Source organism: Streptomyces sp. NPDC046349, from assembly GCF_055587885.1.
In genome coordinates, this window is record NZ_JBVJFK010000012.1 from 159,886 (window position 1) to 273,046 (window position 113,161).

Sequence of the window (113,161 nt, forward strand, 5' to 3'; positions counted from 1 at the left end):
GACTGCATTCTCCCCTTCGACGAGGGTCTCCTCAACGCTGTCCGCGACCGACTCTCTCGGCCCCAGGCCCTTGAAGGCAACGAACCGTGGCAGCTGACGCACCTGCTGGCCGGGTGGGGCGTCGCCGCGGCGCCGGCATTGCCCGAGCTGTGCGCGGCCCTCCCGCACCATGCAAGCCAGGCCGCCCGAGCCATCGCTTTCGTCGCCGCTGACTGTGGCCCCCGCGAACGCGTCCGGGCCATCACCTCGCTGCGGAGGGCCGCCGAGCAGGAAGTCCTCCCCGCGGCCAAAGCCCTGTACGACCTCGACGGCGAGCTGGGGCCCTTGCTCCACTGCCTCGAACAGGAACTACGACGTGGCGCCAGGCAGGTCAGGGACGCAGCCGGCATCGCTGGAGCGCTCGGGCCCCGGGGAGCGGCGCTGGTACCGGCTTTGCGCGCGGCACTCACCGGCACCGGCGGCACCACCACGCCCGCACTGGACACGGACACCGCTATCGCCGAGGCACTGTGGCGCATCACGGATGACGCAGACGAGGCAGTCGCCATACTGGACTCCGTCTTCGCCCGCGCCGAACAGAACGCGTGGTCCCGGTGGTCGGTGGTGCGGGCCGCCCGCACGACAGCACTCCTCGGCCCGGCGGGAAGCCCTCTCACCACCCGACTGGAAGCGGCCCTCGACGACCCAGCGCAAGCGCCGGCGGCCGTGGTGGCTCTGGTGGCGGTAGCGGAGCCCACAACCCTGGACCGCACCGTACTCGCCGCAGCCGCATTGCGGTCCGCAGAATCGGACGCCGATCCTGCAGGGGCCTGCGAGGCTCTGGAAGTCCTCGGCGCCACCGCCATGACCGACGACCACCTGCGCCGGCTTGCTGCTCTCGCCGACGGCGACTCCCGGGTCGTCCGCTCCGGCGTCGTAGACCGCATCATCAACCAGGACGAAGCCGTTCGAAGGCATGCCGCGAGGCTTCTCACATCGTTCACGGACTTCCCGGTGGCTTGACCTGCCCGACCTGCCTGACGCCGTCGGCCGCGTCGGCATCCGACAAGCATGTGACCGATGCGGGCTCCACCGGCCCCGCCGAGGTCATCGACCGTATCGTCACCCGGGTCGGCGTGTGCATCACCGACCTCTCGGCGGGTGGGACAGAACCGTACCCGCGCGTCTCCGAGACACCCGTCCTGCGCCAGATCGACCGACTCCGAGCCGCTCAGGGACTCTGAGCCCGGGCCTGCCACGCCCCCGAGGACGGCCAGGACTCCCATGTCGGTCCGGTCGGGGATGATCGGCTCGATCAGACCCGGCGAAAACGGCTGTCGCCGACGGTGTCGACGGGACAGGGCAGGTGGTGGGTGTCGGCGGCGAAGACACAGTCGACCATGGTTGATGATCAAGGAGAACGCGGCGGTCGGCGCGTTACAGGGTGGCCATGTCCTCTCCTCTGTGTGCGAGGTGCCACGATCGAATCCACACCGGCAACGGCAGGGACAACCGTTCCGACACCGCCCACCTGCGTAACGACAGCCGCCTGCTGCCACATTGCGACACCGACGTCCGGGGCCGCCCGCTGAGCTGAAGGCCGAGGTTGTCAGCGCCTTCCGTCGCTCGGCACGGTTGCTCGCAAGCGGGGCCTGCCCGCCGTTGGCTCGTGCGTACCGTCACCTGTGTGCGCTTTCGGGGCGGTGCCCGGGTCGGCAGCCGACCCGGGCACTCTGTTCACGTCTACTCCATGGGCTCGAACGTCCACGCCTGGCTTCGGTCGCTGACGTCGAGTGGCCTCAGCGCGATACGGGGCGGGAAGATCCGCAGCACGCTGAGGTCCAGGGCCAGCTCCTCGCCGTCGACGGGGCCTCCGGGGACCACGACGTGGAAGGTGTGCGGCTGGTCGGTCTCGCAGAGCGCCCACTCGCGGGGGTCGGGGTAACCGACGACCTGCTTGTTCGTCTCCGGGTCGCCGTCGTAGGAGACGTAGGTTTCGCTGCGGAGGTTGCGGATCGTGCAGTTGCCGTTGCTGAGTCTCTCCACCTGCCATTCCTGCTCGCCGGGGTTGCCGGTGGGCGGCAGCAGGACTACGGGTGTCTTGGGTTCCGATGCCCCGTCCAGCAGCGTGAGCAGTTGCTCGCGAGGGCGGGTGATCGTGTAGGTGCCGTTCGGTACAGGTGCCATGGCCGACTCCACTTCTGACACGCGGCGCCCGCGCGGGTCGCCGCTGATCTTTGGCCAGGCGGATCCCTTCCCTGCCAGCGTGCGACTGAGGGTCGAAAAGAACTTGCACCACCCTTCAGGGGTACAGCGAATGCCTTCCCGAAACGGTGCACCGGGCTTAGCTGTGTCCGTGCGGACGGTCAGGTCCGGCGACCACGGAGAGCGGACGAAGTGGTCGTAGACCGGAGAGGGGAACGCTTACTGCTTGTCCGAACACGACCGCATCGCCCGACCCCTACGTGACCGCTTCATCGAAGAGATCTTCGCCGTCAGCCACGACCTCCACGGCCTGACATCCGCACCGCAAGGGCGGACCGCGCCCGACACGCAAGGCTACGGCTGCTGGGCCGGGGCAGTCTCCCGGCGACCCGCAAGCGGTTGCCTGCCGCAATGGTGCGTCGGGCCCGGCATCATGGCCGGGTGACGACCGTCGAGGAGTTCTTCGAAGGTCCCGGCCTTGGCCTGGCGGTATTCGAACGCGTCCGCTCCCTGCTGGACGATCCGGTTGACGTCCGGGTGTCGAAAAGCCAGGTGGCCTTCCGCCGCCGCCGCGGCTTTGCCTACCTCTGGACACCGGCCCGCTACCTGCACGGCCCCACTGCCGAGGTCGTGCTGTCGATCGCACTCGGCAGACACGATCCCTCACCCCGCTTCAAAGAAGTGTCCCACCCCACGCCCCGACACTGGATGCACCACCTGGAAGTCCACTCGGTCGACGACCTGGACGACCAGGTGGCGGCGTGGCTCGTCGAGGCCGCCGATCGCGCAACCTGATCACCCCTGGCGCGCGCGTACGGGAGCTACGACTTCTTGAGCCGATGCACCTTCAAGGCCGATGCCTCAGGGCAGCCCCGCGGCCCTCTCAACCGGGCCGCACGGAAGCGCCGGGAGCTGCGGGCACACCGAAGGCCCCTCCTCCCCTAGGGGAAGACGGGCCGTCAGGAAACGGGGCGGGAACGGCTGCCGCCGAGGCGTTGGGCCGGGCCGTTGAGCCCGCGCAGCGTGACGAACCCCGCTGCAGCGCGGAGCCGGCCGACACGGCCGCGGCGGCACTCGGCGCGGCCCCGGCCGTTTACGGAACGGAGGCGTACGCCAGGGGGCCTCGTCTGCGGGGATGTCTCCACGACAGCCGGGCGGACAGGTGGAGCTGCGGCTCACACCGTTCCGCGTACGGCGCGTCCGCACGGGCGCGTCGGGCCGGTCGGCACGTACCGAACAGTGCTGCGGTCGTGATGCGGGCCACGTCCGCGACGACGGGGGCGCCGGATCGCGGTCGACGGCCTGTCGCGCTGGGCGGAGAACGTCCGCACAGGGCGGTCGCCGCCGCTCAGTCGCGGCCTCCTCCCGCTCCGTCGAGGGCGGTGACGGTGCCTCCGCCGGCGAGGGTTCCCGTCAGGGACACCGCGCCCTCGGGGCCGGTCCAGGGGGCGGTGAGGGTGCGTTCGGCGGTGTCGGCGCGGACCGCTCCGGTCGCCGTGATCGCGGTGACGTGCCGGCTGCCTGCAGCCAGCAGGTACCAGCGGCCGGCCGGGGAGCGCCAGCGGTGGCCCGCGAGGAGGTGCTGGCCGAACCGGCCGCAGGCGGCGGTGGACCGGGCCCGTGCCACGTCCTGCGGTGGTCCGGCCTCGAGGCGCAGGCGGACGGTGACGTCACCGGGCCCGGCCCAGCCGGAGGCCCGCGTGCAGGACCAGACGGCACGGCCGGCGCCGTCGGGCAGCCGGGCGGCCGCGAAGTCCCAGACGTTGACGGCCCGGTAGTCGCCTGCGCGCAGTTCGCCGAGCCGGCAGGCCAGGCGCGCCCAGGCCGCGCGGGCCTCGGGTCCGGTGACTTCGCGCGGCTGGCGGGCCGGGGCGGGGGCGGACCCGTCCGGCAGGGGGGTGTAGGTCAGGTGTACGGGTGACAGCGCGCCGAGGTCGGTGAGGACGAAGGAGTGCTTCTCGACGATGCGGGTCGAGGAGGTGAGTTCGAGGACGGGCCAGGACGCGCAGGATCCGCCGGCCGCAGGGACGGGGGCCGGGGCGGTGACCCCGTCGGCGGCGACGGCGAGGGCGTGTCCCGTGTCGTCCGCCCGGAGCAGGTCGCGGCCGGCGGCCGTCGCGATCCAGGGGGCGAGGAGGTAGCGGGCCGACGCCCCGTCGGGGTCCCGGGACAGGGTGAGGGCGGCCGCAGTGGTGACCCCGGCGTCGTCGGTGCGGGTGACGTCGAGCGTGCGGCCGCCGTGGGATCCGGTGGCGGTTTCGCCGTAGCGCACGACGCGGTCCCCGTCGCGCATGACCACCACGGCGCGGCCGTCCAGTTCGCCCGCGTACAGGAGTTGGGGCGGCCGTGCGGGCGGTTCGCCCGTGGTGCCGGGCGTGGTGGAGATCGGGATCGTGCCCGGCGCGGCCCATGTGCCGAGGGCGCGGGCCAGCAGCTCGCGGTCTGCGGTCCGGCGGCCACGTGCGGGCCAGACGGTGAAGTCGACGCGGGCGGTGTCGGACCACGCCTCGGGCGGAACGCGCAGGAGCCGGGCAGGGTCCAGGGCTCCGGAGGCCGCCAGCCCGGCAGCCGGCCGTACGTCGCGATGCGGGCGCGAGCCGTGGGCGGAGAGCGCGGCGAGGGTCAGCGCCAGGGCGGCGAGGCCGGCCCAGCAGGCCCGTGCCCTGCGGCGTCGGCGCAGCAGGTCGGTGGGGCGGGTGCTGACCACGCTGGCGTCGAACTCCGGCCGGCGCAGTGCCCGGAGGAGTTCCTCGCCGACGGGCAGGGCGAGGGCGTCGCGCACGGCGCCGGCCGGATCGGCTGCCCCGGCCCCGCCGAGGAGGCATGCGGTCTCGTCCGGCGCCAGGTCGTCCAGGTGGAGCAGGACGAACGCCGCCCGCAGCGGGGCGGGGGCACCGCTGAGCGTGTGGGCGGCCTCGTCGATCCCGCCCGCGGGCGGCCACAGCCTCAGTCCCCACACGAAGGGCGGGACGGGCAGCCGGCCGATACGGGCCCAGGTGGTGCCGCCGGGTCCCGAAGGGGCGAGGGCTGCGCGCAGGACGCGGGAGCGGACCAGCGCGAGATGCCGGTCGGGCGCGTCCGTGCCGTCCTCGGCCGGGGCGGGTCCCACCGGTGTGCCGGTTCGGGGCAGGGCCCGCTGCACGGCCTTGTGTGCCAGCAGGACGCGGGTGTGCCGGCCCAGTGAGTCCGGGAGTGTCAGGTAGGCGAGCCGGACCAGTCGGGGGTACTGCTCGACAAGGACCGCCTCGGCGTGCTCCACGGCGTCCGAGCCGAATCTCTGAGAGGTGCTCACGCCGGCGTCAAACGAGTGAATCCTGCGATGGTCACATCCCGCGCTTGATCCGTCCGGCCTGGACGGCGGTCTCCACGGGGCTCAGGTGCGCGGCTCCGGGCTGCCGGACGGAGCGGACGGGGCGGACGGGGCGGACGGGAGGTTCTCCTCCGCCGAGCCTCCGCGTGCGGTGGCGCCGCCGGTGCGCCGCAGTGCCTGCGTGCCCGTGCCCGGTGCCGTGAGGTAGTCCAGGGTGCCGGTGATTTCCAGGATGCGGTTCAGCTGGACGGTCCGGCCGTCGATGTGGAGCCCCGCGCCCGCCTTGTCGGCCAGGCGCCGGACCATCAGCAGCGCCGCCAGGCCGCTGGAGTCGACGGCCGACAGCCCGGAGCACTCCAGCCGCAGGTCCCGCAGTCCGGGATGCGCGGCGAGGAGGCGGTCGACGGCTTCGATCAGGCGGTCGGCGTGGAGGTGGTCGAGGTCGCCGCTCAGCTCGACGCGCACGGCCTCGTGCGAGGAGGTGTGCGTCAGGCCGAGCGGGGTGGGGGGAAGGCTCGTCATTCGGCGGTCCCGGCGGCGGTGAGGAGGGTACGGGTCAGTTCGGCGGCTCCGGCCCGCAGGGTGGCGGTGGTGCGGGGGAAGTCCTGCAGTTCCCGCTCCAGGAGCTGCAGGGCGGGCAGCAGCGAGGCGGTCGGAACGCCGCGGGCCTCCAGGACGTCGGCGGTCCACAGCAGGAAGCCGCGGAAGAGGTCCTCGTCGCCGGTGTAGAGGGCTGCGGCCAGGAATTCGACGATGTGGGAGAGGTCTTCCGCGGTGCGCTCGCGCTGCGCTTCCGTGTAGGCGCGGATCGCCGGACAGGCGTTCTCCAGCTGCCGGAACACGGCCCGCACCAGCCGCGGGCGGTTCCGGGCGACCAGCGTGTACTCCTGGTCGTCGAGGTGGGGCAGATCGTCGACGGCCTGGTGGCCGGGCCGGGGCCTCGGCAGCGGGCCGCAGGCCAGCTCGTCGGCGGCGGCCCGCGCGTCGGGGGCCCAGGCGTCCGCGCCCAGCAGTCGGGCGTAACGGCCTTCGGGCCCGAAGGCGGCGCCGCCCACGATCACGGGGGTCCCGACGGCCTGGCAGGCGGTGATGGTGGCGTGTGCGGCGGGCAGCCGGGTCGCGAGGGAGCCGGAGAGGGCCACGGCGTCCGGGCCGGTGCGGTGCAGGTGCGCGACCAGGTGCGGGGCGGGCACTTGCGCGCCGAGGTAGTCGACGTGCCAGCCCCTGATCCGCAGGACCTCTGCCAGGAGGCGGGCGGGCAGGGCGTGCCATTCGCCGTCCACGCAGGCCACCGTGACCCGGCCGCGCGTGGATTCCGTGCGGGCCGACGGGTGGAGTGCGACGGCGGCGACGGCGCGGTCGTTGATGGCGGTCGCGGCGTGCTCCTGGGCGACGGTGATGCGGTTCGCCGCCCACTCCCGGCCCACCCTCCCCTGTACGGCGGCGATGACGTCGAGCAGCAGGTCCTCCGCGGGCGTGCCCTCGTCCAGGGCGCGGAGCAGCGTACGGACCGTGGCGGCCTCGTCGAACGCCATCACCGACTCCCACACCTGCGCGAGGAGCTCCTGCGACGCCGCAGCGGAACGCGAGTCGGTGGCGATGGTGGTGGAGGAGGTGGAGGTGATGACGGTGGCGGTGGCGGTGGCGGTGGCCGAAGCCGTGTCCGTGTACGTGTCGTGCGGGCTCACGCGGTGAACCGCCCGCGGGTGTGGCCGTCCACGGCGCTGAGGTGGTTGGTGCGCGGCGCCGAGATCACCACGACGGCCATGTCGTCGTGGCGGCCCGCCCCCACCCACTGGGAGGTGAGCATCTGTACGTGCTCCACGACCGCCTCGGCCGGCATCGCCGCACACTCCGACAGGGCACGGCGCAGCCGCTCCTCCCCGAACATCGCACCGCCCATGGGTCCTCCCCGTGCCTCGCTGATCCCGTCGGTGTACAACACGCAGGTGTCCCCGGGGGCCAGCGTCACACGGGCCGTCTCCGTGGTGATCTCCGGCAGTGCGCCGACCAGCGTGCCCTTCGTGCGGGCCTCCTCCACCCGGCCGTCGGAGCGCAGGATCAGCGGGGCGGGGTGTCCGGCGCTCGTGAGGCGCAGCCGCACCGTGTTCCCGTCCCGGGCTGCGGATGCCAGCACGATGGTGGCGAAGCGGGTGCTCTCGGAGTTGAGCAGCGAGGTGTTGAGCAGGCTCAGGATCCGGTGGTGGTCCTCGGCCATCGGGAGGAGGGCGTGCAGGGTGTTGCGGATCTTGCCCGTCATCACGGCTGCCTCCAGTCCCTTGCCGCAGACGTCGCCGAGTACGACGAGGGAGGGCTGGCCCTCCTCGGCGGCCGGGTGCACGTCGTAGAAGTCGCCGCCGACCCGCTCGTGGTCCTTCGACGGCCGGTAGCCGCCGGCGTACTCCACTCCGGAGACCTGCTGCAGCGCGGGCGGCAGGAGTTCGCGCATCAGGGTGTCGGTGATCGACGCCTGCTCCGCGTAGAGCCGGGCGGCCGACATCGCCGCGCCGGCACGGGCGGCGAACAGGCGGGCGAACACCTCCTCGCCCTCCGTGAACGCGTTCGCCGCGTCGGCGCGGAGCAGTACCAGGGCGCCCGCGGGCACGCCGTGTCCGGGCAGCGGCGTGATGACGATGGATCCCACGGTGTCGAGGCCGTCCGGGACCAGCCAGGCCGGGGCGGCGGCCGGGTCGAGCCAGCGCGAGGGCACGGGCGGGAAACCCTGGAGCGCCTCGGCCAGCCCGGGCACCTCCTGGGGGTCGACGACCGCTCGGGACACCGACGGGCTGCCTCCGCGGACGCACGACACGATCGGGAGCTCGGCCCCGTGCGGCGGGGCGAACACCAACGCGGCGTCCGCCAGGTGGTCGGCCGCCATCTGGGCCGTGACGTCCATGCAGCGGTCGAGGTTGAGGGACGACAGCAGGAGGTTGGAGGAGCGGACGAGGAAATCGGTGCGTTCCCGTTCCGTCCACAGGGCTTCCCGGGTCAGCCGGTGGTCGGTGTCGTCCACGAGCCACCACACGACCGTGCCGTCGTCACCGGGGGTCGGATGCGCCTCGTACGAGCGGTCGCCCACGGCCCCTTGGACGGTGCCGGCTCCGGCGGGCGGGCGCTGCGCGGGCAGGGGTGTGGTGTGGCGTGCGTGCGCCGAAGCCAGCCATCCGGGAACCGCGTCCGCCATCGCAGAGCCCGGGCGGGCGTCCGGGAACACCAGACCGGCCGACTCGTTGGCATGGACCACGACGGCACGGGCGTCCGCCACCAGCACCGGGTACGGGACCTGATTCCAGGACAGGCCCCCGGCGGGCGAGCTCGGCGTCGTCTCGGTGGAAGGAACCAAACGTTGAAGGCCCGCTGTGCGGACCCCTCACCTCTTCATCGCGTTCATCACGTCGGAAGGACCTCGAACAACATCGGCACAACAGTTGTCCTACGGCAACCATCCTCCATGGGCCGTGCACCGTGCAACCGGGCCCCGGGCGGACGTCGTATCGATGGCTCATCCCTGAGGGTGCCCAAGGCCGGACCGCTTGCGTGCAGGGGCACCCGGTCACGGGGCGCGGACACGATGTAGGAGGATGTCCCGGTGACCGGAGAGGAAGCGGTCGTCACCACGACCACAGAACGCGACGCGACCGTCATCAGCCTGCACGGCGAAGTCGACGAGGACAACACCCCGTTCCTGGCCCGCGCCCTCGCGCAGGCCGCGGCGGGTGGCCTGCCGCGCACCGTGGTGGACCTGTCGGGCACTCCCTTCGTGGACTCCTCCGTGCTGCACGCACTGCTCGACGCGCAGCGGGCCCACGCGGCCGTGGGGGCGTTGCTCGTCCTCGCCGGCCCGCTGCACACAGCCGTCCGGCGACTGTTCGAAGTCACCGGAGCCGCACCGGCGTTCCGCATGGCGGACAGCGTGGCGACCGCGATGACATGCTGACCACCACTCCACGTTCCCGAACAGGCTGTCACGGTATGACCCGTACGGCCATGGGCAGGCGATGAGCATGAACGCACCCCCGCCGTCCGAAGCCCCCCTGGGCTCGCAGCGCAGCCGCGAGGACGCCGGCGACCGGCACACCGCACCGCCCGACTCGGCGGCCGCGGCCCGTGAGCGCGTCCGCGAACTGCTGCTGCTCGCGGGCGTGGACCTCGACAGCGTCCCCGCGGCGGACGCGCTGCTCATCACCTCGGAACTGGTCACCAACGCGATCCGCCACGGGGACGGGGTCACCGCCTTCCGGGCCGACATCGAGGACGACGTCCTGCGGCTGTCCATCGCCGATGCCAACCCCCGCCTGCCCGCGGCCCGGACGGGGACGGTCGACCATCCCGGCGGGTACGGCTGGCCGCTCGTCCAGCGCCTGGCGGAGCATGTCGACTGCAGCACCCGTCCCGACGGCAAGACCATCACGACGGCGCTCCGCCTGACCTGAGCCGGGGCCAGAGCCGGGGGCCCGGGCCGGGAGGGTCGCGGCCGTGAGCCGTCGGCAGGCCGGCCGCCCCGCAGGCGGGGCGATCACCGGTGCACGCATCATCGGGCCGTGACGGGCAACAAGGGCCTCCATGACGACGGAGAACGGCGGGTCCGCGAGATGCTCCCGACTGGTGTGGCTCTTGGCCGCCCAGACCACCTCGATGGTGCTCCTGGGCCTCTGGGTGACGCATGTGGCGGCCGGCCATTGGCCGCTCACCCTGGAGGGCCGGCTGTCCCAGGCCTTTGCCGAGCATCGGAGCCCGGTCGGGAACGGCCTCACCTCGGGGCTGTCACTGCTGGCCAATACGGAGGGCATCGTCGGTGTGACGCTGCTCTGTGTGGCCGCGCTGCTGGTGCTGCCGTCCGCCCCGCGGTGGTTGGAGGCCGTGTTCCTGGGTGCGTCGGTCGCCGTGCAGTCGGCGGTCTTCCTCGTCGTCACGTTCTTCGTGCAGCGGCCCCGCCCCGACGTGCCCCAGCTGGACGGGGCGCCGCCCACGTCGAGTTTCCCCTCGGGGCACGTAGGCGCGTCCGTCGCCCTGTACGGAGGGCTGGCGGCCCTCGTGCTGAGCCGTACACGCGGCCCTTGGCGGTATCTCACGGCGGGGGTGCTGCTGCTCGTACCGCCCGCAGTGGGGCTGTCCCGGGTCTACCGGGGGATGCACCATCCGTCCGACGTGGTGGGCGGACTGCTCAACGGCGCCGCGACCCTGCTCGTCCTGGGGTGCGTGTTCCTGTCCGGCCGCGGCCCCGGCGACGGCCGGACACCGAAGGCGACTCCGAGTGGCCGCGCCTCGGCCCTACTTGCGCGGCCGGGCCCGCTCCCCCTCGCCGACGGGCGTCCTCGGGGTGGGAAGGTCGTCGTCGTCCGCCATCCCCGCGGCTGTCCGGACGGGCTGGCCGATGAGGTGCGCGACCGGCTCCGGCGGCACGGTCTCACCGTGCAGCGGTGGACCTCGACCACGGTGGACCGGCCCTGCGGGAGTCTTGCCGAGGAGTGCGCCGCGGGCGGAGTGGGCCTGGTCGTCGTATGCGGCGGCGACGGCACCGTGCGCGTCTGCGCCGACGTCGTCGCCGGTACCGGGATCCCGCTGGCACTCGTGCCCTGCGGCACCGGCAACCTGCTCGCCCGCAACCTGGGCCTCCCGTCGGACCCGGCGACGGCCCTCGACGCGGCCCTGGCCGGCGACGAGTTCGGTATCGACGTGGGCCGGGTGGAGGGCGACGGCCTCCACCCGACCCGCTTCACCGTCATGGCGGGGGCCGGCTTCGACGCCGCCATGGTCCGCGACGCGTCCGAGGTGCTCAAGGCGCACCTCGGTTGGGCCGCGTACGCCCTGTCCGCGGCCCGGCACCTGCGCGATCCCCGCATGCGCCTGTCCGTCCGCCTCGACGGGGGGCGCAGGATCCGGCGGCGGGCCCGGATGGTCGTCGTCGGCAACGTCGGCGCGCTCCAGGCCGGACTGGAGCTGCTGCCGCGGGCCCGGCCGGACAGCGGCCGCCTGGAGGTCGTGCTCTTCGACCCGCAGGGAGCCGCCGGCTGGCTGGCCGCGGCGGCCCACCTGGCCGCCCGCGCCGTACGGCGTCCGGCCGCGGCCCCCGCACCCGCACCCGGCGGTCCGCACGGGTCGGTGTCCGTGGCAGCTGGCTCGCTGGAGTACTTCAGTGCCGGCCGGATCGAGGTCCGCTTCGCGCGGGCACAGGACCGCGAGGTCGACGGGGACACCGTGGGCAAGGGCGCCCGGCTGACGGTCGACACCGAACCGGGCGCCCTGCGGATACGGCTGCCCCGCGCGCCCCGCGCCCTTCCCGCGCCGTCCGGCGTACCGGACGGCACCTCGCGTGCCGCACCCGCCGCGCACCTCTGCTGAACCGCCCGCGGCCTGAGGAAGAAGGTCCGAAGCATCACCGAAAGGAAAGGCAGGTACCGTCCCATGGCACAACGCACGGCCGGTTCCCGATGGCTCGCCGGCGCCCGGGGGCTGCTCGCCCGGCGGTCGGGGCCCGATGCGGCGTTCGGCCGCAGACTGGTCGTGGCGGTGGCGGCCACGGCCGCGGTGGCCGTGCCGTTCGCCCTGGCCCTCGTCCTCGTCGAGTCCCGGTGGCCGCCGCTGTACCGGCTCGACCGGGCCGCCGCGGAGCGGCTGCACCGTACGGCCCTCGAACACCCGGCCTGGGTCAGCGTCCTGGACTTCTTCACCGACGTGGTGTGGGACCCGGTGACCATGCGGCTGCTGGTGGCAGCCCTGGTGGTGTGGCTCCTCACCCGGCGGGCCTGGCGGCTGGCGATCTGGGCCGCCGTCACGGCAACGTCCGGGGCGCTGATCGGGTTTCTGGTCAAGAACGTGGTGGAGCGGGCCCGTCCGCACCTGCCGGAGCCCGTCGCCCACGCCCCCGGGTTCTCGTTCCCCTCCGGCCACGCCATGGCGGCCGTGACCTCGTGCGCCGTCCTCCTGCTGGTGCTGCTCCCGCTGGTGCCCCGCGCCTGGCGGCCGTTGGCGTGGGCACTCGCGGCGACGGCGGTCCTGGGGGTGGGCTACACCCGGGTCGCCCTGGGGGTGCACTGGGTGAGTGATGTCGTCGGGGGCTGGCTGCTCGGCGTCGCCGTGGTCACGGCGACGACCCTGGTCTTCGAGGCCTGGCGGGCCGACACGGGACGACCGCCCACTGCGGTGAGCGAGGGCCTGGAGCCGGAGATCTCCTCCGACGCCGACCCGGAGGGCACTGCCGACCCGGCTCTCGAGCAGCACTGACCTGACCTTTGACGACTTTTCAAATTCACTTCGGGGAGAGGCGTTTGAAGGCACCCGTCCGGGTCAGACGCGTGGTGTCGGAAGTCGACGACTTCCGGTACGGGCTCCGCCACAGGGCGTCCTTCCCCCTGGCGCCGTGTGGCAGGCCCGGCTGAACGACGGGCTGCCGCCGGATCCGTACGGCACCCGGAACCCGCCCGGCCAGGTCGCCTCCCCGCGCCGACGGGCCGGAGGTCCGGGGAACCCCCGGCGCCGGCGCTCGTACCGCCGCCCCCGGGCAGCGGAACACCGGCGGCAGCAGTCCGGCGCGAACCGATCCGCGCCAGCCCTGCAGGCGAACGGTCATCTCCACGATGACCTCGTCCTGCGCCGCCGGCCCAGCGCGTTACGGCCCGCTCACCTTGCGCGGGGCGCCGCGCCCGTCCTCCCCCGAGCCCCGGGCCCGGGTCAGGCCGTCCTGGGGGTGAGGGACTCCGGGGACGGCAGCCGCAGCGGCTTCGCCACCGCCGCGCAGAACTCCGCGAGTCCCGCCGCCAGGGCGGCCCGGGAGGCTTGCGGCATCGCGGCCATCGCCTCGGCCAGCACCTCCTGCCTGCGGGCGCGCAGCCGTGCGAGGTACGTCCGGCCCGCGGGCGTCAGCTGGAGCAGCACCTCGCGGCGGTCGGGTGAACCCGGATGCCGTTCGAGGAAGCCGACGGCCTGCAGGCGGTCGCACAGACGGGTGACGGAGGGCGGAGCCGCTTCCAGCAGCCTGCCGAGTTCGCGCAGGTTCAGCTGGTCGTTGCCCTCGACGAGGTACAGCACCCGGGCCTGCGCGGTGGAGACGGGTGGGGCGCTGGCCGTGTCCCGGCCACGCTCCCAGACGACCTCCAACAGCTCGATCAGCTCGCTCATTTGCGCCACCGCCGACACGGCGGGCCGCGGGGAGCCGATCGACGGCTGACTCATGTGACACTCCCTACCGGACGTACGCGCAGCCCTTCCCCGGCGGACCGGCGGCTTCGTCGTCCCTCATCATTTTGGCAGTTGCGAGGAAGACAGGTGCGGGACCGGTGAGTGAAGGCGAACGGGGCGAGGGCGCCGGGAACGTGGAACGCCTGCTGCGAGACGCGGCGCCGCACGAACTGTTCGAGGCGGTCCGCGGCGTCCTGGCCCGCGACCACGGGGCGATCGGCGCCGAACTGCTGATGGCGGACTACGCCTCCGCCCGGCTGCAGCCGGTCACGGCGAGGCCCTTCACCGCCGATTCCGTGTCGGCGTACAACAGCTCCGAGGGCCGGGCCTTCGGAGCCCAGGAGCCGCACGTGGTGTCCGGGGAGGGCGGTATCAGCGTCCATCTGCCGGTGAGCGTACGCGGCGACCGGCTCGGCGTGCTGAGCGTCCGCTACCCGGCCGGTGTGCAGATCGGCGGACTCCTCGGCCGGCTGCAGGACGTGGCGGACGCGCTGGCCCACGAGATCCTCGTCGCGGACCGTGACACCGACTTCTTCCTCCAGGCGCGCCGGGCCAGGCGGCTCACCCTGGCCGCCGAGATGCAGTGGGAGCTGCTGCCGGGGCGCTCCTGCTCCCGGCCCGAGTACGACCTCGGGGCCCAGTTGGAGCCTGCGTACGCCGTCCACGGCGACAGCTTCGACTGGTCGGCCTCCGCCGACCATCTGACGCTGACCGTCAACAACGGCATGGGCGAGGGCATCGACGCGGCGCTGCTGACCAGTCTCGCCGTCAGCGCCCTGCGCAACGCCCGGCGGGCCGGCCTCGGCCTCGCCGACCAGGCGGCGCTGGCGGACCAGGCCCTGTACGGCCAGTACCAGGGGCGGCTGCACGTGGCGATGCTGCTGCTCCGCTTCGAGCTGAACACGGGCGAGGTCGAGGTCATCGACGCCGGGTCGCCCCGGGTCTGGCGGCTGCGCGGGGGCACGCTGGAACCGTTCGGCCTGGAGGCGCAGCTGCCGCTCGGGATGTTCGAGGACACCGTCTACACCTGCCAGCGCTTCCGGATGCTGCCCGGGGACCGGCTGTTCTTCCTGAGCGACGGCGTCTACGACGTCCTCTCGCCGGCGGGCGAGCCCTATGCCCTGAACGCCCTGGCCCGGGCCGTCACGAACACCCGGCTGCTGCCTCCCTCGCAGGTGCCCCGCGCCCTGCTGGAGGAGCTCCCGGGATTCCGCGGCGGGGTGGACGCCACGGACGACGCGATGGTGGTCTGCCTGGACTGGCACGGCAGGCCCGGTGCGGAGGCGGCGGCGCAGAGCGGTGGCACGGCGGCGCAAGGTGAGCCGGTGAGCGGTGAGCGGTGAGCCGCTCGAACGGGACGGTGGCACAGTGGGGGCATGGCCCGTCCCGGCCGCTCCGGCGCGTACGAGGATCCGGCCGCGGTCCTCGCCGCCGCGGCGGAGGTCCTCGCGGTGCTGCACGCCAGGGGCCAGGACGGTGTGCAACCCGCCGTATCGGCGTCCCAGCTGCGGGCGCTGGTCGCCGTCGAGGGCGCGGAGGGCATCAACCTGCGGGCGTTGGGCGAGGTACTCGGTTCGCGCGCGCCGTCGGTCACCCGGCTCTGCGACCGGCTGGAGGCCATGGGGCTGCTGATCCGCACGCCGCGCCCGTCGAGTCGGCGCGAGGTGGAGCTGCGGCTGACGCCGCGGGGGCGTGCGCTGCTGGACGAGCGGCGGGCGATCCGGATGCGTGAGCTGTCGGCGGTGCTGGGCCGGATGACGCCCGAGGACGTGGAAGCCCTGGTCACGGGCCTGGCGGCGTTCCGGGAGGCGGCCGCGGAGTCCTACCCGGCGGCCGGCCCGCCCACGGGCGCGGATGCCTCCGCCGTGCCGGCGTCCCCGGGGCCGGGAGAGTCGTCCGCGCCGGCCCGGGTGTCGGACAGCGCCTGACGGCCGACGGCCCGTGGGGAGCCGTGGGGGCGGTGGGGCCGTGCAAGATCCGTCCGGCGGCATGGCAGAATCATTGAGTTCGTAAAATATTGCCTACCGGCAAATGATCACTCTAGGCTTGATCGACGCGACCAGGCGTCCGTCGGGCGTCCGCCGTCCGAAACGAGAAGGGGCAGACGCGACGCCATGGTGAGCATTTCCGGGGTGGGGGCCCAGCGCCCGGCCGCCCGCACGCCGCAGTCGGCGGTGATCCCGCCACGGCAGGTGCCCTCCGGGAATCCGGACGACTCGCTGGCGCTGTGGAACGGCGTACCTCCGTACGTCCTGCTCATCGAGGACGACGAGGGCGACGCCGTGCTCGTCGAGGAACTCGTGGAGGACAGCGGGATCGAGGTCCGCCTGGGGCGGGCCCGGTCCCTCGCCGACGCGCTGCGCCTGCTGGAGGCCGAGGCGCCCGAGTGCGTCCTCCTCGACCTGCACCTGCCGGACGCACAGGGCCTGGACGGCCTGGAGAAGGTCCTCGCCGTGTCCGCCGAGGCCGCGGTCGTCGTCCTGACCGGCCTGTCGGAGGAACGAGCGGGACTGACAGCGGTCGCGGCCGGCGCCCAGGACTACCTGGTCAAGGGACGTCTGGAAGCCGACGTCTTCATGCGGGCCATCCGCTACGCGATCCAGCGCAAGCGCACCGAGCTGGCGGCCGTCGCGCTCCAGGCGGGCAAGCTCCGCGCCGAGGAGAACGCGCGCCTCGAGCGCGGCCTGCTGCCCACACCGCTGCTGCTCGACGACGCGCCCGACGCCGTCAGCGTCTGCGCCCGCTACCACCCCGGACGCTCGCAGACGCTGCTCGGCGGGGACTTCTACGACGTCGTCCAGACCCCCGACGGGGCCACGCACGCCGTCGTCGGCGACGTGTCGGGCCACGGCCCCAGCGAGGCGGCGCTGGGTGTGTGCCTGCGCGTGGCCTGGCGGTCCTTCGTCATGGCCGGTGCCCGCGGCGCCGAGCTCCTCGCCCTGCTGGAGCGGATCCTGCTGGCGGAGCGCTCCGGCCCCGAGATCTTCGCCACCCTCGTCTCCCTCACCCGCCCGGCGGGCAGCCGCGCCGTCCGCGTGCAGCGCGCCGGACACCCCGGTTTCCTGGTCCGCTCCTCGGCCGGCGTGGAGCTGCGCACCGTCGCGGGCGGTCCCGCACTGGGCATCGTGCCCGGCTGGGGCCCGGGCTGGCCCGTCACCGAGGTGCCCGTCGAAGCAGGCGGCGCCGTGATGCTCTTCACCGACGGTCTGATCGAGGGACGCATCGGCCCCGGCCCGGACCGCCTCGACGAGGAGGGCCTCCTGGAGATCGCCCGCCGGCACGCCGGCCTGCCCGCCGAACCGTTCGTCGACACCCTCATCCAGACGGCGCAGGGCCTCGCCGCGGACTGGGGCGGCCTGGCCGACGACGTCGCCGTCCTCCACCTCGAATGGAACTCCCCCACATGACCTCCCCCGCACAGCCCCCGGAAACCTCCGGAGCACGGGCCCGGCAGCGCCATGGTCCCAGCCTGCAGGGCTGGCTGACCGGCGTGCTGGTCGTGCTCGCCCTCATGGTCGTCGGGACGGGCGCGCTGGGCGCCGCCCTCCTGTCCCACACCACCACGGCCGGGAACCGGCTCGTCGACGGGATCCTGCCCGCCCAGCGGGACGCGCTGCGGCTGGAGACGGCCCTGCTGGACCAGGAGACCGGCGTCCGCGGCTACCTGCTGGCGGACGAACCCGCGCTGCTGGAGCCGTACGCGCGCGGCCTGACCGACGAGACCGCGGCCGCCCAGCGCCTGGCGGCGGTCCTCGACGGCGACGCGGGCGTGCGCGAGGATCTGGCTGCCGTGCAGGAGGCCGCCCGGACCTGGCGCGACGAGTTCGCGGCCCCCGCCATCGCCTCCGTGGAGAACGGCACCGCCCCGCCGTCCCTCCAGACGGGAAAGGACCGCTTCGACGAGGTCCGCCGCCGCATCGCCGCCCAGCAGGCACGCCTGGACCGCATCCAGACCGACGCCCGCACGACCTTCGGCGAGGCGCGCTCGCAGCGCGACCAGATCCTGCTGGCGATCGCCGTGGCCTTCCTGCTGGCCGGCTCCGCCCTCGCGGTCCTGCTGCACGTGGGTGTGCTGCGGCCGCTCGCCCTGGTGCGGACCGCTTCCCAGCGCGTCGCGGACGGGGCCTTCGACGAGGAGATCCCGCTGCGCGGCCCCTCCGATCTACGGGCCCTGGCCCGGGCCGTGGAGGCCATGCGGCGCCGGACCGTCAGCGAGCTGAACGCCTCCCGGCGCAATGCCGAGCGGCTCGACCGCACGGCCGCCGAACTCGACGCCCAGGCGGCGGAGCTGCGCCGCTCCAACGCCGAGCTGGAACAGTTCGCGTACGTGGCCTCGCACGACCTCCAGGAGCCCCTGCGCAAGGTGGCCTCCTTCTGCCAGCTGCTGGAGAAGCGGTACGGGGACCGGCTCGACGAGCGCGGCGCACAGTACATCGGCTTCGCCGTCGACGGCGCCAAGCGGATGCAGGTGCTGATCAACGACCTGCTGACGTTCTCCCGGGTGGGCCGCGTCCAGGACGCGCGGGAGACGGTCGGGCTGGACGGCCCCCTGGACCGGGCGCTGCGCAACCTGGCCACCGCGGTGGAGGAGAGCGGCGCGGAGATCACCCGGCCCGATCGTCTTCCGGATGTGGTGGGCGACCCGACGCTGCTGACGATGCTCTGGCAGAACCTCGTGGGCAACGCCGTCAAGTTCCGCTCGCCCGACCGCGCTCCGCGCGTCGAGGTGGACGTGGTCGACGATCCCGCCGCGGAACCCGGCTTCCACACCTTCACCGTCACCGACAACGGCATCGGTATACCGGCCGAGTTCGCCGAGAAGGTCTTCGTCATCTTCCAGCGGCTGCACGGCCGGGAGACCTACGGCGGCACCGGCATAGGCCTCTCGCTCTGCAAGAAGATCGTCGAACACGCGGGCGGGCGCATCCGGATCGACCCCGGCCACCGGGAGGGCACCCGGATCGTCTTCACCCTCCCCGACACATCCGCCACGACCGCCGCCGTTGCCGGCGCGGCCGAGACCGCGGCGTCCGGCGCCGACGCCGCGCCGCCCGCCACCGCACCCACGCAAGGAACCAGCCGATGAGCAGCTCCGCAGACCGGCCCCAGCCCGCCCCCGCCGAAGTCCTGCTGGTCGAGGACGACGCGGGCGACGAGCTGATGACCCGAGAAGCCTTCGAGGACAACAAGATCGGCAACGTGCTGCACGTCGTGCGGGACGGCCTGGAGGCCCTGGACTTCCTCTACCGCCGTGGCGCGCACGCCGATGCCCCGCGCCCGGACCTGATCCTGCTCGACCTGAACCTGCCCAAGTACGACGGACGGCAGGTCCTCGAACGGATCAAGACGGACCCGGACCTCACCCACATCCCTGTGGTCGTGCTCACCACCTCGGCCGCCGAGGAGGACATCCTGCGCAGCTACAAGCTGCACGCCAACGCCTACGTGACGAAGCCGGTGGACCTCGACCAGTTCATCCGGGCGATCCAGCAGATCGACGACTTCTTCGTCACCGTGGTCAAGCTCCCCCGCACAGGGTGATGGAGAAGAAGGACGTGAGCAGCATGGACACGCACAACGCCGAGGCGCGCAGCCATGTCGAGACCCGGTCCGACGGGGACGTGCGCATCGTGGTGATGACGGGCGAGTTCGACATCGACAACGTGGCCGATCTACGGATCGCCTTGAATCCCGCTGCGCCCGGTGTCGTCCGGTTCGTCCTGGACGTCGCCGCGGTGACCTTCGTCGACTCGGTCGCACTCGGCATCATGCTGCAACCCGCCATGGACCGGCCGGTGGTCCTGGCGGGTACCGTGCCGCGCCGGCTGGCCCGCCTGTTGGAGATCACCGGCGCCGACCTGGCCTTCGCCACCGCTCCCAGCGTGGCCGAGGGCACGGTGATGGTCGTCCCGCCCCGGCGCGGCTGAGCCGCCCCCCGGGGAGCCCCGGTCTGTTTGAGTCCTGCAATCCCGGCCATACGGTCGTCGAACAGGCTTCGGCGTCCGCCGCGGTCCCTGCCCCGACAGCGGTGTCGGGCCAGGGACCGCGGCGTTGCCGGGCGAGAGGGGGGAACAGTGACGGCCACACCCGAGGAGGACGCGCCCGCGTCCGTACGGGGCACCGATTCCGCGCGGCGGCGGGCCGGATCCTTGGGCCGCGACGCGGTGCTCGCGCTCGGGCTGCTCGGTACCGGCATCGCAGGCCTTGCGGCCTTCCTGAAGGCCGCCGCGCCGACGGACGGGGGCGGGCTGCCGGTGACCCCGGTCGCCGCCCTGACCGTGCTTCTGCTCGGTGTGCTCCTTGCGAGGTGGAGCTTGGCTCCGGGTCGGCGACGCTTGCGCGCCCCGGGGCCTGTGGCGTACGCGGAACCGCCGGCGGAGGTGCCCGACGTCGGGGGTGACGCCCTCGACCACGCCGCGGTCGACGCGGACGGCTTCGAACACACGGTGGCCGCCTTGTGCGCGCGGGACGGCTGCAGCCCGGTGGAGGTGGTCGGCGGCGCGGGCGACCTCGGCGCCGACGTCCTCGCGACGACGGCGGACGGGCGGCGGGTGGTCCTCCAGTGCAAGCACTACGCCGCGGACAACCGGGTCGGCTCGCAGGACCTCCAGCGCTTCGGCGGAACCTGCTTTGCGGTCCACGAGGCCGACGTCGCCGTCATCGTGACGACCAGCTCCTTCACCGGGCCGGCCGCCGAGTACGCCGACACCTGCGGGATCGTCTGCGTGGACGGCGAGGGCCTGGTCGCCTGGACCGAGCTCCAGGCGCCTCCCCCGTGGGAGTCGGCAGCCGACGCACCCGCACCTGCCCCGTCCACCCCTGTCCGAGGAGCGACGTCATGACCACCACCGACAGCGGCACGATCCCGGCCCAGGGCGCGGCGGCACTCGGTGCCGGGGCCGAGGAACGCATCCACCGCATCCGCCGCCGTCTCGAACGCCTCATCGGCATCGCCGCGACCGAGGGGAACTCCGTGCTGCCGCTGCGCAACGGCGACGAGATCTTCACCTCGATGCTCGACGCCATCTCCTCCGCCCGGCACACCGTCGACATGATGACCTTCGTCTACTGGAAGGGCGACATCGCCCGCCGGTTCGCCGAGACCCTGGCCGAGCGGGCCCGCAACGGCGTACGGGTACGGCTGCTGCTGGACGGTTTCGGCAGCCGTCTGATCGAACAGGATCTGCTGGACCGGATGAGCACGGCCGGGGTGGACGTCGCCTGGTTCCGCAGACCCGCCTTCCTCTCCCCGCTCAAGCAGAACCATCGCTGTCACCGCAAGGTCCTCGTCGTCGACGAACGGACCGCCTTCACGGGCGGCGTGGGCATCGCCGAGGAGTGGTGCGGCGATGCCCGCAACCCACAGGAGTGGCGCGACACGCACGCCGAGGTCCGCGGCCCGGCCGTCGACGGGATCGCCGCGGCGTTCGCCCAGAACTGGGCGGAATGCCATCCTGAACTCTTCGACGACCGCGACCGCTTCGTGAGCCACGAGCCGGCCGGCTCCGCCGTCGTCCAGGTGGTCCGGGGCTCGGCCGCCTTCGGGTGGCAGGACATGCAGACGCTGATGCGGGTCGTCCTGGAATCCGCGGAGGAACGCGTGCGCCTGGCCACCGCGTACTTCGCCCCCGACGACTACTTCGTCGGGCTGCTGTCCGCCACCGCCCGGCGGGGCGTCACCGTCGAGATCCTGCTGCCCGGCCCGCACACCGACAAGCGGGTGTGCCAACTGGCGGGCCAGCACCACTACGAGGCGCTCACCACCGCCGGAGTGCGCATCCACCAGTACCAGCCGACGATGATGCACGCCAAGATCATGACGATGGACGGGGTGGTCTCCCTCATCGGCTCGTCGAACTTCAACCGCCGCTCCCTCGACCACGACGAGGAGGTCATGCTGGCCGTCATGGACCCGTCCGTCACCCGAACCCTGGACGGGCACTACGACCAGGACCTCCGGTCCAGCACGCGCATCACCCCGGGACGCTGGCGCCGCCGCTCCGTCCTCCAACGCACCCGGGAACTCTCGGTCCGGCCGCTGCGCCGCTTCCTGTGAACGGCGGTGATGCCGCGTCAGCCCAGGGCGCGGTCGAGGTTGAAGGCGGCGCTGATCAATGAGAGGTGGGTGAAGGCCTGGGGGAAGTTGCCCAGCTGTTCTCCCGTCGGGCCGATCTCCTCCGCGAACAGCCCGAGGTGGTTGGCGTAGGTGAGCATCTTCTCGAAGGCGAGCCGGGCCTCTTCCAGCCTCCCGGCGCGGGCCAGCGCCTCCACGTACCAGAACGAACAGATCGAGAAGGTGCCCTCGGGGCCCTGCAGGCCGTCCGGGCTGGCGGTCCGGTCGTAGCGGTACACCAGCGAGTCGGAGACCAGGTCCATGCCGAGTGCGTCGAGGGTGGAGAGCCATTTGGGGTCGGTGGGCGAGATGAACTTGGCCATCGGCATCATCAGGAGCGAGGCGTCCAGCACGTGGTCGTCGAGGCCCTGGACGAACGCACGCCGTTCGGCCGACCAGCCGCGGCGCATGATCTGCCGGTAGATCGCGTCCCGGGACTCGCGCCAGCGGGGCAGGTCCGCCGGCAGCCCGCGCCGGTTCGCCATGCGCATCGCGCGTTCCAGCGCCACCCAGCACATCAGCCGCGAGTACACGAAGTTCCGCCGGCCCGCCCTGGTCTCCCACACCCCCTCGTCGGGTTGGTCCCAGTGCTCGCACAGCCAGTCCACCACGGCACCGACCTCGTCCCAGCGGTCGCTGCTGATCGGCTGCCCCCACTTGTCGTAGAGGTAGATCGAGTCGATCAGTGCCCCGTAGATGTCCAACTGGAGCTGTCCGGTGGCGGCGTTGCCCACCCGGACCGGTCCGGAGCCCAGGTATCCCTCCAGGTGCGCAAGCTCGTACTCGGGCAGCTCGGTGCGCCCGTCGATGCCGTACATGATCTGCAGCGGGCCGGTCTCCCCCGTGCCCCGCAGGATGCCCCGCTCCGAGATGAACCCCATGAATGCCTCGGCCTCCGTGGTGAAGCCCAGGCGCAGCATCGCGTAGACGCAGAAGGCTGCGTCGCGGACCCAGACGTAGCGGTAGTCCCAGTTGCGTTCGCCGCCGACCTGCTCGGGCAGGCTGGTCGTCGGTGCGGCGACGATCGCACCGGTCGGCGCGTAGGTGAGCAGCTTCAGCATCAGCGCGGAGCGGTTCACCATCTCGCGCCAGCGCCCGTGGTAGCGCGAACCCGCCAGCCACTGGCGCCAGAACCGGACGGTCGCCTCGGCCTGCTCCTGTGCCTCGGCGCGCGGGCACGACCGGGGCGGGGCGTCGTCGCCGATCTGGTCGAGGGCGAACACATTGGACTCGCCCTCGAGGAGCTTGAAGTGCGACCACACGTCCAGGCCGTCGGTTTCCAGGGGGGCGGTGGCGGTCAGTGCGAGCGTCAGTGACGGGGAGCGGAAGACCGCCGTGCGGCCTTCGAGGTGCGTGGTGTGCGCTTCGGCGCCGTAGCCGAAGCGGGGGGCGATCCGGGCCCTGAAGGGGAGGGTCCCGCGGACGCAGACCACCCGGCGGATCAGCCGGTGCCGAGCCGCTTCGCGCGAGTCGTCGACCACGGGCATGAAGTCCTGGATCTCCGCCACTCCGTCGGCGGCGAAGAATCGTGTGATCAGCACGTTCGTGTCGGGGAAGTAGAACTGCCTGGTGCGGGTGGGGACCTCGGCGGCCAGCTCGAACGACCCGCCCCGGTCGGCGTCGAGGATGGACCCGAAGACGCTGGGCGCATCGAAGCGCGGGCAGCAGTACCAGTCGATGGTGCCGTTCGTACCGACCAGGGCGGCCGTACGCAGATCGCCGATCAGTCCGTGTTCGGAGATCGGGAGGTAACGGCCGCCTTCCGTCTGCTCGAAACCAGCCGTCCCGAATGCCATACGGGCCTCCCTGCCGCTGCGGCCCGAGCCGGGGGTTGAAGCCTCGCTCTCCATGCTAGACCGCTCCCGCGCCGGGTCCGGCGGTGCCGTGCGGACCGGACGCGGCGGCCGGCCCGCACGGACGGCGCTGTCGCCCCTATGTGCCGGGGGCTCGGTATCCGACCTGTTCCACCCGGCGGAGAGCCTCCAGGGTTTCCTCGATCGTCAGCAGGACCGTCGTCTCGAACGAGCGGAGCGCGCCACCGCGGCTGATCGCCAGTGCCACGGCGGCCATCGACACGTTGTCCGGGGCTTCCCACAGGTTGTAGCCGTCGTGCGTGCCGAAGGCGTACCAGAAGCCGTGGAGCCGCCCGCCGACGGACTCGATGTACGCCCGGGCGGCTTCGGAGCGGTCCTCGGGGTGGCTGGTCAGCCTCGCCCATGTCTCCGGCGTATAGCTGAACCTCGACAGATACAGTGGCATCGCTGCTCCCTTTCGTCCCCCGAAGGGTGCCCGTGCCGTACGCCGGAACCGTGACGGCGCAACCAGACGTCCCCCTTGCGCGCGGACGGATGACCGTCCCGGCCCGCAGCCGATCAGGTGCGGGCCGGCTGCGGCCGTGAGGGCGGATCGCGGAAGGCACGCGGGTGGGGCCGCGCGTGGTCCTCGCTTGACTGGTGGTCGACACGACGGGTAAGGAGAGGCTGTTCATCGCGCAAGGTGTGAAACGGGGGACGTATGAAGCCGCTCGAGACGGGCGATCCCACCTCGCTCGGCGAGGGCCGATACCGGCTGGTCGGACGGCTCGGCCAGGGGGGCATGGGCGTGGTCTACCTGGGCCGCTCGCAGTCCGGCCGTGCGGTCGCCGTGAAGGTCGTGCGCCCCGAGCTGTGCACCGAACCCGGGTTCAGGCGCAGGTTCGCCGACGAGGTCGCGGCCGCACGGCGGGTCGGCGGTTTCCACACCGCGCCGGTGGTCGACGCCGATCCGGACGGGGAGCCGGCCTGGCTGGTGACGGCCTTCGTACCCGGTCCCACCCTGCAAGCAGTCCTCGCGCGCGTCGGATCGCTGCCCCTGGACACGCTCACCGTCCTGGCCGCCGGCCTGGCCGAGGCGCTGGAGGCGATCCACCGGGCGGGCGTGATCCACCGCGATCTCAAGCCCGCCAACATCATCGTCGCGGAGGACGGGCCGCGTGTCATCGATTTCGGCATCGCGCGTGCTCTGGACGGGACGTCCCTGACACAGACCGGCCTGCAGGTCGGCACGCCGGGGTTCCTGGCACCCGAGCAGCTCACCGGCGGTCGGGCGCTCACCCCCGCGGTCGACATGTTCGCCCTGGGAGTGGTGCTCACCCAGGCGGCGGGCGGCGCCCCCTTCGGCGACGGCCCGTCCGCGGCCCGGCACTACAAGGTGGTCTACGAGGAGCCAGACCTGACCGCGGTGCCCGGAGAACTCCGCGAAGCCATCGGCGCCTGCCTGTCCAAGGATCCGGCCGCGAGGCCCACCCCGGCCGCCTTCCTCGCCACTTTGACCGTCCGCCACTTGGACGGCGGCTCCTGGCTTCCGGAGGCGGCAACGCAGCTGCTCCCACCCCCGGAACCGGCGGTGCCTCCCACCACCCCGGAAAGCCGGTCGGACACCGCGCAGGACCTCCCCGTACCGGCCGCCGCCCAGCCCGCCGTCGAGGAGCCCCTTACGGAGCAGCCGGGCACGGTGACCGGCCCCACCGCACGGCTGGCCGCCGCGCCCGCGCCGTTGCCGCAGCCGGATCCGGGCACGCCGCGGCGTCGCCGCGCGGTGGTGGCTGCGTTGCTGGTGACATCACTCGCAGCCGCCTGCCTGGTCGTGTGGCAGCCGTGGAAGGACTCGACCAAGGACGACTCCAAGCGTGGCGCCGCCACACCCTCCGGATCCGTCTCCGCCCCTGCCGCGCTCCCGGCCGATCCTCTGCTGATCCGGCAGGACACGGCCCCGGGGTGGCCCGGGACCTGCCACAGCGTCATCGCCCGCCGGGACGCCGCCACGGAGAAGCCCGTGCAGCTCATCGCGGGCGGCGCGGGCGCGTGCGACACCCTGCCCCAGTGGTCTCCCGACCGCAGGTCCTTCGCGTTCACCCGCAGCACCTCCGAGGGCACGGCCGTCTGGACTGCCAACGCCGACGGTTCCAACGCGCGGCGGATCACCTCCACCGCCGGAGGCCGGGTGTCCTGGTCGCCGGACGGCAGCCGGCTCGCGGTGCTGCGCAAGAAGGACGGTGTGCAGCAGTTGTTCGTGGTGGGCGTCGCCGACGGCACGGCTCGCCAGGTCACGTCGGGGCAGGGCCAGGTCGAGGATCCCGCGTGGTCGCCGGACGGCAGGAGCATCGCGGTCTGCCTGCAGACGGAGCCCGAGAACTGGCAGATCCACGTGGTCGACCCCGACGACCCGAACCGCGCCCCGCAGCAGGTGACCCGGCTGCCCCATCCTGCACTCGACCCGGTGTGGTCGCCCGACGGCACCACCTTCGCCTACACGGCCGGGACCTACGGCACCGGTACGCAGGGCGACATCCGCCTCGTGGACGCCGACGGCAGTGACGATCGCGAACTGGTCGCCGGCAGCGCCCACGAGATGGACCCCGTCTGGTCCGTCGACGGCGCCTGGGTGGCCTTCGTCCGTGGCCCGTACGAGAAGCCCGTGATCTGGGCCGTGCGCGCGGACAAGACCGGCGAGCGGGCGCTCACCGCCGGCGCCGCTGCCGAGGGGCATCCCTCCTGGCGGTGAGAGCGGCCGAAGGCTCTTCGCCGTGGCCGACCGCGACGGGAGGGACCCTCGTGCCCCGCCCCCATGGCAGGGCACGGTCCCCGTTCGGCGGCAGAGGGTACGGCCGGGTCGGCGCTCCGAAGCCCCACGGGTGCGGCCTCACTCCCGAGTTGAGGGATCGTCGACCGGGGTGAGGCGCTGCGCCGGCAGCACCCGGGCCGGCGTGCTCGGCCGCAGTGGTCACCGGGCGGGCAGTTCGGTGCGTCGCAGCCATGCCTGGACTGCGGTGCCGACGTCTTCGGTTTCTTCGCCTCGTACCGCGAGGCTTCGGCGATCCGCCCGCCCGGGCAGGAGGCGGCGTAGTCGCGTTCGGTCATACCCGGGCCGCTCACGGCGTAGGGGGTGACGGGGCGCCGCGCGGAACGGTGCGTCGGCTCGGCAGGGCGGCAGGGTGCTGTGGCGTGCTCATGGTGGGGCGGCTCATGGCGGGGCGGCTCCCGGTGAACCGGGACGAAGTGGGGGCCGGGCAGGTGCCCGGGGGCGTCTGCGCAGGGGGACGGGCGGGCGGCGGGGGCGTCCGGTCGCGAGGTGGGCCCTCCGGGCTGGATCGCGTCCATCGCGGCCGTCCCGCCGGTCCGCGCCCTGGCCGGCAACCGACGCGCGGGCCGCCGGGTGCCGCCACAGGGCGCTGCCAAAAATACCCCCGGGGGTACTCGTGCTATGTTCGATACATACCCCCGGGGGTAATTTTCGCGACAAGGAGCGACAGCGTGTTCTTCATCGACACCCTTGAACTGGAAGGGCTCGGCAACCGCAGCTACCTGGCGGGCGGGGCCCACACGGCCGTGGCAGTGGATCCGCCGCGCGACGTCGACCGGATGCTCGCCGCGGCGGCACTGCGCGGGGTGCGGATCTCCCACGTCGTGGAGACGCACGTCCACAACGACTACGTCACGGGCGGCCTGGACCTGGCCCGCCTCACCGGCGCGGCCTACCACGTGCCCGCCGCGGCCCGTGTGTCCTTCGACCGCACCCCGGTCCATGACGGGGACACCTTCGCCGTGGATCACGGAATCACGCTGCGGGCCCTCGCCACCCCCGGACACACCCCGCACCACACCTCCTACGTGCTGGAGGAGCAGGGCTCGGCCGTCGCCGTGTTCACCGGGGGTTCGCTGCTGATCGGCACGGTGGGACGGCCGGACCTGGTCGAACCTCGGCTGACCGAGCGGCTGGCCCGCGCCCAGCACGCCTCGGCGCACCGGCTGGCCGCCGAGCTTCCGGATGAGACCGAGGTCCTGCCCACCCACGGGTTCGGCAGCTTCTGCTCTGCCGCCCAGGCCGACGGGGAAACCACCACCATCGGCAAGGAGAAGGCGGGCAACGACGCCCTCGTCCAGGACGTCGACGCCTTCGTCGCCGGCCTGCTGGCCGGGCTCGACGACGTGCCCGCGTACTACGCCCACATGGGCCCGGCCAACGCCGCGGGTCCGACGCCGGTCGACCTCACCGCACCCGCCGTGGCAAACGCCGCCGACATCGCCGACCGGCTGGCCGCCGGGGAGTGGGTGGTCGACCTGCGCAACCGCATCGCCTTCGCCGATGGACACGTCGCGGGGTCCTTCAACTTCGAGGCCGACGGGAAGATCGCGACCTATCTGGCCTGGTTGATCCCCTGGGGCAAGCCCGTCACACTCCTGGCGGAATCCCCCGCACAGCTGGCCGAGGCGCAGCGCGAACTGGCCCGGGTCGGGATCGACCGCCCGGCCGCCGCCGCCATCGGAGAGCCTGCCGAATGGATCTCCGCGAACGAAGAGCTGCGGAAGTTCCCCCGGGCCACGTTCGCCGACCTCGCCGCCCTGGACCCCTACGAACACCGGGTCGTGCTGGACGTACGGCGGGACTCCGAACGCGCGGACGGCTGGATCAAGGGCTCGGTGCACATCCCGATCCACCAGCTCCACCGCCGTCAGCGCGAGGTACCGGTCGGAGTGGTCTGGGTCCACTGCGCCGGCGGAATGCGCGCGGCAATCGCAGCCTCCCTCCTCGACGCCGCAGGACGCGACGTCGTGGCCGTCGACGACTCCTTCGACGCTGCCCGGAGCGCGGGCCTCCCGATCATCCCGGGAACCCGTTCCGACGACTGACCCCCAGCCCCAGTTCCCCACGAGAGAAGGACCCGATCATGTTCCTCTTCCGGCGCGGCCCAGCCCGCGTGACTCCGGCCGATGCCCATCGGCGCACCCGCGACGGGGAAGCCGTCCTGCTCGACGTGCGCGAAGCGGCGGAATGGACGGCCGGGCACGCGCCCGGTGCCGTGCACGCCGCGCTCTCCGCCCTGCTGGCCGGCGCCGGTCTGCCTCCGGATGCGCGGGGACGACCGCTGATGGTGATCTGCCGCTCCGGGCACCGGTCCCGGCAGGCCGCGGGAATCCTGACCGCACGCGGAGTCGAGGCCGTCGACATCAAGGGCGGCATGAACGCCTGGGCAGCGGCGGGACTGCCGGTCGTGGACGGCTGCGGAAGCAGCGGCTCGACAGCGTGAGCACGCTCGTCCTCGCCCTGATCGCAGGAGCGGTCGTCGGCCTGGCACTCGGCGCGCTGGGGGGCGGCGGCAGCGTGCTGGCGGTCCCGGCTCTGATCTACCTCCTTGGATTCACGCCGGCCGCCGCCACCACCGCATCGCTGATCATCGTCACCGCCACTTCCGCCACCGCCCTCTACACCCACGCAACCTCGGGCAACGTCCGCTGGGGCACCGGCGGTCTCTTCGCAGCCGCCGGCATCCTGCCCGCCATGGCGGCAGCCGCCCTCGCCGCACGGCTCCCCGGACAGCTCCTCACGGCCGCGTTCGCAGCCGTCGCGGGTATCGCGGCACTGCGCATGCTCAAGTCCCCCGCAGCCGGGAACGAAGCCCGCCCCACCCGCCCGGTACGGGCCGCGGGAGCCGGCGCGGGCCTGGGGGCCGTCACCGGATTCCTGGGCGTCGGCGGCGGATTCCTCGCCGTTCCGGCCCTGGTGGGAGTGCTGGGTCTGAGGATGCGGGCGGCCATCGGGACCAGCCTGCTCGTCATCACCGTCAACTCGCTCGCCGCGCTCACCGTCCGCACGGGCGGGGCCGGGCCGGTGGACTGGGCAGTCGTCGCACCCTTCACCGGGGCGGCAGTCCTCGGCGCCTGGGACGGAAAGCGCCTTTCCACCGCGATCAAGGGCCCCGTCCTGCAACGCACCTTCGCCGCCGTGCTGCTGTCCGTCGCGGCCTTCATGATCATCGACGCGATCCGCTGACAGCGGGTCCACCCCCGGTTCCCCCGGTATCCGTATCCGGACACCCCAACCCGTAGGAGACAGTCCGCCATGACCACCCCCCACACCCTCAGCTCCGCACACGCCCTCGCCCGCCTGCGCGAGCTCATCGTCCTGGACGTCCGCACTCCCGGCGAATACGCCACAGGTCACGTGCCCGGCGCCATGAACATCCCACTCGATCAGATCTCACGCGCCCTGCCCGCCATCCACCACGCCGCCGACCGCGGCGACATCCTGGTGGTCTGCGCCTCCGGAGCCCGCTCCGACAGCGCCCGCAAGACGCTCGCCGAGCACGGCATCGACGCCGCCACCCTCGCCGGGGGCACCGCCGCCTGGGCCGCCGCCGGCCACGACCTGCACCGGCCCGAGGGGGCCTCGCACGCCGCATGGGGCATGGAACGCCAGGTCCGCCTGACCGCCGGCGCTCTCGTCCTCACGGGCCTGGGGCTCGGCCTGCTCCACCCCGCCTTCCGGCTCGTTCCCGCGGCCGTGGCCGGTGGCCTGGCGTTCTCCGCGCTCACCGACAGCTGCGGCATGGCTGCCGTCCTCGCCAGACTCCCCCACAACCGGCCGCGGCGTGGCGATCTCGATGCCGCACTGGCAGCCCTCCTCGATCACTGACACGGGAGACCACATACCCCCTGGGGTACCATCGAGGAGAACAGCACACCAAGCAGGAGGTACCCGGTGAAGGTCGACGACGATGCGGTCAGCTCGGTCCTCAACCGACTGCGCCGCGCCCAGGGGCAGCTCGCCGGTGTCATCGCCATGATCGAGGCCGGCCGCGACTGCAAGGACGTCGTCACCCAGCTCGCCGCCGTCTCCAAGGCACTCGACCGCGCCGGATTCAAAATCGTCGCCAGCGGCATGCGCCAGTGCATGAACAACGCCGACGAGAGTCAGGCCCCCATGACGGAGGAAGAACTCGAAAAGCTCTTCCTCGCCCTCGCCTGACACCCGTCCGAAGCCGCGCGGGCCGCCATGGCACCATGTGCCCGGCCTCGCGCGCTCCGGTGGCGACGCACCGGACACAGCAGGACACGGGCACCGGGAGCTTCCCCGCCCCCGACGGTCCCATGAGGCAGACGCCTCACTCGGACCGCAGCCGGTGAATTCGGGCGCCGAACACGCGCCAGCGCCGCTCGTTGTCGCGTACGAGTGCTGCCGACTCCGCGAGGAGGTCAGCCGCCCGGTCGAGCAGCTCGGACGCCGAGAAGAGATAGGCAGGGGCGTTCCGCTCGGCCCCGAGGTCGGACCTCAGCGCCGCAGGTGAGAACACGACCCGGTCCATCAGGTCAAGGGAGCGTCGCAACAGCCTGGCCACCAGCGCCAGCAGCCCCGCCGACTGCCAGTCGTTGGCGACGATGCGATGGCGCTCCCCGAGCAGATCGGCCAGCGCCGGATAGGCTGCCAGCAGGCCGACGGTCTCCCACGCCTGCTCCATGGCGTGCGCGAGCCACATGCCGGTCTGAGCGCTGTCCTCCGCGAGTTCCCTGACATCCCGCTTCAGCCGCTGGAGCTCGACGGGTTCGCCCTCCCCTTCCATGAAGAGGATCCCCGACTCCGCGACGAGCCCGGGGACATTCAGATCCTCCGCGCCGGCGAACGGATGCCCTGCCGACTCACCGACATCGGTCACGCTCCACCGGCCTGCCAGCGACTTCAGCGCCCGAGACCGTGCCTGCAGCTCGTCCGCCTGCCGCAATGGTGCCTGCGAGTAGAACTGCTCGTGCTCTCGATGGAACCGCGCAAGGTTGGCGATCACTTGCAACAGCGGTTCGGGAGGGATGGTCTGCACCTCGTCCTCGGGCATGCGAGAAGTGTGCGCCCGGGACGCCGCCCACCCGCGTGACAACACGCCGCCCGCTCCGGTGACGGCGCCGCAAGGAGGCCGTCGTCCAAGCGGTGTGCTCGCGGAGCGTGCAGTCCGGTGGTCGGCGTTCCCTGGCACGTACCGCCCCGGCTGCTCGTGCCTGCGGCGGCGGGAAGGCCGTTGGGCCCTCACACCGCCGGGCCGGCCGGCCCTCGCAACGGGGCCGCTGAGTCCCGCGGCAGGGACTGTCGCCGACCGCCCGCACCAGAGCCCCGGTGACAGGATTCAGCCATCACCCCGCTCCGGGAAGTGAGCGCCGACACGACCCGACTGACGGCTCGTAACGCCACTTCGCATCGCTGCGGCAGCGATCGGGGCCCGTAACCGTCCCCACACCCCTGAGGGAATGAGCCATGCCCTTCCACGTGGACTCCGAGACCGGCCGACTGAAGCAGGTCATCCTGCACCGGCCCGATCTGGAGCTCAAACGACTCACTCCGACGAACAAGGACGCGCTGCTCTTCGATGACGTCCTGTGGGTCAAACGGGCCCGGGAGGAGCACGACGCGTTCGCGGACACCCTGCGCGACCGCGGCGTTCGGGTGCACCTCTTCGCGGATCTGCTGACCGAGACCCTGGCCCTGCCCGCGGCCCGCGCCCTGGTCCTGGACCGTGTCGTCGACGAACGCGAGTTCGGGCCGCTCGCCACCGACCGCGTCCACTCCGCCTTGGACGCCATGGACCCGGACGAGCTGGCGGTCTGCCTGGTCGGCGGCATCACCAAGCGCGAGCTGCTGGCCCGTACGGGAGAGGTGCCGAGCGTACGGTTGCACGCCATGGCGCCGGACGACTTCGTGCTGGCTCCGCTGCCCAACCACCTGTTCACCCGCGACACGTCGTGCTGGGTGTACGACGGGGTGAGCGTCAACCCGATGCGCAAGCGGGCGCGGCGCCGCGAGACCGTCCACTTCGAGGCGATCTACGGCCATCACCCGCTGTTCGAGAAGGGCGAACACCGGCGGTGGTCGGACGGGCAGGCCGGCTTCCCCGCCACCATCGAGGGCGGGGACGTGCTGGTCGTCGGCAACGGCGCCGTGCTGATCGGCATGAGCGAGCGCACCACGCCCCAGGCCGTCGAGCAGCTCGCGCTGCGGATGTTCGCCGCGGGGTCGGCGCGCCGCGTGGTGGCCCTCGACCTGCCCAAGGCCCGCAGTTCCATGCACCTGGACACGGTCATGACCATGGTCAGCGGCGACACCTTCACGCGATACGCCGGTCTCGGCGCGCTGCGGTCCTGCACCATCGAGCCCGGCCACGACGGGCAGGGGGTGAGGATCACCGATCACCGACCCGGGGAGCTCGACCGGGCGATAGCCGACGCGCTGGGCCTGGAGAAGATCAACGTCCTCACACCCAGCCAGGACATCCGCTCCGCCGAACGCGAGCAGTGGGACGACGGCTGCAACGTGCTGGCCGTGGAACCCGGCGTGGTCGTCGCCTACGAGCGCAACGTCACCACCAACACCCACCTGCGCAGGAACGGCATCGAGGTCATCACCATCCGCGGCAGCGAGCTCGGGCGGGGCCGCGGCGGTCCGCGCTGCATGAGCTGCCCCATCGAACGCGAAGCGGTCTGATCGTACGCACCGCACAGGTACCCCGACATCTCCGTACGACCCGAGGAGCCACGCCATGCCCGTCGACCTGCGCCACCGCCCCTTCCTGAAGGAACTCGACCTCACCCCGGCCGAGTTCCGCCACCTCCTTGAACTGTCCGAGCAGTTGAAGACCGCCCGTTCGGCCGGCTCCGAGAGGCAGCGGCTGCACGGCAAGAACATCGCCGTCATCTTCGAGAAGACCTCGACCCGAACCCGGTGCGCCTTCGAAGTGGCCGCGCACCAGGAGGGCGCCCACGTCACCTATCTCGAACCCTCCAGTTCCCAGCTCGGCCACAAGGAGTCCATCAAGGACACCGCCCGGGTGCTGGGCCGCTACTACGACGGTATCGAGTACCGGGGCAGCGACCAGCGGCTGGTGGAGGAACTGGCCCGGTACGCCGGGGTCCCGGTGTGGAACGGGCTGACCGACCAGTGGCACCCCACCCAGTCCCTCGCCGACGTGCTCACCATGTGGGAGCACACCGACAAGCCCCTGGAGCAGGTGTCGTTCGCCTACCTGGGCGACGCCCGCAACAACGTCGGCAACTCCCTGCTGATCACCGCGGCGATGCTCGGCATGGACGTCCGCATGATCGGCCCCGCCTCACTGCACAACGCCCCCGAGGTGGTGGCCGAGGCGCGCAGGGCGGCGGAATCAACCGGGGCACGGATCACCCTCACCGAGGACGTGGCCGAGGGGGTCGCCGGTGTCGATTTCGTCTACACCGACGTATGGCTGTCCATGGGGGAGCCCGCGGAGATGTGGGACGAGCGGATAGCGCTGCTGAAGCCGTACCAGGTGACGATGGACGTGCTGAAGGCGACCGGCAATCCGCGGGTGAAGTTCATGCACTGCCTGCCGGCGTTCCACGACAGCGACACCACCGTCGGCGCCAAGATCGCGGCCCGCACCGGCATGACCGCCATGGAGGTCACGGACGAGGTCTTCGAGTCGGTCCACTCGATCGTGTTCGACCAGGCGGAGAACCGGCTGCACACGATCAAGGCAGTCCTCGTCGCCACTCTCACCGACTGACCCCTCGGCCTCATCGACGGAGAACTCCCCATGCGAGTCGTCATCGCCCTGGGAGGCAACGCCCTCCTGCACCGCACCGAGCGGCCCGACGCCGCCCCCCAACTGGCCAATGTCCACAAGGCCGTCGCAGCGCTGGCCCCGCTCGCGGACCGGCACGAGCTGGTCATCACCCACGGCAACGGCCCGCAGGTCGGCGTCCTCGCCCTGCAGAGCGCCGCGGACCGTTCGCTGAGCAGCCCGTATCCCCTCGATGTCCTGGGCGCGGAGACCCAGGGCATGATCGGCTACTGGCTGCTGCAGAGCCTGCAGAACGCACTGCCCGGCCGCCAGGTCTGCGCGCTCCTCAACCAGACCCTCGTCTCCGCCGCCGATCCCGCCTTCGCCGACCCCGAGAAGTTCGTCGGCCCCGTCTACGAGCGGCCCGAGGCCGAACGTCTTGCGGCCGAACGCGGTTGGGCCGTCAAGCCGGACGGCGAACACTGGCGGCGGGTCGTCCCCTCGCCGGCCCCTCAGCGTGTCGTCGAGACGGGTCTGATCCGCCTGCTGCTCGACTCCGGCACGATCGCCGTCTGCGCGGGCGGGGGTGGAGTCCCCGTGGTCCGCGACGAGCAGGGGCGGCTGACCGGTGTCGAGGCCGTGGTGGACAAGGACCTCACCGCCGCCCTGCTGGCGAAGGCCCTGGATGCCGACGTCCTGTTGCTGCTGACCGATGTCCCGTACGTCGAACTCGGGCACGGCACCCCGCAGGCCGAGCCCATCCGGCACACCACCCCCGCCCGCCTGCGGGCGCAACACTTCGCGGCCGGCTCGATGGGCCCGAAGGTCGAAGCGGTCTGCCGTTTCGTGGAGTCGACCGGTGGCATCGCCGCGATCGGCGCCCTCGAAGACGCCCGCGCGATCCTGGACGGCGCCGCCGGCACCGTCGTGACTCCCCATGGCCGCCTTCCTCAGGACGGCACCCTCACACCCCGGGAACAGAGATGAGCACCAGCACCACTCCCCCGGCCGCACCGGCCGGCCGCCACACCGACGGTCCCGACGACGCCGGCCCCGGTCCCGGCCCGGCCTCCGCACCCTCCGGGGGCGGCAGACGTCGCCTGCGCTTCCCCTCCGCCTTCACGGTGCTGGTGGCCGTGACCGTCGTCGTGTGGGCGTTGACCTTCGTCATATCGGCGGGCCGCTACGACACCACTGCGGACGGCGCTCCCATCCCGGGGACGTACCACGCGGTGGAGCGGACCACGGACTTCCTCGACCGGCTCAAAGATCTGTTCCTCTCACCGGTCAACGGCCTGTACGGGGTCACCGATGCCGGGACCGGGCTGACCACGCCGGGCGCCGACGGATCGTTCACGGGCGCCGCCGGGGTCTTCCTGTTCATCCTGGCAGTGGGCGCGTTCATCACCGTGACCATGCGCACGGGTGCGCTCGACCTGGGCGTGGCCCGCCTCGCACACCGCCTGCGCGGCCACCGGACACTGCTGCTCGTGGTCCTTCTGACGGTGTTCTCGCTGGGTGGGACCACGTACGGGATGGCGGAGGAGACGCTCGGCTTCTACGGGCTGATGATCCCGCTGATGCTCACCCTCGGCTACGACCGCATGGTGGCGGCCACCGTCATCATGGTGGGTGCCGGAGTGGGGACGCTGGCCTCCACCGTCAACCCCTTCGCCACCGGGGTCGCGTCCGACAGTGCGGGTATCGGCACGGGTGACGGCATCGTCCTGCGGCTGGGCATGTGGGCGTGCCTGACGGCGATCGCGGCCTGGTACGTGGTCCGCTACGCCGGGCGGGTCCTGGCCGATCCCGCGCGCTCGTTGACCCCGGCCACCGACGAGGACCGCGCTGTCGCCGCACAGGGCGAGGAGGCGGCTGCCCTCACCGGTCGGCACCGTGCCGTCCTCGGCGTCTTCGCCGGAACGTTCCTCTTCATGATCTTCGCCGTCGTGCCGTGGGCTGACCTGGGCATCACCTTCCTGCCCACGCTGGGCTGGTATTTCCCGGAGCTGGCGGCCCTGTTCATCGTCGCGGCCGTCACCGCCGGACTGATCGGCGGACTGGGCGAACAGGGAACGGCCGAGGCGATCACCCGTGGCGCCGGAGACTTCGTCGGCGCAGCCATGATCGTCATGCTGGCCCGCGGAGTCACCGTGATCATGAACAACGCAGCAGTCACCGACACCATCCTCAACGGCCTGCAGGACGCCGTGTCGGGCACCTCCCACGGCGTCTTCGGGGTGCTGATGTTCCTGGTCAACATCCCGCTGGCGTTCTTCGTGCCGTCCTCGTCGGGTCACGCCGCGCTCGCCATGCCGATCCTGGCCCCGCTCGCCGACTTCGCCGGCGTCAGCCGGTCGCTGGTGGTCACGGCGTACCAGTCGGCGTCGGGCTGGGTGAACCTGATCACACCGACGTCGGCCGTCGTCATGGGCGGTCTGGCAGTCGCCAGGATCCGCTACGACCAGTACCTCCGCTTCGTGGCCCCCCTGATGGGCGCCCTGTTCCTGGCGGTCGGCGCCTTCCTGGTTCTGGGCGCCACGCTCGGCTAGGCCTTCTCTTTCCGATCTCGGAGACGGCCCGGCGCTGTGACCGGCAAGCTTGACCGGTCCCAGCGCCGGGCGCCGGCTCGAGCGGGCGGGGTTCCCGTCCGCCAGGCCCTCAGGTGGGCACCGCGGATCGCCAGTTGGGGCCGGTCCGGGTGGCGCTTCCGGCTGCGGGCGCGTCCCGGCGGGACGTTCGGCCCGGCCCCCGGGCCCCCTGGACCATCGTGTCCCATCGCCCGGACCACCAGAGTGGGACGTGCGCCGCCGACAGCGGCCGCCGCCTCGATCAAGACCCGGAGGAAAAGCCATGTCACGTCCCGTCATCGTGGGCCTCGACGGATCTCCCTCTTCGCTGGCCGCCGCGGAGTGGGCAGCTTGCGAGGCCCACCTGCGCCGGCTCCCGCTCACACTCCTGCACGCGCTGGAGGACTGGACCCCTTCCTACGGATACGCCTCGCCGGTCGGGGCCTCGCCGGCGCCCCGGTACTGGGGCGAGCGCATCCCGCGGGAGGTATCCCGGCGACTGGCCGAGCGCCACCCCGGCCTGGAGATCACCACGGAGCAGGTGCGGGGGCGGCCGCTTCCCGTCCTGGAGGCCGCCGCGAAGGAAGCCGAGGTGCTGGTACTCGGCTCACGCGGATTGGGCGCCCTGACGGGATTCCTCGTCGGATCCGTGTCCCAGGCCGTTCTCGCCCACGCCGAACGCCCGGTCGTGATCGTGCGGCCCGGCAGCGCGCAGGACGGCGACGAGGTGTCGGACCCCCACCGCACCGAACCCGAAGCGGGGAACCGGCGGGTCGTGCTCGGCCTGGACCTCTCCCGCCCTTGTGACGAGCTCCTCGACTACGCCTTCGACGCGGCGGCCGCGCGCCGGGCCCCGCTGCGCGTCGTCCACGGCTGGAGCATGCCGCCCGCCTTCACCTTCGACCCGGCACTGATCGCGCCCGAGGTACGGGACGGCATGGCGGCCGCCACTGCCACTGCCCTGAGTGACGTGCTACGACCTTGGCGCGGCAAGTACCCCGAAGTCCACGTCGAGGAGGAATGCTCGGTGGGCCATGCCTCCGGCCACCTCGTCAGGGCCTCGGCTGACGCCTCCCTGATGGTCGTCGGTCGACGGATCCGCCGCTCGGCGATCGGCACCCACCTCGGCCCGGTCGCCCACGCCGTACTCCACCACTCCGCCGCCCCGGTCGCGGTCGTCGCGCACCCCTGAGCCCAGGTGCAGCCGCCGAGCCCGACGGCCGTCGCCCGAACCCTCGGCATTGTCGCGTCAGAAGCCGTCCCAGATCCGGGTGTTGGGTGTGAACGGGTGCAGCGAGGAGCCGGACCGGATCGGACCGCACAGCGGTGCCGCTGGAGGCGCGGGCGGAGAGTCGGCGGGGGCGGCGGAGGCCGGCCCGGCGCAGTGCCTGGTGGTCCGGGACGACCCGCTCGACGCCGACCCCTCGTCCCCTTGGGCGCGCACCGCCCGGACCCGATCGCGAGGCTTGCGGTCGGGCCGGCCGAGGGGGTCAGCGAGGAGCGGGGCCGCTCGTCACGCTCACCCAGCTGCCGCCCTTCACTCCGTACACCGTCAGGGTGCGGTTGACCGTGTCGCCGTACGCGTCGAAGGCCACGCGGCCCGTCACGCCGTCGAAGGCCAGCCGCGCCACGGCCTGTGGCATTGCCGCCCGGGCGTTGGCCGGTAGGGTGCCGTCGTTGGCCGTCACGACGGCCTTCACCGCCTCGATGAGCGCCCAGGTGGCGTCGTAGGCGTAGGGGCCGTACCAGCCGGCCGCCTCCGGGTACCCGGCCCTCTGGTAGCGGGCGAGGAAGTCCTGCCCTGCCGCCGACTCCTCGGCGGGTACGCCGATGTTGGTCGCGAGGTCGCCCTCGGCCTTCGGGTTCGCCGTGAGGTACTGCTGGTCGAAGATCCCGTCACCGCTCATGACGGGGGCGGTCACCCCCGCCTGCTTGAGCTGCTGGGTGAGCGGCGCCGCGGTGTCGTGGTAGCCGCCGAAGTAGACGGCGTCGGCGCCCGAGGACCTCGCCCTCTCGGCGAGGCCGGCGAAGGCGCGTTCCGCGGGATCGACCTGCTCGGTGCCGACGACCGTGCCGCCGAGCCTGGTGAACTCGGCCGTGAAGCCGGAGGTGAGCGTGGTGCCGTGGGCGCTCGCGTCGTCGACGACGTAGAGCTTGGTCTTCTTCATCCGGCCGTGCAGGTACCGGGCGGCGAACGGCCCCTGGTCGACGTCCGTGGCAATGGTTCGGAAGTAGGTGGAGTGCGGCCGGGACTTGGTGCCTGCGGCCCAGTCGGGGCCCAGCGTCAGGACCGGGTCGGTGTTGCCCGGCGACACGTTGACCAGGCCGGCCTGCGCGAGCGGCGCCACGAGTGTCCGGGCTACACCCGAGTTGAGGGGGCCGACGACCCCCAGCACCCGCCGATCGGACACGAACCGGTTGGCGTTCGGCGCGCCCTTGGCGGGGTCGGCTTCGTCGTCCAGGGCCTCGATCTCGAAGTTCACGCCGGGAACGTGCCGGGTCTCGTTGGCGGTCCTCACCGCCAGGTCGGCGGAGTTCCGCACGCCGACGCCCATCGAGGACAGCCCGCCGCTGAGCGGCGCGTCCACGCCGATCACCACGGTGACGGAAGTGGCCTCCGAGCCACCGCCGGCCGCCCCGCCGCGGGATCCGTCACCGTCTCGGGTGAGGGTCCAGGTCAGGACGGAGCCTGTGGCGAGCGTGGCCAGCGCGGTGCCCAGGATGACGGAGCGCCTGGTGAGGGCCCGCTTGGGGGTCGCCGGCTCGCCGTACTCCCTCGTGGGTGTCTCCTCGAGCGTCATCCGGTCCTCGGCCGGGGGTGCCGGCGGGCGGGTCGGCCGGTCCGGCAGGGATCCCCCGGGAACGCCCGCGCCGGAGCCCGGGTCCAGGACCGTACCGGTCCGCTCGGGCGAGGCGTCCGGTGCCGGTGCGGGTGCGGGCGTCGCCCTCGGATCGGGGGCGGGCGTCGGCGTGGGCGCGGGCAGGGGCGCGGGAGTGGCGTCCACGTCGGACGCGCGCCCCGGCTCGTGCCCGCGGGGTGCGTCGGTGCCTGACGCAAGGGACGCCAGCACGGACGCGAACATCTCAGCCGCTTCCTCGGCACCCACGCGCTGCGCCGGGTCCTTGGTGAGGAGCGCGTCCAGTACGGGCGCCAGCGGACCGGCGTGGACCGGCGGCCGGTGCGGGCGGGTGAACACCGCAACAGCCAGGGCGTGGAGCCCCTCCACGTCGAACGGCGGGCACCCCTCCACCGCGTGGTAGAGGGTTGCGCCGAGCGCCCACAGGTCGTTGGCCGGGGTCGGACGCTTGCCCTCCAACTGCTCCGGAGGCATGTACTGCGGCGTGCCGATGACGATCCCGGTGTGGCTCAGCCGGGTCGTGGCGTCTGCGAGATGGGCGATGCCGAAGTCGGTGAGGACGACGCGGTCCTTGGTCAGGAGCACATTGTCCGGCTTGATGTCCCGGTGCACGATCCGCGCCCGATGCGCTTCGGCCAGGGCGTCGAGCATGGTGGACCCGATTTCGGCCACACGCCGCACGGGCAGCCGACCCTGGCTGCGGATGGCCGCGGCGAGGGACTGGCCGCGGATCAGCTCCATCACGATGACGGGGGCGCCGTGGTGCTCGACGACGTCATGGATGGTGATGATCCCCGGGTGGCTGATAGTGACCGCTGCGCGGGCCTCGCCCGTGAACCGCCTCAGCAACGCTGCGCGGTCGGCGTCGTCCATGCCCGGCGGGAAGAGGATCTCCTTAACGGCGACCTCGCGCCCGAAGAGCTGCTGGTCCAGCCCACGCCAGACCCGGCCCATACCGCCTTGGCCGATGGGTTCGACCAGCTCGTACCGGCCGGCGATGAGTTCGGGATTCTGCTCGGTCACGCGCACACTCTAGATCCTGATGAGCCGATCAGGTGACGAAAGAATGGCTTGATCACCCCCACGGCACTGCCCGGCATCCCTCCCCCGGCTGGTCACCGTCGTCCGTGCGATGCGTCCGCAGCCGCAGTGGGCGGCGGCCACCCACCCGACGGGCGGGGCGACGCGCTGTGGCTCGGACGGCGTACAGAGTGCCGCCCTGTGCGCCGTCCGCACGTAGCACGCGTCACGCGGGCGGCGTTCGCAACCGCCGAGACGAAGGACGGTGGGATGCGTGCCTTCGCCAGACGTCACCGCAAGAGCATGGAGGTGGCTACGACACCGGAGCGCCGGGGCCATCCCGGCCCCTTGGCGCGCTCACCCGGCCCAGCAGGACTCCGGGGCGACGGTGAAGTGGATCTGGCCTTCGTCGGCAGCCGTCAGGGAGCTCGGCGTGATCCCGCAGTCGGCTGTCATCCTTCCGGGCAAAGGCCTTCCAGTTCCCGTGGCAGTGGATAGGTGCGCTCCGGGGGCAGCAGTCGCTGCGCCTTGGAGGCATGCCCGGTCTGGATCAGGGTCGCGGCCTTCCGGGCCTGGGGTGTGAGGTCGGTCAGGCTGACGATCCAGTCGTCGGTGAAGTCACGGATCAGGCTGCGGCCGACGCCGACCTGGATGCTGTAGTGGTTGAGTGGCGCCCCGCGGGACGAGCGCTCCGGGTCCCACTGGACGTGTACGGCCGCGCGAGCCACGGCTGCCGGGTCTGCGGTCGTGAGCACGGCCCGGGAAAGGGCTTCCTCCCAGCCCTGCCGGGTGATCCGCACCCCGAGAATGCGCTCTTGTCCCGGTTTGCGGGCCCAGTTGCTGCGGTGCATGAGCCACAGGAACGAGGGCTTGATCCACGTCATCCTGTGGAACGAGAACGGCGCAACGAAGCGGCCCGCTCGCAGCGCCGCGTCAGCGATGGCCGGGCTGTATGCCTGGTAGACCACGATCGTGTGAGCATCGTAGTCGGCGCGAATCTGGTACCGGGGGGCCACGCGACGTACCCTGCCCAACGCTCCGCGTGCACCGCAATCGATTTCTCCGCCGGCCCGCGGACTCGGACGGGCTGGTGTCGCCCCCGCGGGTCCGCGTGCGTCGTCCGGATGCGGAGCCGCGGTGTTCCGCGGGCCTGCGGACGCCAGGAACCGTCGCCGTCCGGGTGGCCGGGGCACGGGCCCTTCCGCCGTGGCGAACGGTGCGCGGGCTCCGGCGGACGGTCTCGTGGCCGACGGAGCCCGCTGCCCCGGTGTTCCGCCGGTCGTCAGCTTCGGCTGTCCGTCAGTTCCGTGGGGGTCGACGGGGAGGACCCGCGCTGGTGGGGGACGGGTACGTGCGGGGGCGGCGTCAGGGCTTCGTCGCGTTGCAGGGCGATCGTGTGGGTCGGGGCCGGGATCGAGATGCCCTCCGTTCGGAAGCGGCGGTGCAGGCGCTTGATGAACTCGTGCTTGATCCGGTACTGGTCGCTGAACTCGCCGACGCCCAGGATCACGGTGAAGTTGATGCGGGAGTCCGCGAACGTGTGGAAGCGGACGGCTCCTTCGTGGTCGGGGACCGCGCCGTTGATGTCGGCCATCACGCCGTCGACGACCTCGAGGGTCACCCGCTCCACGTGCTCCAGGTCGCTCTCGTAGCCCACCCCCACCTGCACCATGATCGAGAACTGCTGTTCCGGCTGGGTGTAGTTGGTCATGTTCGTGCGTGCGAGACGCCCGTTGGGGATGATGACCAGGTTGTTGGACAGGTTGCGCACCACGGTGTTGCGCCAGTTGATGTCGACGACGTAGCCCTCCTCGCCGCTGGTCAGCCGGATGTAGTCACCGGGCTGCACGGTCTTCGAGGCGAGGATGTGCACGCCGGCGAAGAGGTTCGCGAGGGTGTCCTGCAGTGCCAGCGCCACCGCCAGACCACCCACGCCGAGGGCGGTGACCAGGGGCGCGATGGACACACCGAGGGTTTCCAGGGCGACCAGGACCCCCATCACGAGGACCACGATGCGCGTGATGTTGACGAAGATGGACGCCGAGGCGGCCACCCCGGTCCGCGTCCCCGCCACCGACTGGACGAGGCCCGCGACGACCCGTGCCGTGCTGAGCGTGGCGATGAGGATGAGCAGCGCGGTCAGGGACTGGTTCACGAACCCCGAGACGCGCGTGGTGAGCGGCAGGGTCGTGGCCGCCACAGCGGCGCCCGCGATGAGCGCGGCGCCCGGGGCGATGGTGCGCAGCGCGTCGACAATGATGTCGTCACCGCGCCAGCGGGTCCGCTCGGCGTGCCGGCGCAGCCACTTCAGGAGGGCGCGCAGCAGCAGTCCGGCCGCGGCGCCCGCTGCCAGGGCGATACCCGCGACGAGCCAGTCGTGCAGGACGAGGTCCCGGTTCAACGGACCCCCTCCGCTGCGCGGCGCCGGCCCGGGAGTGTGGCGGCGGACGCCGCCGGCCGTCGTATGAGGTGTGTCGTCACCTTGTCACCTGTCAGTTCGTCGTGCTGGAGGCCGCGTTCGGGCGTGTGTACGCATCCGGAACGGGCTGCCATCCTGCCCCATGACGGGGTGACGCACCGCAGGCGGGGGCGGTGGGCGCGGCGCCGGGCGGGAGGGCGACTACCGCTGCACGGCGGCGTGTTCGAGGACTGCGCGGACTTCCGAGGCGATCGCACTCTCGTTGTGTTCGAACTCGGGCCCGGTCAGCAGCCCGGGGTCGGCCGGCAGGCCGGTGAGCACGGGGGTGTGCAGGTGGCCGCCGGGCAGGTGCGGGGCGAGTTCGGCGCGCAGTCGGTTGGAGCGGTAGGCGACCTCGTTGGACAGGTAGCCTCCCCCGCCGCCCGCGACGGCGCGGGAGTCGGGCGTCGGGCCGTCGGTCCGGTCGACCGGGGCCGTGGCGCCCGCCGGGATCTCGGTCACCTTGCTGTTGAGGAGGACCGGGTACGGGGTCTGTACGGCCGCGGTCACCGCCTCGGCGGGAAGCGTGGTGCGGATGAACTCCGGGCCGGGACCGAGGCCGGGGGCCGTCACCGGACGTTCGCGGGTGCCGCCGGAGAGGGCGCGCACGTTGTCGGGGTACGGGTCGGCGGACCGCGCCCGGCCCGCCCAGTCCTCCAGGGTGAAGATGCCGGGGTAGCCCTGGCTGACGGTGGTGATGATGTCGGCCGAGGCGGGGCCGGCGGCCAGGTGCGGGGCGAACGCCCGCTCCACCATGCCGGCGTCGAAGTCGGCGTACCGCACGGGCAGGACGACGGCGCGGATCTCGCCCGCGGTGCCGTCGGCGAGGGTGATGCGCCGTCCGTTGAGCTGGAGGGCGGCCGATCCGGACGGATTGGCCCGGCGGATCTCCGCGTCGAGCCCGAAGGGGTCGAACCCGCTGATGAAGATCCTTCGTACGCCGGGTGCAGGCCGGAAGGCGTTGTCGGTGAGGCCGCGGGAGGCGTCCTCCAGGCGGGCGCGGAGTGCCGCCTTGTCGGCGGGGAACTCCGGCTGCCAGCGGGCGAGTGCGGCGGTCATGCCGAGGCGTGCCCAGTAGAGGGGCCGGTCGTCCCCGGGGGCGAGGTCGCCGCCGGGGCGCCGGCCCTGGGCCCGCCGTACGGAGGCCTCCCAGAGAGCCCGGCCCCAGGAGTCGAGGAGCCGTTCGGCTTCGGCGCGGCTGCGCGTGGTGCACAGGGCGGTGGGGAATCGTCGTACGAAGTCGCCGAGACCGGCGCGCTCGACGAGGGCGCCGGTACGGGGGTCCGCGAGCCGTGACTGTTCGGCGTCGAGCGGTACGGATGCCGGCGGGCGGCAGGCGGTCGCGCCGCCGGCGACGGCGTGCGCGGGTGAAGCGACCGTGAGGGGGAGGACGGTGGCAAGGAGGGCTGCGGCCGATGCCGCCCGGCGTAAGAGCATCATGCGATGTGACATTACATAGCAGCCTCCGCCCCCACCAGGCACACCGGCCTCAGCCGTCAGGACTGGCTCAACTCGACCCCGAACGCGTCCGGTTCGGCGTTCACCGCCCCTCCCCCGCGCTCCGCACCCCCTCGACGCAGACGCGGTGCGCACCGCTGTTCGCGAAGCGGGATTCGATCCGGGCAGCGGGGTGGGGAGGGCGGGCAGACCGTTCGACTCCGGCGTGGGTGAGGAGCTGACCAGGTTGGTCTGCTGGTGCCGTGGCGTCGTGTCCGCCCGTGGCGGATCTGCCGGGGGCAGAGGAACGGTGTCCGCAGGGTCCCGGCGGTCAAGAGTGGAGTCGACGGCATCCCGCCTCGACAAGGAGACAGAGATGAGCCACCTCACCATGCTCGCGCCCCGCGCGCAGGAGGGCGACACACCGCCCGGCCACTTCGACGACCACCTGGCGGCAAGGCTGCTCGACCAGCGGATCGTCCTCCTCGGCACCCAGGTCGACGAGGTGTCGGCCAACCGGGTGTGCGCGCAGCTGCTGCTGCTGTCGGCGCAGGACCCGCGCTCCGACATCAGCCTGTACGTCAACAGCCCGGGCGGGTCGGTCACCGCAGGTCTGGCCATCTACGACACCATGCGGCTCATCCCGAACGACGTCTCGACGCTGGCGATGGGCTTCGCCGCCAGCATGGGCCAGTTCCTGCTCACCGTCGGGACGCCAGGGAAGCGGTTCGCGCTGCCGAACGCGCGGATCATGATGCACCAGCCCTCGGCGGGCATCGGCGGCAGCGCAGCGGACATCGAGATCCAGGCGGAGAACCTCCAGTTCACCAAGAAGGCCGTCGAGCGGATCACCGCCCAGCACACCGGGCAGAGCGAGGAGACGATCGCGCGGGACGGCGACCGGGACCGCTGGTTCACGGCCGAACAGGCCAGGGAGTACGGGATGGTGGACCGGGTGGTGGAGTCGCTCGCCGACATCCGCCCGGCCACGCCGCGCCGACGGGCGGGGCTGTGACATGGGGTCGTACACGGTTCCCTACGTGATCGAGCGGACCGCGCAGGGCGAGCGGTCCTACGACGTCTTCAGCCGGCTGCTGAACGAGCGGATCATCTTCCTCGGCACCGAGATCGACGACGGGGTCGCCAACGTGGTCATCGCGCAGCTCCTGCACCTGGAGTCGGCGAACCCGGAGCAGGAGATCTCGATCTATCTCAACTCGCCGGGAGGTTCGTTCACTTCGCTGATGGCGATCTACGACACGATGACGTTCGTGCAGGCGCCGATCTCCACCTTCTGCGTCGGTCAGGCGGCGTCGACGGCGGCGGTGCTGCTTGCGGGCGGAGATCCCGGCCGGAGGTTCGTACTCCGGCACGCGCGGGTGCTGCTCGGCCAGCCGGCCAGCGGCGGCCGGCAGGGGACGGTCTCCGACCTCAGCCTCGCGGCCAAGGAGATGGTCCGCATCCGCTCGCAGGTGGAGGACGTCCTGTCCCGGCACACGCACCACGACGTGGCGACGCTGCGCGCGGACATGGACCGGGAGAAGGTGTTCACCGCCGAGGAGGCCGTGGCCTACGGGCTCGCCGACGAGGTGCTGAGCCGACGGTTCCCATTCGTCTGAGCCCGAAGCCGGCCGTCGCCGGGGGCGGGTGAGCGGCCGGTACGGCGGGTGCGCGCCCCGTCGTACCGGCCGTCGGCCCGGTCCGGTCCGGTCAGGCGGCGAGGCAGAAGCCGTCGTACTGCGCCGTGGGTGACGTGCGGCCCCGTGCCGCCCGGCTACGGGTGTGCCGGGCCAGCTCGTCGCTGGCGAGCAGGAGCAGGTCGGCGAGGCCGAGCCCGAGGGCCCGGGCGGCGGCCGCGAGCACCTCGGAGGAGGCCTCCTTGCGTCCGCGCTCCACCTCCGACAGGTACGGCATCGAGATCCGGGCCGCCTCCGAGACGTCCTTCAGCGTGCGTTCCTGGGCGAGCCGCTCGCGCCGCAGCACCTCGCCGACGAGGTCACGCCACAGAGGCTCCCTCGGCGCGTGTGGCTGTCGACTTCCCCCAGGTCGCCGCAAGGCGCCGGCCGCCCCGCCGGAACCGGGCGACGAAGGCTGGGGGCGCACGGGGATGATGCGGGACTCGTTCGGCGCATGGGTGCTCACCCCCTCACCCTAGGGGCGAGGAGCGCTGGGGCAAGGGAGCGGCCTTCTGCCCTGGGTGAAGCCGCGCCGGTGCCTGGGGGGAGGCGGCTCCAGCGCCAGGAGTGCTTGGCGAGTGGTGTCGTAGGGCTGTTCCGGGACGATCATCGGCAGGGGGTGCAGGTCGGACGGGTGCCGGTCCAGGTGGCGCTGAGGGGGATGGGCGTACGCACGGGGCCGAGCCGGCCTCGTGAGGGCCCGCACCGGCCCCCGGACCGTCTGGAACAACGCCCGGGGAACACCTCGTCCGCACACCCCTGCGCCGGCGCGGAATCGCTGACAGGTGGGGTTGATCAGCCGGCCCCGGGGGAAGTCTCCGTGCTGCGGCCGCCGGCTGGGCAGGGGTCCCGTGACGTCGGAGGCCGCTGGGCGGGAGCAGGGGAAACTTCTGGGGTGGGGTTGATGCATGGTGGAACGGCGCATGTCGGTTGCGACGCACTGGGGCAGTTTCGTCGCGGTGGTCGATTCCGGCCGGTTGGTGCGCATCGAGCCGAGGGGCGATGACCCTTCGCCGTCTGCCATCGGCCCGGGAATGGTGGCAGCCGCCGACGACAGTGCCCGCGTGCTGCGCCCCGCGGTGCGCAAGGGCTGGTTGAACGGCCTGCCGCGGGCTCACGACACGGCCAGAGGCGCGGACGCCTTCGTGGAGGTGAGCTGGGACGATGCGCTCACGCTGGTCAGTGATGAACTCCGTCGGGTGCGTTCACAGCACGGGGACAGCGCGGTGTTCGGCGGGTCCTACGGCTGGGCCAGTGCGGGCGCGTTCCACAACGCGCAGGGGCAACTCCACCGGTTCCTGGCGTTGGGCGGGGGATACACCGACTCGCGCAATACGTACAGCACCGCGGCTCTGGAGGTCATCCTCCCCCATGTGATCGGCGGGCATCCGTGGAGCTATCAGTCCCGGATGCCGATGTGGGACGAGATCGCCGAGAGTTGTGAGCTGGTGGTGGCGTTTGGCGGGCTGGCCCTCAAGAACAGCCAGATCAATCCTGGTGGGCTGGCCAGGCACCAGACGCAGAGCCTGCAGCGCAAGTGCCGTGAGGCCGGGGTGCGGTTCGTGAACGTCAGCCCCATCCGCAGCGACGTCGCCGGCTTCCTCGACGCCGAGTGGCTGCCCGTCGTGCCCAACACCGACACCGCAGCGATGCTCGGCATCGCCCACACGATGCTGGTCAACGGGTGGCACGATGAGGATTTCCTTCGCCGTTGCTGCGTCGGGTTCGACCGCTTCGCCTCCTACCTCGTCGGCGAGCTCGACGGTGTCCCCAAGGACGCCGCCTGGGCTGAGAGGATCACGGGCATCAGTCGCGACACGATCACCGATCTCGCTCGCCGCATCACCACTCAGCGCTCGCTCATCATGGTCAACTACGCGGTGCAACGGGCCGACCATGGCGAACAGCCGATCTGGATGTCCGTCGTGCTGGCCGCCATGGCGGGCTCGATGGGCCGGCCCGGATGCGGCTGGGGCGCGGGGTACGCGACGATGGACGCGACCGGCGTGGCCCCAGGACGGCCCTCGGTGGCGACGATTCCGGCGGTTTCCAACCCCGTTCCGGATTTCATCCCGGTCGCCAGGATCGCCGACACCCTGCTGCACCCGGGGAAGACCATCGACTACGACGGCCGGCGCCTCACACTGCCCGAGCTTCGCCTCGTCTACTGGTGCGGAGGGAATCCGTTCCACCACCATCAGGACCTGCACCGGTTGACCCGTGCGTGGCAGGCCCCTGACACGGTGGTGGTTCACGAAGCCTGGTGGAACACCACGGCCAAGTTCGCGGACATCGTCCTCCCCGTCGCCACCGGCCTGGAACGCGACGACTTCGCCGCCGGATTCTCGGACCCCCACCTTGTGGCGATGCCGAAGGTCCGTGAGCCGGAGGGCGAGTCGCGCACCGACCACCAGATCTTCGCCGCCTTGGCCTCCCGGCTCGGATACGAGCAGGAGTTCACACAGTCGCGTTCCGAGATCGAGTGGGTCCGGCACCTCTACGAGCAGACCAGGGCCGGGCTCGGCGACGATGCGGCCTTGCCGGGATTCGACGACTTCTGGCGAACCTCCACCGCTGAGCTGCCGACGCTGGCCGGACCGTTTCCCGGGAGCTTCGCGGCGCTGCGCTCGGATCCACAGCGCTTCCCCCTGCCGACGCCGTCGGGACGGATCGAGATCTTCTCCGCGGAGATCGACTCCTTCGGCTACGACGACTGCGCCGGGCATCCGAAGTGGTTCGAACCGGTGGAGTGGCTTCACGCTGATCTGTCGGACCGATTTCCGCTGCACTTGATCTCGAATCAGCCCGCCTCACGCCTGCACAGCCAGTACGACAATGGCGGCCACAGCCTCAGTTCGAAGATCTGCGGCCGTGAGCCCGTGACGCTCAATCCGTCGGACGCAGCATCGCGCGGCATCGAGAGCGGCATGATCGTACGCATCTACAACGACCGAGGCAGCTGCCTCGCGGGCGCAGTCCTGTCGGACGACGTCATGCCGGGCGTCGTACAACTGTCCACCGGAGCGTGGTGGGATCCCGTCCAGCCGGGTCTGAGCGGAACCTTGGACCGCCACGGCAATCCGAACGTCCTCACGGCGGATCGGCCCTGCTCGCGCCTGTCCCAGGGGCCGAGTGCCCTCAGCGCGCTGGTCGACGTCGAGCCGTACGGCGATCCCCCTCCTGAGGTCCTCGCCTTTACACCACCCGATCTCGAACGCTGACACGACAGTTTCCGGCCCCCCACGGGCCGGTTCCCGTGCCCTCCCCCTTCGCGTGCGCAGCGGGCTGCCCCTGCCCGCCGAGAGGCTCTCCACACGCACATTTGCGTTTGCGTAACCGCATGAATACTGTGCGCGTTCGTGACTGCACTTCAAGACCTCAAGTACGGCCAGTGGTTCAGGGGCGCCGACGTCGACGGCGACGGATTCATCGTCCAGCAGGACGTCCGCATGATGAGCGAGCGCTACATCGCCGCCCGCGGCACCACGCCGGACTCCGCGACCGCCCGCCTGCTCACCGAGGGGATGGACGGGTTCTGGACGAACGTGATCGCCCCCATGGACCAGGACGGTGACGGGAAGGTCGATCTGCGCGAGATGACCGAAGGATTCAGGCGCGTCCTGACCGACCCCGCCCTGTACCCGGAACAGATCGAGCCGGTCACCAACTGCTTCTTCGACCTCGTCGATCTCAACGCAGACGGCAAGATCGACCAGGCCGAGTTCCAGCAGATGTTCGACTCGGTCGCCGGTGTGCCCGGCGACGACTGTGCCGCAGTCTTCAGCGCCTTGGACCGGGACGGTTCCGGTGCGCTGGACCGCGCCGAATTCCACCGGGCGGTCATGGAGTTCTTCTACGGCAACGACCCCGACGCCCCTGCCAACCACCTCTTCGGCAGGATCACCGCCTGACGACCGGCATACGGCCCCGGGGGCTGTGCCCACACCACTGCTGGTGTGGGCGGCCCCCGGAGCCGCCAGAGCAGGCGTCCGTCTGCCGGGTCGACAGCGGCGCCCGTGAAGGAACCGAAGCAGACCAGGGTCTTCGCCTCGTCGGGGCACGGCGGCGGGACACCGTGGCCCTGCGCGTCGGAGTGTGCGGGCCGTACGGCTGCGCCAGCGATCAGCTGCCTGCGGAGGGGTCCCCGGCAAGGAGCCGCGCGGTGAGTTCCATGCACCGCGTCCGGGCCGGCGAGAATCCGTAGGGCATCTTGGCCACCGCTTCGAAGGCACTCATCTGGACTTCCTCTTCGGCGTCGTACCTCTCGAAGAGCTTCTCCTCGGCCTCGTCCAGTCCGGCCGCTTCAATGGCCTGGAGCAATTCCTTGTGGTGGGCGCTGTGTTGCGCGGCGAGTTCCTCGACCTGGGGATCGTGGGGGTCGACGGTGTCATCGAGGGCGGCGTCGGCCGCGTCGAGGCGGTCCGCCTCGGCCCGTAGGCCGGGGTGGGTCGCCAGGGTGATGAACACGCTGGCCTGAATTGCGGCTCCCAGCGGCCCGAAGATCCGTTCCGTGACCAGCAGCGCGTCCAGATCGGAGGGGCGCAGCGCGCCGGTAGGCAGGTGGCTGAGCCGGTCCGTGACCAACGGGGAGAGCAACCCCAGTGGGCTGCCCACGACCCGCAGGCGCCGGACTGCCGCGCGCTGACGCTTGATGTCGGCCTCCCGTGCGGCCAGGGTCTCCTCCAGCCGGCCCAGGACGTCCTCGACGTCCCCGACTTCGTCGAACGCCGCCCGCATGTCGTCCAGGCTGATGCCGGCCTCGGACATCTTGCGGATCCACAGCAGGCGGATCATGTCGTCGTAGCCGTAGCGGCGGCGTCCGTCTCCGCCTCGCTCTGGCTCCGGCAGCAGACCGATCTGGTGGTAGTGACGAATGGCGCGCGGGGTGGTTCCGGCGAAGGCGGCGGCATCGCCGATCTTGACCTCGCGGGGAGGCGTGGCGGAGGGGTACATCGCAGACAGGGCCTTTCGTGCTGTGGTGCCTTCGACGACACCACATGCCGCTACGGCATGTGCAACTACACACCACCCTGCCCCTGACGGGCTATCGGGCGGTCCCTCGCCACTGGCGTCCGCACAAGGTAGGCCTCACACCCACGTGTGGGGATGGGTTCGACAACACCCCCTTCACGCAGTTGAACGGCACGCCGACCCCACCCCCGTGAGGGCCTGAGCCAGCTGGGCCGTACCGGCGCTTGCAGAACCCTCAGGCGCCAATCTCCTCCGCATGTTCTTCGCGGCCGGCTGCGCGGGCGGGCGGGCCACCAGCGGGACATCGACGGTGTCCCGGCAGCACGTGCGAGGATGACCGCGAGTTTCGCCTTGTCCGCTTTCGCAGAGGCCGCACATTGAACAGCAAGTTCCTCCCCTTCCGACGCAAACGCGGCACCAAGGTCACCTACGAGGTGACGGGCACCGGCTCCTTCGAGGTGACCTATGCCGTCGGCGACCCTCTCAAAGGAGAGGAGAAGCAGGTCAAGGGCGGCGTCGCGCCGTGGAAGCAGGACGTCGTGATGTCGAGCATCGACGCGATACCCATGCTCACGATCATCACCTCCAACCCCGAACACCCCGACGGCCGGCTCCAGTGCACGATCTCCATCGACGGAGAACTCGCAGTCGAAGGGGCGGTGTCCTCGCGGTCGGCCAGCGCAACCTTCACAGCCCTGCCCGGGGCAACGGGCTGACGGCAGTCGGCAATCGGCACCGATGCGGTGCCAGTCGGCCCTCACGCAGTGGCGGAACGGGCAGGCGGCGTCAGGCACGAGTCGGAGCACTTCGGGGACGTTCACGCCCGGGTGCACCTCGCGTACGCGCGTCCCCGCCCGGGCCATCGCCAGGTCCGGCCGCTCGTCCTCGCGACGAGCTCACCAAGTGCTCCAGCCTGTGTCCAACGTGTGAAAACCGTGGCAGAGAGCGGGGGCGGTCTGTCGTCCGGCGTGCGGCCGGACTGCGTGACGGCCGCCGATGGCATGGTGGCCCTTGCTTCAGCCCCCCGAGGCGCGGGCCTCCTGCCCGGGGCCGCGCGCTCGGGCGCCGACGTCGCGGCCCAGGCCCGTGGTGGGCGGGGCGGCGGCATGAACAGAGCCCGGCCGGGGTGACTACGGGCGCCTGGCCGGGCTCTGCGTGCGTGGGGTGCTGCTTGAGTCAGAAGTCCTCGCGCAGGTCGTGGTGCTCGTCGCGGCGCCGTTCCTCGGGGCGCTGGCCGCCGCGGGAGGGAGTGCCCGGCTCAGGGTGGATCGGGTCCTGGGGCCGCTGCGGGCGCTGGGGGCGCTGCTGTTCTTCGCGGCCCTTGCCCGGCTCCTGGCGCTTGTCCTGCATACCGCCCATGACGGCGACTCCTTGATGCGTAGGGGGTGGTACTTCCTCATGCCACAGTGACACCCACAGTCACATCCCGCACTATTTCCGCTACGTACCGTGGCGGATGGGTGACCGGTGCCCGGCGCCGATGCGTCACGGCCCAGGTGCCGAGGATGAGCGCCCTCACCCCGCCTTGCGGTCAGCAGCAGCACCCAGCCGCAGGAGCGCACCCTCCGCAAGGACCGCACCGCGCTCACCTTGGCCGCTCCCTCCGGTACCCCCAGCGAGGGCGGGAAGCCGGCCGTCACCGCCGACCGGCCGGTGCCGACCACGGCGCAGTCAACCGGATGCACCGCCGCACCCTGTCAGGGGCACGCGCACCCGCCCGGTTCGCCGTGCAGGGAGTGGGCCATCAGGCCGGTGTCCCGGATCTCTCTGACCAGGAACCGCCAAGTGCCGTCCGGATGCTGATCCGACAGCAACTCTGCAGCCCCGCACGGTGACACGGTTCCGCGGGGCCACACGGTGGGCCTCCCGCCGTGCACGGCGGGGCCACAGCAGTCCTCGACTGATCGGCCCTGCCAACCGGGGCCGGACCAGCCGAACGGCCGGGGCGGCCCAGGTCGGCGACCCTCTCACGTACTCTCCAGGCGGCTCAGCGCCTGCATTGCCTCACGCTCCATACGGGCGAGATCCCCGAGGGCCGAGCCGGCCTGGACGAGGCACTGTGCATCGGCCAACTCACCAGCCCGCTTGATGAGTGACGCCACTTCCGTCCACAGGGCGGCTGCCTCGGTGTACAGGGTGTGGCCGGTCCGCAGGTGGCCGCTGTCGAGCAGATCGGCGCATTCGGCGAGGAAGTCGCGGTAGAGGTTGCGGAACAGAGCTCCCCCGGTTCCGGCCTTCTCCATCAGCAGGGCCGCCTGTGGCAGGTCTCGCTGCGGGTTGTCGGTGCGCTGCAGCCACAGGGGTACGCGCTTGCCGGCCTTTTCAATACCTCGGTGGCCGAGGTTGGCGATGGGTGGGTCGAGGAAGGCCCGGGCGCATGCGGTGATGGCGGGGACGATCTGTCCGTGCGGGGCCGGCATGCTGCGCGGAGCGGTGAGGAGGAAGGACCGGTGCCTGGCAGTCATCGGTCCCCGTGCGGCCCTGGCCTGAGCGAGGCTGGTCAGGCTGGTGGTGACCGCTCCGCCTTGTTGGGCGGTGTCCACCAGGTAGGCGGAGCTGTCGTCGTAGCCGTACATGGCGACTACGTGGCCGCCGAAGTGGACCTTGGAGCCGAAGTAGGCCAGGTGATAGCTGTCGAGCTGGAGTCCGACGGGGTGTCCGGAGTCGATGGAGGCCGCCACCTGGTCCCAGGCCTTGCGGGGGGAGGTGGTCTCCCGGACGAGGAGTTCCAGCCCGAGCCGGGTGGCCAGGTTTCTGGTGAGTTCGAAGGGCTTGACCCGTCCCCCGAGGAAGGGGAAGTCCATGTTTCTACTGTCCCAATAGACGAAGGACAGGCCGGACCCGAGACCGAACAGCATGGGCTCGGACAGATCAAGTCCTTGGTGCCTCAGCAGTACCCCGAGCGTTGTCGTCTCGCAGTGCTGCGTGCCGTGGGCATCGATGTCTATCACTGTGGACATGCCGTGTTCTCCTGGACGGGACCCCGCGTGCTGCGGACAGTGGAGCGTCCTGAGACAGCGTAGGCGTATGCGGCAGCAGGGTCTTGGGGCGGGGGCGGGGGCGTCGACTGCACGGGTCGGCGCGGTCCAACCTCCCAGCCGACAACGGGGCCCTGTCTCGGGCTGCCGACCCGCAGCAGTTCGTACGGCTGTGCGTTGCAGCTACGGGACCGGTCCGGAAGTGGGCTCGGCCGCGGCCGCGAGGGTCTGCTCGGCGGCTTCCGCGGCTTCCGCGGCTTGGGCGGCGCGGCGGCTTGGGTGGCTGTGTCCTGCGCGGGCCGGGCGTGGGCGGCCTGCGACGGAGGGAGTATCCGTTGAAGGCGCGGCTGACGGCTCGGAGCGCGCAGGTGACTTCTCCCGGCGTGGTCCAGAAGGTGCTGCCCGCCCCGGACGGTGTCCGTCTGCCCCTGGGCCAGCGGCCTCCCGGCCGACCCGGGCGGCAATCCGCTCCGGCACCCCCGTGGCGCGCAGTGTGGCCGACGGAGCGTCCGCAGCGGTGGCGGGTCAGCTGCTCGGCCATCACGACCCGCCGTACGGCAGCGTGTCGGGCAGCGGAACGGTGCCGTCGCGGACGACGGACAGGCGCGCGGTCCACTCCGCGCACGGTCCCGCGAGGTCGACGTCCGCCGCGCCGCCCGCGTCCAGGGGCCCGTCGCCGACCGTCGTCGAGTCCGGCGGGTACTCGGCCGCGCAGGTGGAGCGAGCCCCGGGAGGCGCAGGGCACCCAGGACCGTCCCGACGGGCGCGTCCTGGACACATCCGTGCTCCCACAGGCCGGATGCAGCAGTGCGCGGTTCGACTCCGGTTGCGAGCTGCAGCCGCCCCCGCCCATGCGCCTCTACATGTGTAGAGTGCGGGGCACCGTCCTCTACCGATGTAGAGGACTGCCTCGTTCAACTTCAAGGAGCCACGGTGAGCGCGACCGTCACACCCGCCCTCGAGCGCAAGCCCCACCCCAAGCCACTGCGACCTTTCCGAGTCGGAGCCGGCGGCTTCCTCCTCCTGGGCACGGGCCACCTCGCCCTTGCGGCCGCGACGGCGCTGGGCGACCCCACCGCCCAGCAGCAAGCCACCTCGGCAGCCATGCGGGAGTCGAGCATGACCCTGCTCGGCCTGGAACGCAGCACCCTCGACATCGTCCAGGGCATGAGCCTCGCGATGGCTTTGTTCGTCATCACATGCGGGCTCCTCGCGCTCACAGCCGTCCGGCACGCCCCGCAACTGGTCGAACGGCGCACCGCCTTCGGATGGATCGCCCTCGTCGCCTCACTGGTGGGCTTGGCGATATCCGTCCCGCTCCTGCCCATGCCGCCGATCGCCGTCCTCGCCGTCACCAGCTGCGCCTTCGCCCTGTCCCTGCGCCGGGCGACGCCCTGAGCCGGTCACGGCGGGGCGTGCGGCGCGACGACGCCCCGCCGGCCGGCCCGGCCATCGCTCCGCGCCGGCCGGGCAACCGGGTGCACCACTCGACGTCCCGTACGAGCGCATAGAGCCGCCGGCCGCGGTCCTGCTCGGGCGGTGACTGTCCGAGCAGCGCGGGGCCCGCCGGGCCGAGACCGTGCCCGACGAACGAGCCGCCGAGCTGATCTGACAGGAGACTCGCCTCACCGCCTTCGTCCTGGTCGTCACGTGCACCTGGGGCGGAAGCAGATGATCAGACGAAGGCCGCCCTCGCGTCCGGATTCGAGCGCAGCAACGTGACCGGCGGTGTGTCTATGCTTCGGGCTCCGGCTGGGCCCTCAGGTAGCGACCCCAGGTCTGGGCCTTGCGGTAGGGGCCATCCCCGCCGCTGTCGTGCTGCGGCGTGTCGAAAGTGACCCAGTACAGCAACTCGCCGTTGAACGCCTGGGCATGCTGATTGGGTTCGGGTGCAGCCGAGGCGTCGATCGTTCCAGCAAACTCGGCCTGCCATGGACCGTCCCAGTCCTGGTCGCGAACGACCGTGACCCGGCTGCCCGGTGTCAGTGCACCCGTCGGCCATGTCCGGCACAAGGGACGACGGAGGATGTGCTCCATCCCCTGGCGATCGCCTACGGCCGCAGGAACATGGCCGGCACGGTCTGTCATGCCACCCACTCTGCCCGCACCACTTCGGAAGCGCCAGGAGATAAAGAACCGGTGCCGCGATCCGGCGCTCGGGCGGTCGGATCCCGAGCAGAGGCCACCATGCGAGCAGGAGCGGCCGGTTGCGGTTCAACAGCATGTCGGCCATTTCTGAGGGGCCGGTGATGGCGTTTGACCATGACTTGCCCTGAGGGACGCTCATCAGCGGCTACTTCGAAGGCGCTGGCCGGTGGGGCGACGGGTGATACTCCTCCTGTGGACTGGTTGGAGCGAGCGAGGGCGGCGGAACAACTGCAGGATTGGGAGGTGGCGATCGCGCTGGTAAGCGCTCACGCCGAGTGCTTCTCCGACGATCCGGTCATGCACGACAACCATCTGTGGCACATGGATCTACTGGCCCGAGCGGAACAGATTCCAGAGCTTACGGAGCGCGCCTTTACGGATGGCCACGCGCGTCGAAGACTGAACAGATCGCTGCGAGAGCGGGGTATGGAGGCGGCACTGCGTGACCGCGCCGAAGACGGTGACCGTGACGCCCTGTACGTCCTTGTTCGACTGATGTGCGAGACGGGCCGGCCGCAGGAAGCCCGGAAGGTAGTCCAAGACATCGACTCGGAGAACCGGTACGCACACCAGATTGTGGCCAGAGACGGCTCGCCATAGGTCCCCGGCTATGACTTTCTCGTCAAGTAGCCGATGTCTGACGTGGGTCACCGCCCGGTGGAGACGTGAGGCGGAGGAGAAGGGGTGGTGCTCGTCGTCGCCGACCAGGCGCCGGTGCAGCATCAGGGTCCGTAGGTCTGCTCGACCCTCCGCCGTTTTGGCTACGGCACGCAGCCGTTGACCTGTGGGTCGCGGGCGACGAACTCGATGTCGATGCCCAGGCCGACGCAGTGCATGACGACCTGGTTCTTGAAGCCCTGGTCCGCGGGGCTCTACGGACGATGCCGCCGGCCTGGACGGCGACTTTGCCCAGCAAGAGGATGCCCGCGGTGTTGTCGTGGGTGTTCGCTACGAGGACGACGACACCGACCGCAGTGATCGGCACCCTGGCCCGCCTGGCGTACAGGACGGTCAAGCCGCGAGCGGAAGTCCACGGACGATAGTGACCCGGAAGGGCCTTTCGGAGCGGGTCCGGTCGCTGCTCGAAGCGCTGCTCCGGTCTGTGCCGCCTCGTGGTCGCCTCTTCGAGCGGTCCGCCGACTGCCTGTCCCGTTCCCGCCTGGGGACCGTGCTGACCGGCACCGCACCCTGCCTCGTTGTCGGCGCACTCCTTTGCAGGGACCTCCTGCAGAGCGAGCGCTCCGCCTCGCGATGCGGGGGCAAGCGATCACACAGGCTCGGCTGACAGGATCCGGTGGAGACGAATCGGCCCTCCTGGCACTCTGCCGGACCGGGCCGTCGAACCCGCATCGGGTGGGGGGCGGCCCGGTGTTACTGTCGCCAGAGCGCTCTGGTCACCGGGCCTCGCCCGCGCACGCCCTATCGGCACGGACTGCGCCCGACCATAGCCGCGGCCGGCCGGCGCCCCGCAGCAGAAGGTCAGTGTTCGGCATCCTGTGTGACACGGGCCGACGAGGGTTGACCCCCGGCGCTGACGCTGACATCGCCACTCACGCCGGAGCCCTCCTTCCGCCCACACCCGCCCACAACCTGTCAGTGTGCGCGCATCCGCCCTGGCGGGGCCTCGCGGCGGTCTACCCCACCCGCATACCTCGTCGACCGGGTGGCACGCTTATGGCGGCCGGCACGGCCGCCAACCGGCCGCGCTCCTTCTTCGGGGCAAGCTCGCACGGATGGCGCGGCGCGGCCGAGCACCCGCCGAGCGGCCCCTCACCTACCTCGCGCGACGGGCGCGTCCGTACGGGGCGCCACAAAAACCAGTGGAGGTGCCCCGCTGTGCGCCGCTACCGTGCTGCCGAACAAGTCGTCTGAGCAAGGACGTTCCGTTGTACACCCTGTGAGACCCCCCGAGTGCTGATTCGTCGCGCGTCGCACCTGTGCGCCGCGCTCCTTTCTGCTGCGGTCTTCTCACTGGAACCGGTGTACTTCTGTGCTCAATACCTGGGTGGTCGCTCCCACCTGCCTGCCGCTCGTTCTCCGCCGATGCCACACCTGCGCGTCCGAGCGCTTCCGGGCGAACGGCAAATTCCGCGTCAACGCCAACCACAAGCTCCTCGACGCCTGGCTCCTCGTGCTCTGCACCGCTTGCGGGGACACGGCGAAACTCACGGTCCTGGAGCGGGTGCACGTACGCTCGGTACGACCCGAGCTGCTGGACCGACTGCATGACAACGATCCGCGCCTGGCAGCCGAACTGCTCCAGGATCCGTTCGTGCGGCGCCGCAATCACATCGCCCTGGACTGGGACGGCGCCTGGCGCCTCGACACCGGCGGATCGGATCACCTGGACCGCGAGGTGATCGACGTCTCGGTCCGCTTCGCAGCGCGGATCCCGGTCCGGCCGGTGCGGTTGATCTCTGAGGGGTGCGGTCTTTCACGGGCCGAGGTCGAGAGACTGATCAAGGCCGGGAAGCTCGTCTCGGCGGTCCGGCTGAACGGCAAGCTCTCCGGGGACTTCACCTTCACGCTCAAGCGCTGACCCCCTGCCCGTAGTCAAGGCCCTGTCCGGCGGGATCCGCCGGACAGGGCCTTGCGGACCTGCGGTGCGTCATCGCCCGGACCTGCCAGGGGTGCGTCGTACGAGCTCGGCGCCTGTGACGTGCCGCTCATCGTGGCGGCCACCGCCCTTGGCACGAGCGAAGCCGCGGCCCGCGTCCACCTCGACGGCCAACTGCTGTGACGCTGGCCCGAGCGGGGAGTCCTCGGGCGGGTACGTGGTGGACCGCTGTGGTCGATGCAGGGGCCTGCGGCAGCAGTGCTCGCCCCGCAGCGGCTGATCGAGGGGGTAGCGGGCTTCGACGAGGCGGCAGCGGTGCCGCCTGGCTTCGACCGGGTTCCCCCGCCGGGATGACGGTGACCGATCCGCCTCCACGGGCCGAATCCACGGCGGACACGGCAAGGGGCAGCGGGCGTGGCGTGGCGTCCGGATTTGTGCGGGTTGTCGGGTGATGATGGCGCAGTGCGACTTGATCACGTGTCCTATGCGGTGACCCGCGACAGCTTCGTCTCGACCGTCCAGTGGATCGGATCGGCCCTGGGCGCCGGGTTCGTCGACGGAGGCGTGCACCCGCGCTTCGGCACCCGTAATTTCGTTCTCCCACTGAGCGGCGGCACCTACGTCGAGGTCGTCACCACACTCGACCACCCCGCCGCCGACCGCGCACCCTTCGGCCAGGCGGTCGCGCGCCGGGCCGCCGAGGGCGGCGGCTGGCTCGGTTGGGTGGTCTCCGTCGACGATATCGCCCCGGTCGAGGCCCGCCTCGGCCGCACCTCTGCCGAGGGCCACCGTGTCCGCCCCGACGGGTTCGACCTGAGGTGGAAGCAGATCGGCCTGCTGGAACTGCTGGAGGACCCGCAACTGCCCTACTTCCTGCAGTGGTTGGTCCCCGTCGAGGAGCGCCCGAGCGCCGAACCGCGCACCTCCACCAGCATCCACGGGGTCTCCATCGCCGGCGATGCCGCCTCCATCGCCGAATTCCTCGGCGAACCGGCCGACCACCCCCTCGACCAGATCGATGTCACCTGGGTCGAGGATGAGGAACCGGGCCTGGTTTCGGTGGAGTTCGCCACCGCCCACGGCCCGGTCACGATCTGATCAGGGCCCGACTGCGCCGCGGGAGCGGCCGGCTGGGGTCTCCTGGCCAGCACGTGTCTCTCTGCAGCAGCGGGAGCGGCGAGTGCGGGCGAGGTGGCTCGAGCGGGCGCGGGAGCGGGGACCCTGCGTGCGCGCGGTCCAAGGGTCGAATGCGCGACCGGCTACCGGCTGAGCCTGTGGTGCACCTGCGCCTGGACTCCGGTCGGCACCTTCCCGACGTACACGGCGATCACACCGCCGATGCGGGCCACGGTGAAACGTCTCCGCCCGCCGGCGCCGGGCCCGCCGCCGTCGAGGTCGAACGCGACGGCCTCGTCGCCGGCTCCCTTCGGCGCCGGAACGGGCTGCAGAGTGAACGTCCTCGGCCACTCCTCGAAGTGGGGCTGGCCCTCGAACGTGGCGCAGCGGGGCAGGGCCTTCTCCAACCGGGTCATGAAGGCGGTGGCCTGCTGCTCGGAGTAGCTCGTCAGCTCGAGCGAGAAGCCGGGCTGCCCGTCACCGCCGCTGCCCACGAGTCTGGTGGCGACGCGGGCCCGGGCCGTCCACGTGTGGGGATGGGGCGCCCACACGACGTCGGCCAGCGGACCACAGGGCGCGGCGGCACTCCCGAAGTCGCTGGGAGGCCGCTGCACGTCCACCCGGTGTCCCGGAAGGTCCTCGGCGCGCGGTAGAGCATCTACCAGCTGCCGCTCCGTCAGCGCTTCGTCACCGGCCCACGGCACGGACGCCACGCCCCAGAAACCGGCGAACACCGCCAGTAGCACGGCACCCCTCGCGGCGATGCGCTGCCCACGCCCCACCTCGTCCCCTTCCCCGATTCGGCTGGGGCGCTGTCCATGACGGCTCGACGCCGTGATCACAGCCCCCACAGGAAGATCATCTCAGCCGTGGTCCTGGGCATCCGTGCACGGCCGGGACCGACAGCCCCAGGCTCTGCCGACGATTCAGCAGTGCCGGCGGTCCAGGAGCCGGGCCGGAGAATCCCTCGTAACCGTCGAAGGCGGCCCGGTCGATCTTTTCAGCTTCTCGGCCAGGCAGTTCCTTTCGGATCACCGCGCGGACCAGATGAGGATGGCGGCGATGTGCAGTCCGGCGAGGTAGATGGTGGCGGCGGTGCAGCAACAGGCCAAGCAGTGGCGCGCGCGGTCTGGCCACCCGCTACGACAAGACTCGACTGTGTTGCGTTGCTTGTATGCCTCGCGGTCGAAGGCCGGCGGACGGCCACCGAGGCGGCCGAGCCGTTTGCGGTTCGCGGCCTGGTCGGCGGGCTGCGGGATCACTGCCCCAGCGCACGTCGGGGGCCGCGGCGGTGTCAGGTGAGGGCGGCGGCCAGCAGGGCGAAGGCGGTGATGATGACGGCGACGCGGACGTAGTGGTAGCGCTCCCAGCGGTTCATCTGCTCCTTCCAGTCTGCAGGCCGGTTCTCGGGGGTCCACGTCTTGCCCCGGTTGTTGATCGGGACAAGCAGCAGGAGCGACATGACCACGCTGAGGATCAGCAGCACGCCGGCGGTGACGACGAGGCCGGCGCCGGGGCGGTGCCATCCGGCGGCTGCCCAGACTGCGACGAGGACGAGCGAGGCGATGTACCAGACCGGCATCACCGCGCCGAGCATTCGACCCCCGTGCGAACGGCCCAGTTGGCCGCTGTCCTCCGGGAGGGCGTTGAGGATCCGGTTGACGACGAAAGCGACGGAGAACTCCACCCCCACCATCACGCCGACGACCACGATGGTGAGGACCTCGAGCACGTTGAGCATTGACAACCCCTCCTGGCATCTAGCATTGCTAGCTTATGAGGCAACGCTAGTACTGCCATCGCTTGGTTGTCTAGCGCTGCTAGGATCGAATCATGTCGGTACAGGAACGCAAGCAGCGCGAGCGGGCGGACCGCGAGCGCCTCATCGTGGCGTCGGCCCGCGAACTCGCCGAGCAACAAGGCTGGGACGCGGTCACCACCCGCCGGCTCGCCGAACGCATCGAATACAGCCAGCCCGTCCTCTACAGCCACTTCCGCGGCAAACGCGAGATCATCGGCGCCGTCGCCCTCCAGGGAGCCGCCGAGATGGCCTCGGCCGTGCGGGCCGCAGCCTCCGCCGCGGACGGCCCCCGCACCCGGGTCACCGCCCTCGCCCGCGCCTACCTCCGGTTCGCCGAACACAACCCGGCTGTCTACGACGCCATGTTCCAACTCGACGGCGGCCTGGCCTTCGCGCACGAGGACACCCCGGAACCCCTGAAGGACGCATTCGCCGCCCTGCTGGAAAGCCTCGGCGAGGTCGCCGGGAACGACGTCCACCCGGGACTGTTCACCGAGGTGTTCTGGGCAGCCCTGCACGGGTTGGCCACCCTCACCCGGGCAGGACGGCTGCCGCCGGAGGACACCGAACGGAGGCTGAAGCTGCTCGTGGACCGCCTCGCCGTGGCCTGACACCGTCCCGGCGGCAGGCGGCGGGCGGCGGGACCGCCGCGGGCCCCGTCGCCTGGGCGGCCGGCCGACCGCGGCAACGTCGTGGTCAGGGGTACGTCCGTCCGGTACGTCCGTCCGCGGGGGCCCACCCGGAGCGCGCGGACGAGGGCGTGCGCGGCCTTCGCGCACCCAGCCCGCTGTTCGAGGGGCGCCCGGTCCTCCTGCCGTCGGCCGGAAGCCAGCGGGCGGCCTACGGCAGCATGCTGCCGGGCGGGAGGTCGCGCAGGCAGTCGCGATGGGCGGCACCGCCGGTCTCCACGGCTCGGCCGAGGCCCATTGACAGGTGGAAGCGGTCGGCGACCTGCAAAGCGTCCGGGGCACCGCGTCGTGCACCTCGGCGTCGGCGCCGGCCCGGTCCCGGCAGACGATCTCCACTCCGGGGTGACGAATCAGCCAGGCGGCCGACGCTCCGGCCTCGCGGGTCGGGAGCACGTCCACCCCGCGATGGTCTTCCACGGAGCGGCCCGGACGGCGCGCGCTCCACTCGCTCCCGGGTGTGGTTGCGGACTGCAGGAGGTGGAGCTGCTCCCGGATGAGAAGGGCGCGCTGCTGTATGCGGTCGGCCTGGACCCGAGCACCGCGTGCCTCGCTGCCCGAGCGCGCCCGGTCGTTCGAATTCATCGGATCGACTACATCGACGTCTCATTCCGAGAAACGCGGGGCGGTCACGCCCACCCGGAACATGTTGTCCGAGCGAGGGAGTTGACACAGAGGCCAGCGCGGTGTCACTCGGGGACGTCTGCCGGCGTTTGCAGGGGGTTGGGCCGCGGCCCTCCGGCGCAGGCCAGGACTTCTGTCGCTGAGGAGTTCAGGAAGACCGTGAACACGGAGGACATGTCCACAGAGTCGATGCGGCCGGTACGCAGGAGTTCTTCCCCGGCCTGCCGGAGGACGCCGACACTGGCGGCGAGGCCTTCGACGGCGTGGCCACGCCGAGCAGCTGTGCGCATGCGCCTCCCGAACACGCCCGCGTGACGGTTGGCAGGGACCAGACCGTCCCAGACGGCGAAGGCACCGCTGGCAATCAAGGCGTCACGGGCAGGTCCGCAAGCCGGGGTCTGATCGCGAAGCATGGCGATCAGGGCCTCGCGAGTCACGCTGTGCGCCGGTGCCTGCGCGACCCAACTGCCGACCACGTGTGACAACTGCAGCGCCTCTCCGGTGACCAGTACGACGGCTTCGCCCTGGTTCCTTCCCCAGGTTATCCGGCGTCGACGGTGCAACTACCGAGCCTCGGCACAGGCGGGTGGTTCGCCTGCTAGCGCGGGGTGGCGCGGTGGTGATCGTGGGAGTGCAGGCGCGCGCACGGCTTCAGCCGCTCCGCTGGCGACGCGCACGGCTCTGACCAGGTACGCAAGGCGTCACACGGTGAGTAGCGTACTCAGGTGGCCGCTCCCGGCAGCTTCGACACTGGTTGCAGGACGAAGGGGAACGGGGAACGTGATGGAACGCCGCTGGTCGAAGCCTGAGATGTGGGTGCCTGGTGGGTACTTGGCGCTGGTCGCCGCGATGGTGGTGTGGCTCGAGGTGGCAGGTCGGACGGGGCACGAGGTCGGCATGGGCGCCATCTGGCCCCTCCTGGTCACGGCGCCGGTCAGTCTCCTGTTGCTGGGCTCCTTCGGAGCCGCGGCGGCCGCCGTAGGGCCGGACTCGGAACAGGCGCCCATGGTGGAGCCCTCCTATGGCGCGCAGCCTCCGACCCCGCTGCCCACGGACTTCCCCTCGGTGGGGGACCCGCTGCCTCCCGACTGGGCACCGGACACCTCCGTGGCCGACAAGCCCGAGATGTGGGACGCCTTGGGCCTCTACATCCCGCTCCTGGTCGGCGCCCTGATCAACGCCGCGGCGATCTGGGCCCTGCTCCGCTGCTGGACCCGGCGGTGGAATGGGCGACCGGCAGCCTGAGGGCTGTCCGTAGCCCCGGAGGTCGGCGCGCGGCGTCGGATGCGGTGCATCGCACGGCGGAGGAGCGTCCGCGTACTGGGCGGATCCGGGCGTTCCAACCACGCGGCGAGGCGCCATGGCTGTCGTCGTACGCCCGCCGGGGGTTCCCGGACAGGCCTTGGAGGTCATCTCAACTGCTTTGATCACTAGGCTGGCGGCCGTAATGGCGATGGTGGAGCGTCTGGTGCCGGATGGGTTGTGGGAGCTGTTCCAGCGGGTGGTTCCGGCTGCTCCGGTGCGACCCCAAGGTGGCGGCAGGCGCAGGTATGGGGATCGGCAGGTTCTGGCGGCCACGGTGTTCGTGGCCGCGACGGGCTGCACGTGGCGGCAGCTGCCGCCGGGTTTCGGTCCTTCCGGGCCGACCGCGCACCGGCGGTTCACCGCGTGGAGTCGGGCCGGGGTGCGGGGCAGGCTCCACCGCCTGGTCCTGGACGAACTCGGCGCCCGCGGCGCCCTGGACTGGGCGCGGTGCGCGATCGACTCCGTCAACATGCGGGCAGCGAAAGGGGGACCTCACGGGTCCGAATCCCGTAGGTCGCGGCAAGAAGGGATCAAAGATCCATTAGCTCACCGAGCGGACCGGTCTGCCCCTGTCGGTCGGCATATCTGCCACGAACACCCACGACAGTCAGGGCCTGGAGCCTCTGGTGCGGGGTATCCCGCCGATCCGGTCCAGGTGGCTCCGCGCCCGGAACATCACCCCGTGCATCGCGCGCAGGGGCATCGAGTCCTCCCAGCGGCTGGGCCGCCACCGTTGGACCGTGGAACGGACGGTGGCGTGGCTTGCCGGATGCCGCCGCCTGCCCCGTCGCTACGAGCGCAAGGCGGAACACTTCCCAGCCTTCGCCGGAATCGCCGCCACCCTGATCTGCTACCGCCGGCTGGCCCGCCCGAGCGGTTCACGCGGCGCCGAGAAAGCCCGGATCAACCCCATCGAACTGCCGGCATGAGTCCCGGGCGACGCCGAGCAGCTCCGTCATCGGCACCGCACGACGACTGGTCGCAGAGAGGTCCTGGCGTGCCTCGGCAGACCACAACGGCGGAAAGAGTGACAAACCCTGATCGCGCTTCAGCGCCCGGACCTCGTCCTGCCAGCCGGCCCAGCGAAGATCTGCGTAGAACTCGTCAAGAGCCCCGGACACCAGCCAGGTCATCCACGCCGAGTGGCCGACACCCAGAGCCTCCCAGCGAAGCGAATCCGGGGCGAAGTAAACCATCTCTCCCGGAGCCCCGGGGCGGCCGGTGCCGGCGGGATCTCCGCCGTTGAGAGCGAAAACGCCGCCCAGCACGTCATGTGCCACCACCAGGCCCGTATCCGCTCGCCACTCCGAGTCGAACGCTCCCGGGAACTGATTGATCCGGGCCAGGCCCGGCACCCCATGCAGTGCCCCATCCACGGGGCTGCCAAAGACCCGCAACCATCCGTCGTCGACCAGGAGACCGCCGCAGTGCAGGACCACCGCGCCCAGATACGACCTGGCCGTGACCTGCAACTGGAGAAGTGATCCCCTGCCCAGGTCGCTGTCGGCCGGAAGCACCTCGACGGACACTGGCGCGGCATCGAGTGTCTGCCTGAGTTCCGGCCAGGCCGGTTCCGCAACGTCGACCAGCTGGCTCAGTTCACGCATGCCCGCATCGTCGCACCCACACTTTTTACACGACCAGCAGGGCGCTTCGACGGGCCACCCGCCGATCGAGATGACCTCTGAGGCACAACTGGATGCTTCGAAGACTGGGCTGGGACCGGAACCTGTGCCGCGCCGGCCAGCGGGCCGATTCCTCTTCTGGGGGTGCTTCCAGGGGAACGGCAGTGCAAGAACGAACCCGGGGCTCTCGAAGTGCGCATGCTGCCCTCACGGCGCGCATACCCGCCAGCCAGCCGACGTCCCGACGGCCACCGGTCACCGCAGGCGGTGGAGGAGCAGACAGGGCGTCGCCCTAACGAGCCCGGCTGCGGCCAGGCCGATGGCGGCGCCGGCTGCCACGTCGGACGGATAGTGGGCGCCGCTGTGAACCCGTTCGATTGCCACCAGCACCGTCGGTACGCAGCATGCGGCGCCGACCCACGGCCACGTGGGGGCGACGGCCGCGGTGAACGCCACGGCGGCGGCAGTGTGGCCGGAGGGGAAGGAGGAGCTGTCCGGGCGATCTTGGACGTCGGGGTGCGGGACCCACTCCTTGGGCGGTCGGCGCCGCTCGACGAGCTGTTTCACCACTCCGTCGGACATCAGCTCCGCCACCGCCATGGCCGTGATCCCGGCGGCGGCCGCCTTGCGGCCGCGCCAACCTCCGGCGGCCGCCATGACCGCTGCGGTCGCCCACCAGAGCTTCGTGTGCTCGACCGCCTCCTCGACCGGCGGCAGCAGCTGCCGGGCCCAGGCGGAATCCCATGCGGCCATCCGTTTGGTCAGTCGATGATCACCGCTGCGCAATGACGACAGGACATCCATGTTCGACAGCTTCCCTCACCTGGGCGTTTCACCCGGGTGGCGGCGCTCCTCGTCGCTCCACTTACGGGTGTCCCAGGCTGCGTAGGGCTGCTCGTCCTGGGCGAGCCCGTCGGCTCTCATTTGCGCGGGGTCCTTGGACCGGTCGTCCGTGCCGCAGGTCGGCAGCGCTCCGACCTCCAGCTGCTTCGTCCTGCTCGCGGCCTGAGGACCGGTTCCTCCGCGCCCATGCAATCGGCTCCTGCCGGTCATGATCTCGCGTGCGGTGGCCACGGGGCGCTCCCTGGTCGTATGGAACGGGCCACCGTCACGCCACCACGACGAGGCGGGTGTCGGCATGGATGACGCCTCGCGTTCCGTGGAGTATCGACAGTTCTCTCAGCCGATCGGCCTCTGAGGGATCGCGGAAGATTCCTCAGAGGCCGATCGGCTGCGGTCTCTCTTGATGCGCTCAAGCCCGGGTGTATCGGGGTCGCGGCTTCAGGCGGAAGCGCCGGAACCGACGCCGTGCTTGGACCGGCAGCAGTCCTCCGAGCGTCCGCAACAGGGAAGGATCGGGGCGGACGGTTCTTGACGCAGGGACCTTGGTAGAAAACTGGTTTGTGGGTATTCAGGAGCGCGAACGCAAGTTGTACCGGCCGCTGCGGCGGGCCGGCCTCGAAGTGATCCCGGACGCCGTGCCGGACGGCACGATGCCGGTCGTCCTCGGATACGGCCGCGAGGATGTGGTCGGCGGCTTCTCACACCGTTACGAGACCCCGCGACTCGTACAGCGTCTCAACGAGGACTGGTACGACCTGGCGCTCACATCGGGGCTCCTCGACCACCGGCGCGAGTTCCTCCTCATGCTCCCCCGGGCCACCATCACGCACGGGACGTGGCTCCACGACATGCACTGGGGCCACCGTCCCCCGCCGACAGCCTGGACCCGGGTCCGTCTCCTGGACCGCTGGGACATCATGGGCCGGGGCGCGGCGTCTTTCCTGGGTGTCCGCGCGGGCCACCCGGGCTTCGGCATGATGGCGCTCGACAGCAGCGTGTACATCAGTTGTTCGACGGGAGAGGCCGGTGTCGATGTGACGGCGGTGAGCCATCCGTACCGTTCGGAGAACGTCCTGCGGGAGCTGGAGTGGTACGCCCGCTGGGACTATCCCCGCGCCGAGGAGTTGCGGAACCGGATCGCCGTCTGGCTCGCCGGCCGCGCAGCGCACCCCGACGGAGGGGCCCTGTGACCTCGACCCGGAGCTGGACGGCGCGGATTCCGCCGTCCTTGAAGTAGGTCTCCGAAGTTGGTCTCTGCAGTCCCCCGGCGACGATCGCGCGCAGTACCACCGACGGCGGCCGGGTCCGCTGCCTCACCGTCCGTTCCCGCCGCCTACGTCCAGCGACTCTTCGACGCGCGAGTCCCGGACGCCGACGACCCGTGCCGAGGGGGGCGGTGAAGCCAGCCGAAGCGGGCCCGGGTCTCGACGGCGATCCCGCCGGTGGCCGCCGCCTGCGGACGGCGGCGCTTGCGACGAGGGGCTGCCGGCGCATCCGTGCGGCTTCCTCGATCTGCGTCGCGGCGACGTGTGGTGTCGGGCGTCGGACGCCGCGGCGGTGACGGTTGACGGAGTCCGTGGTCACGCCCGCCTCCTCGCCGACCTCCTTGCGGGGTGCGGTACCCGGCAGGAGCGGATCCTGCCCACCAGGGCCAGGGGGCTGTCAGTGGCGGGCGGGCGGTGGCTGAGGCCTCCTGTCCGGCGGGTCGTCGCGACGCAGGGTCGGTCCATGCACGCCACGCTGACGGACCATGCCCGATGTGTTTTCGGGGACGAGTACCGGACCACGCCGCCGCGCGACGGTCAGCACGATGAGGCCCTCTTCATCGAGGAGCTGACGTTCGCCCATGCCGATGCGATTCTGGCCATGCTGCGGGAACTGTGCCCGAGCCTGGTCGACGGCTACCTGCCTGTTCGGATCCGTAACCTCGCGTACCGGCTCGTTCTCCTGCAGAAGCCCGGTGAACCAACGCTGATGAGGGAGGCAGCGTGCAGCCTTTATGCTCACGGGCCTGACTGGGACGGCATCGCCGCCGATCTTGAAGGACGGGCCGACGCCCTGGATGCGGCACCCTGATGCTCGGCCGTATCCATGTCTTGTGCCGCAGCGGACCGCGCCCGGTCGTCGGCTCGCCCTGCTCTTCGCCTTCAGCCGCCCGCGCGTCCTGGACAACCGGCGTGGCCTGGGCCCGCAGGGCGCTGAAGGGGGAGGGGTGGGAGCGCCGCTGCGGGCTGGCAGGTGGCCTGGGCCGCTCGCTGCCACCTGCCTCTCCACCGTACGGCGCGGACCGGATCAGCGGGGCGGTCCGGGAGAACGGAGTGCGCGCCGACGCCGTAGCGCCGGCAGTGCGCACGGCCCGACGCCGGCGGCGGCGACCCCACACCTCCGGAGCGAGCCGCCCCGTGTCCTGGAGAGGCTGCTCGTCGGCGTCTCACAGCCCGAGGAAGGCGAACCATGCGCGATCATCGCCCCTCGACCCGATGCCCAAACTGGTGATCGATTTTCGGCCGCCGTGTGGGTATGATCACCGGCAGCAAGGCCGTAGCGCAGAGGTCGTCGCGCCCACGCATCGAGCTGGAGGACGTCGGTTCGAATCCGACCGGTCTTGCGTCTACTTCCGCAGCATCCGCAGTAAATCGTCTTCTCAAGTCGTGATGGACGCCGGGCACCGGCGAAGGAAACCGGTGGAGTGGTGATGACACAGCCGACACCCGTACGGTGCCCCGCGATCGAGCACCCCGACCTGCCGCCGGCCGACCCGGCCGGCCTCGACCCGCTGCTCGCCCGCCTCTGCGCGGACCGGCCCGTCGAGACGGACGAGGCCTTCCCGCTCGGCACCCTGCGCGCCGACGGCCGCGTGGACCTCTGCAAGCAGGGTCTCGGCCCGGCCGGGGCGGCCCGGTTGTTCCCGGCAGCGGCCGCCTCCCCGCACGCCATCCACCTGCTGCTGGGCACCAACGCCATCGCGGACACCGGCGCCCGCGCCCTGGCCGAGGCCCTGGCCGGCGACGGCCACGGGCTGCACACCCTCTACCTCGGCTGCAACCGGATCGGTCCCGACGGTCTGGGCTCCCTCGCCGGCGCGCTCACCGCCGACACCACCGTCCGCGCACTGTGGCTCAAGCGGAACCCGCTCCACGGGGAAGGTGCCCGCATTCTGGCCGCGCTGCTGCGCCGCAACACCGCCCTGCGCACTCTCGACCTGGTCAACACCGGGATCGGCGCCGACGGCGTACGCCTCCTGCTCGACGCCCTGGTGGAGCGCGGGCAGCCCCTCGAACGGCTCTTCCTCGGCGGCAACGGCCTCGGCACCGACGCCGCCCCGCTGCTCGCCGACCTGATCCGGGTGGCCGGCGTGCGGGAGCTGTACGTCCCCGCCAACCACCTCGGCGACGAGGGCGTCGCGGTCCTCGCCGCCGCCGCGGCCGACTCCGCGCACCCCGTCCGCCTCGGCCTCGGCGGCAACGGAATCGGCGCCGCCGGAGCGCGCGCGCTGGCGGCCTCCCTCGGCGGCATCGAAGCGCTCGACCTCGGCCGGACCCTGTCCGAGCGCAGCCTCGGCGCCCCAGGCAACCACCCCGGCGACGAAGGGGCGTACGCGCTGGCCGCCGCCCTCCCCGGCAGCCCCCTGCGCCGGCTGGAGCTGCGCCACACCGGCCTGACGGGGCGCGGTGCGAAGAGCCTGCTCGCGGCGGTGCGGGGTGACAGCCGACTGGAGTACGTCGGACTGGGCCCCGGACTCCCCCGCCGTGTGAAGCGTTCCTTCACCGAGCGGCTCCGCCCCGCCCGGGCCGCCCACCCCGACGTACGAGCCATAGGCAGCGTGTACCGGTGAGCCTGGCGCACGCGGTACTCGCCGGCGGCTTCACGGCGCAGGACGGCCCTGCGTGGCAGCGGATCCGCCGCCACGCCGTGCCCGGCTGGATGATCGAGCAGGCCACCGCGCACCGGCTGGCCGGCGACTGGCGGGCGGCCTGCGCGGCCGCCGCCGTGGACATCGGCTTCGAGCTGCCCGACATCGAGGCCCGCTACGGGGCCGCCGTGGCCGAGGCCGTGGCGGAGGACCTGCGCCACCTCGCGCCGGACCTGCTGCGCTGGCACCTGCCCCGCCTCCTGGGCGGCCGCACCACCATCGCCACCGACCTGCGGATCGTGCTCGCCACCTACGACGGTCCCGGTGAGCCGGCGCTGTCGGTCACGACGCCCCTCATGACCGAGGGCCCGCAGAGGCTGCGTCTGCAGTGCGCACCCGTCACCCACGAGTACAACAAGTACACGGGGCGCGGCTTCGTCCCCGAGGACTGGACGTCGATCCGGCCGTTCTGGGATGCCCGCCGCGCATCCGAGCTGGGGACGCGTTTCGCCGAACCGGAGGGCCTGGCCGAGCGGATCGCCCGGCTGCGGGCCGCGGGGGACGTTGTCGGCGCCTTCGAGGCGGCGGGCATCACCTGCGACCTGACCGTCCCCACCGCGCGGCAGTACCAGCGCCCGGCGGACCCGGCGGCCCTCCTCGCGCAGATGCCCGTCGACCTCACCCGGCTCGCGCCGGAGGCGGTGCGGCTCGTGGCGGCCGGGGCGGGCGACCGGTACCGGATCCCGCTGAACTGGCGCTGCTCCCTCCTGCTGGAACCCGCCGGTCCCGGCGCGCTCCGGGCCCGCGTCATCGAACCGGCCGAGGCGGCCTGCGTCCCGCTGCTGCCCCGGTACGCCTGGCAGCGGCTCCCCGATCTGGAGCTGGTACGGAGCGGCCGGATCTCCCCGCGCGAACTGCACCCGCTGGTGGCGGCCGCGCTGTTCCCCGAAGCCGGTCCTGCGGCCGGCCCGCCCGGTCCCGAGGTGGGCGGGCCGGTACGGGTGCGCTGCCGCGGCGGGTGGCACGAGGTTCGTTCGAGGGACGGCGTGCTGCAGGTGCCGCACACCCCCGAGGAACAGCAACGGGAGCGCGCGATGCGGGCGTTCGGCGGCGCGGTGTCGGGGTGCTTCGCCGTCCAGCAGATCTGGACCACGGGCGAGGGGCGGCTGCCGCGCGGCCTGCAGGCCCAGCGGCACGAGCTCTTCCTGCGCGTCCAGCACGGCGACACCCCCGGTGTGGTGGCACTCCTGGACGCGGGGATGGACCCCCGGATCCGGGACGCCCGCCGACGCGGGCTGCTGCACGTACTCCACCTCCTCGACCACGAGGTGCTCCTGCCTCGGCTGCTGGCTGCCGGACTCGACCTGGAGGCCCGGGACAAGGCGGACCGCACCCCGCTGCTGTCGGCTGTGCACTGGGGCGGTTCCGCGGACCTGGTGAAGGCCCTGCTGGCGGCCGGCGCGCGGATCGACGTCATCGACGAGATGGAGCTGTCGCTGTCCCAGGAGATCCGCCGCTACAAGCGGACCGACCTCGCATTCCTCCGGGACCGCGTCGACGAGGAGTTCCCCGACATCGGCGCCGACTGGTTCGACGAGCACATGGAGTACCGGGAGGAAGAAGAGGACGAGGCCGAGGAGGACGACGCATGAGTGCGCAGGCGCATGCGAACGGGGCGCAGCCCGCCCGGGCCCTGGCCGCCGCCGACGCCCTGGGCGCCCGGCTGAGCGCCACCCGTACCGAGCCCGCCGCCAACCCCCAACTGGAGGCACTGGCTCTGGCCGTGACGGCCAATCAGCCCGTCCTCCTGTGGGGGGAGCCCGGCATCGGCAAGTCCGCCGGAATGGAGCAGCTCGCCGGCGCGCTCGGCGTACCGCTGGAGACCGTCATCGCCAGTGTCCACGAGCCCTCCGACTTCTCCGGACTGCCCATCGTCGGCGACGACCCCGCCGTCACCGGCGTTCCCATGGCGCCTCCGGACTGGGCGGTGCGTCTCGCCCGTACCGGCCACGGGCTGCTGTTCTTCGACGAGCTGTCCTCCGCCCCGCCGGCCGTGCAGGCGGCCCTGCTGCGCGTGGTCCTGGAGCGCCGGGTGGGCAGCCTCGAACTCCCTGCGGCGGTACGGATCGTCGCCGCGGCAAATCCGCCCGCCAGCGCCGCGGACGGCTGGCACCTCAGCCCGCCGCTCGCCAACCGCTTCGTCCACCTCGACTGGACGCACAACCCCCGCACCGTGGCCCGCGGCATGGCCGGCACCTGGCCAGAGGTGGCGATCCCCACCGTCGATCCCGGCAGGGCTTCCGGGGCGGTCGCCCGCGCCCGGGGAGCCGTGTCCGGCTTCCTCACCGCCCGGCCGGGTCTGGTCCACCACATGCCGGCCGAGGCTGCCGGGCGGGGGCGCGGCTGGCCGTCGCCCCGTACCTGGGAGATGGCCCTGCGGCTGCTGGCCACGGCGTACGCGGCCTCGACGGGCCGGGAGGCGCTGGCCGCGGCGCTGACCGGCGCCGTCGGCGAGGCCGCCGGGATCGAGCTGCTCTCCTACCTCGAGCACCTCGACCTGCCGGACCCGGACCGGGTACTGGCCGATCCCGACGCCTTCGCCCTGCCCGAGCGCGGCGACCGGCAGCTGGCCTTCCTCATCGCCGTGGTCGCGGCCGTGCAGAGCGAGCTCACGCGCCCCCGTTGGGAGGCGGCCTGGGTGGTCCTCGCGAAGGCCGTGGACGCGGGCGTGCCCGACGTCGCCGCCCGCGCGGCCGCGGACCTCGCCGCCATGCGCGACCTCGACTGGCCGGTGCCCGCCGGCATCGACGCCTTCGTGGAACTGCTCCAGTTGTCCGGCGCGCTGCCGGGCGGCGGCTGAGACCGGGCCGTCCGCCGTGCGACGCGACCCGGCCCCGAAGCTGGACCGTGCGAAGCTGCTGGCAGCCCGGTACAAGGCGGCCGAGACCCGTCCGTACCTCGCCTCGGCGCTGTACGCCCTGACCGTGGTCCCCTCGGCCGGGGTGCGCACCATGGGCGTCGACCGGCACTGGCGCTGCTACGTGTCCCCCGCCTTCGTCGAGGCGACCCCGGTCGTCGAGCTGGCCGGGGTGTGGGTGCACGAGGTGGCGCACCTGCTGCGCGACCACCACGGCCGGGCGGAGCGACTGCCCGCCGCCGATCAGCGAGACCATGTCCGGGTCAACATCGCCCAGGACTGCGAGATCAACGACGACCTGCTCGCCGACGGGCTGGCGCTGCCCGAGGGCCGGATGGAGCCCAGGCTCTTCGACCTGCCCACGGGCGGCCTGTTCGAGGGGTACCTGCCGGGGATTCCCCCCACGCCCCACGGGCCGGACTGCGGTTCCGGCGCCCACGGCACGCCCGCGCCCTGGGAGCTCGGCGAGGACGGCGGCCCCGCCCGGGTCGGCCCGGTCGAGGCGGAGGCGCTGCGCCGGCAGACCGCCGAGGCCGTACGGGCCCACCTGCGCACCCGGGGCCGGGTCCCGCAGGGCTGGGCCCGTTGGGCCGAGGAGCTCCTGGAACCCACCGTGGACTGGCGCCAGGCCCTGGCGGGAGCTGTGCGCGAGGCCGCCGCCTGGGCGGCCGGCGCGGTCGACTACACGTACCGCCGACCCTCGCGCCGCACGCCCGCGCTCGGCGGCCGGGTGGTGCTGCCCAGCCTGCGCAGGCCGCTGCCGCGGGTCGCCGTCGTCGTCGACACCTCCGGGTCGATGGGACCGGACGACCTCGCGGCCGCGCTCGCCGAAGTCACCGGCGTCCTGCGGGAGGTCGGCGTCGGCGGCAACCGGGTCGCCGTCCTCGCCTGCGACGCCGACGTGCACGCCGTGACACGGGTGCGCAGCGCCGGGGAGGTGACCCTGGCCGGCGGCGGGGGCACGGACATGCGGGTCGGCATCGGCGCGGCGCTGGCCCTGCCCGACCGGCCGAACATGGTGGTCGTGCTGACCGACGGGTACACGCCGTGGCCGGAAGAGACGCCTTCCTGCCGTCTGATCGCCGCGCTGATCGGCGAGGACCCGCCCGCTCCCCCGTCCTGGGTGGAGACCGTACGCGTGGCCGGCCCCGGCGCGACGTAGCCTGCCGTCTCCGCGCTGCGAGCTGCTATCGGCTGCGCACCGGCAGTTGCAGGGCGAAGCGGCGGACGGCGTCGGTGAAGGCGTCGGGATCGTCGAAGTTCGCCAGGTGCCCCGCCCGTGGGATCAGCTCGATGCGGGCGTGCGGGTGTGCGCGGGCGAACTGCCTCTCGCCGGACCGGAAGACGCTGTCCTTCTCGCCGTTCAGGATCAGCACGGGAGCGTCCACATGACGCATCGCGCCCGCCTCGAAGCGGCCCAGCACCTCGCCCCAGGCCGTCGGCAGGGTGTGGAACGCGTAGCCGCCGCGGATGGTCGCCCCCACCACCTCGGGTGGGTAGAGCCGGCGCAGCAGCCGGTCGTTCCACCGGGTCAGCCGGTCGGCCGGTATGCGCGGGACGAGCCCGGCGGCCCAGCGGTACGGGAGCGCCCACACGCCGGTCGTCGAGGCGCTGGCACCCGCGAGGACCAGCCCCCGCAGCAGGTCCGGGTGGCGACGCGCGAACTCGAGCGCGGCGTAACCGCCGAGGGAGTGCCCGACGACCAGAGCGGGTCCGCGGTCGAGGGAGTGCACCCCGGCCGCGATGACCTCGGACGCCGCGGCGAGGCTCCACGGCTGGGCGGAGCGCGCGCCGTGGCCCGGCAGGTCCACGGCGGTCACGTGGAAGTCCGCCCGGAGTGCGGCGAGCTGCGGGCTCCACTGGCCCGCGCTGAACCGCGTCCCGTGCACGAAGACGACGGGTGGTGCGTCCGCAGCCGCCATGGGTCCCCCTTGATCCACGATCTCCTCGAACCAACCCTACCGGCGCGGCAGTTCGCGGCCGGGACGGGTACGGCATGATCTGGAGCATGACGCATCGTCCCCACCTGCCGACCACCGAGTCGGCCGTCGCCGCGATACGGGCCGTCGCGGCCGAGTACCGACGGGCCATGACCGTCGCCCACGACATCGGCGCCGACCGGACGTCGCGGAGGAGCTCCGCGCCGCTGTTCTCCGTCGCCGATCCCGACGGGTCACTGCCCCACGAGGCGTTCGTGGACCTGGGCGGCAGCCCGGCCGTCAGTATCCGGCTCTTCCCGGACGACGACGCGGCGATCACGGTGGACGGGGTGGAGTTCCAGGACCTCCCCCGCGACTGCGTCCCGGCGTTCCTGACGGCCGTCTACAGCGGACTGGCCTTCGTGACGGGACGGCTCTTCCCTCCGGGCTACCGCCTCTGCGTCCCCCTTCCCGGCGACGAGACCTACAAGGAGCTCGTCCCGGGCGTCTCGCTCACGCCGTGGCTCTCCGGCCGAGTCCGCTGACGGGGGCCACCGCCTGCGGGTCCTGCGCCACCGGGTCGGCGCGCCACCGGAGGTGGAGCCTCGAACGCTGAGTGGCGGCGCACTGTCCGGCGGCGCGGGCGGACGCGGTCGGACCGTCAGCGCGGCAGGTCCGCCATGTCCAGCAGTGCGTGCAGGCGGGCGGCCGGCAGTCCCGGGTTGGCCGCGGCGCCCTCGGCGGTAGCAGGGTCGTGGAGCAGTGCCTCCACGTCGTCCCCGCTGAAGAGCGGGTTGGCCGCGGCGGTCCGCCGGACGCGGTCGTCCGGGTCGGTGAGCAGTTCCGCCGGAGCCCGCCCGAGGGTCGGATCGGCGGCGGCCAGTGCTCGTACCTCCGGGTCCTCGTGGTCGAGCAGGTGGGAGAGGCCGGTCCGCGGCAGCCTGGACTGCATGAGCAGGTGGGGCGTTGCCGGGGACGGGCGACGAAGGCCGCGAGGAACGGTCTCGGCGGGGGCCAGCGGGTGCCACGAGGCGAGGCGGTGGCGGACGTCCTCGACCGGGTCCTCCGCCAGGCGTGCCACCAGGTCGGCGGGCAGCGTCGCACATCTCGCGGCCGCCAGTCGCAGCATCACCTCCCCGGACTCGGCGCATGCCCGGAACCAGTCCGGGTCCGGTTCCGTGGAGGGCTCCAGCACCCGGCAGACGCAGTCGCGGCAGTCCGCCCGCGTCTCGTGGTCGACGGCGAGGCACTCGGCTGCGGTGCGGGGCAGCGGTTGCACCCGGGCGCGGGTGCGCACCCGCTCGTGGGGATCCTCCGCGAGGTCGGCCCACAGCGCCGGATCGAGGTCGGGCCGGGCGGCGACGCGCTCGCGTACCTCGGGATCGGCGTCACGGGCGAGCCGAGCGACGGCCTGCCGGGGCGTGTAGGGGTTGCCTGCGACGGCCCTGCGGAATTCCGGATCGGCCAGGGCCGCCTCGAGGACGGCGTCCGACAGCGCGCAGTTGTTGAGCACCATCCACCGGTAGGTGGCCGGGAGCGGGAAAGACCGCCCCCAGGGCGGTCGGGTCCTCCCTGCTCACCCAGTACTCGGCGGATTCCCCGGACGTCCGGATCGGGGTCGTTCCGGCAGCGGGAGCGGCGGACGCGGGCGCGGGTGGGGCCCTCCGGCGACCGACGCGCGGACCAGGACGTGGGGATCGTCGACCAGCCGGCCGCGCTGAGCCGGGGTGACGTGAGGGTGGTGCGCCAACGACCGGCGGACCTTGGGTTCCGGGTGTGCGACCAGCGCGGCCACGACCTCATCGGGCAGACTGCGCTCCTCGAACAGGATCTGCCGGGCGGCTCCGGCGGCCGGGTGCAGCAAGCGCAGCAGGACCTCGGCCGGGGCTCCCTGGTTGGCCGCGACGCCGCGCAGCCACGGCTCCGTCAGGGCAGGAGCAGAAGGCGAAGTGGGCATCCGGCCATGATCGCGTGTATCGCGGGCGTATCGAAAACCGCATACGCCGCCGCAACGGCCCTGCGACTGCAATGGGGGCATGATCGACTACGTGTCCACGCCGCCGTCACCGCCCCGCCGCACGAGCGGGATCGTCCTCCTCGGCCTGGCAGTGCTCGGCCTGGCGGGCGCGGTGTTCGTCCTGCGCAAGCCGCTCATGATGTCGGCGCCGACGTGCATGGCCGGGCGGTGGCACGGCTGCTACGACACGTTCAACGGCGTGGTGCTCATGACGCTGGTCACGCTGCCGTTGGCGGTGCTGGTGGCGTGGTTTCTGGCGCGACGGCGCCGTGCCGCGGGGGTTTCGAGGGCGTGGCGGCTGTCGCTGGCCGAGGTGGGCATGGTGCACGGGACGGCGCCGTGGGTGTGGATGATCCTGATGCCGGGCGCCGGGGCCGGCGTGGTGCCGGGCCGGGTGAGCCTCGTACCGCTGCGGGATCTGGTCACGATGGGGCCGCTCGGCATCGCGGGCAACCTGCTGGTCTTCGCGTCGTTGGGGTTCTTCGCCCCGATGCGGTTCGCGGCGCTGGCGTCCGTACCTCGGGTCCTGGCGGTCGGGGCGGGCTGCTCCGTCCTGGTGGAGACCGCACAGTACGTGCTGTGGCTGGACCGGGTGTCGTCGGTGGACGACGTACTGGTCAACGCCGCCGGTGCCACGCTGGCCGCTCTGGCGTCGCGCCGCTGGTGGCGTACGGGGCGCCGGGCGCCGTCGGACGGGCCGCGACCCGCACCGGCGTCGGCGGGCTGAGCATACGGCGGCGATATGGTGCGCCGCTTAGGCTTCCGGCATGCGCGTACTGATCGTGGAGGACGAGCCCTTCCTGGCCGAGGCCGTCCGTGACGGTCTGCGGCTGGAGGCGATCGCCGCCGACATCGCCGGCGACGGCGACTCCGCCCTCGAACTGCTCAGCGTCAACTCCTACGACCTGGCGGTCCTCGACCGTGACATCCCAGGCCCGTCCGGCGACGAGGTCGCCCGCCGCATCGTCGCCTCCGGCAGCGGGATCCCGATCCTCATGCTGACCGCTGCCGACCGGATCGACGACAAGGCTTCCGGGTTCGGGCTGGGGGCCGACGACTACCTGACGAAACCGTTCGAGCTGCGCGAGCTGGTCCTGCGCCTGCGGGCGCTCGACCGCAGGCGCGCGTACGCCCGGCCCCCGGTCCGCGAGATCGCGGGGCTGCGGGTCGACCCCTTCCGCAGGGAGGTGTTCCGCGACGGACGCTACGTGGCGCTCACCCGCAAGCAGTTCGCCGTGCTCGAGGTCCTCGTGGCCGCCGAGGGCGGGGTCGTCAGCGCGGAGGAGCTGCTGGAACGGGCCTGGGACGAGAACGCCGACCCGCTCACCAACGCCGTGCGCATCACCGTGTCCGCGCTGCGCAAGCGGCTCGGCGAACCGTGGATCATCGCGACGGTGGCCGGGGTCGGCTACCGCATCGCCACCGGTACGGACCCCACCGCTCCCGGCGGCACGCGTGCGTAGGCGTCCGGGGCTCAGCGCCCGGCTGAAGCTCACCCTCAGCTACGCCGGGTTCCTCCTCGTCGCCGGCGCCCTCCTGATGGCGGTGGTGTGGTGGTTCCTGCTGCGCTACGTTCCCGACAACTCGCAGGGTCTTCTCGGGGTCTCCCCCAACCGCTACCTGCTGGTGCGTACCTTCGTCCCCGCCGCGGCCGTGGCGATGGCCTTCCTCCTCGCCTTCGGCCTGCTGGGCGGGTGGCTCCTCGCCGGACGGATGCTCAGGCCCCTGACCCTGATCACGGAGGCTGCACGGACGGCCGGGAAGGGGTCGCTGTCCCACCGGATCCGCATGGAGGGCAGGCAGGACGAGTTCCGTGAACTCTCCGACGCGTTCGACTCGATGCTCGAACAGCTGGAGTCCCACGTCGCCGAGCAGCAACGGTTCGCAGCGAACGCCTCCCACGAACTGCGCACCCCGCTGGCGATCTCGCGGACGCTCCTCGACGTCGCCCGCAAGGATCCCCGGCGGGACCCCGGTGAACTGGTCGAGCGCCTGTACGCCGTGAACACGCGGGCGATCGACGTCACCGAGGCCCTCCTGCTCCTCTCCCGCGGCGACCGCGGGAACTTCACCCGCGACAGCGTCGACCTGTCCCTGCTCGCCGAAGAAGCCGCCGAGACCCTGCTTCCCCTCGCGGAGGAGCGCCGGATCACCCTCGAGGTGACCGGCGGCGCGGCCCCCGGCAGCGGCTCCGCCGAGCTGCTGCTGCGGATGGTGACGAACCTCGTCCAGAACGCCGTCGTACACAACCTGCCCGCCGGCGGCACCGTGACCGTCCACACGGAGACGTACGGCGACACGAGCGTGCTGCGCGTCGAGAACACGGGCCGCGTGCTCCCCGAGGACCTGGTGCCGACCCTCACCGAGCCCTTCCGACGCGGAACGGATCGCGTGCGCACCGACGAGCACGCCGGCGTCGGCCTCGGTCTGGCCATCGTGCACAGCATCGTCCGCGCCCACGACGGCACGCTCGACCTGGCCGCGCGCCCCTCCGGCGGCCTCGTCGCCACGGTCCGCCTCCCTGCCGCCGCGCCCCGGGCTTCGTCCCACGTCGCGCAATCCGCCTGAGCTGCCGCCATGGGCCCGGGTCTCACGCTGGGCCCTGCAAGGTGCGGCCTGGGCGCGTGTGGAGCCGCCTCCCGAGGAGCTGCGTGAGGCGTCCTCCGCGGGATGCGAGGGCTTGGCCGGGAGCCCGGCGCTTCGGAGTCTTCACCTCACTCCTGCGGGAACGGGGCGACATCACCACGGGGCAGCCCGCCGCGGTGGGGGCCCTGACGGGTCTGCCTCAACGGGCACTTCGGTTGCACGGCCGGATGTACGTCCGGGCAGAGAGTCAACGTCAGGCGCCGATCGTTGGCTTCGCATCGGGAAGTCAGCTGATAATGCTTCAGAGCCCCTGGTCACGATGGGTGATCGCCCTGTCGGGGGTGTGGCCCGGCAGCCGCGCGAAGCGGCTTCCCCGACGTACGGAAAGGCGATCGCGTGAGTCCCAGGCACCCCCGCCCGACGCAGAAGACCGACGACCCGTTGCTGCAGTCCTCCCGCCCTTCCGCGGCTCCGCAGCAGGCTGCCGCGGGGCCCGCGGGGCTGATGGGGCTACAGGCGAGTGCGGGCAACGCCGCGGTCGTACAGATGCTCCGGCGGGCGAGTGCCGACCGGGCCAAGGAGCAGCACCAGCACACCGAAGGATGCGGGCATCAGGGGCCCGAACAGCGTGCGGTGCAGCGGTCCGCCGTGCACGACGTCCTGCGTGCCCCCGGACGCCCCTTGGACGACGCCACCCGCAGCGACATGGAAACCCGCCTCGGTGCGGACTTCTCCGACGTCCGCATCCATGACAACAGCGCCGCCAAGGCCTCCGCCGCCGAGGTCGGGGCCCGCGCCTACACCTCCGGCAGCCACGTCGTGATCGGAGCGGGCGGCGGTGACCGGCACACCCTCGCCCACGAACTCACCCACGTCATCCAGCAGCGCCAGGGGCCGGTCGCGGGTACCGACAACGGATCGGGGCTGAAGGTCTCCGACCCGTCGGACCGGTTCGAACGGGAGGCGGAGGCGAACGCCAGCCGGGTGATGGCACCCGGGCACCGCGCTGCCACGGACGTGCAGCGCCATGCCGCGCCTGCCGCCACGCCCGGCTCCGGTCCCTCGGTCCAGCGCGTCGAGAACCCCCAGGACCGGTTGACGGTCGAGTACTGGGAGGACAAGGCAGGAGTGGGCGGATCCAGCAGCGCGGCCGCCAAGGCCAAGACCGCGCAGATCACCGCGTCCAAGAAGAACGCGAAGGGCTTCAAGGCCAGCAAGCCTCCGCGCAAGATCGATGAAATCATCGCGACCGTCGGCCCCCGGCTCCTGGCCGATCTTGAGAACGTCGCCGAAGGCTCCGGGCGGATGGAACTGTACCGCTCCATGAGTTTCGAAGAGGCCCACAGTGCCCTGACCTACTGGGGAAACGAGGCCTCGCGAAGCGAGCTGACGGACTACATCAAGGGCGGCGGGGGAACGGCGAAGGAGTTCAGGCAGAAGGGGTTGACCGGTTTGACGATCGGGGCCCACCTCGGCGACCAGGGACAGGCCGACGGCTACTACGACACCCAGGGTGCTCCCTACGCGGTCCAGCTGAAGTTCACACTGAAACCCGGCGCCCACGAACTCCTCTTCAACCAGGACCACATGGCACTCGGGCCGGGATACAAGAACGACCTGATCCGCAAGGCGAACGCGGACGGCGGGGCCTACCAGAACGCGAACGCGAACGAGGGCACGCTGGGTGGGTACATCGGTGTGAAGGCGGAGGACAAGGAGCCCTACAGTCTGGGCATCGCGCAGGGCAACAACGGCAAGAACGGCCGGGAGCTCGGTGCCAGTCAGCTGCTCTTCCAGCTGTTCGTCGAGAACGTCGAACTCGTCAAGAACAGGTCCGGGAAGGAACTGCCCGGCGCGGCAGCCCAGCAGGAACTGGCCGCCTAGTCACAGCTCGTCGTGGACGCCTCCGGGCCGGGTCGGCCCGGCTCCCGGGGCAGCCGCGGGTTCCGGCGGACCGGGCCGTCGCTTCCGAAACCTGCCGGGCCCTCGTCGTCCGGTGCCGCACCTGGCCGCGTTGTCGCCGCGGCCGAGTACACCCAAGGACACGGGCACCCTCCCCCTTGCGACGCACGGCACCGGAAGACGCGGGCTCAACCGGCAGGATCGGGAAGAGACGACCTAGATCGAACCGACGACCTTGCGGGGTACGACCCGGACCACGACGCGAGGGGCGTCGTCGACGGAGGCGGGGTTGAAGTCCCGGTAGTCCTTGCCCGTGTACTTGCGCGAGAGCTCGTTGATCAGCTCTTGGCCGCCCTCCGAAGTGAGTTCGGCCGTGCCGCGGACCTCGGCGTAGGTGTACGGGGCGTCGGGCGGGTTGATCATCACGGTGATGCGCGGGTCACGGCGCAGGTTTCGTTCCTTCCTGCGGCCCTCGGTCGTGGAGATGAGCAGGTCGTCGCCGTCGCGCATGAGCCAGGTCACTGACAGTTGCGGGCTGCCGTCGGGCTGGATGGTCGCCACCGTCGCGAACATGGGGGAATCGTCGATGATGCGCTTCAGATCATCGGAGAGTGCAGCAGACACGGGCGCAAGCCTTTCCGGAAGGGCGTCCCGTGCCAGCGGCACGGAACCCTACAACATCTGACCCTGGGTCACGATAGACCGCGACGAAGCCACTCATCGTGACGGCGCGGCTTCCGGTGTCGGATCACCGGCGCGCCGGATCTCCTCTGCGACGGCGCGCCGCCGGAGCGCCCGGCACCCCATCCGGCGATCCGGCGATCCGGCGATCCGGCGATCCGGCGATCCGGCGATCCGCACATGCCTACGCGGGCTCGGTGCGGCGGCCGACCGCGTGCTCCGCCGGGCTCGGACCGAGCGCGTTCTCGCTGCGGCCGGCCTTTGACCCTTGCCTACCGGCCCTCGGGGCGATCCGTCAAAGCCGTGCCGCAGCCACTGCAGTAGCGGGCGTCCGCCTCGATCGCATGCCGGTGGCACCGGCCGCACACCAGGTGCAACGGGCACGGCTCGGGCGCGGCGGCAGGGGTGGTCCGTCCGATGCTCATTCCGCGGCGTCTGTGGTGCACGGTCAGCACCAGCAGCCCTTCGGGACCGGCCAGCAGTGCCCGGGAGGTGCCGCGGGGCAGCCGTCCGATGAATCCGGGGGCCAGCCGCGACGTGGTGCCGTCCAGGGTGAGGGTGCCGCCGCCCCCGACGACGACCAGCATCACGTCGACCTCGTCCTCGACGTACGCCGCCCCGCCGGTCCCGGGCAGGTGGCGCACCAGGTTCGCGTCCAGCTGCCGGTCGGCGGCCTCCAGGCGCCACAGCGCGCCGCTCTCCCCCTGCGCCACCGCCGCGACCAGCCCCGCGACCGTTACGAACTCCGCCTCCCGCACAGCCTGTATTTCCTTCACACCCGAGCCGAACCGCACCGCACCACACCATCATGATCTCACCCGCCGCTCCGGCGGCGAACCCGCCGAGAGGTACAGGCGGTGGCGGCCGCCGGGCGGGGCCGCGGGAGAGGGTTCCGTTCATCCGTTCGGGTGGCTGGGCCTGACCGCGAATCAGGGTGCGCGCGCAGGCGGGTGCGGGCGTTTTCGAGATGGGCGGTGAGGTCCGGCGGCTGGCCCGGGTACGCGTCCTCGGCGAGGAGTCGGCAGGCTGCCTGGCCGTTCCCATTCGCGAGGAACAGCTCCAACAAGCGGGAGGGCTGGTTGGTGCCTTCCCGGCGGAAGTCCGGTTCGAGCCGGACGGCGTTCGTGCCGAGCGGGTCCACCGCGTGCGGCTGTGAGGTCAGGCCCTGCTTCTTGGACTCGGCGCCCTGGCGGTACCGGGCGAGCCGGCCGATGGATGCCGCCCGGGCGGTACTCCCGGGGGTGCTGCCCCTTTTCGAGCCGATCACGTACCGGCCGTCGGGGGGGGAGGTATCCGGTTGAGGTGCGGGGCGTCGTCCTTCTTGTGTTCTCCAGCCGTCCGGAACGGCCAGGGAGCGGCGGGCCGCGAACCGGTCACGGCTCCGCCCGGGAGGCGGTCCGGTGCAGGGTACGGATCGCCGGGATCGCGAAGAGCGCCGCGCAGCCCACCAGGCAGGCGCCCGCCGACACCCACAGCAGCCGGTCCGGGGAGGCGAGGGCGGTGGCCGGTCCCGCGAGCACCTGGCCGAGTGCGATCCCGGACACCGAGCCCGCCTGCTCGTAGGCGGTGACCCGGTTGAGTACCGCGGACGGGGTGTGGGTCTGGACGCTGGTCGCCCACATCACCGACCAGAACGCGATGGCCGCGCCGCCGAGGGCGTGGCCGGCGAGCAGTACCGGCAGTCCCGCGCCCAGTGCGATGCAGAGCGGCAGGGCGGTGTAGAGCACCATCGCCACCGTGCCGGCGGCCAGCGGCCGGGCCGGACGCAGCCGCAGCGCCAGTAGGCCGCCGAGGACCGTCCCGGCCCCGAGGAAGGAGACCGCCAGGCCGTACGCGTTCGGGCCGAGGCGGGCGCCGACCAGCGCCGACCCGAGCGGTACGAGGGGGCCGAAGACCAGGACGCCGTATCCCATCCAGATCAGGATCACCGCCCACATCCAGGTGCGGGCGCGGAACTCCCGCCAGCCCTGGTGCAGTTCATGGCGCAGCGACCGCCCCGTGCGGGTGCGGAAGTCGGGGGCGGCCTCGGTCTGCGAGGGCGTGCCCGCGGGGCCGAACCGGATGAGCGCCAGGCACAGGGCACTGAGCAGGAAGGTGCCGGCGTCGATCGCGTAGACGGTTCCGGCGCTGGTCAGGGCGAGCAGCAGTCCCGAGAGGGCCGGCCCGAGCAGGTGGGCGAGCGCGTCGGCCACCTTGAGGGTGGCGTTGGCGCGCTGCGGTTCGCGGGCGACGAGCGGCACCATCCCGTTCACGCCCGGCAGGAACATCGCGACGGCCGCACCGGCCAGTGCCGCCATGGCCACCAGCAGCCAGAACGGCGGTTTCCCGGTGAAGAAGGCGGCGGCCAGCACCCCCTGGGTGAGCACGCGGACGAGGTCCGCGGCGACCATCATCCGTCGTGCGCCGAACCGGTCGGCGAACACCCCGCCGAGGAGAACCAGGAGGACGAACGTCCCCGTCCAGACGCCGAGGACGAGGCCGACTCCTGAAACCCCGTACAGCGCACCGACGGCGAGGGCGACGGCCACCGGCATCATCGCGTCGCCGAGGAGCGATACCGCACGGGCGGTGAAGTAGAGCGTGAACTGCCGGTCCCACAAGGGGGGCGGGGAGGCCGGTGGATCGGTAGGGGCGGGGCGGTCGTTCGGGGCGGGGCGGTCCTTCGGGGTCCGTGTCGTGGTCACAGCACCGATATTGGACTGGACCAATCGCCCGGCCCCAGTGTCCTGAACGACACGATGGGGTACTTTCGCGCCATGACGCCGCGTCCCACGCCGAAGTCGCCTGCGCCGCACCGGGTCGTGGCCCTGCTGCAGCCCCCGCAGTCCACGTTCGCACTGGCCTGCGCGAGCGAGGTGTTCGGGGACCACGGTCCGGCTATCCCCGCCCGCTACGCGTTCGAGGTCTGCACCGAGCACCCCGGCCAGGTGCGCACCGAGGCCGGCTACGACGTGCTGGTCACGACGGGCCTGGACGCGTTGGAGCGGGCGGACACCGTTCTGGTCCCCGGTTGGCGCCGGCCGGCCGGCGCGGGGGTGCCGTCGGCGGTGGTCGCGGCGGTCGGCCGGGCGCACGCGCGCGGCGCGCGGGTCGTCGGGCTCTGCTCGGGCGCCTTCGTGCTCGCCGCCGCGGGGCTGCTGGACGGCCGGCGGGCCGCCACCCACTGGGCGCAGGCAGCCGAGCTGTCCGCCCGGTTCCCGCGGGTCCGCGTCGACCCCGCCGTGCTCTACGTCGACCACGGCGACGTCGCCACGAGCGCCGGGTCCGCGGCCGGTGTTGACCTCTGCCTGCACCTGGTGCGGGTCGACCAGGGCGCCGCGTACGCGATGCGGATCGCCCGGCAGATGGTGATGCCGCCGCACCGCGAGGGCTGCCAGCTGCAGTACGCCGAACTTCCCGCCTCCGGGCCGGTCTCCGATTCGCTGGCCCCGCTGCTGGAGTGGCTGGACGGGCGCCTGGACCGGCCCGTCAGCGTCGCGGAGATGGCGGCCCGCTCCCAGGTCTCGGCCCGCACGCTGACCCGGCGCTTCACCGAGCAGCTGGGCATCAGCCCCGGGCGGTGGCTGTTGGACCGGCGGATCGCCGCCACCCGGGCGCTGCTGGAGGAGACCGACCTGCCCGTGGAGACCATCGCCCGGCGGGTCGGGCTGTCCTCCGCCGTCAACCTGCGCCGGCGCTTCCAGGAGGCCCTGCGCACGACACCGGCCGCATACCGGCGCACGTTCCGTGCGGGCAGGGCCCTCGGGTAGCAGGGGCCGGGCGCCTCACTGCCGGCCCAGCGCCATCCACCGCTCGGGCGCCTCCAACGGGACGAAGCCGATCTTGGCGTAGATCTCGTGGGCGTCCGCGGTGGCCAGCAGGACGCGGCGCAGGTCGTACTGGGCGAGGTGGTCGCGCACCGCGGTGACGAGCGCGGTTCCGATTCCCTTGCCGCGCACCTCCGGGGAGATGTACACGTCGCACAGCCAGGCGAAGTCGGCCTTGTCGGTCACCACGCGGGCGTAGCCGACCTGCCGGCCGGAAGCCCGCTCGTAGACGCCGAAGTTCAGGGAACCGGCGATGGCCCGGTCCTGCTTCTCCCGGGACCGGTCGCGGGCCCAGTAGGCGTCCTGCGACAGCCATCGGTGCACCTGGGCGGCATCGATCCGGGCGGAGTCGGCGGATATCTCGTACTCAGCGGGAAGATCAGTGGTCATGGCTGCATCCAAGCAGTCCGGCCACTCCCCCACCGCTGATTTTCGCTCCGCGAAATGATCATTTCCCGGGGCGGCATGCGAGGATCCCCATCATGGACCACGAGACCGCATGGACGCACGGAGCGGGGGGTGAGCCCGCCGCCGGCCCCGCGGATGTACTGCGCCTCCTGCGGGACACCGTCCGTGCGGAGCCGGGCGGGCGCGTCGAGGTCGTGGTCGCCGCGTGCGAGATGCGCGGTTGCGGAAGGCTGGAGTTCGAGGTCGCCAAGGGCGAGTGCTTCTGCGTGGGTTGCTGCATCCCGCTCGGGATCACAGACGGGTACGCGCACCCCGACGCCCCCTGCCCGTGGCGGCTTGGACCCTCCGGGGTACCGCTGCCGCCCGCGTCGCCGGGGCCGGGCTTCGAGGCGTCGGACCGGCCCCGGTGCCCCGCCGGACACGGCGTGTTCCACGTGGCGGTGGCCCTCGCCTTCGCCGCGGACGGCGCGCTGCGGGGCATCTCGGTCGGCTTGCGGTGCCCCGAGGACGGGGCACTGTGCCTGTACGTCGACAACGCGCGCGTGGTGCCGTGCGCGGCCTGACCCGGCGTCGCGCGGCCGGGGGTCAGGACTGCGCCCGGGCAGGCGGTTCGGGAGCCTCCCAGGCGAACCCGTCCGGGTCGGTGAAGGCGCCGGAGGTGCCGGAAGCCGCGGTGCCGCCGAGGACGATGCGGTGGGAGCCGGTGCCGTCGGCGGGGACGCCGAGGTCCTTGGCCAGGGCGCGGCGCTTGTACAGCGCCAGTTTGACGGGGCCGGAGTCGCCGGCGGCGAACTCGGCGTACTTGCCGCCGAAGCTCTTGGCCACCGTCAGGCCGCGTCCGACGTAGAACTGCCGGGTGGCCTTGGCGTCGTCGACACCGTTTACGGCGCCGACGGCTGCCTCGGTGGTGTCCCGTCCTTTGATGAAGCGGGTCCCGCGGCGCTGCGCACTGCGCCAACGAACCGCCTCGCTGCGTTCTGCGCGGCTCGGCTTCGCCGAGCCGGAGTCGGCCCTTCGGACCGGGGTCCTGCGCTTCGCTCGGGCCCGCTTCGTTACGGTTCCTCGGACTGCTCAGGTGGCTCGGGTTGCGCTGGATCGTTGAGTGCGTCGGCGAGGGCATCAGCCTCTTCAGGGGACAGTTCGACTACGAGCCGACCGCCGCCTTCGAGCGGTATGCGCATGACGATGCTCTCCCCTTCCCTGACGGCCTCGAGCGGGCCGTCGCCCGTCCGGGGCCTGATCCTGCCGTCAGGGAATTTACCGTCGTCAAGGGACACTGCCCGCGCCCTGTTGTCCTCGGTCTTGACTGTGCACGTCCCCAGAGCGGGTGCCGCAGTGGCGGTAGGCGTGAGGACGACCGTGGCCCCCAGAACGAACGATGAGGCGACTAGCGAGACGACGGCATTGTGTTGGTTGCGCCGAGCCATGACAGGGCTCCTCCCTCGCGATGATTGGAGGGCGCCGCGGAAACACGGGGGCAGTTCGCCGGGCCAGCGCTCCGGGAGTGATCCCTCCAGCCACAGCACGACAACGAATGTACGGCTGTGGCGCCGCTGCGGCGCCGGACTGATCGCAATGGCGCCACCCCATCCATCCTGCCCCTCTCCGAAACGGGCGTCGACCGGACGGCCATCCGAGTCGGCCCGGCGGACAGGCGCCGCAGGGGCAGCTCAACGCAGAAGTCAAGCTGTCGCAGGGTCTGTAGGGGGCGCTGTTGAGAGGCGGCCGCCCCTCAACATGGCACAGCACATCGACCCGGCAACGGGTCAGGGACAACAGCGCCTGGGTGTGGAGGAGTCCCTCGCCGCGGTTCTTCCGGTAGTACTCATGCGACGGCCCGGCATCGTCATGGCGACCTGCGCGGACATGCAGAAGAGCCAGCGCAGACGCCGGTTGTAGTGCTTGGGCCGATGGTCCCAAGACACGTGGGCCAGGCCGGCGTGGGCGGCGAGATGACCCGCGTCCTTGTGCGCCGACAAGTCACCCATGACGGCCAGGAACTCCGCACCCGGGATGGGGCCATGCCAGGCATGGGCTCGATGATCTCGGCGCGCTCGTCGGTCCGCAAAAGCCCGGTGATCTGCTGGTCGGTCTCCTTGAGGCGCTCGTCCAGGTCCAGGATCTGCTGCGCAAGATCGCGCGCGAGCCACGCGGCATGCTTCTCCCCTGGGAGCGCCTATGACGGGCGAGTCAACCGGTCAGCCGCTTGGCTCTCCCATTCGCCGGATCGCCACGGGTGTCTGGTAGCCGGTCAGCAGGACTCGAGGCGCGCGCGACCGGTACTCGAAGGCCGCTCCAGAGCGGGGCAGATGCCCACCAGGAGGTCACGCAGGCGGTTCAGCATCCTGACGCGGTCGGCCATCATGTTCCGGCGGTACCCGGTCAGGAGCCGGAGCTCGCACGTCGTGTCGACCGACGTCGCGACGGGGCGGAATTCCAGCCGTATACGGGCGGTATCAGCGATGATCCGGGCCTCCTCGGCATCGGTCTTCCCTTCACCCTGATAGCTCTGACATGCGGTTCACGGACTTGCCTGGAATGTGGACCACCGGCTGTCCGTGGGCCAGCAGCAACGCCAGCAGCAGGGCCGACGTGCGGCTGGAGATGTCCACGGCCATCGTTCAGCACCTGCGCGTGAACAGCGAGGTCCCCTCGCCGTCGACCGCCACTGCCCAGTGGTGCCCCTTGCCGGCGTCGATGCCGACCCAGATCCGGTGATGCTTCGTACCCCACGCGTGTCTCCATCCCGCGTCACCTGCACCGTGTGGCCCGAAGTACGCTCCGCCGTCGAAGCCTTGACCAGCGATGTCTGCATCTCTCAATCAGCAGTAAGGCGTCCAAGGGAACCGGGCGGCCATGCCCCGGAAGCTATCGAGCGGCACTTATTCACCAGCCACATCCGGCTCCCCCCGGACCACAACCAACCTGCCTCGCCCTGGCACCACACCGATGACCTAAGACTTCTCCATTCCTGACCGGTCTCGGCGGCGCCGTGGCCTGGGCGGCTCGAGACCTGTCAGGACTCCGGGCGCATCGAGCGCAGCCGGTCGGCCACGTCGTACACGTTCAGGCGCAGGCCGCGGATGGCGGTGATCAGGTCGCGCCACGGTTCGAAGGCCGTGTCCACGTCCTTGCCGGAGGCCCTGATGTAGGCCACGGCGATGCCGTAGCCGAAGTACTCGTTCCTGGCGGGCAGCGGGCGCAGCAGCACGATCTGCTCCAGCAGGGCCGCTGCCCGCCAGTACGCGTCGGGCGGGTCGGTCGCCAGCGCCGGCGTGTTCACGCGGTGCCGCGCGACGGCGGCGACCAGGCCCGAGTAGTCGAGCACCCCCAGGTCCTTGCCGAGGAGTTCTTCCTGCCGGTCCAGGAGCCACCGGATGTCGATGTGCAACTCCAAGATCAGGCCGCCCGGTCCGCGCGGGCGGATGACGGCAGCCCGCCGAACTCGCGGTCGAACGCCTCCGCGATGCCCGGCCGGCCGACGACTTCACGGAACACCGCGGTCGCCCTGCCCAGTGCGAGCTGGTTCTCCTCTTCGATGGCCAGCTCCGCCAGGTAGGCACGGACGCTCATGCCGCGGGCGGCTGCCACCGCGGCGAACCGGTCCCGGGTCGCCGAGTCGATCTTCACAGTCGTGTCTGCCATGCCCCGAGTATGCACCCGTGCATACCTTGGTGAATACGGTACGGGGATCTCGGGTCCGGCGTCACGGCCGGGGAGCGGGGGCGGGAGCCACCGCGTCCGGGGCCGGTGCCGAGGGGGCGGGGACGGGTGCGGTACCGCGTCGGCCGGCGAACGCGACGGCGGCCACGCCCAGCACGACCCACCCGGACAGGACCAGCGCGGGCCCGGCCGCGCCTGCGCCGTCGAAGAAGGCGACCGAGCGGAGCAGGGAGCTGCCCGCACCGGGCGGCAGCCACTGGCCGATGAGCCCGGCGGGCTCCGGCAGCAGGTGCGGCGCGCCCGCGGCGCCAGAGAACGGGTTGCCGAGCAGGACGACCAGCAGGACGCCGAGGCCGATGCCCGCCTTCCCGAGGAGGGCGTGGAGCCCCGCGACACCACCGGCGATGGCCGCGACGGTCAGCGAGAGGACCCCCGCCTCGGCCCACCAGTTGCCGGTCAGTACTCCCAGCCAGCTGTGCGCGAGGGCGGCTCCGGTCAGGCCCACGAGGGTCGCCGCTCCGATCACGGCGGTGACTGCGCGACCGCCGCGCAGTCCGCTGAGGGAGACGAGGGCACCGGCCGCGACCCCGGCGAGGGCGAGGGGCAGGACGCTGGCACCGAAGCCGGCGCCCCGGGCGTCGGCGGCGGGCGCGGGCACCACGTCGGTGACGGGCACGGCCTGCGCCCCGGCCGGCGCCTGGGAGGTGACGGCCTGCACCAGCAGCTGCGCGACGGCAGGGCTCGCGGCGGACGCGGTCAGCAGATGGGGGCCCTGCGGGGTGGCGACGACCGCGCCGTAGACCTCGCGGTTCTGCACTGCGGTGCGGGCGGCTGCCTCGTCGGCGTACCGGTGGATCTCGAAGGCCCCCGCACGGGAGGCGAGCCGCTGCTCCAGAGGGGCGGCCGCGGCGGCGGGACCGGCGACGCCGAGGGGCAGGTCGCGCGGGGCCATCCGGGTGGCCGGCCAGGCGAAGGCCCAGAGGGCCAGCGCGGCGAGGAGCGGGACCATGACCATCACGGCGAGGAGGCGGCGGGAGGCCGGGACCACGTGGGAGGAGGCGGGTGTCACGGGCATCGCGGGACTCCATTCAAAGAGAAGGATCGTTCGTTTTACGCCCTGGGCCCACTGTGCGCAGACTCTCCCTCCTTGTCAAGAATGAATGTTCGTTTTAGCTTGGGTGCATGGCACGTGTATCCCAGGCGCACCTCGACGCCCGCCGCCGGCAGATCCTCGACGGCGCAACCCGCTGCTTCACGCGCAACGGCTTCCACGCCACGTCCATGCAGGACGTGCTGAAGGAGGCCGAGCTGTCCGCCGGGGCCGTCTACCGCTACTTCCGCAGCAAGGAGGAACTGATCGTCGCGATCGCCGAGGAGACGTTCGTGCAGATCCGCGGCGCGTTCGAAGCGGCGGCCGAGCAGAACCCGCCGCCCGCACCGGACCTCCTGATCTCCGAGGTCCTCGGCACGATCCTCGACGTGCGGGCCGGGGAGCCCGGAGCGGACCCCCGCGACTTCCCCCGCCTGATGCTCCAGGTCTGGACCGAGACCCTGCGCAACGAAGACCTCGCCGCCCTGCTGCGCCGCGGGTACGAGGAGATCAGCGGGGCGTGGGTGGGGCTCGTGGAGAGCTACCGCGAGGCGGGCATGCTCGCCTCCGACGTCCCCGCGCAACACATCGCCCGGACCCTCATCGCGGCGGCCCAGGGCTACATCACCCAGCAGGCACTGTTCGGCGGGATCGAACCCGGGATGCTCCGTGACGGACTGCGCGCCCTGATGTCCATGGGCGACGGCGCCCCGGCACGGCGGTGACCCCGGCGGGAGCCGTTCCCCCCGGGGCCCCCCGGCCTCGAGCCCGTCATGTGCCGAGCGGAAGCTCCGGCAGTTCCCCCGACGACCGGAAGCCGAGGCGCTCGTAGAGCGGGGCGCTGCGCTCCGACGGCCAGTGCCGATCCCCTCGCTCGGGTAGGGCGGCAGGACGAAAGAAGTTCGTGACGTAGCCGACCGGATCGGCCTGCCGAGCCGGACGCCCTACTGGGCCTGTGGTCATGGGGCGAGCCTGACTCCTGCGACAGGACGGGGCAAAGCCGTTTCCGCGCCAGCACGGCCCTGAGGCACCTCGGCCGTCCTCCTACCGACCACAAGGCGTTCCCCGGTCGCTGCGGGCCTGGCGCCCGGTGGACATCATCGCGGCCGACGCCGGCCCGGATGAGGCCGCCGCCAGCCCCGGATGAAAGGGCGCGGCGTCGGGTACCACTTGCCCGGAGGGGAGCTCCGGCTCGTCGCCGCTCACCGCAGGCCGCCCCGATACCGCCGCAACCGCTCGATCCCGCCGGCCGTGTTCTCCATGGGGCCTACGTCGGCGGACACCGTGCGGGATCCGTTGTACGTGCGCTCGGCGCCGCATTCGGCCCAGGTCCATCGCACTGAAGGGAAGTCAATGAGCCTGATCAGCGCAGCACTTCCGCTCGTCGGTGTCGTCGTGGGTGCCGCGACGTCATTTCTGATCAGCAGCGCGAACGAGCGAACCCGATGGCGTCGGCAGCAGTCGGTCCGCTGGGACGAGCGGCGGCTGGACGCCTATGCCGAGTACGGCCACGCGGTCAAAGTCCTGGCACATCGCTACCTGCGCATCGCTGTCTTCCGCGGGATCGCGACGGGATCCGCACCGTTGGAACCCACCGATGAGGTGTTGGACGAGCTGGGCGAGGCCGAGAGTCACCGCTCGGCTCTGAGCGAGGGACTCTGGCTGTTGGGCGACGCGGCGACCAACACCGCCACGGTCCGGGTCAACCACTGTCTGTGGCATCTCGAGTGGCTGGCCCGTGGTCTGATCCCCGCGGACGCCGGAGCATGGGACACGGCGTTCATGGAGTACCGGACCGCCCGTCTGGAATACCTCGAACTCGCGCGAGCGAGTCTTGGCCTGTCCGCTGGGGACACCCGGTCGCAGGTCGCCTGGCCTCCGTCCTGGCGGAATCCGCCGGACCCCGGCGGGAGGCAACCGGGACCGTGACGCGCGTCGCATGCGTCCGGACGACCGCCCCCGGAACACCCTGACCCGCTGAGCCTCCCAAGGGCATGATGAGGCCGATTCAGCAGTTCATCCAGGCGCGGCTGCCGGAGGGGTGCCGAGGTCGGTCAACAGCCGCCAGCCACTTGTGGTTGGCAGCAGGGCCCTGAACGGCACGACGGTGTTCCGTACGGTCGAGGCGGCGCGGAAGTGCGTCGGTTCTCCGGACGGCGTGAAGGGAGCCGGGAGGGCAGGGCCGCCCCCGCCGCGGACGGTGGAACCCCCGTTTCCACCTCCACCGGCCGCGCGGGCGGGGACGGCCGTGCCGGTCGTCGCGCCGGCCGTACGGCTACGGCTACGGCTACGGCTACAGGTTCACCGAGACGCAGGTGTCCCAGCCGACGATGTCCTCGCAGATGTTCATGTACTTGTAGCCGGTGATGTATCCGTTGCCGCAGCCGCCCTGGCTACCGTTGGCGTCGCCGTACTGCCCTGTGTCACGACTGCCGTAGGTCTTGCTGAAGTACACGTAGACCCCGTTGCCGTCCTGTTCCATGTCGCAGACCTCGAACCAGCCGTTCGAGGTGTCGTACGTGGCGTAGTCGGCCCCGTGGTTGACGGAGTGCCTGGCCGCGTGCGCCGACAGCGCGGTGCCCATGGTGATCGCGGACGCCATGGCGAGGGCGGCAGCGGTTCTGACTACGGCTCGTGTGGCTCGCATCGGTCCCCCATCGGTCGTGGATGTGCTGGTGGTAGCGCGAGGCTAGCTCCGCCGACCGGCGGCGTGCGATCCCCGGAAGTGGGGGGTTTCACCAGTCGCGTCGCTGCGGTAACAGACCCGCGTGACGCCATCGAACCCGGCTCGACCGAGCGCCTCCGCACTGCGCCGCGCCCAGGCAGGGATCGCACGGCTGCGCCGGGAGTCACCCGTCCCGATGGCGCTCTTCGCCCGCGTCGCCGACATCATTCCCGAGGTCGTCCGGGCGGACGGTGTGTGCGGGCTGACGCTCGACCCGGCCACGCTCCTGCACACCGGCGGCTTCCACCACCAGGGCGTACCCCACTCCCACCTGCCGCGGCTGCTGCAGATCGAGTACGGCGAGGAGGACGTGAACCAGTTCCCCGGCCTGGTGAGGACCGGCGGGACCGCAGCCGGGCTCTGGCAGGCCACCCGACAGCGCCCCCACTCCAGCTCCCGCTACCGCGATGTCTACCGCCCGGCCGGGATGGGCGACGAGATGCGCGTGCTCCTGCGCACCGGCAACACCGTGTGGGGTGCGCTGGTGCTGCACCGCGGCGGCGACCGGGCGCCATTCGGCGACGGCGAGATCACCGCGCTGACGACGCTCGCGCCGTCCGTCGCCCAGGCGCTGCGGTCCGCGTACCTGCGGCACGACGTCGCCGCCGCAGACTGTGAGATCCCCACCGCACCCGGCCTGTTGATGTTCCACCCGGACGGAAAGCTCGACCGGGCCACCCCGGCGGGGCAGCTGTGGCTGGAGCAACTGGACGCGGGCCCGGCCGAGTCGGCCCCTCTTCCGCAGCCCGTGCTCCACGCGGTCAGCAGGGCCCGCACGACGGGCGACGCCTCGCTGCGCATGCGCAGCCGCAACGGCGCGTGGGTGTCCGTCACCGCCACGCGCATGGGCGCGGAGGGCGCCGTCGCCGTCATGGTCCAGCCCAGCAGGCCCGAGCACGTCATCGGGATCCTGATGGACGCGTACGGGCTCACCCTGCGCGAACAGCAGGTCGCCCAGCTCGTCACCTACGGGATGTCCGACACCGACATCAGCCGGCGGCTCGGGATCTCACAGCACACCGTCCGGGACCACCTCAAAAAGGTGTTCGACAAGACCGGGACGAACAGCCGGGGAAGGCTTCTGCAGCTCCTCTACTTCCGCCACTACCGGCCGGACATCGACAACGGCCGCACCATGGGACGGCGGGGCTGGTTCCGTACTGCTCAGGTCTGAGGGGCAGGCCCCGGAAATCATCATCCGGTCGCACCGGCCGCGTAAGTGGCTCCGCAATGATGTCGGTCATGGCACAACAACTCGGAACACTCGCCCAGCAGACCGCGGACCGGCTGGCCGAGGACCACGTCGGCGTGGTGGTGGCCGCGGTGGCGGAGGACGTCGTGGAGATCCGGGGCGCGGGGAGCACCGGCACGGACGACGGCCGCAGCCCCGGCCCCGACACCCTGTTCGAGATCGGTTCGGTGACCAAGCCGTTCACCGCCCTGGCCCTGGCACGCCTGGCGTCCGCAGGCACGGCGGGGCTGGAGGAGCCGCTCGCCGACCTGCTGCCCGCCGGTACGGCCGTACCGTCACGCGAGGGTCGGCAGATTTCCCTGGAACATCTGGCCACCCACACCTCCGGGCTGCCGCGGCTGCCCCGGGGCATGCTGCTCACGGCTCTGCTGCACCCGTCGAAGTCGGATCCGTACGCCGACTGCACAGCCGACGCCCTGCTGTCGGGGCTGGCCAGGACGCGCCTCGGGGCCGTGCCGGGGAAGAGGTTCCGCTACTCCAACCTCGGAGCCGGGCTGCTGGGTCTGGCCCTCGCGCGCCGGGCCGGCACGGACTACGAATCCCTCATCACCCGGGAGATCTGCTCGCCGTTGGGCATGACCGACACCGTCGTGACGGTGGACGAGGCCCGTTCCCGACGCTGCGCGCAGGGCCACGCCCGCCGCGGGAGGCCCGTCTCACCGTGGCACCTCGCCGACCTTGCCGGTGCCGGCGCCCTCCGGTCGACCGCGACCGACCTGGTGGCCTTCGTGCGGGCCCAGTTGGACGGCGGCCCCGAGGGACTCGCCGAGGCGATCCGCCTGAGCCGGGCGGTGGAGCACCGTACGAGTCCCTTCGCCTGGGTGCACCTCGGCTGGATGGGGCACCGCCTGCACCCCCGGCAGGGCGCTCACCTCCAGATCTGGCACAACGGAGGTACCGGCGGCTTCTCCTCCTTCGTGGGCTTCGACCCCGAGAAGCGGCTCGCCGTCATCGCGCTCGGCAACACCACCCGCCGGCCGGTGGACGGCCCCGCCTTCGACCTCCTGCGCACGCTGCAGCAGGAGCGTGCATCCGGGCCGCACTGACCAGGCACCTGGTCGAGAAGACCTGGCACCGGCGCGACGCTGGACGCCCAAGGGGCGACGGAACGCAGCAGAGTTCCCGCGACGGCGATCAAGCCGGCCAACGCGGCCTCCCTGCCCGCCTCTCACCACGCCGGCTGGCGCCAGCACGTCCCGGGCGGGCTCCGTTACCGCTTCAGGTAGGCCAGGACAGCCAGCACGCGGCGGTTGTCGTCCGCGGACGGTTCGATCCGGAGCTTGGTGAAGATGGCCGCGGTGTGCTTGGCGACCGCGCTCTCGCTGATGAACAGGGACCCCGCCACGGCCGCGTTGGAGCGGCCTTCGGCCATGAGGCGCAGGACGTCGAGCTCACGCGGCGTGAGCTCCGCGGTGGTGCCGCGGGCGTCGCTGCGGGCCAGCAGCCGTGCGATGACCTGCGGGTCCATCACCGTGCCGCCCGCGGCCACGGTGCGCACCGCGTCGACGAACTGGGTGGTGTGCGTGATCCGGTCCTTGAGGAGGTAGCCGATGGCTCCCTGGCCTCCGGCAAGGAGTTCGTGCGCGTAGAGCTGGTCCACGTACTGGGAAAGGACGAGGACCGGCAGCGCCGGCCGGGACCGGCGGGCTTCCAGGGCCGCCTGGAGGCCTTCGTCGGTGAAGGTGGGCGGCAGCCGGATGTCGACCACGGCCACGTCCGGCTCCTCCTCGAGGAGCGTCCTGAGCAGGGCGGGCCCGTTGTCGACGGCTGCGATGACGTCGAAGCCGTGGTCCTGGAGGGTGCGCGTCAGCCCGTCCCGGAGGAGGAAGAGGTCTTCGGCGAGGACGACACGCACGGTATCTCCAAGGTCGCGATGGTCGGGCCGCCCTGCGGGCTGTGCAGGACGAGCGTTCCGTCGAAGGGTTCGATGCGGCGCCGCAGGCCCCGCAGGCCGCTTCCGCGGGCGTCCGCGCCGCCGCGGCCGTCGTCGGCGACCGTGACGCGCAGGACGCCGGCGGTGTGGCTCAGGCTGATGCGGACTTCCGGGGCGCCTGAATGCTTGGCGGCGTTGGCGAGCAGTTCCGCGACGGCGAAGTAGCCGGCCGACTCGACGGGGGCCGGGAGCCGGCCGGGCAGGGCCGCCTCCAGGTGGACGTCGACGTGGCTGTCGAGGGCGAGGGAGCGCACCGCGTCGCCGAGCCCCCGGTCGGCGAGGACGGGCGGCAGTACGCCGTGGACGAGCTCGCGCAGGTCCTGGAGGGCCCGCTCGGAGGTGGCCCGTACCTCCTGCAGCAGGACGCGGGCAGCCGGCGGGTCGTGGTCGAGGAGGCGGCTGGCCGCGTCCAGGGTCATGCCCAGGGCGACCAGCCGGGCCTGTGCCCCGTCGTGCAGGTCCCTTTCGATGCGGCGCAGTTCGGCGGCCTGGACGTCGAGGACGTCGGCTCGGGATCCGGCGAGGTGTTCGATGCGGCGGACGAGTTCGGTGGTGTACGGGGCGGCCAGCAGCCGCCCGCTCCAGCGTGCGTGCAGCCGCAGTACCACGGGGGCCAGGCACAGGCCGGCGGCTGTGAACCCGAGTCCGAGGACGAGCGCGGCGAGCATCGCCGCCGTGGAGTCGACCAGGACGAAGGCGTACCAGTTGCCGTCGCCCAGGAGCCGCCAGACGAAAGGCTGGACGGCCGCGCCGAAGAGCCCGTACCAGACGAGGGCCAGCGGGGCGGCGGCGAGGAGCGCGCCCGTGACGGGCTCCGCCCAGGCCCAGCGCAGGTCGTGCCAGAACCCGGCGTCGCCGAGGAGCGCGACGGCCCGTCGGCGGCGGCCGCCCGGGCCGGCGGGGCGGGGTGGAAGCGGTCGCGGCGGGCTGATCAGCGCCCCCGACCAGCGGGAGGCCCAGCCGCGGTAGCGGTCGGACACGCGGCGCAGGGCCCCCGCGGCGGGCGGGAGCAGGAGGAAGCCGACTCCGACGGGCAGGAGCAGAAGGGCGCCGACCACGAGGCCGCCGGCCCCGGATACGGCGAGCGCGGCGAGGGACAACAGCTGGCAGCGGCCGATGGCGGTCGGCACTCTTCCGATGCCGGGCCGCTCCCTGCTCACCTGTGCCGCCCTCCCCACCCGTCGTTCCGCCATGTCAGCCCGTTCGGGGCGCCGTTGCGACGATGATCTCATCCGGCGCCGGGTGTGCCCTCCGGCGGGCTGCGGCGATCCACGGGACCGCGGCGGCCAGGCTCGCGGCTCCGAGGATCAGCATGGGCGCCGTCGCCGCGCTCGTCTCGTCGGTCACGTACAGCATGCCGAGGTTGATCAGGGTGTGGAAGCCGCCCGCGAGCAGGAGCCGGTTGCTCCGTATGCCTTCCAGGGCCAGCCCGAGTATGACGGACATCGCGGTGGCGGCCAGCAGGAACCCGGCGGCGTAGGCGGGCTCCTGCGCGAGGACCGGTACGTGCCACAGGCCCCAGAGGACCCCGACCAGCGCGGAGGCGGTGACCGGGCCGAAGCGGGTGCGCAGCAGCGGCTGGAGGTGGCAGCGCCATCCGATCTCCTCGGCGCAGGCGCCGAGGAACTGGGCGGCCACGACCAGGGCAAGGGGGTGGGCGAAGGCCCGAGGGCTGGTGACGGGGAGCGAGCCGGATGTGAGCAGGCTGCCGGACACGCACACGGTGGTGATCAGGAAGGGGGTGAGCAGCAGAGCTGCTCGACGCCCGGCAGTACCGGCAGTACGTTCGCGGGTGGGCAGGGCACCCCCGAGCCGGTCCCTGATCCGGCCCTGCCACAGCAGTGCCACGGAAGCTACGGCGACGGCAGGGCCGAGCTGCGTCAGTTGCACCACCTCGGGCGGGATACCGGTCGCGGGCTGGAGGGCTCCGCACATGCCGGCAGCGACGAAGGCGACCGTGACGAACACCCCCGCTTCCGCCGCCCAAGGCGCCCGTCGCCCGCCCTGCTCGTGTGCCTGTGCGCGTGCCGGTGCCTGCGCGCGTTCCTGTACCTGTGCGCGTGCCTGTACCTGTGCGCGTACCTGTGCGTGTTCCGGCATGTCGTCCGGCCTCCCCGTTCTTCGCCGCGGGGCGTGCCTGTCCCGCCCCGTGACGACTCTGCCGGTGGGAGGCCGGCCGGTCCTTGTACGTGGCTGCCGAAACGGGGTGTACCCAGGTACACCCCTGGGAGCCGGCGGCGCCCGGCCCGCGGTGCACGGCGGCCTGGACGACGTGGCCGACCGGTGGGACACCGGAGCGAGACCGCTTGCCCGTCCGCCCGTCATGGGGGAGGGCGGCGCTCCGGTCCTGCCCGACCTCCGGCCCCTGTCACGCCTTCGCGGCGGGCGGCCTCCGGTCGGCCAGTGCGTACAGGCCCGTGACCACGGCGCCGCGGCGGCGCTTGGCCTCTGCGGTCGTCATTCCCGCGTGCAGGGCGGTGGAGCCGTGGGCGTAGGCGTCCTGGATGGGCAGGTAGTACATGAGGTTGAAGTACAGGTGGGGTGCGCCGTGGGTGCGGTCGACGGCGACGGCGCGGATCCACGTGGTGGACGCGTAGTGGTAGTACAGGCAGAAACCGGCCATGCGCCGGCCGTCGTAGGCCGCCACCACGCGTGCCGCGCTGCCCATGGCCGCCGCCTGCCGCGCGAGCAGGGCGGTCATGGCGTCGATGCCGTCCTGGGTGTGGCCGTGCTCCTGCTGGTGTCCGGCGAGCAGCACCCCGGCGTCCCCGGTGCAGTCCGCGAGGGTCAGGTGGCGTACGTCCAGGCCGCTCGCGGTGAACTCACGGTGTTCGCGGCGCACGCCGACGCGGCGCCGCGAGGGCAGGGAGGCGACGTACCCCTCGAAGTCCGTGCCGGGCAGCGGGATGCGGGCGTCGTCCTCGAGGTGGACGGGGCCCTCGGGGTAGAGGGGTGCGAGCCGGGTGGTGGCCTCGGCGGTGAGGTAGGGCCACCAGTGTGTGGTGCCGTTGCGGTGGGCGAGTTCGCGGGCGGCGTCCCGCAGGAGTGTGAGACAGGTGTCGCGTCGTACGGGGTCCAGGCCGGGAGAGGTGAGCGGGGTGTTGTGGTAGCCGCGGCGGGCCCCGGCGATCACCCGGGGCCGCAGCTGCGGGGGCAGGACGCCTCCGGGCCGGTAGGCGTCGTTGGGTTCCTCGTGCACCAGGTGGAGGGGCGCCGCGGCGATCAGCACGCCGTCGTGGTCCCGGACGAGCGCGTACGAGGCGCTCGCGGTCGGGTCCTCCTCCTCGGCGGCGAGCCACTGGTGCGAGAGGTAGAGGCCGGCGGGGCGGGCGAGCCACTCCCACTCGGCGGCCGGAACGGCGTGGACGGACTCGACGAGCGTCGTGATCAACGGGGATTCCTCCGGCGGTGGCGGTTGGCGGACTTCAGGGCGGGGGCGGCTGCCATGGCGATCAGGCAGGCCACTGCTTCGGCTCCCCAGGGCAGCAGCGGTCCGGCCTCGAGCAGCAGGGTGAGGAGGGCGGGGGCCGCGACCATGCCGATGGCCCACGAGAACTGGTACAGGCCCTGGGTGAAGCCCCCGGCCGCTTCGGGGGTGAGGGTGACCGACAGCTCGCTCAGTGCCGGGCCCAGGAGGATCTCGGCCACGCTGAACAGGGTGATCGCGGCGATGAGGGCCGCCCAGGCGGTGAAGGCGAGAGAGGGCAGTGCGGGCAGCATGAACGCCGCCATCGCGGCGGCCATGGCGAGGTATCCGGCGGCGACGGCGCGGCGGGGCGCCTTCGGCGCGAGATGGGCGGTGACCACCGTCGAACACCCGGAGACGATGACGGTGTTGACGACGAACAGCAGGCTGGCCGCCGACGCGGGGAGCCCGAGAGCCCGGGTGGTGTAGAGGGCGACGAGGACGGACAGGGCGGCCTGGGCGAGGACGTAGGGCAGGTTCACCGCGACGAGCAGCAGGTAGCGGCGGGTGTGGTCGGTCCCGGTGGCCTGGGTGCCGGGCGGGGCGTCGTCCCGCCGGGGCGGCGTGGTGGTGAGGGTGGCGAAGCAGAGGGCGGCCAGCAGGTACGTCGCGGCGTCGACCGCGATGAGCCACCACAGGGCGCCCTTCCCGAAGGCTGTCAGGGCCCCTGCTGCGGCCGCGGAGCCGGCGGCGAGGCCGATGTTGCGCAGCGAGCCGGTGAACGCGAACCACGTGCGCTGCTCGCCGGGCTTCGTCACGTGCAGGATGAGGGTGCGCTGGGCGGTGAAGTACATGTTGATCCCGCCCTGGACCAGCACGTGAACGGCGGCGACGTGCCACAGCCGGTCGGCGACCAGGAACAGGGTGAATCCGAGGGCGGACAGGACGTTCGCCGCGACCACGACCGGCCGGGGCCCGAGACGGTCCATGAGGCGTCCGGCGAGGAACGTGACGGGCAGGGCGACGGCTTGGCCCACTGTCATCGCCATGCCGACGTGCACCGGCGGCAGGCCCTGGACGTCGGTGAAGTAGAGCAGACCGAGGGGCAGCAGCATGCCGTTGCCCAGGGAGTCTATGAGGTTGCCGGTGACGAACCGGCCGTGCCCCCGCAGCTCGGGCAGGCCCAGCCGGGACGCTGTGCGCGGGCGCCGGGTCTCGGTGTCCGCGCTCATCGGACCAGCAGGGAGGTCAGCTTGGCCAGCATGTCGGCCGAGGGGAAGCCGGTCCGCGCGTGCAGTTCCGTCAGGGCCCGCACGGTGGCGCGCTCCTGCCCCTCGGGGAGGGTGAGGACGACGATGTCGCCGCGGGAGGATCCGTCGATGACGAGCTCGTGCGCGGTGACGACGGTGACGTGCTCGCGGAGTGCGGCCAGCGCCGCCGGGGGGACGGGGCCGTCGGTGAGGAACTCGAGGGCCCACCCGGTGCGCCGTACCGGCCCGTCGCCCGGGGGGAGGCCGCAGGCCATGCGCGCGAGGGTGGTGAAGGTGTTGGTGCCCGACGCGGCGCAGGACAGGGTGGTTGCGCCGCCGACGCGCGGGTTGACCTCCAGGATCACGAAGCGTCCGCCCGTGCGGACCATGTCGACGTTGACCGAGCCGTGCACCCCGAGTTCCCCGCAGAGCTCGACCAGGGCGCGGCCAACGTCGGCGAACGCGGCGTCGGCCTCGGGGTGGGGCCCGCACCAGCGCAGGTCGGCGAAGGTGAACACCGGGTCCGCGCCGGCGCGTCCCGTCCAGCACAGGGGCAGGACCTGGTAGGAGCCGGGCCGTCCCACGATGTCCACGGTGCACAGGTCGCCCACGACGACTTCTTCCAGGACCGCGGATGCCTCCGGCGGGCCTGTCAGCCAGGCGTCCAGGTCGGCCGGGGTGCGCAGGGTGCGGATGCCGGAACTGGTGGAGTCCCAGACGGGTTTGGCCATCAGCGGGTAGCCGAGCCGGGCGGCTTGCGCGCGCAGTGCCTCCCGGTACGCGGGTACGGGCAGGCCCCGGCCGGCCAGCAGGCCGCAGTCGGCGCGGATGCCGTCCGGTACGTGGAGCCCGGCTCGTCTGCAGAGTTGTTTGGTCTCCCACTTGTCGACGAGCAGCATCGTCGACGCGAGCGGTGTCATGACGGTGGGGATGCCCACGGCCTCGAGGAGGGACGCGGCGGTGGCGTCGCGCAGCGCGTTCTCGCAGGGCAGTGAGATCGACACCGCGGCGTCCGCTCCCCAGGCGGCGACGGCCTGCGCGAGCTGCCGGGGGGTGACCGCGCGGTCGAGTCTGTGCCGGTGGCCGGGGAAGTCGTCGTCACCGGCGCTGCCGCTGGTGTGGAAGAGGCCGGCTTCGATTCCCTGGGCAGCGAGGCCGCGTACGGCCTGCTGGATGTAGGGATCGGCGCGGCGGATTCCCACCGACCGCATGAATGCGATCTTCCGCATCGGTGTGTCAGCCCACTTCCACTCGGGACCGGGCGGCGATCCCGGCCGCCAGGTCGCGTGCCCGGTCGGCGGTCGCCGCGCGGGCCACCACGTGTCCGATCCGGCACGCGGAGTCCGCCGGCTCGGGCACGGTGTCACCGGGTTCCAGGTGCAGCTCTGCGTGCGTGCCGGGGGCCTGCGGGATGACGGCCCGGCGCAGCACTCCGCCGCGTTCGGGCAGAAGGAAGCGGATCGAGGCGGCGGCGTCGGTGGTGGCGTTGGTGTCGGGGACCCGGCCGAGGACCGCCTGCAGGTAGGCCTCGGCCTCGCTGATGCCCGTCGCGGCCTGCACGACCTCGCAGAGGTTGTCGCCGGGCAGACGGGCGCCGGTCTCGATCACATAGGGCGTCCGGGAGCCCGGTGGGATCTTCAGCTCCGTGTGCGCGATGCCGTTGCGGACGCCTACGGCGAGCGCGGCGCGCGCCGCGGTGTGCTGCACCGCCCGTTCGAGCGAGCCGTCCAGGCCGGAGGGGCAGGTGTGGCCGGTCTCGATGCGGTACCTGCCGCCGGTGGTGTCCTTGGCCACCACCGGCAGCGGATAGGCCACTCCGTCCGCGACGACCGTCTCGCAGGAGTACTCCGCGCCGGGGACGTATTCCTGCAACAGGGCCCTGGCGTCGAGCGGCAGGCTGTGCGGCTGTGCGCGGGTGAACCGCTGTGCCGCGGCGACGGCGGACGTGAGCCGGGCGGGGCCGTCCACGACGGAGACTCCCCACGAGCCCCCCTGTTCGGCGGGCTTGACCACGAGCGGCCAGCCCAGCCCGCCCGTGCGGGCCACCCTGTGGGCTGCCTCCGCGTCGTGCGCGACCGCCCAGCGGGGTGCCGGGATCCCGGCCGCGGCGAAGGCCTCGCCCATAAGGATCTTGTTCCTGGCCGCCCGGGCGAGGAGCGGGTCGTTGCCGGGGAGGCCGACCCGTTCGGCCAGAAGTGCGGCGAGCGGGGTGAACAGCTCGAAGCAGGCGGCGACGCCCTTCAGGGCATGGCCGCGGCAGAAGGCCTCCATGTCGGCCAGTGCCCGCGGGGGGTCCGCGAGGTCCGTCGTGCACACGCCCGCGAGTGCGGAGCGCAGCCGGTCCGGGTAGGCGTCGTGGACCTCCTTGTGGGTGGCGGCGTACAAACGTACTCCCAGCCGGTCAGCGGCCTCGACGAGGAAGCGTCCCGCGTTCCCCATCGGCTCGATGACCAGCACTCCCGGGCCGCCCGGGCCCGCACCGATAGTCATTCGCCCAGCAAAGCCGCAGGCGGGACGGGGCGGCTATGGGCCTGACAGACGAAAATAACTCGCCTCATAGCGTGGTGACTTGGAGCAAAGACCAATCAACCGGTGAGTAGCGGGGCGGCATTTGGTGCACACGACCCATGGAGGCACGCGAGCGTCCCGTGATCGGATCGCCGGGCCAGGTAAACCCGCACCGCGACCCGAACGGGGAACGAGCCCAGTGACCAGCCTGCGCCAGCAGCTCGCCGACCAGATCGAACAGGGCGTCATACCGCCCTACCAGTACTCCTATCCGCCCCGTTCCACCTACCGCCCCCTCCCTGCAGGCAGGTGGAGCATCCCCGACGTATGGGCCATGGACCTGGCCAACTACCAGGTCCCCGAGCTCAACCTGTACCTGCACGTCCCCTTCTGCGACCGCAAGTGCGGCTTCTGCAACCTCTACACGATCATCAGCACCGACGAGGACGTCTTCGACGCCTACACCGACGCCCTGTGTACGCAGCTCGAGGACCACGCCGAGATCGTCCAGGCCCGCCGGCTGCGCACGGTCTACATCGGCGGCGGAACCCCGGCCCTGCTCAAACCCCGTCACTTCGAGCAGATCTTCAGCACACTGGCGCGGATCTACCCCAACTGGCGCTCCACCGTGGAGGAGGTCGCCGTGGAGGCCACACCGTCCTCCATCGCGGACGCGCCCCACGAGTTCAAGGCTCTCATCGACATGGGCCTCACCCGCGCCAACGTCGGCATCCAGTCCCTCGTCCCCCGCGAGATCCGCGAGGCCGGCCGCGGCGGCGAGGACGAGGCCGTCATCCGCCGCGCGGTCCGCACCGCACACGAACTCGGCCTGCCGGACCTGTCCACCGACCTGATCATGGGCTTCGCCGGGCAGACCCCCGAGACCTGGCGCCACAGCGTCGACGAGCTGGCCGCCCTGCGGCCCACCACGATCAGCACCTACTTCCTCACCGTGCGGCCGGACGCCTGGTTCTCCAAGACCGGGGCCTACCAGTACATGTGGCAGCCGGAGCTGTACGAGCGCTACGACTACGCGCGCCAGGTGTTCCTCGACCACGGCTACGTCCAGGAGGGGTCGGTCCGCTACAAGATCCCGGGCCGCGGCGGCTACGCCCAGAAGGTGCTCACCTTCCACGGAGTGCCCTTGCTGGGTCTCGGCGTCGGCGCCCGCTCGTACACCAGCGTGCTCGACTACATGACCGGCAGCGTGAAGCCCTCGACGGGTGAAGTGGCCGACTACATCAGGAAGGCCCGCAACCACGAGATCACCCCGGTCACCGGCATCGAGCTGACCGGCGAGGAGATCGTCCGAAAGCGCCTCGTCCTCGACTCCTTCGACCTCGACCTCACCGAGCTCGACCGCTTCGGCTATCAGAAGCACGCCGCGGAGTTCGAGCCGATCCTGGACGCCGCCGAGGCCAACGGCCTCCTCCACCGGCTCGGGCGCCGCATCCAGCTCACCCCCAAGGGCTTCAAGTACCGCGACGTCCTGTCCTGGATGTTCTACTCCGGGACCGTCAAGGGGCTCGACCGCGAGTACTACGAGAACCTCCACGCGGCGAACGCCCGCGCCCGCAGGAACATGGGAGCCACTCCCGTGCGGATCACCGGCGTCGACCTGCGCGAGGGCGCAGCGTGAGCGACCTGTACGTCGCGGCGGGCGGGGGCGGGGACCCCCTCGGCACCCTGATCGCCGCCCGCACCGTCACCGCAGCTCCACAACGGGCGCAGATCGCCACGTACGCATGGGAGCGCCCCGAGGTCGATCCCACCCACGGACCGCTCGGGGAGGAGCACTTCACCGGGCTCGTCCGCGATCCGGGCGGTGCCCCCGCCTTCACCTCCGCCACGCGTGCCCGCCGCCCCGCCGGATCCACCCTGCCCGCCCTGGCCCGGGACCTCCCGGCCCGCCTGCTGCTGCTCGACCCCTCCGGGGGGCTGCGTGCCCTCGCCGCGCAGATCGGCGCCATGGCCGCGGCCTGCGGCGGGCGCATCCGCATCGTGGACATCGGCGGCGACATCCTCACGCACGGCGACGAGCCGGACCTGCGCAGCCCGTTCGGGGATGCCCTCACCCTCGCCGCCTGCCACCTCACCGGGCTCCGGACGACCGTTTACGTCGCGGGTCCCGGCCTCGACGGAGAGATCGACGAGCGGTCCCTGCTCGACCGCCTCGCCGGATGCCGCCCCCTCACCCCGGGGGCGGCCGCGGTCTCGGCCGCCGCCCAAGCGCTGGCCTGGCACCCCTCCGAGGCATCGGCCCTGTGGGCCGCCGCCGTCCTGGGCGCCCGGGGAACCGTCCGCGGCGTCAACCACACCATCGAACTCACCGAGGCCTCAGCGGGGCTGTACCCACTGGCCCTCGAGGAGGCCGTCGGCCACAACCCGGTCGCGCGCGCCCTTCTCGACGAGCAGCCCGGCACCCTCCAGGAGGCGGCCGACCTCTCCCACCGGCTGACCGGCATCCACGGGCTGGCACCCGAACACGCCCAAACACCACGGCAGGACCGGCCGGCGGGCGGGATCGCCGTCCTCGACCGGGAGGCGGCGGTCAAGACCCTCCGTGAGGCCGCCGACGGCGCCGGCCGCGTCACCTTCCGGTTCGCAGCCCGCGCCCTCGGCCTCGCCTGGACCGACATCCCGGCCCTGCGAAGACTCCTCGGCTGCGACACTCCGCTGCTCCCGCTGCCCTGAACAGCACGCCGGGCCCGGCCGCACCACCGTGCGGCCGGGCCCGGCTTCAGGACCACGCGGGACGGTGGCCGCAGCGCCGTGCCTACGTCTGCGTGCCGGGCCATTCCGTGCGCAGCATCCCGAACAGCACGGTGTCGTGGCGCTCGCCCGCGACCAGGACGGCGGAGCGGCGGCGCCCCTCCTCGCGGAACCCCGCCCTGGTGAAGGCACGGACGGCCCGCTCGTTGCCGCTCCAGGTGTCGAGCTCGATCCGGTGCAGTCCGAGGGCGCCGAACAGATGCCCCACCAGCAGGTGCAGGGCGTCGGAGCCGTGGCCGCGGCCCCAGCGGTCCCGTTCACCGATGGTGACGCCGACCGTGGCGAGCCCGGCGACCGGATCCACGTCGCGGTAGTCCACCATGCCGATCACCGTGCCGTCGGCCAGGTCCTCGACGGTGAAGACGGCCGAGTCCCTCGGGTTCAGCCTCAGCATCGTCTCGAATCCGAGGGCCACGGCCTCGGCCGTGACCGGGCCGAAGCACGGATCGCCCCCCGTGGCCCAGTGGACCACTTCGGGGTCGTTGCGCCACTTGAGGTGGTACTCCGCGTCCTGCGCGCGAAGGGCGCGCAGCCTCACCAGTTTTCCTTCGATCATGGACATGATCGTAGAGGGTGCCGCGCGGCGCGATGATCTTGATTTCCGCGGCCCGCCGGAGCCGGGTCCGACCCGCTCACCCGCCGGTGAGGGCGGCACGCAGCCGGCGGGCCCCGGTGGCCACGGTGGAGGTGCCGCGGCGGGTCGCGGCCGCCGCGACCTCTGCGGGGACCGGACCCGCGGCTCCGGAGCGCTCCGCGCAGGACGCGGCGACGGCCAATACCTCGCCCGCGCCGTGCGCCGAGGGCAGGAGGGCCGGGAGTACTTCGGCGAGGACGGTCCACAGGGTCGCGTGCGCGCCCTCGGCCGCGGCGCAACGGGCCGCGTCCGCCAGCCGGTTGGGCTTGACCGTGCCCAGGGCCGTCATGGCGGCGAGCTCGCGGCCCAGCAGCGGGGCGTCGAGATCGCCCCGGGCTGCGAGCACCAGCAGTGCCTCCACCGCCGGGCGGCGGCTGTTCGCGTACCGGCCGCCCAGTCCCGCCGCAACGGCGGCGTGCAGGGCCGGCCCCGCCGGCCCGCCCAGCCGGGCCAGGTGCGGCAGCATCCACGACCCGCCCTGATCGTCGGCCGTCGCGGCCAGTGTGATGTGCGGCAGGAGCCAAGCGGCCTGGGTGTCCCGGTCCTCCGGCAGCACGGACGCCCGTACGGGGTGGCCCTGGTGCCAGTGGTAACACTGGGTGAATCCTTCGTGCGGGCGGCCCAGCCAGTGGAAGGCGGTCGGGAACTCCCGCTGCAGGACGGGTCGTTCACCGGTGAGGAAGGCGACCTGTGCGGCGGTGGTGCCGATCCGCTGCCAGGCTCTGTGCGCCTGCGGGTCGGGTTCGACGACGCGCCGGAGCGCCGGGGCCGGTGCGCCGTCCGGCCCGATCCATGCGGCGAGTCGGGCGCCCTCGGCGGTGCCGAGGCGGGCCGCGGCTTCGGCGGCCGTCCCGGCCGCGGGGTCGTCGCGGCGTATGCGCAGCAGCGCCTGCCCGAAGTCGGCCGGGCCGGGCCGGACGCCCAGCCGCCGGTACTCGGTGAGCCGTTCGACCAACTCGGCCGCCTCCAGGGCGCCCGTGTCCCAGGTGGGCGTGGACAGCAGGAACGGCAGCGGGTCCTTGGACATGAGCGTGGACCCGATCTCGCGCAGCCGCGCGGCGATCACCACCTCCAGGCCCTCCTGGGCACACTCCTCGTGCCCCCGATGGCGGTGCACGTACTCGGGCTTGAGACTGTATCCCGGGACCAGCCACAGGAGCGAGGCCACCACGGCGTCCAGCCCGCCGAGTCGGTGCGCCTCGATCTCCTGCTCCTTGTAGCGGTGCCCCAGGGCGGAGGAGAGGGCGCGCGCGAGCGCGTGGCGGTCGCGGTGGGCGTGCCGTACCAGCCCGTCGAGGGAGCGCTCGAAGTCCGCCACGGTGTGCGCGCGGGAGTCGAGGTGGGCCGCCGTCAGCTCGACGGTCTCGGCGAGCCCCCCGGGCGCGGCAGCGAGCCTCCGCGCGGGAGGCACGGGCGGAAGGATGTCGTCGATGGTGGTCCAGATCACGCGGCAACGCTAAACGGCCCCACTGACACCCCGCCGGACGGCCTCGGCCGAAATCGGTCGCAGCGCGGGCCGAGGGTGTTCCGCTACGGGGCTGCCCTGAGGGACTGCCGGGCCAGCCGGAAGGCCGGGAGCATCTGCTCGTGCTCGGCGGAGTCCAGGCCGCCCAGGTGGACGACGACCCCCTTGCCCGCTGGGGTGACCACGGCGAATGCGCTCTGCTTCTTCGGCTCGTCGAGGAGGTTCGCTTCGTAGGCCACGTGCACGGCGGGCAGCTCGCCGCCGCCCGCGGCCGTCTGCAGATCGGTGTAGACGGGCGGCGGCCCGCCGGCCGTGTTCTCCTCGCTCATGAACCCTTCGAGGACGGCGCGGGCACCCCCGGTCGTGACGGGCTCATCGGAGACCCAGACGCGCAGGAATCCGATGTTTCCGCTGGACCGGGCATTGATCTCGCAGGCGAGGGTCGCCCCGCCCTGCTCGAACAGCGACGCGAACTGCTCGTCCTCGGCACGCATCACGGCCTTCGGCTCCCAGCCCGGCGCCAGATCGAAGGAGACGGGCAACCGACACGGCGAGCCGTCACCGCCGACGGAGCCGGCGGCCTTGACGCCCTGGCTCATGGCGGCCACTGTCGGCTTCGCGTCCCGCCCGCTCGCTCCGGCCCGGGTCGCTTCCGGTTCCGACGGCCCGCAGGCGGCCGTTCCCGCCATCAGGACGCTCACCCCGATCCCGGCCATGACCCCTCGCACGCGCTCGCGCCGCACCGTTCGCACTCCCCCGCTCGGCAATTCCGACGAAAAGAACGGCCAACCTAGCAGGACGCACGCACGTCGCGGTCAACGGGATCGTGAGCCCGCTCCGGCCGGGCCGCCGACCCGCTCAGGTACGGCTGGTCCCGGTCCGCGACCGCGGCGAGCGGGCCGGCGGCACGGAGCACCGTGTCGAGTACGCGGTCCGGTTCGGCGGCGTAGCAGTGGGCGAACCACGCCATGTTGGCCTCGACCACCGCCCAGTCGCCGTCGGCGAGCCGGCCGACGTCCAGGCACACCGCGCTGGGCAGGCCGGCGGCAGTGGCGTCGAGGACCGTACGGGCGAAGGCGCGGCTGTCGGCGTCCAAGGGCGCCGGATCGAGGCGGCCGTGGACGGCGTACCGACTGCCGGTGACGGCTTCGCCGTCGAGGACGAACAGCCGGTACTCCGAGGCGAACTCCACCACACTGCTCACCAGGACCGGCGTGGAGCCGTCGAGCCCGCCGGGCAGGCTGGTCCCGTCCTCGTGGACGGCGGCGGGCAGCAGGTCGAGCTTGGCCGAGGGCGGCTTCACGAAGGCCCGCTCCCGCAGTTCCCGGGCCTCGCCGAGGGTGGTGAGCCGTACGCTCCGCCGAAGGAGGGGGCGCGGCAGGTGCACCAGCCAGTCGTCGGCCGGTTCGAGCAGCCCGAGGCCCAGGGGGCCGGCATGGCGTGCGGCCGCCCGGGGGCCCCCGTACCAGTGCACCCTGCGGCCCTGGACACCCGCCGCCCGGTCGGCCACGTCGTAGCCGCGCCGGGCCGCCGCCCGGGCGATGAGCTCGGCGGTCGAGGTCCGGGGTGCGGACAGCAGGAGGACAGGGGTGGTCGGGGCTTCCATTTCCCTGAGCCTATCGAACCCCCGGCCACCCAAGGAGGGCCTGCCGACCGGCCCGTCAGGGTGTGGGAACTCCTCGTAGGGCCTCCCGGGCACGCAACGGTCCTGCACCGGCTCGGCGTTGAGCGTTGCGTCGGAGGCGTGCCCGCCCGCAGTGCGGTCACCGGGCATCCGCCTGCGGGCACGGGCGGGGCCGGGTAGGAGGCTCCGGCTTGCCCCTGGGGTGTGCTCTGCCCGCTGTGCCGGGGCACCGGCAGGGCCGTCGAACACATCATGCCGGCCACTGCAGAGCCCTGCGGGAGGGGTGACGCGGCCGTGCGCGCCACCCCCGGGATCACTTGGTCTGGTAGACGCCGAAGACGTCGAGCACCAGGTCGGCGTCCTCGTGGCCCTGGTTCCAGAAGTTGATGACGCCGTGGTCGCCGTCGCTCGCCTGCACCAGGTTCGGGACGGTCGTGCCCACCGTCCAGTTCAGGGTGGAGGAGGCAGGGCGGGTCGCGGCGGGAGCGGCGGGCTCGCCCGGCGCCGGCAGCGGGGAGGGGCTCGGCGCGACGGAGAGGAATCCGGTGCCGCCGGTCTCGGTGACGGTGGCGTTCAGCACGTACGCCTCGACACCCGCCGGGGTCGCGGCCTCGGGGGTGAACCCCTGCGTGATGTACTCCCGGGCCCTGAACCTGCCGCCGGGCCAGCCGTACGCCTCCTGCCTGGTGTCCAGCGTCCGGAAGGGGGTGAAGGGCAGGAAGGCGGCCTTGCTCTCCTTGCTGTAGTAGCCGACGACGTCGACCACCACGTGGGTCGGCGACCAGGCCCCGTTGAAGACCTTGATCGTTCCGTCCGGGGCCACCGGCACGATGACGGCGTTCGCCACCGTCTGGCCGGGCACGAAGTTCAGGTTCGACGCCGTCGGGACGGGCCCGCTGCCGGAGAAGGCGGTCAGGTGGCCGGGCCCCTGGGGCTCGGTCACCGTGACGTTCAGCGCGACGGCCGTGATGTTCTCGGGCACGCCTTGCAGACCGCCGATCCTGGTCGTGAAGGCGCTGCGGGAGGCGAGCATGCCCCTGGCCGTACCGGTGCCCTCACGGGTGTCCACGAAGCGGGCGGGCGTCATCGAGGTGTAGCCGCTGTCCGAGGCGCGGGTGAAGTAGCCCGTGACGTCGGCGATGAGGTGCACCGAGCCCCAGCCGCCGTTGAAGAGTTCCACGTGGCCGTCCTCGCCCACCGGCACGATCACCAGGTTCGGGACGGAGCGGCCGGCCGTGTAGTTGAGGTTCGAGGTGTCCGGGCGGTCGTAGCCGGCTCCGGGCCACGCGGTGATGTGCCCGCTGTCGACGGTCTCGGTGACGGTCACGTTGAGGGCGACCGCGGTGACGCCGGCCGGGATGGAGGCGTTGCCGGCAACTTTCACCCGCGTGGAGCCCTGCCCGGCGACCTTGCCCACGGATCCGCCGGTGCCGTCGCGGGTGTCGAGCAGCCGGGTCGGGGTGTGCGGGGTGAAGTCTGCGCCGGGGGTGAGGAAGGCACCGCCGTTGGTGGCCTGGACGGAGTTGGCGGCGTCCTTCACCGTCACCTGCACCTGGTACTCGCCGGACTTGTCGTACGTGTGCGAGTGGTGCAGTTCGGCGTTGCCCTGGGCGGGGACCGTGTCGGTCTTCCCGTCACCCCAGTCGATGACGACCTCGAGCGCGAAGTCGGCGCTCGTGATCAGGGCGGTGAGCTCGATTCCGTGCGCGGTGTAGCTGGTGCCGCTGACGTCCACCGCGAGGGCGGGGTTGGCACCCGCGTCGAGTGCGGCCCGCTCGGCGGAGGCGGCTCGGGCGGACTGCGGTGCCGGTGCCGGTGCCGGTGCCGGTGCCGTCTGCGGTTCGGCGGTCTTGGTGTCGGCGGCTTCCCCTGTGGCGGCAGCGGGCAGGGTGGTGCGGATCGTGCGGTCCGCGGGGCTGTGGAAGCCCTCGGATGTGGATGCCTTGGCGATCGCCTCG

General features: G+C 72.1%; 104 protein-coding genes and 5 pseudogenes (2 of these 109 running past the window's edge). 58 read left to right on the forward strand and 51 right to left on the reverse strand.

Annotated features, from left to right (window positions below; all coding sequences use genetic code 11):
* A protein-coding gene (locus ACZ6JS_RS27370) for a HEAT repeat domain-containing protein (protein ID WP_469301789.1) crosses the window boundary here: on the forward strand, positions 1-1,002 show its 3' portion. 1,146 nt of this gene lie to the left of the window's left edge; only the last 1,002 of its 2,148 coding nucleotides appear in the window; the start codon falls outside the window, past its left edge; it ends in the stop codon at positions 1,000-1,002.
* Between the two features lie 720 nt (positions 1,003-1,722).
* Here the strand turns inward: ACZ6JS_RS27370 and ACZ6JS_RS27375 are convergent.
* Entirely contained in the window at positions 1,723-2,166 is a 444-nt protein-coding gene (locus tag ACZ6JS_RS27375) for a hypothetical protein (protein WP_469301790.1), read from the reverse strand.
* 244 nt (positions 2,167-2,410) lie between these two features.
* On the opposite strand from ACZ6JS_RS27375, the gene ACZ6JS_RS27380 reads away from it, so the two are divergent.
* Positions 2,411-2,629, forward strand: coding sequence for a hypothetical protein (locus ACZ6JS_RS27380; RefSeq protein ID WP_469301792.1), 219 nt, complete (start codon positions 2,411-2,413; stop codon positions 2,627-2,629).
* Positions 2,626-2,979 carry a DUF5655 domain-containing protein gene (locus ACZ6JS_RS27385; RefSeq protein WP_469301794.1) on the forward strand — a complete coding sequence of 118 codons (354 nt, stop codon included), beginning with the start codon at positions 2,626-2,628 and terminating at the stop codon, positions 2,977-2,979. Before ACZ6JS_RS27380 ends, ACZ6JS_RS27385 begins: the two co-directional genes overlap by 4 nt.
* A gap of 553 nt (positions 2,980-3,532) precedes the next feature.
* Here the strand turns inward: ACZ6JS_RS27385 and ACZ6JS_RS27390 are convergent.
* The 4 genes from ACZ6JS_RS27390 to ACZ6JS_RS27405 form a co-directional block, all read right to left on the reverse strand.
* On the reverse strand, positions 3,533-5,476 hold the full coding sequence (locus ACZ6JS_RS27390) for a hypothetical protein (protein WP_469301796.1): 1,944 nt from the start codon (positions 5,474-5,476) through the stop codon (positions 3,533-3,535).
* 81 nt (positions 5,477-5,557) lie between these two features.
* A complete protein-coding gene (locus ACZ6JS_RS27395) occupies positions 5,558-6,016 on the reverse strand; it encodes an STAS domain-containing protein (RefSeq protein WP_469301798.1) in 459 nt (152 codons plus the stop codon).
* Positions 6,013-7,029: a cobalamin B12-binding domain-containing protein gene (locus ACZ6JS_RS27400; protein WP_469301969.1), complete on the reverse strand. Its 1,017-nt coding sequence runs from the start codon at positions 7,027-7,029 to the stop codon at positions 6,013-6,015. The genes ACZ6JS_RS27395 and ACZ6JS_RS27400 overlap by 4 nt, the downstream gene beginning before the upstream one ends.
* Before the next feature lie 149 nt (positions 7,030-7,178).
* Complete coding sequence (locus ACZ6JS_RS27405) at positions 7,179-8,765, reverse strand: PP2C family protein-serine/threonine phosphatase (protein ID WP_469301971.1); 1,587 nt, start codon at positions 8,763-8,765, stop codon at positions 7,179-7,181.
* A 318-nt stretch (positions 8,766-9,083) separates the two neighbouring features.
* Here ACZ6JS_RS27405 and ACZ6JS_RS27410 point away from each other — a divergent pair, with 318 nt between their 5' ends.
* From ACZ6JS_RS27410 to ACZ6JS_RS27425, 4 genes are all read left to right on the forward strand, one after another.
* Complete coding sequence (locus ACZ6JS_RS27410) at positions 9,084-9,431, forward strand: STAS domain-containing protein (RefSeq protein ID WP_469301800.1); 348 nt, start codon at positions 9,084-9,086, stop codon at positions 9,429-9,431.
* 67 nt (positions 9,432-9,498) lie between these two features.
* The gene (locus ACZ6JS_RS27415; RefSeq protein WP_469301802.1) at positions 9,499-9,927 is read left to right on the forward strand and encodes an ATP-binding protein; all 429 of its coding nucleotides are present in this window, start codon (positions 9,499-9,501) and stop codon (positions 9,925-9,927) included.
* 130 nt (positions 9,928-10,057) lie between these two features.
* Positions 10,058-11,836: a bifunctional phosphatase PAP2/diacylglycerol kinase family protein gene (locus tag ACZ6JS_RS27420; RefSeq protein WP_469301804.1), complete on the forward strand. Its 1,779-nt coding sequence runs from the start codon at positions 10,058-10,060 to the stop codon at positions 11,834-11,836.
* A gap of 63 nt (positions 11,837-11,899) precedes the next feature.
* Positions 11,900-12,718, forward strand: a complete 819-nt coding sequence (locus tag ACZ6JS_RS27425) for a phosphatase PAP2 family protein (protein ID WP_469301806.1) — start codon at positions 11,900-11,902, stop codon at positions 12,716-12,718.
* 447 nt (positions 12,719-13,165) lie between these two features.
* Here ACZ6JS_RS27425 and ACZ6JS_RS27430 read toward each other — a convergent pair whose 3' ends face one another.
* Complete coding sequence (locus ACZ6JS_RS27430) at positions 13,166-13,666, reverse strand: MarR family winged helix-turn-helix transcriptional regulator (protein ID WP_469301808.1); 501 nt, start codon at positions 13,664-13,666, stop codon at positions 13,166-13,168.
* A 104-nt stretch (positions 13,667-13,770) separates the two neighbouring features.
* On the opposite strand from ACZ6JS_RS27430, the gene ACZ6JS_RS27435 reads away from it, so the two are divergent.
* From ACZ6JS_RS27435 to ACZ6JS_RS27470, 8 genes are all read left to right on the forward strand, one after another.
* Positions 13,771-15,015 carry a PP2C family protein-serine/threonine phosphatase gene (locus ACZ6JS_RS27435; protein ID WP_469301809.1) on the forward strand — a complete coding sequence of 415 codons (1,245 nt, stop codon included), beginning with the start codon at positions 13,771-13,773 and terminating at the stop codon, positions 15,013-15,015.
* Positions 15,016-15,048: 33 nt separating this feature from the next.
* On the forward strand, positions 15,049-15,600 hold the full coding sequence (locus tag ACZ6JS_RS27440) for a MarR family winged helix-turn-helix transcriptional regulator (RefSeq protein WP_469301810.1): 552 nt from the start codon (positions 15,049-15,051) through the stop codon (positions 15,598-15,600).
* Positions 15,601-15,786: 186 nt separating this feature from the next.
* The gene (locus ACZ6JS_RS27445; RefSeq protein ID WP_469301812.1) at positions 15,787-17,079 is read left to right on the forward strand and encodes a PP2C family protein-serine/threonine phosphatase; all 1,293 of its coding nucleotides are present in this window, start codon (positions 15,787-15,789) and stop codon (positions 17,077-17,079) included.
* A complete protein-coding gene (locus ACZ6JS_RS27450) occupies positions 17,076-18,758 on the forward strand; it encodes a sensor histidine kinase (protein WP_469301813.1) in 1,683 nt (560 codons plus the stop codon). Before ACZ6JS_RS27445 ends, ACZ6JS_RS27450 begins: the two co-directional genes overlap by 4 nt.
* The gene (locus ACZ6JS_RS27455) at positions 18,755-19,213 is read left to right on the forward strand and encodes a response regulator (protein WP_469301814.1); all 459 of its coding nucleotides are present in this window, start codon (positions 18,755-18,757) and stop codon (positions 19,211-19,213) included. The genes ACZ6JS_RS27450 and ACZ6JS_RS27455 overlap by 4 nt, the downstream gene beginning before the upstream one ends.
* 23 nt (positions 19,214-19,236) lie before the next feature.
* Entirely contained in the window at positions 19,237-19,599 is a 363-nt protein-coding gene (locus tag ACZ6JS_RS27460; RefSeq protein WP_469301972.1) for an STAS domain-containing protein, read from the forward strand.
* 147 nt (positions 19,600-19,746) lie between these two features.
* Positions 19,747-20,514, forward strand: a complete 768-nt coding sequence (locus tag ACZ6JS_RS27465; RefSeq protein WP_469301816.1) for a restriction endonuclease — start codon at positions 19,747-19,749, stop codon at positions 20,512-20,514.
* Complete coding sequence (locus ACZ6JS_RS27470) at positions 20,511-21,728, forward strand: phospholipase D-like domain-containing protein (RefSeq protein ID WP_469301818.1); 1,218 nt, start codon at positions 20,511-20,513, stop codon at positions 21,726-21,728. Before ACZ6JS_RS27465 ends, ACZ6JS_RS27470 begins: the two co-directional genes overlap by 4 nt.
* A 17-nt stretch (positions 21,729-21,745) precedes the next feature.
* Here the strand turns inward: ACZ6JS_RS27470 and ACZ6JS_RS27475 are convergent, their stop codons facing one another.
* The gene (locus tag ACZ6JS_RS27475) at positions 21,746-23,581 is read right to left on the reverse strand and encodes a glycoside hydrolase family 15 protein (RefSeq protein ID WP_469301819.1); all 1,836 of its coding nucleotides are present in this window, start codon (positions 23,579-23,581) and stop codon (positions 21,746-21,748) included.
* Positions 23,582-23,717: 136 nt separating this feature from the next.
* Positions 23,718-24,044, reverse strand: coding sequence for a GYD domain-containing protein (locus tag ACZ6JS_RS27480; RefSeq protein WP_469301821.1), 327 nt, complete (start codon positions 24,042-24,044; stop codon positions 23,718-23,720).
* A 255-nt stretch (positions 24,045-24,299) separates the two neighbouring features.
* On the opposite strand from ACZ6JS_RS27480, the gene ACZ6JS_RS27485 reads away from it, so the two are divergent.
* From ACZ6JS_RS27485 to ACZ6JS_RS27510, 6 genes are all read left to right on the forward strand, one after another.
* The gene (locus ACZ6JS_RS27485; protein WP_469301823.1) at positions 24,300-26,327 is read left to right on the forward strand and encodes a protein kinase domain-containing protein; all 2,028 of its coding nucleotides are present in this window, start codon (positions 24,300-24,302) and stop codon (positions 26,325-26,327) included.
* Between the two features lie 749 nt (positions 26,328-27,076).
* A complete protein-coding gene (locus tag ACZ6JS_RS27490) occupies positions 27,077-28,453 on the forward strand; it encodes a rhodanese-like domain-containing protein (protein ID WP_469301824.1) in 1,377 nt (458 codons plus the stop codon).
* A 38-nt stretch (positions 28,454-28,491) separates the two neighbouring features.
* A complete protein-coding gene (locus ACZ6JS_RS27495) occupies positions 28,492-28,851 on the forward strand; it encodes a rhodanese-like domain-containing protein (RefSeq protein WP_469301826.1) in 360 nt (119 codons plus the stop codon).
* Positions 28,848-29,594 carry a sulfite exporter TauE/SafE family protein gene (locus ACZ6JS_RS27500; RefSeq protein ID WP_469301828.1) on the forward strand — a complete coding sequence of 249 codons (747 nt, stop codon included), beginning with the start codon at positions 28,848-28,850 and terminating at the stop codon, positions 29,592-29,594. The genes ACZ6JS_RS27495 and ACZ6JS_RS27500 overlap by 4 nt, the downstream gene beginning before the upstream one ends.
* A gap of 69 nt (positions 29,595-29,663) precedes the next feature.
* The gene (locus tag ACZ6JS_RS27505) at positions 29,664-30,236 is read left to right on the forward strand and encodes a rhodanese-like domain-containing protein (RefSeq protein WP_469301830.1); all 573 of its coding nucleotides are present in this window, start codon (positions 29,664-29,666) and stop codon (positions 30,234-30,236) included.
* A gap of 66 nt (positions 30,237-30,302) precedes the next feature.
* Positions 30,303-30,569: a metal-sensitive transcriptional regulator gene (locus ACZ6JS_RS27510; RefSeq protein ID WP_469301832.1), complete on the forward strand. Its 267-nt coding sequence runs from the start codon at positions 30,303-30,305 to the stop codon at positions 30,567-30,569.
* A 136-nt stretch (positions 30,570-30,705) separates the two neighbouring features.
* Here the strand turns inward: ACZ6JS_RS27510 and ACZ6JS_RS27515 are convergent, their stop codons facing one another.
* Entirely contained in the window at positions 30,706-31,428 is a 723-nt protein-coding gene (locus ACZ6JS_RS27515; RefSeq protein ID WP_469301833.1) for a hypothetical protein, read from the reverse strand.
* Positions 31,429-31,841: 413 nt separating this feature from the next.
* Here ACZ6JS_RS27515 and ACZ6JS_RS27520 point away from each other — a divergent pair, with 413 nt between their 5' ends.
* The 5 genes from ACZ6JS_RS27520 (at position 31,842) to ACZ6JS_RS27540 (ending at position 37,881) form a co-directional block, all read left to right on the forward strand.
* Positions 31,842-33,065, forward strand: coding sequence for an arginine deiminase (locus ACZ6JS_RS27520; RefSeq protein ID WP_469301835.1), 1,224 nt, complete (start codon positions 31,842-31,844; stop codon positions 33,063-33,065).
* 55 nt (positions 33,066-33,120) lie between these two features.
* On the forward strand, positions 33,121-34,122 hold the full coding sequence (gene argF / locus ACZ6JS_RS27525) for an ornithine carbamoyltransferase (protein ID WP_469301836.1): 1,002 nt from the start codon (positions 33,121-33,123) through the stop codon (positions 34,120-34,122).
* A 30-nt stretch (positions 34,123-34,152) separates the two neighbouring features.
* Entirely contained in the window at positions 34,153-35,106 is a 954-nt protein-coding gene (gene arcC, locus ACZ6JS_RS27530; protein WP_469301838.1) for a carbamate kinase, read from the forward strand.
* Entirely contained in the window at positions 35,103-36,671 is a 1,569-nt protein-coding gene (locus ACZ6JS_RS27535; protein WP_469301839.1) for a YfcC family protein, read from the forward strand. The genes arcC and ACZ6JS_RS27535 overlap by 4 nt, the downstream gene beginning before the upstream one ends.
* Positions 36,672-36,972: 301 nt before the next feature.
* Complete coding sequence (locus ACZ6JS_RS27540) at positions 36,973-37,881, forward strand: universal stress protein (RefSeq protein WP_469301841.1); 909 nt, start codon at positions 36,973-36,975, stop codon at positions 37,879-37,881.
* A gap of 298 nt (positions 37,882-38,179) precedes the next feature.
* On the opposite strand, the gene ACZ6JS_RS27545 is transcribed toward ACZ6JS_RS27540, so the two are convergent.
* The 4 genes from ACZ6JS_RS27545 to ACZ6JS_RS27560 all read right to left on the reverse strand — a co-directional run bounded on the left by ACZ6JS_RS27545 (position 38,180) and on the right by ACZ6JS_RS27560 (position 44,465).
* On the reverse strand, positions 38,180-40,570 hold the full coding sequence (locus ACZ6JS_RS27545) for a bifunctional serine/threonine-protein kinase/ABC transporter substrate-binding protein (RefSeq protein ID WP_469301843.1): 2,391 nt from the start codon (positions 40,568-40,570) through the stop codon (positions 38,180-38,182).
* Between the two features lie 449 nt (positions 40,571-41,019).
* Complete coding sequence (locus ACZ6JS_RS27550; RefSeq protein ID WP_469301844.1) at positions 41,020-41,583, reverse strand: DUF4291 domain-containing protein; 564 nt, start codon at positions 41,581-41,583, stop codon at positions 41,020-41,022.
* Between the two features lie 266 nt (positions 41,584-41,849).
* Positions 41,850-42,968, reverse strand: coding sequence for a mechanosensitive ion channel family protein (locus ACZ6JS_RS27555; RefSeq protein WP_469301846.1), 1,119 nt, complete (start codon positions 42,966-42,968; stop codon positions 41,850-41,852).
* A 219-nt stretch (positions 42,969-43,187) separates the two neighbouring features.
* Positions 43,188-44,465, reverse strand: coding sequence for a pyroglutamyl peptidase (locus ACZ6JS_RS27560; protein WP_469301847.1), 1,278 nt, complete (start codon positions 44,463-44,465; stop codon positions 43,188-43,190).
* A 373-nt stretch (positions 44,466-44,838) separates the two neighbouring features.
* On the opposite strand from ACZ6JS_RS27560, the gene ACZ6JS_RS27565 reads away from it, so the two are divergent.
* Both ACZ6JS_RS27565 and ACZ6JS_RS27570 read left to right on the forward strand, forming a co-directional pair.
* Positions 44,839-45,477 (forward strand): ClpP family protease, encoded by a 639-nt coding sequence (locus ACZ6JS_RS27565; protein WP_469301849.1) that lies wholly within the window; start codon positions 44,839-44,841, stop codon positions 45,475-45,477.
* 1 nt (position 45,478) lies between these two features.
* Positions 45,479-46,081: a ClpP family protease gene (locus ACZ6JS_RS27570; RefSeq protein WP_469301850.1), complete on the forward strand. Its 603-nt coding sequence runs from the start codon at positions 45,479-45,481 to the stop codon at positions 46,079-46,081.
* A gap of 91 nt (positions 46,082-46,172) precedes the next feature.
* Here ACZ6JS_RS27570 and ACZ6JS_RS27575 read toward each other — a convergent pair whose 3' ends face one another.
* The gene (locus ACZ6JS_RS27575) at positions 46,173-46,604 is read right to left on the reverse strand and encodes a helix-turn-helix domain-containing protein (protein ID WP_469301851.1); all 432 of its coding nucleotides are present in this window, start codon (positions 46,602-46,604) and stop codon (positions 46,173-46,175) included.
* A gap of 457 nt (positions 46,605-47,061) precedes the next feature.
* On the opposite strand from ACZ6JS_RS27575, the gene ACZ6JS_RS27580 reads away from it, so the two are divergent.
* Together ACZ6JS_RS27580 and ACZ6JS_RS27585 are read left to right on the forward strand one after the other, a co-directional pair.
* Positions 47,062-49,359: a molybdopterin-dependent oxidoreductase gene (locus ACZ6JS_RS27580; protein WP_469301853.1), complete on the forward strand. Its 2,298-nt coding sequence runs from the start codon at positions 47,062-47,064 to the stop codon at positions 49,357-49,359.
* A gap of 138 nt (positions 49,360-49,497) precedes the next feature.
* On the forward strand, positions 49,498-50,049 hold the full coding sequence (locus ACZ6JS_RS27585) for an EF-hand domain-containing protein (RefSeq protein WP_469301854.1): 552 nt from the start codon (positions 49,498-49,500) through the stop codon (positions 50,047-50,049).
* Positions 50,050-50,260: 211 nt separating this feature from the next.
* Here ACZ6JS_RS27585 and ACZ6JS_RS27590 read toward each other — a convergent pair whose 3' ends face one another.
* Positions 50,261-51,091 (reverse strand): MerR family transcriptional regulator, encoded by an 831-nt coding sequence (locus tag ACZ6JS_RS27590; RefSeq protein ID WP_469301856.1) that lies wholly within the window; start codon positions 51,089-51,091, stop codon positions 50,261-50,263.
* 395 nt (positions 51,092-51,486) lie between these two features.
* On the opposite strand from ACZ6JS_RS27590, the gene ACZ6JS_RS27595 reads away from it, so the two are divergent.
* Positions 51,487-51,825: a hypothetical protein gene (locus ACZ6JS_RS27595; RefSeq protein WP_469301858.1), complete on the forward strand. Its 339-nt coding sequence runs from the start codon at positions 51,487-51,489 to the stop codon at positions 51,823-51,825.
* A 460-nt stretch (positions 51,826-52,285) separates the two neighbouring features.
* On the opposite strand, the gene ACZ6JS_RS27600 is transcribed toward ACZ6JS_RS27595, so the two are convergent.
* Together ACZ6JS_RS27600 and ACZ6JS_RS27605 are read right to left on the reverse strand one after the other, a co-directional pair.
* The gene (locus ACZ6JS_RS27600) at positions 52,286-52,468 is read right to left on the reverse strand and encodes a hypothetical protein (protein ID WP_469301860.1); all 183 of its coding nucleotides are present in this window, start codon (positions 52,466-52,468) and stop codon (positions 52,286-52,288) included.
* Between the two features lie 608 nt (positions 52,469-53,076).
* Entirely contained in the window at positions 53,077-54,069 is a 993-nt protein-coding gene (locus ACZ6JS_RS27605; protein WP_469301862.1) for a BtrH N-terminal domain-containing protein, read from the reverse strand.
* A gap of 951 nt (positions 54,070-55,020) precedes the next feature.
* On the opposite strand from ACZ6JS_RS27605, the gene ACZ6JS_RS27610 reads away from it, so the two are divergent.
* Entirely contained in the window at positions 55,021-55,485 is a 465-nt protein-coding gene (locus ACZ6JS_RS27610; RefSeq protein WP_469301864.1) for an LIC_13387 family protein, read from the forward strand.
* 336 nt (positions 55,486-55,821) lie between these two features.
* Here ACZ6JS_RS27610 and ACZ6JS_RS27615 read toward each other — a convergent pair whose 3' ends face one another.
* Positions 55,822-56,175, reverse strand: a complete 354-nt coding sequence (locus ACZ6JS_RS27615; RefSeq protein ID WP_469301865.1) for a ferrous iron transport protein A — start codon at positions 56,173-56,175, stop codon at positions 55,822-55,824.
* Positions 56,176-56,427: 252 nt separating this feature from the next.
* On the opposite strand from ACZ6JS_RS27615, the gene ACZ6JS_RS27620 reads away from it, so the two are divergent.
* The 3 genes from ACZ6JS_RS27620 to ACZ6JS_RS27630 all read left to right on the forward strand — a co-directional run bounded on the left by ACZ6JS_RS27620 (position 56,428) and on the right by ACZ6JS_RS27630 (position 59,890).
* On the forward strand, positions 56,428-56,835 hold the full coding sequence (locus ACZ6JS_RS27620; RefSeq protein WP_469301867.1) for a hypothetical protein: 408 nt from the start codon (positions 56,428-56,430) through the stop codon (positions 56,833-56,835).
* 1,390 nt (positions 56,836-58,225) lie between these two features.
* A complete protein-coding gene (locus ACZ6JS_RS27625) occupies positions 58,226-58,774 on the forward strand; it encodes a DUF1062 domain-containing protein (RefSeq protein WP_469301869.1) in 549 nt (182 codons plus the stop codon).
* A gap of 480 nt (positions 58,775-59,254) precedes the next feature.
* Entirely contained in the window at positions 59,255-59,890 is a 636-nt protein-coding gene (locus ACZ6JS_RS27630) for a VOC family protein (protein WP_469301870.1), read from the forward strand.
* A 161-nt stretch (positions 59,891-60,051) separates the two neighbouring features.
* Here the strand turns inward: ACZ6JS_RS27630 and ACZ6JS_RS27635 are convergent, their stop codons facing one another.
* From ACZ6JS_RS27635 to ACZ6JS_RS27645, 3 genes and pseudogenes are all read right to left on the reverse strand, one after another.
* Entirely contained in the window at positions 60,052-60,690 is a 639-nt protein-coding gene (locus ACZ6JS_RS27635; protein ID WP_469301871.1) for a hypothetical protein, read from the reverse strand.
* Between the two features lie 369 nt (positions 60,691-61,059).
* A pseudogene (locus ACZ6JS_RS27640) lies at positions 61,060-61,173 on the reverse strand (IS5/IS1182 family transposase); the annotation flags it as partial.
* 29 nt (positions 61,174-61,202) lie between these two features.
* The gene (locus ACZ6JS_RS27645; RefSeq protein ID WP_469301872.1) at positions 61,203-61,649 is read right to left on the reverse strand and encodes an anthrone oxygenase family protein; all 447 of its coding nucleotides are present in this window, start codon (positions 61,647-61,649) and stop codon (positions 61,203-61,205) included.
* 92 nt (positions 61,650-61,741) lie between these two features.
* Between ACZ6JS_RS27645 and ACZ6JS_RS27650 the strand changes: the two genes are divergently transcribed.
* Positions 61,742-62,320, forward strand: a complete 579-nt coding sequence (locus ACZ6JS_RS27650; RefSeq protein WP_469301873.1) for a TetR/AcrR family transcriptional regulator — start codon at positions 61,742-61,744, stop codon at positions 62,318-62,320.
* Between the two features lie 764 nt (positions 62,321-63,084).
* Here the strand turns inward: ACZ6JS_RS27650 and ACZ6JS_RS27655 are convergent.
* The gene (locus tag ACZ6JS_RS27655) at positions 63,085-63,582 is read right to left on the reverse strand and encodes a hypothetical protein (protein ID WP_469301874.1); all 498 of its coding nucleotides are present in this window, start codon (positions 63,580-63,582) and stop codon (positions 63,085-63,087) included.
* A 220-nt stretch (positions 63,583-63,802) separates the two neighbouring features.
* Here ACZ6JS_RS27655 and ACZ6JS_RS27660 point away from each other — a divergent pair, with 220 nt between their 5' ends.
* Positions 63,803-64,264: an SCO4225 family membrane protein gene (locus ACZ6JS_RS27660; RefSeq protein WP_469301974.1), complete on the forward strand. Its 462-nt coding sequence runs from the start codon at positions 63,803-63,805 to the stop codon at positions 64,262-64,264.
* Between the two features lie 202 nt (positions 64,265-64,466).
* Positions 64,467-65,253 (forward strand): annotated as a pseudogene (locus ACZ6JS_RS27665) (IS5 family transposase).
* On the opposite strand, the gene ACZ6JS_RS27670 reads toward ACZ6JS_RS27665, so the two are convergent.
* From ACZ6JS_RS27670 to ACZ6JS_RS27680, 3 genes are all read right to left on the reverse strand, one after another.
* Positions 65,203-65,931, reverse strand: coding sequence for a DUF2625 domain-containing protein (locus ACZ6JS_RS27670; RefSeq protein ID WP_469301875.1), 729 nt, complete (start codon positions 65,929-65,931; stop codon positions 65,203-65,205). The pseudogene ACZ6JS_RS27665 and the gene ACZ6JS_RS27670 sit on opposite strands and share 51 nt — an antisense overlap.
* A 273-nt stretch (positions 65,932-66,204) precedes the next feature.
* Positions 66,205-66,753 carry a phosphatase PAP2 family protein gene (locus ACZ6JS_RS27675; RefSeq protein ID WP_469301876.1) on the reverse strand — a complete coding sequence of 183 codons (549 nt, stop codon included), beginning with the start codon at positions 66,751-66,753 and terminating at the stop codon, positions 66,205-66,207.
* A gap of 15 nt (positions 66,754-66,768) precedes the next feature.
* Positions 66,769-67,023 carry a hypothetical protein gene (locus ACZ6JS_RS27680; RefSeq protein ID WP_469301877.1) on the reverse strand — a complete coding sequence of 85 codons (255 nt, stop codon included), beginning with the start codon at positions 67,021-67,023 and terminating at the stop codon, positions 66,769-66,771.
* Between the two features lie 329 nt (positions 67,024-67,352).
* On the opposite strand from ACZ6JS_RS27680, the gene ACZ6JS_RS27685 reads away from it, so the two are divergent.
* From ACZ6JS_RS27685 to ACZ6JS_RS27715, 7 genes and pseudogenes are all read left to right on the forward strand, one after another.
* Positions 67,353-67,982 carry a hypothetical protein gene (locus tag ACZ6JS_RS27685; RefSeq protein WP_469301878.1) on the forward strand — a complete coding sequence of 210 codons (630 nt, stop codon included), beginning with the start codon at positions 67,353-67,355 and terminating at the stop codon, positions 67,980-67,982.
* A 538-nt stretch (positions 67,983-68,520) separates the two neighbouring features.
* On the forward strand, positions 68,521-68,868 hold the full coding sequence (locus tag ACZ6JS_RS27690) for a hypothetical protein (protein WP_469301879.1): 348 nt from the start codon (positions 68,521-68,523) through the stop codon (positions 68,866-68,868).
* A gap of 459 nt (positions 68,869-69,327) precedes the next feature.
* A pseudogene (locus tag ACZ6JS_RS27695) lies at positions 69,328-69,400 on the forward strand.
* 87 nt (positions 69,401-69,487) lie between these two features.
* Positions 69,488-70,627: a leucine-rich repeat domain-containing protein gene (locus ACZ6JS_RS27700; RefSeq protein WP_469301880.1), complete on the forward strand. Its 1,140-nt coding sequence runs from the start codon at positions 69,488-69,490 to the stop codon at positions 70,625-70,627.
* Positions 70,624-72,297 carry an ankyrin repeat domain-containing protein gene (locus tag ACZ6JS_RS27705; protein ID WP_469301881.1) on the forward strand — a complete coding sequence of 558 codons (1,674 nt, stop codon included), beginning with the start codon at positions 70,624-70,626 and terminating at the stop codon, positions 72,295-72,297. Before ACZ6JS_RS27700 ends, ACZ6JS_RS27705 begins: the two co-directional genes overlap by 4 nt.
* Entirely contained in the window at positions 72,294-73,505 is a 1,212-nt protein-coding gene (locus ACZ6JS_RS27710) for an AAA family ATPase (protein ID WP_469301883.1), read from the forward strand. Before ACZ6JS_RS27705 ends, ACZ6JS_RS27710 begins: the two co-directional genes overlap by 4 nt.
* Before the next feature lie 16 nt (positions 73,506-73,521).
* Entirely contained in the window at positions 73,522-74,724 is a 1,203-nt protein-coding gene (locus tag ACZ6JS_RS27715) for a vWA domain-containing protein (protein ID WP_469301884.1), read from the forward strand.
* Between the two features lie 25 nt (positions 74,725-74,749).
* Here ACZ6JS_RS27715 and ACZ6JS_RS27720 read toward each other — a convergent pair whose 3' ends face one another.
* Positions 74,750-75,484, reverse strand: a complete 735-nt coding sequence (locus ACZ6JS_RS27720) for an alpha/beta fold hydrolase (RefSeq protein WP_469301885.1) — start codon at positions 75,482-75,484, stop codon at positions 74,750-74,752.
* A gap of 86 nt (positions 75,485-75,570) precedes the next feature.
* Here ACZ6JS_RS27720 and ACZ6JS_RS27725 point away from each other — a divergent pair, with 86 nt between their 5' ends.
* Complete coding sequence (locus ACZ6JS_RS27725) at positions 75,571-76,026, forward strand: hypothetical protein (RefSeq protein ID WP_469301886.1); 456 nt, start codon at positions 75,571-75,573, stop codon at positions 76,024-76,026.
* Positions 76,027-76,142: 116 nt separating this feature from the next.
* Here the strand turns inward: ACZ6JS_RS27725 and ACZ6JS_RS27730 are convergent, their stop codons facing one another.
* Complete coding sequence (locus ACZ6JS_RS27730; protein WP_469301887.1) at positions 76,143-76,997, reverse strand: hypothetical protein; 855 nt, start codon at positions 76,995-76,997, stop codon at positions 76,143-76,145.
* 60 nt (positions 76,998-77,057) lie between these two features.
* Positions 77,058-77,438, reverse strand: coding sequence for a hypothetical protein (locus tag ACZ6JS_RS27735; protein WP_469301888.1), 381 nt, complete (start codon positions 77,436-77,438; stop codon positions 77,058-77,060).
* Positions 77,439-77,517: 79 nt separating this feature from the next.
* On the opposite strand from ACZ6JS_RS27735, the gene ACZ6JS_RS27740 reads away from it, so the two are divergent.
* The 4 genes from ACZ6JS_RS27740 (at position 77,518) to ACZ6JS_RS27755 (ending at position 81,968) form a co-directional block, all read left to right on the forward strand.
* On the forward strand, positions 77,518-78,225 hold the full coding sequence (locus tag ACZ6JS_RS27740) for a VanZ family protein (protein ID WP_469301889.1): 708 nt from the start codon (positions 77,518-77,520) through the stop codon (positions 78,223-78,225).
* A gap of 40 nt (positions 78,226-78,265) precedes the next feature.
* On the forward strand, positions 78,266-78,961 hold the full coding sequence (locus ACZ6JS_RS27745) for a response regulator transcription factor (protein WP_469301890.1): 696 nt from the start codon (positions 78,266-78,268) through the stop codon (positions 78,959-78,961).
* Entirely contained in the window at positions 78,954-80,066 is a 1,113-nt protein-coding gene (locus ACZ6JS_RS27750) for a sensor histidine kinase (RefSeq protein ID WP_469301891.1), read from the forward strand. Before ACZ6JS_RS27745 ends, ACZ6JS_RS27750 begins: the two co-directional genes overlap by 8 nt.
* 414 nt (positions 80,067-80,480) lie before the next feature.
* A complete protein-coding gene (locus tag ACZ6JS_RS27755) occupies positions 80,481-81,968 on the forward strand; it encodes an eCIS core domain-containing protein (protein ID WP_469301892.1) in 1,488 nt (495 codons plus the stop codon).
* A 234-nt stretch (positions 81,969-82,202) separates the two neighbouring features.
* Here ACZ6JS_RS27755 and ACZ6JS_RS27760 read toward each other — a convergent pair whose 3' ends face one another.
* The 3 genes from ACZ6JS_RS27760 to ACZ6JS_RS27770 form a co-directional block, all read right to left on the reverse strand.
* Entirely contained in the window at positions 82,203-82,610 is a 408-nt protein-coding gene (locus tag ACZ6JS_RS27760) for a PPOX class F420-dependent oxidoreductase (RefSeq protein WP_469301893.1), read from the reverse strand.
* A 329-nt stretch (positions 82,611-82,939) separates the two neighbouring features.
* A complete protein-coding gene (locus tag ACZ6JS_RS27765; protein ID WP_469301894.1) occupies positions 82,940-83,425 on the reverse strand; it encodes a hypothetical protein in 486 nt (161 codons plus the stop codon).
* A gap of 615 nt (positions 83,426-84,040) precedes the next feature.
* The gene (locus ACZ6JS_RS27770) at positions 84,041-85,351 is read right to left on the reverse strand and encodes an MFS transporter (protein WP_469301895.1); all 1,311 of its coding nucleotides are present in this window, start codon (positions 85,349-85,351) and stop codon (positions 84,041-84,043) included.
* Positions 85,352-85,423: 72 nt separating this feature from the next.
* Between ACZ6JS_RS27770 and ACZ6JS_RS27775 the strand changes: the two genes are divergently transcribed.
* Positions 85,424-86,416, forward strand: a complete 993-nt coding sequence (locus tag ACZ6JS_RS27775) for a GlxA family transcriptional regulator (protein ID WP_469301896.1) — start codon at positions 85,424-85,426, stop codon at positions 86,414-86,416.
* Between the two features lie 15 nt (positions 86,417-86,431).
* On the opposite strand, the gene ACZ6JS_RS27780 is transcribed toward ACZ6JS_RS27775, so the two are convergent.
* Positions 86,432-86,863, reverse strand: coding sequence for a GNAT family N-acetyltransferase (locus ACZ6JS_RS27780; RefSeq protein WP_469301897.1), 432 nt, complete (start codon positions 86,861-86,863; stop codon positions 86,432-86,434).
* A gap of 92 nt (positions 86,864-86,955) precedes the next feature.
* Here ACZ6JS_RS27780 and ACZ6JS_RS27785 point away from each other — a divergent pair, with 92 nt between their 5' ends.
* Positions 86,956-87,444, forward strand: a complete 489-nt coding sequence (locus ACZ6JS_RS27785) for a hypothetical protein (protein WP_469301898.1) — start codon at positions 86,956-86,958, stop codon at positions 87,442-87,444.
* Between the two features lie 22 nt (positions 87,445-87,466).
* Here the strand turns inward: ACZ6JS_RS27785 and ACZ6JS_RS27790 are convergent.
* From ACZ6JS_RS27790 to ACZ6JS_RS27815, 6 genes and pseudogenes are all read right to left on the reverse strand, one after another.
* A pseudogene (locus ACZ6JS_RS27790) lies at positions 87,467-87,760 on the reverse strand (glyoxalase); the annotation flags it as partial.
* Between the two features lie 173 nt (positions 87,761-87,933).
* Positions 87,934-88,122 (reverse strand): DUF3117 domain-containing protein, encoded by a 189-nt coding sequence (locus ACZ6JS_RS27795; protein ID WP_469301976.1) that lies wholly within the window; start codon positions 88,120-88,122, stop codon positions 87,934-87,936.
* Positions 88,123-88,563: 441 nt separating this feature from the next.
* Positions 88,564-89,592 (reverse strand): annotated as a pseudogene (locus tag ACZ6JS_RS27800) (IS110 family RNA-guided transposase).
* A 305-nt stretch (positions 89,593-89,897) separates the two neighbouring features.
* Positions 89,898-90,278, reverse strand: coding sequence for a toxin Doc (locus ACZ6JS_RS27805; RefSeq protein WP_469301899.1), 381 nt, complete (start codon positions 90,276-90,278; stop codon positions 89,898-89,900).
* A gap of 2 nt (positions 90,279-90,280) precedes the next feature.
* Positions 90,281-90,526: a hypothetical protein gene (locus ACZ6JS_RS27810; RefSeq protein WP_030850684.1), complete on the reverse strand. Its 246-nt coding sequence runs from the start codon at positions 90,524-90,526 to the stop codon at positions 90,281-90,283.
* Positions 90,527-90,587: 61 nt separating this feature from the next.
* Positions 90,588-91,619 carry an ABC transporter permease gene (locus tag ACZ6JS_RS27815; RefSeq protein WP_469301900.1) on the reverse strand — a complete coding sequence of 344 codons (1,032 nt, stop codon included), beginning with the start codon at positions 91,617-91,619 and terminating at the stop codon, positions 90,588-90,590.
* Positions 91,620-91,726: 107 nt separating this feature from the next.
* On the opposite strand from ACZ6JS_RS27815, the gene ACZ6JS_RS27820 reads away from it, so the two are divergent.
* On the forward strand, positions 91,727-92,359 hold the full coding sequence (locus tag ACZ6JS_RS27820; RefSeq protein WP_469301902.1) for a TetR/AcrR family transcriptional regulator: 633 nt from the start codon (positions 91,727-91,729) through the stop codon (positions 92,357-92,359).
* Between the two features lie 628 nt (positions 92,360-92,987).
* Positions 92,988-93,563 (forward strand): hypothetical protein, encoded by a 576-nt coding sequence (locus ACZ6JS_RS27825; protein ID WP_469301903.1) that lies wholly within the window; start codon positions 92,988-92,990, stop codon positions 93,561-93,563.
* Positions 93,564-93,927: 364 nt separating this feature from the next.
* Here the strand turns inward: ACZ6JS_RS27825 and ACZ6JS_RS27830 are convergent, their stop codons facing one another.
* A complete protein-coding gene (locus ACZ6JS_RS27830) occupies positions 93,928-94,281 on the reverse strand; it encodes a hypothetical protein (protein ID WP_469301904.1) in 354 nt (117 codons plus the stop codon).
* Between the two features lie 121 nt (positions 94,282-94,402).
* On the opposite strand from ACZ6JS_RS27830, the gene ACZ6JS_RS27835 reads away from it, so the two are divergent.
* Both ACZ6JS_RS27835 and ACZ6JS_RS27840 read left to right on the forward strand, forming a co-directional pair.
* Positions 94,403-95,533 carry a LuxR C-terminal-related transcriptional regulator gene (locus ACZ6JS_RS27835; protein WP_469301906.1) on the forward strand — a complete coding sequence of 377 codons (1,131 nt, stop codon included), beginning with the start codon at positions 94,403-94,405 and terminating at the stop codon, positions 95,531-95,533.
* Positions 95,534-95,601: 68 nt separating this feature from the next.
* Complete coding sequence (locus ACZ6JS_RS27840) at positions 95,602-96,657, forward strand: serine hydrolase domain-containing protein (RefSeq protein WP_469301908.1); 1,056 nt, start codon at positions 95,602-95,604, stop codon at positions 96,655-96,657.
* 164 nt (positions 96,658-96,821) lie between these two features.
* Here the strand turns inward: ACZ6JS_RS27840 and ACZ6JS_RS27845 are convergent, their stop codons facing one another.
* The 7 genes from ACZ6JS_RS27845 to ACZ6JS_RS27875 all read right to left on the reverse strand — a co-directional run bounded on the left by ACZ6JS_RS27845 (position 96,822) and on the right by ACZ6JS_RS27875 (position 104,690).
* Complete coding sequence (locus tag ACZ6JS_RS27845) at positions 96,822-97,466, reverse strand: response regulator transcription factor (protein ID WP_469301910.1); 645 nt, start codon at positions 97,464-97,466, stop codon at positions 96,822-96,824.
* Complete coding sequence (locus ACZ6JS_RS27850; RefSeq protein ID WP_469301911.1) at positions 97,418-98,704, reverse strand: sensor histidine kinase; 1,287 nt, start codon at positions 98,702-98,704, stop codon at positions 97,418-97,420. The genes ACZ6JS_RS27845 and ACZ6JS_RS27850 overlap by 49 nt, the downstream gene beginning before the upstream one ends.
* 34 nt (positions 98,705-98,738) lie before the next feature.
* Positions 98,739-99,512: a CPBP family intramembrane glutamic endopeptidase gene (locus ACZ6JS_RS27855; protein ID WP_469301912.1), complete on the reverse strand. Its 774-nt coding sequence runs from the start codon at positions 99,510-99,512 to the stop codon at positions 98,739-98,741.
* A 400-nt stretch (positions 99,513-99,912) separates the two neighbouring features.
* Positions 99,913-100,935 (reverse strand): peptidogalycan biosysnthesis protein, encoded by a 1,023-nt coding sequence (locus ACZ6JS_RS27860; protein WP_469301913.1) that lies wholly within the window; start codon positions 100,933-100,935, stop codon positions 99,913-99,915.
* Positions 100,932-102,182 (reverse strand): MFS transporter, encoded by a 1,251-nt coding sequence (locus tag ACZ6JS_RS27865; RefSeq protein ID WP_469301914.1) that lies wholly within the window; start codon positions 102,180-102,182, stop codon positions 100,932-100,934. The genes ACZ6JS_RS27860 and ACZ6JS_RS27865 overlap by 4 nt, the downstream gene beginning before the upstream one ends.
* The gene (locus tag ACZ6JS_RS27870) at positions 102,179-103,411 is read right to left on the reverse strand and encodes an ATP-grasp domain-containing protein (RefSeq protein ID WP_469301916.1); all 1,233 of its coding nucleotides are present in this window, start codon (positions 103,409-103,411) and stop codon (positions 102,179-102,181) included. Before ACZ6JS_RS27870 ends, ACZ6JS_RS27865 begins: the two co-directional genes overlap by 4 nt.
* 25 nt (positions 103,412-103,436) lie before the next feature.
* The gene (locus ACZ6JS_RS27875; RefSeq protein WP_469301918.1) at positions 103,437-104,690 is read right to left on the reverse strand and encodes an ATP-grasp domain-containing protein; all 1,254 of its coding nucleotides are present in this window, start codon (positions 104,688-104,690) and stop codon (positions 103,437-103,439) included.
* Between the two features lie 217 nt (positions 104,691-104,907).
* On the opposite strand from ACZ6JS_RS27875, the gene ACZ6JS_RS27880 reads away from it, so the two are divergent.
* Together ACZ6JS_RS27880 and ACZ6JS_RS27885 are read left to right on the forward strand one after the other, a co-directional pair.
* The gene (locus ACZ6JS_RS27880) at positions 104,908-106,347 is read left to right on the forward strand and encodes a coproporphyrinogen-III oxidase family protein (RefSeq protein WP_469301920.1); all 1,440 of its coding nucleotides are present in this window, start codon (positions 104,908-104,910) and stop codon (positions 106,345-106,347) included.
* Positions 106,344-107,402: a DUF1152 domain-containing protein gene (locus ACZ6JS_RS27885; RefSeq protein ID WP_469301921.1), complete on the forward strand. Its 1,059-nt coding sequence runs from the start codon at positions 106,344-106,346 to the stop codon at positions 107,400-107,402. Before ACZ6JS_RS27880 ends, ACZ6JS_RS27885 begins: the two co-directional genes overlap by 4 nt.
* An 82-nt stretch (positions 107,403-107,484) precedes the next feature.
* Here ACZ6JS_RS27885 and ACZ6JS_RS27890 read toward each other — a convergent pair whose 3' ends face one another.
* From ACZ6JS_RS27890 to ACZ6JS_RS27910, 5 genes are all read right to left on the reverse strand, one after another.
* Complete coding sequence (locus ACZ6JS_RS27890) at positions 107,485-108,036, reverse strand: GNAT family N-acetyltransferase (protein ID WP_469301923.1); 552 nt, start codon at positions 108,034-108,036, stop codon at positions 107,485-107,487.
* Positions 108,037-108,112: 76 nt separating this feature from the next.
* Entirely contained in the window at positions 108,113-109,561 is a 1,449-nt protein-coding gene (locus ACZ6JS_RS27895) for a DUF7824 domain-containing protein (RefSeq protein ID WP_469301925.1), read from the reverse strand.
* Positions 109,562-109,644: 83 nt separating this feature from the next.
* Complete coding sequence (locus ACZ6JS_RS27900) at positions 109,645-110,295, reverse strand: lipoprotein (RefSeq protein ID WP_469301927.1); 651 nt, start codon at positions 110,293-110,295, stop codon at positions 109,645-109,647.
* Between the two features lie 74 nt (positions 110,296-110,369).
* Entirely contained in the window at positions 110,370-111,185 is an 816-nt protein-coding gene (locus tag ACZ6JS_RS27905; protein WP_469301929.1) for an ATP-grasp domain-containing protein, read from the reverse strand.
* A 331-nt stretch (positions 111,186-111,516) separates the two neighbouring features.
* Positions 111,517-113,161 carry the 3' portion of a PKD domain-containing protein gene (locus ACZ6JS_RS27910; protein WP_469301931.1) on the reverse strand. 89 nt of this gene lie beyond the right edge of the window, so the window shows 1,645 of its 1,734 coding nt (coding positions 90-1,734); its start codon lies off the right edge, out of view — the gene reads right to left on this strand; it ends in the stop codon at positions 111,517-111,519.

Bases quoted from the DNA above. Each gene is read 5' to 3' on its own strand.
- ACZ6JS_RS27710 (WP_469301883.1), top strand. From the start codon at position 72,294: ATGAGTGCGCAGGCGCATGCGAACGGGGCGCAGCCCGCCCGGGCCCTG.
- ACZ6JS_RS27565 (WP_469301849.1), top strand. From the start codon at position 44,839: ATGAGCCACCTCACCATGCTCGCGCCCCGCGCGCAGGAGGGCGACACA.
- ACZ6JS_RS27810 (WP_030850684.1), bottom strand. From the start codon at position 90,526: ATGGCAGACACGACTGTGAAGATCGACTCGGCGACCCGGGACCGGTTC.
- ACZ6JS_RS27590 (WP_469301856.1), bottom strand. From the start codon at position 51,091: ATGTACCCCTCCGCCACGCCTCCCCGCGAGGTCAAGATCGGCGATGCC.
- ACZ6JS_RS27535 (WP_469301839.1), top strand. From the start codon at position 35,103: ATGAGCACCAGCACCACTCCCCCGGCCGCACCGGCCGGCCGCCACACC.
- arcC (WP_469301838.1), top strand. From the start codon at position 34,153: ATGCGAGTCGTCATCGCCCTGGGAGGCAACGCCCTCCTGCACCGCACC.
- ACZ6JS_RS27520 (WP_469301835.1), top strand. From the start codon at position 31,842: ATGCCCTTCCACGTGGACTCCGAGACCGGCCGACTGAAGCAGGTCATC.
- ACZ6JS_RS27600 (WP_469301860.1), bottom strand. From the start codon at position 52,468: ATGGGCGGTATGCAGGACAAGCGCCAGGAGCCGGGCAAGGGCCGCGAA.
- ACZ6JS_RS27425 (WP_469301806.1), top strand. From the start codon at position 11,900: ATGGCACAACGCACGGCCGGTTCCCGATGGCTCGCCGGCGCCCGGGGG.
- ACZ6JS_RS27400 (WP_469301969.1), bottom strand. From the start codon at position 7,029: ATGGCGTTCGACGAGGCCGCCACGGTCCGTACGCTGCTCCGCGCCCTG.
- ACZ6JS_RS27580 (WP_469301853.1), top strand. From the start codon at position 47,062: ATGTCGGTTGCGACGCACTGGGGCAGTTTCGTCGCGGTGGTCGATTCC.
- ACZ6JS_RS27515 (WP_469301833.1), bottom strand. From the start codon at position 31,428: ATGCCCGAGGACGAGGTGCAGACCATCCCTCCCGAACCGCTGTTGCAA.
- ACZ6JS_RS27415 (WP_469301802.1), top strand. From the start codon at position 9,499: ATGAACGCACCCCCGCCGTCCGAAGCCCCCCTGGGCTCGCAGCGCAGC.
- ACZ6JS_RS27815 (WP_469301900.1), bottom strand. From the start codon at position 91,619: ATGCCCGTGACACCCGCCTCCTCCCACGTGGTCCCGGCCTCCCGCCGC.
- ACZ6JS_RS27480 (WP_469301821.1), bottom strand. From the start codon at position 24,044: ATGCCACTGTATCTGTCGAGGTTCAGCTATACGCCGGAGACATGGGCG.
- ACZ6JS_RS27670 (WP_469301875.1), bottom strand. From the start codon at position 65,931: ATGCGTGAACTGAGCCAGCTGGTCGACGTTGCGGAACCGGCCTGGCCG.
- ACZ6JS_RS27675 (WP_469301876.1), bottom strand. From the start codon at position 66,753: ATGGATGTCCTGTCGTCATTGCGCAGCGGTGATCATCGACTGACCAAA.
- ACZ6JS_RS27865 (WP_469301914.1), bottom strand. From the start codon at position 102,182: ATGAGCGCGGACACCGAGACCCGGCGCCCGCGCACAGCGTCCCGGCTG.
- ACZ6JS_RS27830 (WP_469301904.1), bottom strand. From the start codon at position 94,281: ATGCGAGCCACACGAGCCGTAGTCAGAACCGCTGCCGCCCTCGCCATG.
- ACZ6JS_RS27495 (WP_469301826.1), top strand. From the start codon at position 28,492: ATGTTCCTCTTCCGGCGCGGCCCAGCCCGCGTGACTCCGGCCGATGCC.
- ACZ6JS_RS27485 (WP_469301823.1), top strand. From the start codon at position 24,300: ATGAAGCCGCTCGAGACGGGCGATCCCACCTCGCTCGGCGAGGGCCGA.
- ACZ6JS_RS27725 (WP_469301886.1), top strand. From the start codon at position 75,571: ATGACGCATCGTCCCCACCTGCCGACCACCGAGTCGGCCGTCGCCGCG.
- ACZ6JS_RS27840 (WP_469301908.1), top strand. From the start codon at position 95,602: ATGGCACAACAACTCGGAACACTCGCCCAGCAGACCGCGGACCGGCTG.
- ACZ6JS_RS27460 (WP_469301972.1), top strand. From the start codon at position 19,237: ATGGACACGCACAACGCCGAGGCGCGCAGCCATGTCGAGACCCGGTCC.
- ACZ6JS_RS27745 (WP_469301890.1), top strand. From the start codon at position 78,266: ATGCGCGTACTGATCGTGGAGGACGAGCCCTTCCTGGCCGAGGCCGTC.
- ACZ6JS_RS27690 (WP_469301879.1), top strand. From the start codon at position 68,521: ATGCACGCCACGCTGACGGACCATGCCCGATGTGTTTTCGGGGACGAG.
- ACZ6JS_RS27645 (WP_469301872.1), bottom strand. From the start codon at position 61,649: ATGCTCAACGTGCTCGAGGTCCTCACCATCGTGGTCGTCGGCGTGATG.
- ACZ6JS_RS27395 (WP_469301798.1), bottom strand. From the start codon at position 6,016: ATGACGAGCCTTCCCCCCACCCCGCTCGGCCTGACGCACACCTCCTCG.
- ACZ6JS_RS27540 (WP_469301841.1), top strand. From the start codon at position 36,973: ATGTCACGTCCCGTCATCGTGGGCCTCGACGGATCTCCCTCTTCGCTG.
- ACZ6JS_RS27720 (WP_469301885.1), bottom strand. From the start codon at position 75,484: ATGGCGGCTGCGGACGCACCACCCGTCGTCTTCGTGCACGGGACGCGG.
- ACZ6JS_RS27650 (WP_469301873.1), top strand. From the start codon at position 61,742: ATGTCGGTACAGGAACGCAAGCAGCGCGAGCGGGCGGACCGCGAGCGC.
- ACZ6JS_RS27445 (WP_469301812.1), top strand. From the start codon at position 15,787: ATGGTGAGCATTTCCGGGGTGGGGGCCCAGCGCCCGGCCGCCCGCACG.
- ACZ6JS_RS27735 (WP_469301888.1), bottom strand. From the start codon at position 77,438: ATGCCCACTTCGCCTTCTGCTCCTGCCCTGACGGAGCCGTGGCTGCGC.
- argF (WP_469301836.1), top strand. From the start codon at position 33,121: ATGCCCGTCGACCTGCGCCACCGCCCCTTCCTGAAGGAACTCGACCTC.
- ACZ6JS_RS27455 (WP_469301814.1), top strand. From the start codon at position 18,755: ATGAGCAGCTCCGCAGACCGGCCCCAGCCCGCCCCCGCCGAAGTCCTG.
- ACZ6JS_RS27775 (WP_469301896.1), top strand. From the start codon at position 85,424: ATGACGCCGCGTCCCACGCCGAAGTCGCCTGCGCCGCACCGGGTCGTG.
- ACZ6JS_RS27560 (WP_469301847.1), bottom strand. From the start codon at position 44,465: ATGATGCTCTTACGCCGGGCGGCATCGGCCGCAGCCCTCCTTGCCACC.
- ACZ6JS_RS27785 (WP_469301898.1), top strand. From the start codon at position 86,956: ATGGACCACGAGACCGCATGGACGCACGGAGCGGGGGGTGAGCCCGCC.
- ACZ6JS_RS27570 (WP_469301850.1), top strand. From the start codon at position 45,479: ATGGGGTCGTACACGGTTCCCTACGTGATCGAGCGGACCGCGCAGGGC.
- ACZ6JS_RS27780 (WP_469301897.1), bottom strand. From the start codon at position 86,863: ATGACCACTGATCTTCCCGCTGAGTACGAGATATCCGCCGACTCCGCC.
- ACZ6JS_RS27470 (WP_469301818.1), top strand. From the start codon at position 20,511: ATGACCACCACCGACAGCGGCACGATCCCGGCCCAGGGCGCGGCGGCA.
- ACZ6JS_RS27740 (WP_469301889.1), top strand. From the start codon at position 77,518: ATGATCGACTACGTGTCCACGCCGCCGTCACCGCCCCGCCGCACGAGC.
- ACZ6JS_RS27905 (WP_469301929.1), bottom strand. From the start codon at position 111,185: ATGGAAGCCCCGACCACCCCTGTCCTCCTGCTGTCCGCACCCCGGACC.
- ACZ6JS_RS27875 (WP_469301918.1), bottom strand. From the start codon at position 104,690: ATGACTATCGGTGCGGGCCCGGGCGGCCCGGGAGTGCTGGTCATCGAG.
- ACZ6JS_RS27825 (WP_469301903.1), top strand. From the start codon at position 92,988: ATGAGCCTGATCAGCGCAGCACTTCCGCTCGTCGGTGTCGTCGTGGGT.
- ACZ6JS_RS27440 (WP_469301810.1), top strand. From the start codon at position 15,049: ATGGCCCGTCCCGGCCGCTCCGGCGCGTACGAGGATCCGGCCGCGGTC.
- ACZ6JS_RS27730 (WP_469301887.1), bottom strand. From the start codon at position 76,997: ATGGTGCTCAACAACTGCGCGCTGTCGGACGCCGTCCTCGAGGCGGCC.
- ACZ6JS_RS27615 (WP_469301865.1), bottom strand. From the start codon at position 56,175: ATGACAGACCGTGCCGGCCATGTTCCTGCGGCCGTAGGCGATCGCCAG.
- ACZ6JS_RS27700 (WP_469301880.1), top strand. From the start codon at position 69,488: ATGACACAGCCGACACCCGTACGGTGCCCCGCGATCGAGCACCCCGAC.
- ACZ6JS_RS27870 (WP_469301916.1), bottom strand. From the start codon at position 103,411: ATGCGGTCGGTGGGAATCCGCCGCGCCGATCCCTACATCCAGCAGGCC.
- ACZ6JS_RS27820 (WP_469301902.1), top strand. From the start codon at position 91,727: ATGGCACGTGTATCCCAGGCGCACCTCGACGCCCGCCGCCGGCAGATC.
- ACZ6JS_RS27505 (WP_469301830.1), top strand. From the start codon at position 29,664: ATGACCACCCCCCACACCCTCAGCTCCGCACACGCCCTCGCCCGCCTG.
- ACZ6JS_RS27420 (WP_469301804.1), top strand. From the start codon at position 10,058: ATGACGACGGAGAACGGCGGGTCCGCGAGATGCTCCCGACTGGTGTGG.
- ACZ6JS_RS27475 (WP_469301819.1), bottom strand. From the start codon at position 23,581: ATGGCATTCGGGACGGCTGGTTTCGAGCAGACGGAAGGCGGCCGTTAC.
- ACZ6JS_RS27430 (WP_469301808.1), bottom strand. From the start codon at position 13,666: ATGAGTCAGCCGTCGATCGGCTCCCCGCGGCCCGCCGTGTCGGCGGTG.
- ACZ6JS_RS27890 (WP_469301923.1), bottom strand. From the start codon at position 108,036: ATGATCGAAGGAAAACTGGTGAGGCTGCGCGCCCTTCGCGCGCAGGAC.
- ACZ6JS_RS27900 (WP_469301927.1), bottom strand. From the start codon at position 110,295: ATGGCCGGGATCGGGGTGAGCGTCCTGATGGCGGGAACGGCCGCCTGC.
- ACZ6JS_RS27450 (WP_469301813.1), top strand. From the start codon at position 17,076: ATGACCTCCCCCGCACAGCCCCCGGAAACCTCCGGAGCACGGGCCCGG.
- ACZ6JS_RS27660 (WP_469301974.1), top strand. From the start codon at position 63,803: ATGGAACGCCGCTGGTCGAAGCCTGAGATGTGGGTGCCTGGTGGGTAC.
- ACZ6JS_RS27375 (WP_469301790.1), bottom strand. From the start codon at position 2,166: ATGGCACCTGTACCGAACGGCACCTACACGATCACCCGCCCTCGCGAG.
- ACZ6JS_RS27605 (WP_469301862.1), bottom strand. From the start codon at position 54,069: ATGTCCACAGTGATAGACATCGATGCCCACGGCACGCAGCACTGCGAG.